The organism is Acidithiobacillus ferriphilus, from assembly GCF_028215975.1.
Taxonomy (GTDB): Bacteria; Pseudomonadota; Gammaproteobacteria; order Acidithiobacillales; family Acidithiobacillaceae; genus Acidithiobacillus; species Acidithiobacillus ferriphilus.
In genome coordinates this window covers 628,081-743,423 of record NZ_CP116458.1, presented here as the reverse complement: position 1 = coordinate 743,423, position 115,343 = coordinate 628,081, and the positions used below count along the sequence as shown (strand labels likewise).

Genomic DNA, 115,343 nt, shown 5'->3' with positions numbered 1-115,343 from the left:
TAGCGGGTGCATTGGCGAAGTGGGCGTGGAGGTGTTGAATGTTATTCTGCAGACAACCATGCGCCACATAACCGGAACGCATGAACTGTTTCCCGACGCTCAGCGGCCGACGGGTGCGGATGGACCACCACAACGCGAGCCCGGTGGCGTGCAGGTAGCGCAGCGGCGCCCGGACCGCCACGGCGGCGTGCCCCCTGGCTACCGCAAAAATGATCCGGGGCCAGGTGAGGGGAAGATAGGTCACGGTCGCCCGGACCTCCGAAACCGTGGGATGCCGGGGGGCGTCCTCGGGCCGCAGGAGCGAGAAAATATGCAGGGGAGTATCCAAACGCTCCAGGGCGCGCATTTCGTTGAGGATGAAAGTCTCCGAAAGGCGCGGATAGCGCTTCAGTACATACCCTACCGTTGGGGTTGTCGCCGTCATAGGGATACCTCCGTGCTCGTTCCGGGATAGAGCATCTCTTCCAGCACCTCGGCAACGCGATGAACACCCCCCAGGTCCACGGTATCCCATTGCTTTCCCAGCGACCGGTCGCCGGCAACGGCGACCGGCACCAGTTCCACCAACCGGTCGACCAAGTCTTCCTCGGGCTGTATCATCCACACGAGCCCGAGCTGGCTCAACGTCGTTGCGCGGAGCCATTGCTCCATGCGCGGTGTCGAGCGTGGCACCAGGATGGCCGACTTCCTGGCGGCGAGGATCTCCGCGGTGGTGTTGTACCCTCCCATCGCCACCACCAGATCGGCAATGTGCAGCAAGCCCACGAGTTCGGTGGTATAGGGGATAATCTGGATGTCCGGCCGCTGAGCGGCAAGCCCGGCCAACACCCGATACCGGTCGGGCGGCATGAGCGGCCCGGGAACGACGATGCTGTGCACCGTGTTCTGTGGAATCCGGCGCAGGGCCTCAAGATAGGCATCAACCAAGGCATATCCGTCGCCGCCACCGCCGACGGTAACGAGAACCACCGGCAAACCCGATGGCACCACCAGCACGTCCGCAACACCGTGCGGACCCGTGCGGGCGACATAACCGCAGTAGCGCACTTTGGCCGCCACCTTCGGTGAAAGCTTGTAGGCACTCACCACATCGAACAGGTGGCGACTGCCGTAAACCAGGATCTGGTCATATTCCGTTTCCAGCAACTCGTAGATGCCTTGTGACTGCCAAACCTGGCGCACGGTCTCGGGGCTGTCGATGACATCTCGCAGACCCAACACGGTGCGGGTCGCCGGCATCTCCTCCCGGATGAACCGCAGCGCCGACAATAACTCCCCTTTCATTCCCGCCGGGGCATGATCGACCAGGAAGAAGTCGGGTCGGTAGGAGGCAATGGCGTCCAGGATCGCCGCCTCGCGCTGCGCCTTGACCACCTCGAAGCTGGAGGAAAGGTCCCTGGCAATATACTCTTCGGCACCAACCTTGATGACGGGCGGGAGAGCCCGCACTTCCAAACCTGTCGGCATCGGCCAGGAACCGGCCATGGGAGAGCCGGTCAGCAGCATCCCGGAAAAAGGCGGTTTACGCTGCATAAGGTGCTCGACGATGGCCAGATTCCGCCGCAAATGGCCAAGGCCGAAGGTGTCATGAGAATAGAGGAGTACTCGTCGCGCCGATCGCCCATGCTTTGCGGCGAGCCGCTGGCGCAAGGCAACTGTGGGTATCGGCTGCCCCGTTGTTACGAAAGTCCCGGGGGAGGACGGCGAATCACCGGCAAACAACGGATTCTGCCGGATTTCCCGGCCCGCGTAGCGTTGGCTGGCGGGCATGTAATCCGCCGCCTGCACAACAGGCAGGCGGCGGTATCGCTCCGTTCCCCGCTGTATGAGGGATTTCATCACTGCCCTCCTGAACGGAGAGATTGGAGAAAGGAATTATCGAAGGTTTTCCGAATCGTCGCTGCTGAGACTTGTTCAGCCGAGGACTCGGTCTGCGGCAATAAACCGTTCGGACGACGGTAGGAATGGCGATTCCTGCGCCAGCAATCCATACAGAACGTCGTCCAGGCGCCGTCAAGAAAAATACGCACCGCGTGCGGGCTGTGATGGCCGCAAATCGTGCCGACAGTAGCGTCGCCCCCCCTCATCTGCTTCATTTCGGGTGCAAACTGCCAAGCCCCCAGCATAAGGGGAGCTTCGTCGTGTAGAACTCGCTTTTGTTCATAAGTGGTTGTCATAACACTCTCCTTGACTCTCTCCAATGTTGGGAAATGCCACCGATCTCGGCACCTGAAATAGATTAGTGGTAACTTTTCCCACTGTCAATAACCACTCAGACTCAAGCCATGCACTCGTGCCATTCTTCGGTCCTGGCTACGGGCTCCTCCCTGGCAAGGCGGCGCCCGATCATCGAATTCGTGCATATGCAGATCGTCTGGTAGATGACGCCTTCGCTTTCCGATGACCTGTCGACATCGACATTCCGCTGTCGTATGATCATTAATGTGGGATAATTTACCACTCAATACCAGCGTAAAAGTGGGAATATATACCACAACATGCTACGCTTAACATGAAAGCTGAATTGAGGCGAACCTGGACATGCCATGAACGAAGCATTGAAGACGGCGGTGTTGACGATCCTGCACCCTTTGGTCCGGTATCTGATCGGACAGGGGTGGACCTATGGTGCATTGACGGATGCGCTCAAGATGGTGTACGTGGCGGAGGCGAGTCGGCATTACGGGAAGGTCACTGGGCGACCGCTGACCGACAGCCGGGTCAGCCTGCTGACCGGGATCCACCGCAAGGAGGTCAAGCGGCTGCGAGTGCAGTTGGAAGAGCACGGCGAGCGACCGATGTTGCGGCACGGGGCCAACATCGCGGCACAGGTGGTGGCCGCTTGGATATCGATGGTGGAGTATACAGACCTCGCCGGGCAACCCCAGCCGCTGCCCCTGCGCAGCGAGGCGTCCCCGAGCTTTGAGGGACTGGCGCGCCGGGTCAAGGCCGACATGCGCCCACGCGCCATTTTGGACGAGTTGAGTCGGGTGGGGGTGGCCCAGGAGCAAGAAGGCGTGGTGCACCTGCTGCGCGCTGCGTATATTTCCGATCTGCCCGAAGACCAGGTCGCCTTTTTGGGGGAGAACGTCGGTGATCACTTGCGCAGCGCGGTACACAATCTGGAAGGGGGGGAGCCCTTTCTGGAACGGGCGCTGTATTTCGATGCGCTGCCCGCGGCGGTGCTGGAGGAGGCGCGTCCGGAACTCTACCGGATGGGCGAGCGCTTGTTGCGCGAGGCCCATCAGCGGCTGAACGCGGCCGAGTCGTCCGAAGGGCCGCAGCGGCGGCTGCGCCTGGGGGTCTATTACTACGAAGAAGACGCCGCGGCGGAACCAACAGAGGAACCGGCAGCGGAGGACGAGCCGCATGCCTAAGGTCCTGCGCCGGTGGAGTCTAGTCCTGGCCTTGGCCCTGATGGTCCTGCCCGGAGCGAGGGTCTTTTCCGACCCGGCGGGCGGTGGGATTGGCGGACTCGGCATCCACCCCGGCGGTATCGGGGGCACGGGCATCCACCCCGGCGGCATCGGGGGCACGGGCATCACGGCCCTGGGAGTAATCCAGCGCTTCGGCAGCATCTATGTCAACGGTCAGGAATATGTCCTGAGCCCCCAAACCCGCTATAGCGTCGACGGCGCTGCGGGCACGGCAAAAGACCTGCGCCTCGGGGACCGAGTCACCGTCCAAGCCGCCGCCGACGGGCAGGCCGTCGCCCAGGTAGTACGGGTGGAGCATGCCGTTATCGGCAGGGTGACGGAAGTCCAGGCGGCCAAGCGACAATTCACCATTCTCGGCGAAACCATCCAGGCGGGCAAAATGACCCCCATCACCGTGCGCAACTCAAACCAATCCCTGCCCTTCGCGGCCTTGAAAACCGGTGACGTGGTATCGGTCAGCGGCCTGGACCAGGGGAATGGCCATTGGCTGGCGACGGAAATCTGTCGTCGCTATCCGGCGGATGCCGCGCCCGCCCGGGTCCCGTTGCTGCTTCGAGGCCGGGTGGACGCCATTCATCCGGGTCAGAACACCCTGGAAGTCGGGGCAACCAAACTCAAGATCAACGGGACTCTGCTCCGTGCCATCCAGGTGGGGCAATCCGTGGTGGTCAGGGGCGAATACACCGACGGCAAGACCCGCGCGGAAAGCGTGAACCCCTCTGCGCTGGCAGCGCAGGAGGTCGGCAACCGGGTGTCACTGCTGGGTTACCTGAATCGCGGAACGGATGGATGGACCACCCACGGGGTATCCCTGGTGGAGAGCCACCACACCCTCTATGAAAACGGGGATGCCGCGGATATGCAGGCAGGCAGCATGGTCGCCATCAGTGGGAAGGTCAAAGCACCGGGGGTCGTCGCGGTGGAAAGCGTTACCTTCAGCGTCAACCCTATGGACTTTGATGTGCCCGTCTTGCCACAGATGGCGCAGGGCGCGCGGGATGACTGGGAACGATCCGAAAATGAGGGTGAGCGCCCAGAGGTCAATAGCCCCGAAATCGAGCGACCCGATGTCGAGCGCCCAGAGCTGGAACCACAGGTGGAAAGGCCGGAAATTCTTGATGGCGATTAAGGCAAGGCTATATCACCATCACTGAATGGTACCACATATATTAAATTTAATCATAGAGATGGAAGGATAGCGATGAACTTGGAAAACAACCTACGGGGGATCAAAACCCTGGCATATTCATCAACGACCTGGAGACGGAAGAAGGCCGCGCCGGACACCGTTCGGCGGCGTTGCAAGGGCGATGGCGGGATCCGCCACCGCCATATCCTCATGCCCAAGATCCTGCAGGGCAATTACCAGAGCGGTGCGGGGGCAGGCGTCGGTACGGTGCGGGGAGGGGGCAGCCATTGTCTGCACACCCTCCTGGCGCAGACTTTCTCATGAGCAGGCGGATGCTCGTCACCGGGGCCGGGGGCTTCATCGGCTACCACCTGTGCCGCCGTCTATTGACCGAAGGGTGGATCGTGCATGGTCTTGATAACCTCAACGCCTATTATGACCCCGCCCTCAAGCGGGATCGCCTGGCGCATCTGGAAAACCATCCGGATTTTCAATTCCACACCGTGGATCTTGCCAACCGGGAGGCCATGAAAAATCTCTTCGCCGGGCCACATTTTGATGTGGTGGTGAATCTTGCGGCCCAGGCGGGCGTCCGCCATTCCCTCCAGGATCCCGCCGCTTATGTCGACAGCAATCTGGTCGGTTTCGCCAATGTTCTGGAGGGCTGTCGCGCCCAGGCCGTTGATCATCTGCTTTTCGCCTCCTCCAGTTCGGTTTATGGCGCCAACGCCCGCCTGCCCTACAGCGTCCATGACGGGGTCGATCATCCGCTCAGCCTCTACGCCGCCAGTAAGCGGGCCGGTGAACTCATGGCCCATAGCTATGCACATCTCTTCGGCATTCCTTGCACCGGCCTACGTTTCTTCACGGTCTACGGACCGTGGGGTCGACCGGACATGGCCTATTTTCGTTTCACGCGCCAGATCCTTGCCGGAGAGCCCATCCCAGTTTTCAATCATGGTCAGATGCGCCGGGATTTCACCTATATCGACGACATCATCGAAGGCGTAGTACGGCTCCTGGACTTCGCACCACACCCTGCTCCGAGTTCGACGGAACAGCCGGACCCGAGCACCAGCGATGCCCCCTTCCGTCTTTACAATATTGGCAACCATACCCCTGTAGCCTTGCTGGATTTCATCGCGATCCTGGAGGATCTGCTGGGGCGCAAGGCCGACATCGAATGGCTACCCATGCAGGCCGGAGACGTTATTGCCACCTATGCCGATGTGGGTGAATTGCAGGAGACGGTGGATTTTTCCCCCGCCACCCCCTTGCGTGATGGCCTTGCCCGTTTCGTCGCCTGGTATCGGAATTATTACGACGCCTCTTGAAAACAGATGACCCCGCACCACAGCACATTGGACATAGCGGCGCTTCTGCTGACCGGTTGTCGGGCGATAATGGCAGTCGGCGCGGTCGGTACTGTGGCCTATATACAACACGCACGAATCACCGAATGGGACTGGTGAAATCTTGCCCCCGTGTTCTGCTTTGGTTAACGGAGGGGCATTGCGTGTACGTCACGAGTAGTAAAGTTAAAAGTGTAGAATGGTGGGTCCATATTTCACGACATGCTACAATCGATACGGAAACTAGGTAAACGAGTCTAGGCAGGCCATGAATGGCACATTGAAAACGGCGGTGTTGGCGATCCTGCGCCCTTTGGTCCGGTATCTGATCGGACAGGGGTGGACCTATGGAGCGTTGGCAGAGGCACTCAAAATGGTGTACGTGGCGGAGGCGAGCCAGCACTATGGGGAGGCCGACGGACGGACGCTGACCGACAGCCGGGTCAGCCTGCTGACCGGGATCCACCGCAAGGAGGTCAAACGGCTGCGACTTCTGCTGGAGGAGCACGGCGAGCGACCGATGTTGCGGCACGGGGCCAACATCGCGGCGCAGGTGGTGGCCGCCTGGGTGTCGATGGCGGACTATGCAGACCCCGCCGGGCAACCCCAGCCGCTGCCCCTGCGCAGCGAGGTGTCCCCGAGCTTTGAGGGACTGGCGCGCCGGGTCAAGGCCGACATGCGCCCGCGCGCCATTTTGGACGAGTTGAGTCGGGTGGGGGTGGCCCAGGAGCAAGAAGGCGTGGTGCGTCTGTTGCGCGCTGCGTATATTTCCGATCTGCCCGAAGACCAGGTCGCCTTTTTGGGGGAAAACGTCGGTGATCACTTGCGCAGCGCGGTACACAATCTGGAAGGGGGGGAGCCCTTTCTGGAACGGGCGCTGTATTTCGATGCGCTGCCCGCGGCGGTGCTGGAGGAGGCGCGTCCGGAACTCTACCGGATGGGCGAGCGCTTGTTGCGCGAGGCCCATCAGCGGCTGAACGCGGCCGAGTCGTCCGAAGGGCCGCAGCGGCGGCTGCGCCTGGGGGTCTATTACTACGAAGAAGACGCCGCGGCGGAACCAACAGAGGAACCGGCAGCGGAGGACGAGCCGCATGCCTAAGGTCCTGCGCCGGTGGAGTCTAGTCCTGGCCTTGGCCCTGATGGTCCTGCCCGGAGCGAGGGTCTTTTCCGACCCGGCGGGCGGTGGGATTGGCGGACTCGGCATCCACCCCGGCGGCATCGGGGGCACGGGCATCACGGCCCTGGGAGTAATCCAGCGCTTCGGCAGCATCTATGTCAACGGTCAGGAATATGTCCTGAGCCCCCAAACCCGCTATAGCGTCGACGGCGCTGCGGGCACGGCAAAAGACCTGCGCCTCGGGGACCGAGTCACCGTCCAAGCCGCCGCCGACGGGCAGGCCGTCGCCCAGGTAGTACGGGTGGAGCATGCCGTTATCGGCAGGGTGACGGAAGTCCAGGCGGCCAAGCGACAATTCACCATTCTCGGCGAAACCATCCAGGCGGGCAAAATGACCCCCATCACCGTGCGCAACTCAAACCAATCCCTGCCCTTCGCGGCCTTGAAAACCGGTGACGTGGTATCGGTCAGCGGCCTGGACCAGGGGAATGGCCATTGGCTGGCGACGGAAATCTGTCGTCGCTATCCGGCGGATGCCGCGCCCGCCCGGGTCCCGTTGCTGCTTCGAGGCCGGGTGGACGCCATTCATCCGGGTCAGAACACCCTGGAAGTCGGGGCAACCAAACTCAAGATCAACGGGACTCTGCTCCGTGCCATCCAGGTGGGGCAATCCGTGGTGGTCAGGGGCGAATACACCGACGGCAAGACCCGCGCGGAAAGCGTGAACCCCTCTGCGCTGGCAGCGCAGGAGGTCGGCAATCGGGTGTCACTGCTGGGTTACCTGGATCGCGGAACGGATGGATGGACCACCCACGGGGTATCCCTGGTGGAGAGCCACCACACCCTCTATGAAAACGGGGATGCCGCGGATATGCAGGCAGGCAGCATGGTCGCCATCGAGGGAAGAGTCCAGGCACCGGGGGTCGTCAACGCAGAGCGGGTCATTTTCAGCGTCAACCCCATGGACTTTGACCTCCCCATCATACCGCGGATGCCCGTGCTCCCTCCCATGTTACATCATCCCGAAATCGAGCGCCCGGAATTTGGCCCTCCGGAGATCGAACCCCTGGTGGAAAGGCCGGAACTCCCTGATAACGATTAATCCAAAATCCGGCAGTTTGAGGGTGCTGAATCAACGCTGATTCCAGTGCCGGTAAGAACGCGCCACCGTAAACAAGCCCGCGCCGATGCTCCCGACAAAAAAACCGATGGGCCAGTTGGTCCAGTAAGAGAGCACAATGGCGCTCCAGATACAGCCCTCTGCAAGCATCACGGATAGCACCAGCACGCGCATGGGATTGCCGCTCAACGCCTGGGCGGCAGCTGGCGGGCCGACCAGCAGGGTGAACACCAAAAAGGCGCCCACAACCGGCAAAGCCGTGGCAGTCACCAAGGCCAGCAAGGTCAAGAACACCAGATCCATGCGTGCGGCACGGATCCCCTGCAAGGCCGCCAGATCGGGAAAAGTCGAATCCAGCAAGAGTGGCCGAAAATACAGAGAAATCCCCATAACCACTAGCGCGCAAATACCCAGTATGGGCAGCAAATCTGCGTCGCTCACCCCCAGCACCTCGCCGAAAAGCAAAGAAAATACCGCCGGCGCATACTCCCTGGTCATACTGAGTAACAACGCACCCATCCCCAGAAACAGCACCAACACCAGCCCCGTACCCACATCGCGGCGCCCCATGCGCACCAATTGGCGCAGAAGAAAAACACCTATTCCGACAAAAATCAGCAGCCCGATCAGCGGGTTGATCCCCATCAGGTTGGCTGCCGCCGCCCCCGGAAAGGCTCCCAGCGGTAGGGCATGGGCGGCAAAAGCCGAACGCCTGGCCACCACAAAAAACCCGACGAAAGCCGCGACAAACGCGATGGCAGTGCCAGCTATCCAGGTATTAATCATGAAACTGGAGAACATGTCTTATGCTTCGCAGTGCGGCCAGATGACCGGTTTCGGACGCGCCGACAAGCCCGTCACCCTAGCCACCAGCACCGCCACCAGATAAAACAGAAATACCAGCGTCACCACAAAAAAACTCACTGGCCAGGCATTGCCGGAAAACCAATAGTAACTTTCATAGGCCATCCAGATACCACCCCAGACTGCCGTCAAACCGATAACACTAGCCCAGAATATCGCCTGCGCAGGGCGTCTGCTCAGGCGAATCGCCGCACCCGCCGGACCAATGAGCAAAGCCGTCGCCAGCACCGCGCCGATGGCCAGGGCACAGACCGCCACCGCCAGCCCCAGAGTCAGCAGTTGCAGCAAACCGATCCAACGCGGGGAAATACCCCGTGCTGCCGCCAGATCAGGGTCCACCGCCGTCAGCAGCATAGGCCGGTAGAGCAGACCCGCGAGTAAAAACACCGCAGCGGAGGCCATCAACGCAGGACCGACAAGACTCCGGGAAATCGCAAACATGGAGCCAAACATCACCGATACCGCTGCACCCGTAGTGCTGGTAGTGGTCACATCCAGATAGAGTAAAAGCGCCGATAGACCCAACCCTGCCCCCAGAACAATACCCGTGGCAAGATCGCGCTCCCGTACCTTGCGTACCCCCAGAAATTCCATCCCGAAAGCCGCAATCCAGGCCATACCCAGAAAACCCAGCAAGGGACTGACGCCCAGCAGGAGGGAAGCCGCCCCTCCGGCGCTGCTCACATCGGCCAGGGCATGCCCGGCAAAGGCATTACCGCGTAATACGGTAAACATCCCGATCAGCGCGCTGACCAACGCTGCGCAAGTCCCTACGATCAGCGCGGTTTGCACCGGCTCACTGCCGAAGAAACTGGAATTCCCCAAAAGCATCAAAAAATTCCACATGGCGTTAATCGGCCTTTTCCGGATGCGACATATGCGCTGCCGTGCCCGCCTCGGCATCTTCAGCGGCGACATCGGGTAGCACGAGTATCCGCCGCCCATGTCGCAATACCGTTACCGGGTGACCATAGAGCTTACCCAACACTTCAGGCCGCACCACCTCATCCACGCTCCCAGTAGCGGCCTGTCCACCCACCAGATAGACCAGGCGATCCATCACCGGCAGCAGAGGATTCATATCGTGAGCCGTCACCAGCACGGCAATGTGCTGGGTGTGGGTCAACGTACCAAGCAGTGCCACCAGTGCGTTGGCACTACCAAAATCCAGATTGGCCAGGGGTTCATCGAGAATCAGCAGGCGCGGCTGACGCACCAAAGCATGGGCAATCACCGCCCGCTGTTGCTGACCACCAGAGAGTTCTCCTACCCGCTGATCGGCAAAGGCCTCAGCCCCGACCGCGTACAGTGCTTGATCTACCAGGGCCTTCTTGCGACCGGAAAACAACGGCAGACCAAGGCGATGCCCATCCAGCCCCAACTGCACCAAATCGCGGGTCCGCAGCGGAATATCCGGATCAAGGGCAATTTTCTGTGGCACATAGCCCACCAGGGCGCGGCGCTGATCCGTCGGTGCGCCATCAATCAGAACCTGCCCAGAGCGCTGCGCCGTCAGGCCCAGTAGGCTACGCAGCAGGGTTGTTTTGCCTGCCCCATTCTCGCCGATCAGGGCGCAGAGCTGGCCAGGATAAAGGTCAAAACTGACATCCCGCAAAATGCTGCGGCCACCCAAATCTACCGAGAGATGAGCGACCGAAAGTATCGGATCGGACATGGCCAACACGGGCTACTTCGGCACAGTCGTCAAAGTGCCACGTTCCACGGCGTTACGCAGGGCGTTGGTTTCCGTCAGCATCCAGGACTGATAACTATCGCCCGTCGGCATGGTTTCATAGACACCGACCACGGGGATCTTCTCTGCTTTCGCCTTGCTCAGAAAAGAACTCGTCAAAGAATTAGTAACTTGCTCATTGTAAACGAATATTTTTATGCTATGCTGTTTGATGAGCCGATTCTGGATGCTCACGTCCTGCGGCGCAGGGTCGGTACCATTCATAACGGCGGCCTGCAAATTCCAAGGTGTTTTGATATCGCATCCGGCAGCCTGCAACAGATAGTTTGCAACAGGCTCGGTCACCGCTACCGGCGTGCCACCGAACTGGGCCTTGAAACTGGCGATAGCCAGATGCCAGGGCTGCAGAGAGGTATCAAACTTGCGCACATTGGCGGCAAAATAAGCAGCATGGCCCGGATCCAGCTCCGTCAGGCTTCGGGCAACCGCCAGGGCGACTGCAGGCATAGTCTCCGGTTTATACCAGAGGTGGGGGTTTTTGGTGCTTTCCGGCAGGCGGAGCAACTCCCGAACCACAATCACCTTGCGCTTGGGATTAGGATTGGACGCTAGAATCTTTTTGGCCCAGCCATCGTAGCCCACGCCATTACGAACCACAATCTGCGCTCCAGCGATTTCACGGGCCACAGCAGGGCTGGCTTCAAAAGTATGGGGGTCGGTATTAGGATTGCTTTCGATGGTGTTGACGGTGACATAGCCCCCGCCGATCTGACCGATCACATCGGCATACTCATTTTCTACGCCCACCGCATAAATCGTCGCTGCGGTAGCCATCTGCGCCATACCCAGCCCAACAAATAAAGCGATCCGTGGCAACAGAGCAAGCATCCGGCTTCGTAAGCAATGGTTAGGCATTGAACAAACCAATGCCTTCTGATGGTTAAACGGAATCACGGGCAAACCCTCGGAGTCCACTGCCACAACCAGCAGACAGACACCAATCTTTGTAATGCAACATTGTTGCAATCTAGTGAAACAACACGTCATTGTCAAGCGTGAAAACGCACGAGAAAGTGACGCGCGCCCACTCAACCTGGTCCCAAGCTTCCCCTGCCGTGAAGCTTGGGGGTAAGATAAGAGGATAATTCCATCACCTGCGGGAAAATACCTCATGAGCCAAGCCCCCCACCCCACCCTCGATACCGGCATACTGACCCAGATTGTTGATGACATACTGGACCTTGCCCGCGAGCAGGGAGCCAGTGCGGCAGAAGCTTCCGCCAGCACCAGCAAAGGCTTATCGGTAACGGTGCGGCTGGGGGAGGTCGAGTCTATTGAATATCATCAGGACAAAGGGCTGGGGGTGACCGTCTATCTGGGCCAGTCGAAAGGCAGCGCCTCTACCTCTGACTTCTCCCGCAAGGCGCTGTCAGAGACGGTTTCTGCGGCACTCACCATTGCCCGGCATACGGCAGCAGACCCCTTTGCCGGGCTCGCCGACCCCGCACTGTTTGCCACAAAGTTCCCGGAGTTGGACCTCTATCATCCTTGGTCCATAGATGCCGACACCGCCGCTGAACTGGCACGCCGCTGCGAGGTTGCCGCCCGCGACTGCGATTCGCGTATTCACAACTCCGAGGGCGGCAGTCTCGGCACCGGCGAGGGAGTCTCGGTTTACGGCAATACGCTGGGATTCATAGGCAGCAGCCGTTCCTCGCGGCACAGCCTGTCCTGTTCAGTGATTGCCGAAGATACCAAAGGTGGTATGCAGCGGGATTACTGGTATGATGTGGCGCGCGCAGCGGATGCCTTGGCAACTCCGGAAGCGATCGGCAAAACAGCAGCACAACGGGCTCTGCGCCGACTGGGTGCCCGCAAGGTAGCCACTACCAAGGCCCCGGTGCTTTTCGAAAATCAGGTCGCCTCCAGCGTCATCGGCCACCTCGCCAGCGCCATCAGCGGTGGCAGCCTGTATCGCAAAAGCTCCTTCCTGGTCGATAGTCTCGGCAAGCGACTCTTCCCGGAACACATCCGCATTTATGAAGAACCGTTACGGCGACGCGGACTGGGTAGCAGCAGTTTCGATGGCGAAGGCGTCGCCACCAGAAACCGCGATATTATCGCCGACGGTGTATTGGAAGGTTACATTCTCGACAGCTACAGCGCCCGCAAATTAAACATGAAGACCACGGGTAATGCCGGCGGCGTCCACAATCTCACTCTGCGACCCGGAGACGCCTCTCTGGAGGACCTGCTCCGCCAGATGGGACGCGGCCTGCTGGTTACCGAGCTCATCGGCTTCGGTATCAACATGGTTACCGGCGACTACTCACGGGGCGCGGCAGGCTTCTGGGTCGAACACGGGGAAATTCAATATCCTGTTGAAGAGATCACCATTGCCAGCACCTTGCAGGCCATGTTCCAGGGCATGAGTGTGGTGGGCAGCGATATGCTCATCCACGGCAATACCGGCTGCTCCTCCATTCTTGTTGACGAGATGACGATCGCCGGCGACTGAGGAGGACGGCCATCAGCAACAGAATCAAGCTCAACAACAGATAAGGGAGACTGCCCCAGCGCCCGTAAGGCGTTTCCCCCGCCATCGGCTGTATGGCCTCGTTCAGGGTGCCCACCACAAACTGCGGCAATTGCTCACGCACCTGCCCGCGTGGCGAAATCAGGGCTGTTATTCCGGTGTTGGTCGCCCGAATATCGGGTTTCTGCTCCTGCAAGGACTGCATCGCCGCCATTTGCAGACTCTGCGCCGCGGCGATGCTATGGCCGTACCAGGCATAATCACTGATATTCAGAAGAAAGGTGGCACCTTCTTCCACTCCCTTGCGTACATCCCGGGAGAAGGACTCTTCATAACAGATGGTTATACCGGCTTTCTGTCCATCCACGGGCAAAACATAAGGCCCATGCCCGGAAGAAAAGCTCCCCAGTCCCGGTAAAAAATGATGCACCAGCGACGTGAGCAGGCTTGGCATCGGGATGTATTCTCCGAAGGGCACCAGATGCTCTTTCCTATACCAGCGCAAAGGTGCCGTACCATCGATTTCCATGGCCGCATTGTAATATTTGTGGCCCACATCCTCGGGGACACCGATGAGCAGGATTTTATGGTACATCGCTGACCACTGCTGCAATTGCGCGATCAAGCCCGGAATTTCCGTCTGAAAAACAGGGAAGGCTGTTTCCGGCAAAACGATCAATTGGGTGTTCGGCGGTGCCTGCAAGATCAGATCGACGTAGTGATGCAAAATGTCGCTGATTTTACCCGCATTCCACTTTTCGGTGATGGCAACATTCCCCTGCAGCAGACTCACCCGCAGCAGTTTGCCTGCGGGATGGGTGAACGACACGGATGCCGCCGCCATGGCTACGCCGTAAATCATGAGGAGCGCCGCGACGCCTCCCATCAACACTTGGCGGGACTGCCGCCGTCGCAGCATATAAACCAGAATAGCCGCCACCCCGGCGGTTGCCAGCCCCACCCCGTACTGGCCAAGCCAGGATGCAAGGCCGCCAAGGAAGGCATGGGTCTGGGTGTACCCCGTCGCCAACATGGGGAAGCCTGTAAAAAGACGTGCCCGCGCCCACTCCCCCAAAATCCACAGCACCGGCAGGGCCAGCAACCGGGCATTGCCGACAAAAAAGCGGGTGGCCAGCCATAAGGCCAGCGCCGGATAGACGGCACAACAAGCCGCCAGTAAAGCCACGGCCCCTCCAGCCAAGGCCCAATCCATGTTGGCAAAATTATGCAGGGTAATGGCGATCCAGCTGGTTCCCGCCGCAAAGGCCGCAAAACCGAAAGCAGCACCCAGAGCGGCCGCACGGCGCGGACGCTCCTCCGCGCCCGCCAGCCAAAATAGGCCAAAAAGCAGGGCGATGGCCAGCGGCCACAAAGCAAAGGGCGCCAAGGCCAAGGGCCAAGCCGCACCCAAAATCAACGCGGCCAGAAGCCGCACAAGAAAGCGCGGCGTTTTCAGTGCACCCCCCTTCACGCGCTCTCTTGAGGCGCCGTTTCCGGCAGAGATGCGCTACGCGGTGGCGGTGGCGGCGTCACACGCAAAATCTGCACCCGCTTACGATCCGCTCGCAATACCTCCAAGCGCAAATTCCCCTCTTCAATCACTTCACCCATACGCGGCACATGCCCCAAGCGCGTAGCCACCCAACCACCGAGGGTGTCGGCATGCCCATCCGCCAGGTGTGCCACAAAATGTGCGTTAAACTCTTCCAGAGGAATCAAAGCATTTACCAGGAAATCCCCATCCTCCCGCGGCGCGATCATCACATCCTCATCAATATCATATTCATCCTCAATTTCACCGACGATGATTTCCAGAACATCCTCAATGGTGATCAGCCCGGCGACCCCACCGTACTCATCTACCACGACGGCCATGTGATGCCGACCCGTGCGGAACTCATAAAGCAAATGATCCAGATGCTTGCTTTCAGGGATAAAGGTCGCCGGACGGAGTAACTCCGTCAGCCGCGGCGTCGGCATATCACCCCGACAACCCCGCAACAGATCTTTGGCCAGGAGAATGCCACGCACATCATCGCGATCATCCCCCACCACAGGGAAACGCGAGTGCCCCACCTCGGACACCCGGGCGACAATCTCTGCTAAAGGTATATCCAGTTCAATCACTTCCATCTGTGGCCGAGGAATCATCACATCCCGCACCGTGAGCTCGCCCATACGGAAAATTCCATCCACCATCCGCGCCGCTTCGGCATCGATAATCTGTCGCTCGCCCGCCTCACGGACCAGTTCCAGCAGGGTATCCTGATCTTCCACATTGCCACGCAAGGACTGGGTAAAACGCTCCCACCAGCCCCGTGGTCGTTCCTGGCTACTGCGATCATCACTCATGCATTTGGTTCAGGTAAGGGTCGGCCACACCCATTTCAGCCAGCAATCGGGTTTCCAGCGCCTCCATCTCCTGCGCCTCGACGGCCACTTCATGATCATAGCCAAGGAGGTGGAGGGTGCTGTGAATGAGCAGATGGCGATAGTGATCGCGCAGGTGCTTGCCCTGCTCGACGGCCTCACGCATCACCACCGCCGGCGCGATAACAATATCGCCCAGCAAATCGCGGCGAAACATGGGCAACTGCACATCCTGCGGAAAGGACAAACAATTGGTCGGTCTTGCCTTCCCCCGATATCCCTCGTTCAGGGCGGCAATTTCGGTGTCGTCCACAAAAGTCAGGGATAGATCGTACATCCGGTCATCCGCAGATGCCCGCGCCGAAGGAGCGGACAGCGCCTGCAATATCGAGCAACGCACCTCGGCGCGGGATGGCAGGGGCAAGGCCGCAACGGCGTCATCCACAGCCATGCGCAAATAAAGACGGCTCATATCTTCGCCCCGAAGCGGTCATAAGCCTCCACAATCCGGGCCACTAGCGGATGGCGGACAACATCGGCACTTTCAAAAAACACCATATCCACACCCGGCATATCGCCGAGCACATCCATGACCTGCACCAGCCCGGAAAGCTGGCCACGCGGCAGATCTACCTGCGTCACATCGCCGGTTACCACGACCTTGGCGCCAAAACCCATGCGGGTCAGGAACATTTTCATCTGTTCCGGAGTGGTATTTTGCGCCTCATCGAGAATGATAAAGGCATCGTTCAGGGTACGCCCGCGCATATAGGCCAGTGGCGCCACTTCAATCACCTGCCGTTCCATCAGTTTGGCGACTTTCTCATAACCCAGCATTTCATGGAGAGCATCGTAAAGCGGACGGAGATAGGGGTCGACTTTTTCGCTCAGGGATCCCGGCAGAAAACCCAGACGTTCGCCCGCTTCTACGGCTGGGCGGACCAGCACCAGACGCCGTACCTGATTGCTGTCCATCTGCTCCACCGCTGCGGCTACGGCGAGATAGGTCTTGCCCGTACCGGCTGGGCCAATGCCGAAGGTGAGATCATTATGGCGGATGGACTCCAGATAACGGCGCTGCCGTTGCCCGCGACCACGGATCATTCCTTTGAGGGTCTGCACGCCGGAAGATTCCACCGCCGTAACGCCCGCCTCCGCCTCCGCCTCCAGTTGCACATTCTGGATGCTATGGTGCACCCAATGACTGGACAGCGAGCGCCCTTGACGTACCTGAGTATAAAGATGGGAAAGTACATCCCGCGCGGCCTGCACAGAAGCGGCTGGTCCGGTGATATGAAAGCGGGTGCCGCGGGGCAGGATCACCACTCCCAAGCGTGACTCGATCTGTTTGATATGACTATCCAGTTCGCCGGACAGTTCGGAAAGCATCGCCGCGCTCGCCTGCTCAGCGATGAAATCGCTGTGGCTTACACTCAGCGTCTTACCAGGAGGCTCCATGGGGCTATACGGCAAGGCGCTGGCTCGCCGGTGCCACCTGCACCACACGCCCGCGCAGACTATTGGGCAGCGCTGCCGTAATTTCGACATCCAGCATCTGTCCGACCCAATCCATGGACCCCGCCATATTGACCGAGCGATTGCAGCTGGTCTTGCCCGTCAGTTGCTGCGGATCACGGCGCGACGGTCCTGTCATCAGTACCGCCTGCCGCGTACCCACCAAGGCTTGCGCGTAACCCTGTGCCAGCCCGTTGATGCGCCCTTGTAATATTGCCAGACGCTCATCCTTGACGGCCTCGGGCACGCTGTCTTTCAGCTTCAGTGCCGGCGTATTGGGGCGCTGGCTGTATTTGAAGGAGAACGATTGATCAAAACGCACCGCATCGATCAACGCCATAGTCGCGGCAAAGTCTGCATCGGTTTCGCCCGGGAAACCCACGATAAAATCCGAGGAAATTTGAATACCGGGACGAGCGACGCGCAGACGTTCAATTTTATCCAAATACTGCTCAACCGTATGCTTGCGATGCATACGCCGCAAAATACGGTCAGAACCACTTTGTACCGGCAAGTGCAGGTGGGGCGCCAGTATCTCAATATTGGCATGCGCAGCAATCAATTCGTCATCAAGGTTGCTGGGATGGGACGTGGTATAACGCAAGCGCAGCAAACCGGGAATTCGCGCCAAGCGTTCCAGCAGATCGGCCAGGCCACCCTCACCTACCAATCCCGTCGCACCCCGATAGGCATTAACATTTTGGCCCAGCAGAGTAATCTCGCGCACCCCCTGATCTACCAGCGTACGCGCCTCCCGCAGGATATCGGGCATGGGGCGGCTATATTCCCGCCCCCGGGTATGGGGCACCACACAGAAGGTACAAAATTTATCGCAACCTTCCTGAACAGTAACGAAAGCGGTGGCGCCGTCGCGACCGGGCCGTTGTGGCAGGTGATCAAACTTTTCCAGCATCGGGAATGCCACATCCACCTGGGGACGACGCTCGGCCAGACAGGCGTCCAGCAAGTCCGGCAAGCGATGCAGCGTTTGTGGCCCGAATACCAGATCCACGTAAGGTGCCCGCCGCCGCAGTCGCTCACCCTCCTGACTGGCCACGCAGCCCCCAACCCCGATCACCAACTCCGGACGGCGCTCCTTTAAAGGGCGCCAAAAACCCAGTTGAGTAAACACTTTGTCTTCGGCTTTTTCACGGATGGAGCAGGTATTGAGCAGGAGCACATCGGCGAGCACCGGATCGTCCACCAGATGCAATCCATGACTGACCGCAAGCACATCAGCCATGCGCTCGGAGTCGTATTCATTCATCTGACAGCCGTAAGTCTTGATATACAGGTTCTGCAATGCATTCCCAGAAGAAGTGAGGACTTATGAACGATGATAGGGCCACCCCGAAGGATTGACAAGGGGTGGCCGCAGATTATGGAATCATCCCAGGCCAAGCTAGTATAACCCAAACGGAGTCCGGCATGACGCCATCCGCGGCACCATGCTACAATGCGCGCCGTTCCTTCGGCGACGCGATAGACCAGCGTTTTGCCTCCACCGGTGGAGAAAGCCCATGTCCCGACCTCCCGGACCTATGTCCCAGGCTTGGCACTTTACCCGCGAGTTTTTACGCGATCCTCATGCTATTGGGGCTGTGCTACCCAGTTCGCCCTTCCTCGCCCGCCGAATGGCCGCTATGGTGCCCCATGGTCCCGGACTGGTGGTCGAACTGGGGCCAGGTATGGGGCCGGTAACCAAGGCCTTACTGGAAAGCGGCATCCCACCGCAGGATCTGGTTCTTGTCGAGCAGGCACCGGCCATGGTCCGCCACCTGCGTCAGCATTATCCCGAGGTGGAAGTCATTGAAGGGGACGCGGCACACATTCAACACCTGATGGCGCATCGCGGCCCAGTCCGCGCCGTGGTGTCCAGTCTGCCGCTGCGCAGCATCCCCAAAACGGTCGTTGAACGCATTTTTCAGCAACTGCCGGGAATCAGTCGCCACGGGACCGTATTCATCCAATTTACCTATCACTTCCGCTGCTCCTGCGCGGGCTTGCCCCCGGACTTTCGTCGGCGACGGATGGCCGTGGTCTGGCGCAACGTGCCGCCAGCACGGGTGGATGCCTTTATTTACCACGCACCCCAACAGCGCTGATTGAGTCGCGTTGACATAAAGGAAGAGGCGAAGCATGATGCGGCATGACCAGAAGACGCAGAGTTCTGTGTCAAGCAACAGGCCACTGCCTTTTTCCAAAATGATCACCAAAAAGCCACCTCCCTTGCGCCATGCCCCTCGTATGCTATGGCCTTGGCTGACCTTACCGGCCTCTCTCACTGCGGCGCTGCAACGGGCTTATGAAAAGCCGCATGGGATGGTGCAGGCACTGCTGCTGGGTAGCGGACGCGCGAACCCAACGCCGACTGAGCGCTACCTATTACGCCTACATCGCGGAGAGCAGATTTTTTGGCGCGAGGTCCTCTTGCACTGTGGCGACGTGATGCGTCCTGCGCTCTGGGCACGCACGACCATTCCGTTGCGCGGGCTACGTCGCGGTCTGTTACCGCTGACCCGCCATGGCACGCGCCCCATCGGCAATACCCTGTTCCGTCATCGCCGTTTGCGGCGCTCCCCGATTCAAGCCGATAGCCAGCCCCGGTTTGGCCGCCGCCGCTGCTGGCAGCGGCGGTCGGTATTGCGTCGCGGTGACACGGGTGTCCTGGTGGAAGAGCATTTCCTGCCGGACCTGCCACGCTGGGCTGGCCGAGGACGACGCTGATGCAAGCGACCCCCGCGCCGCTCCGTCAACGCCTACGCGCCTATGCGACTCTGATGCGCATGGACCGTCCCATTGGTACCCTGCTCCTGCTCTGGCCCACCTACTGGGGACTCTGGCTAGCCGCCAGGGGCACTCCGTCACTCGGTCTCTTCCTGATTTTCACCGCCGGCACTTGGCTGATGCGCTCGGCGGGTTGTGTGATCAATGATTACTTTGATCGAGATTTCGACCGGCAGGTCGCCCGCACCTGTCAGCGCCCCCTGGCGACAGGCCTGATCACCTCCCGGGCAGCACTGCGCCTGTTCGTCATCCTGTGTCTGCTGGCAACAACCCTCCTGCCTCTTCTCAACTGGCTGACCATATGGTTAGCAGGCGGCGCAGCGTTCATCACTGTTACATATCCACTCTTCAAGCGCTTCACCCATCTCCCGCAAGCCTATCTGGGCATCGCTTTTTCCTTTGGTATACCGATGGCTTTTGCCGCGACCCTCGGGCGAGTGCCGGCACTCGCCTGGTGGCTGATGCTGGCCAATGCCTGCTGGGTCGTCGCTTATGACACGGCCTACGCCATGGCCGACCGTCCAGACGATCTCAAGGCCGGAATCAAATCGACGGCCATTCTTTTTGGACGCTTTGACCGTTACGCCATTGCCGGTCTGCAAGCCGCCATGCTCATCATTTTTTTCGGGATCGGCGTCACGCTGGGCATGCATTGGCCTTATTGGATCGCCTTGGCAAGCGCCGCCATTCTCGCGGCCTACGAGCAGTCGCTGCTTGGCGGCGACCGGGACCAGGCGCTTCACGCTTTTCTGCACAATAACTGGATTGGTCTGCTGCTCTTCTGGGGGGTTGTCGCGGGCCTGGCCCCGAGCGGCACATCAATACCGGGAGCCCTATGAAGACTGGCCATTTTTGGGTCATCCATGTCTGCCCGGAGCACTTTTAAAGACAACCATTGACAAACTTATACACAATCCACTCATATACAGAGACAAGCTTGGCCAATTCCACGGCGTCATTGGTGTCAATTATTAACACACTGTTTTTTATTGACTTTTATTTTGCACCTTTTTTAGGCACCTACTCTAACGCGTTGAAGAACAGGGGGTCTGAGACTTTTCAAGATGTTCATGCACAGACTTATCCACAGAAGTTGTGGGCAACTTCATGAGCGATGAAACAAGCTGCATTCAAGTAGCCGTCATGGTACCGCTCCGCCGCGTCTTTTCTTACGCCCTGCCGGTAGAAGGCCATCTACAGCCGGGCATGCGAGTGCGGGTACCTTTCGGCAAAGGCAAGCGCGTAGGTATTGTTCTCGGTTATGCCAAGTGCCCGCCCGACGTCACACTCAAGACTATTGAACGGGTCCTGGACGCGCATCCCATTTTACCCATTGCCTTGCAGCAATTGATTCACTTCGGAGCAACATACTACCATCATCCGCTCGGCGATGCCTGGGCTACTGCCCTGCCGACCTTGCTGCGCCAAGGCCGATCGCTGCCAAAACCTACTCCCTGGGGTTACCGCCTCAGTGCTACCGAAGCACAGACGGCACCACGCCAGCCTGGAAAATTGCAGCAAGCGCTCCGGGAATTGCTTGTCATCACGGGTGTTGTGCCCGAAGCAGAGATCCCCAAAGAACTACGCCACATTTTACGGCAGGCCATCCGAAAGGGCTGGATAGAAGCGGTGGCGGAAGTCACCTTACCTAAACAAGGGGTACCCTCTCCATACCGCCTGAATGCGGAACAAGAAAGCGCCGTGACGCAATTACGCATGGCCAAAGGCTTTAAGGCATGGTTACTGGAGGGGGTGACTGGCAGCGGTAAAACAGAAGTGTATCTGGAAGCAATCCGACCGCATCTGGAATCCGGAGCACAGGCCCTCATCCTGGTCCCAGAGATCGGTCTCACCCCCCAACTTGTAGAACGTTGCCAAGCGCGTTTTGGCGAGCATCGCGTAGCCGCCCTGCACTCTGCACAAGGCGACGGCGAGCGTTTGCGCATCTGGGCAGCGGCAGCGGTGGGACAGATCCAGGTCATCATTGGCACCCGCTCGGCACTTTTCGTACCCCTGCCCCGTCTTGCCATGATTATTGTCGATGAAGAGCATGACCCCTCTTTTAAGCAGCAGAATGGCTGGCATTATTCGGCACGGGATCTGGCGATTCAGCGCGCGCGCCTGGAAAACATTCCCATTGTCCTCGGCTCTGCCACGCCCTCTCTGGAAAGCCTCTACAACGCGCAAAAGGGCCGTTATCAGCACCTGGAACTACGCCAACGTGCCACTTCAGCCGATCTACCGAAGATGACGATCCTACCACTGCGCCGCGAAAATCTGCAGGGTGGCATTTCCTCTACCCTGTTAACGGCGTGTAAGGAAACCTTGGAGGCAGGCAATCAGGTGTTACTGTTCCTGAATCGTCGGGGCTACGCTCCGGCGGTACTCTGCCACGATTGCGGCCATGTGGTGCAGTGCCCTCGTTGCAGCGCGCCCATGACCTGGCATCGCCAACAGGAACGTCTCCGCTGTCATCATTGCAGTCACGAGTCGCACTGGCCACCGGCCTGCCCCGTCTGCCGCGGTGCGGTACTGATTACCGTCGGCCAAGGCACTGAGCAACTGGAGGAGGTACTTCGCCAGCGCTTCCCTCAGACCCCCATTTGGCGCATCGACCGCGATGCGTTGCATGGTCGTGATGCCCTCGCTACAGCGGTCTCCGACATTCACCGGAATCGTGCCGCCATCCTCGTGGGTACCCAAATGCTGGCTAAGGGACATCACTTCCCGGCCGTCACCCTGGTCGGCATTATCAATACCGACCAGGGTTTGTTCAGCGCTGATTTTCGCGCTCCTGAACGATTGTTGCAGACCGTTCTGCAGGTCGCCGGCCGCGCCGGCCGCGAAGAGCTGCCTGGCCGGGTACTACTACAGACCCATCTGCCTGAACATCCTTTACTGCAAAGCCTCGCTCAGGGCGACTACCGTCCTCCGGCGCAGGCTCTTCTGGATGAGCGCCGGGCTGCGGGGCTACCGCCCTTTGGAGCCCTCACCCTGCTACGTGCCGAGGCGCACCAACGATGCCGGGTAGACGAATTCCTGAAGGCCGCCGGCCAATGTGCACCGCCCGCTCTGGTGGAGATCAGTGGTCCAATGCCGTCGCTCATGGAGCGGCGTGCCGGTTTCGAGCGTGCGGAGCTTTGGATACAAGCACCAAGCCGGGCCCAAATGCAAAAAGCGCTTAAACTCTGGCTACCACAGTTTGCCGAGCTTCACTCCGCCAAAAATGTGCGCTGGACGCTTGATGTGGATCCTTTACTGATCACCTGAATGCTTAACGGTATTGGTCAGACCCTAAACTTGCATTGGCCTGCAGATATGCTATCCTCGGCGACGGCCAGTTGGGCCAGCTTTGATTAATTTGGGGTGTAAAATGGCGGTCGGCACAGTGAAGTGGTTCAATGACAGCAAGGGGTTTGGGTTCATTACGCCGGAAGATGGCAAGGAAGATGTGTTCGTACATCACTCCGCTATTGAAGGTACGGGGTTCAAGACCCTGGCCGAAGGCGAGCGCGTCAATTTTGAAGTGACTCGTGGTCCGAAGGGTTTGCAGGCCGAGAAGGTCCGCCGGGCTTAATTAAGCTCAACGGGTGGCTCTCTCAGCCATCCGTTCCCCCTGCGGGGAAAAGTAATTTACCGGTTTAGCTTTCGCAATTCCGGTTTCTTTTTTGTTCAGCTATCGCGCGGGCTTCTTCCGCTTTACTGGCCCAGCGCCACGCTCCTTGGATTTGTACTCACTTTTTGTCGGCCTGGCGGAGAGTATCTTGCGCGGCTTCGCAGGGGCAGCACGGCCCAGTGGCGCGCCCGCATCGGTCGGGGCGATCTGCAAAGGCCGTCCAGAGACCCAGACCTTTTGCAAATGCTGCAAAACTGACGCTTGGATATCCGCAGGAAGCTCAACAGTGGTATGCTCGGCGCCAATCTGTACCTTGCGGATATTGCGGCTGGGTATCCCAGCCTCATTGGCGATCGCGCCGACAATGTTTTTGACTTGCGCACCATGGCTTTCACCCACATCCAGACGGAAGCGGCGCATCGGCACATCCTCCCCTCTCGAGGTGGCACCGCCGCCGCGCGGCGGACGTGCACTGCCACCACCCCGTTCATCTTCAGAGCGGCGACGCGATGACGGCGGTCGGCCGGAACTCCCGGCGTCGCTGCGCATTGGCTTTGATACCGGAGCCTCGACAGGAACCAGTGGGCGCTCTTTCTGCACCATGTAAGCCAGTGCCGCAGCGATTTCTCCCAAACCTACGTCCTTTTCCTGCTGATAATCCGCAATGAGGGACTCAAAAACCGCAAGATCCTGACTATTCAGCACTTCTGACAATTGATCCTTGAACTGGCTCATCCGTCGACCCGCAACATCTTCTATGCTGGGCAGATGCATGGCCGTAATCGTCTGCCCCGTCGCCCGCTCGATGGCGTGCAGCAAATGGCGTTCGCGCGGCGCGACAAAGAGAATTGCATCCCCGGCACGTCCGGCACGTCCAGTACGACCAATACGGTGAACATAGGCCTCGGTGTCATTCGGAATGTCATAATTGATCACATGGGTGATCCGTTCGACATCCAAACCACGGGCCGCCACATCGGTCGCAACCACAATATCCAGCGTCCCCGCCTTCAGGCGCTCAATAGTCTGTTCGCGCAACGCCTGACTGAGATCGCCATTGAGGGCGCCACAGGCATAGCCGCGTGCCTCCAGGCGCTCCGCCAACTCTACCGTCGCCGTTTTTGTACGCACAAAAACCAGCCAGGCGTTACTCTCCTCTACTTCCAAGATACGGGTAAGAGCATCCAACTTGTGGGTACCGCTGACCTGCCAATAACGCTGGCGAATGGCGGCCACCGTAGTCGTCGCCGATTTAACACGGATTTCCAGGGGATCGCGCAAATAGGTTTTGGCGATGCGGCGGATGGCGTCTGGCATCGTCGCAGAGAAGAGTGCCACCTGCCGGCCATCGGGCGTGTGTTTGAGGATATCCTCCACCGCGTCAATGAAGCCCATGCGCAACATTTCGTCGGCCTCATCCAGCACCACGGCCTGCAACTGGTCCAGGCGCAGGGTTTTGCGACGCAGGTGATCCTGAATGCGCCCGGGCGTACCCACTACCACTTGCACACCACGCTGCAGCTGCTTGAGTTGCAGGCTCATGGACTGTCCGCCATAGATGGGCAGCACATGGAATCCGGGGAGAAACTTGGCGTAGCTCTGCATCGCCTCAGCCACTTGAATAGCGAGCTCACGGGTGGGCGCCAGCACCAGCAACTGCGGCACGCGCAAGCTGAGATCAACACGGCTTAACAGCGGCAGCGCAAACGCAGCTGTTTTGCCGGTACCGGTCTGCGCCAGCCCGATAACATCGTGCCCCGCCAGCAGCGGCGGGATGCTCTGCGCCTGAATGGGCGATGGTTGTTCGTAGCCGATCTCTGCCACCGCTTTCTGGACCGGTTCAGCGAGGGCGAAATCAGTAAAGCGCAGATCGGATTCTTGAGACATGAGCACACCTGGACAACGAAGGGAATTCAGCGTCCACACTATACGCTAGTTGTGCGCAACTTGCAGCGTTTTCTTCACTCCATCAAAAGACGTCACAAACTCATTGAACGTCCGGCGCCACCTGCAACTGCTTCTGGATAGCCGCATCGGCATGCGGCACCAAGAGCGACCCGAAGAAGATATCACCCGGCTTGTTACGCAAGCGCATTCGGCCACTGAACGCATTCTACTGCGCCTTGTGAGGTGCACAGTCTATGACATAATACACTCGTGAATATTCTCTTGCTGATCGCCGCACTCATCATCATCCTCGCCGGGGCCGAGGCTTTTACCAACGCGCTGGAGCACCTGGGCGACCGTCTGGGTATTTCCGAGGGCGTTACCGGTTCTATTTTCGCGGCGGTGGGCACGGCGCTTCCCGAGGCTATGGTGCCTGTTGTTGCGGTTTTCGCTGCGACCAGCGGGCAACCGGCCCACCTGGGGGAAGAGGTGGGTGTAGGCGCCATTCTGGGCGCCCCCATGATGCTGTCCACACTGACGTTGTTCATGATGACGCTGTTTGTATCGCCACAACGCGGCTGGCGCGGAGCGTTAAATCCGGAACCTACGGGCTTGCGTCGCGATCTTGGCTGGTTTCTGGTTGCCTTTAGCCTGTCCGCCGTTGCGCTCTTTGTACCCCACCATATTACTCTGGCGCGTATTGGCATCGGCCTGATGCTGGTCACATTGTATTTTCTGTATGTGATGGTGACGTTGCGTGCCTCGGCGGCGCTGGTCGCCGAGGGGCACGGCACCGAAGCGGAGCACGCCTTGTACTTGAGCAAGACCGGCCTGCCCACGAAGATGTCGGTCATTTTGATCCAGCTTGCCATAGGGCTTGGCATGATTGTCTTTGGTGCCGACCTCTTTGTCGACGGGATTGAGGGGCTCTCACACTGGCTCGGCATCTCCGCACTGATTCTGTCCCTGTTGCTCGTCCCGGTGGCCACGGAGCTACCCGAAAAGATCAACAGCATCCTCTGGATTCGCCGCGGCAAGGATACGCTGGCTTTTGGCAACATCACCGGGGCGCTGGTCTTTCAAGGGAGTCTGCTGCCCGCTATTGGGGTACTGTTAACCCCCTGGTCGCCCTCTCCCCCCGTGCTGCTGGGCGCGGGACTCACGCTGCTGGCCGGGGGATACACTTACCTTCTGGTGCGCCGCGGCGTCACCCTGCGGCCCTATCATTTTCTTTTCAATGGGGTGTGTTACGGGGCTTACTTCTTCGCCCTTACCTGACCGCCCGAAAAGGTACTCGCCGCACGGTGGTGCCTTTTGCTAGAATGTGAGCCGTAGCCTCGGTAGCTCAGTGGATAGAGCAACCGCCTCCTAAGCGGTAGGTCGCGCGTTCGATTCGCGCTCGGGGCACCAATAAAAACAATAGCTTACAAATGTTCAAGAAATAGTGTTGATTTTCTGGACACTGACATCATGATTTTATGGGTGTGGGGTGGCGTGATGGCAGGCTTCTATGAGCAAATAGATCAGGATGGCAACAGGATTGGCTGGCAAGCCAAGGTGCGACGGTCACGGATCTACTGTCTCGATACCAACAAGAGATATTGCCTGACAAGAAAAGTCGCCAAGGGGTAGAATCCGTAATCCGCATACTGACAACCTCCGAACTAGGCAGATTGTCACTGGCCGCTCTGACCCCTGAGATTATTGCAAAATACCGGGATCGCCGCTTGAAAAGCGTCAGCCCCAAAACAGGTCGCCCACTGAGCAGCCAAACGGTACGTCATGAAATTTCTGTATTGTCGAGGGTTATCAATCACGCGATAAAGGAATGGAGTGTGCCTTTGGTGCACGGCAATCCCTGTATGCAGATAAGAATGCCTGCACAAGCCAGATCAAGGGATCGCCGCCTGGTGGATGACGAAGAGGAAAAGCTCTTGTCTACCTGTGCGGAGTCTCGAAACGCCTGGCTGCGCCCCGTGGTCATATTTGCTATGGAGACGGCTATGCGTGCCGGTGAGATGCTGGAAAAGTGGGAATTAAGGTGAGGCCCGCACGGTGCCCATGTCCAGTCGTGCCGTAGCCGTACTGGAAGCCCTGCCCCGCTCTCTGGACGGTCGGGTATTTGGCACCACCTATGAAGGTATTCACCAGGCATTTGTGCGCGCTTGCAAACGGGCAGGCATCGACGATCTACGCTTCCACGATTTACGTCATGAGGCCACGAGCCGCCTGTTCGAGAAGGGCTTCAACCCCATGGAAGTCAGCACCATAACCGGACACAAGACTTTGCAGATGTTGAAACGCTATACTCACTTGAGGGCTGAGGATCTGGCGAAGAGGATGGGGTGAAAATCATAGGACCCATCCAGCATGTCGAGACCATCGCCAACGGCACTGGCATCCGGGAGTTGACCGGACTCAGGGCACGGCATGGGGACGGGAACTGGAAAAAGAAGAAAGGCGTCGCCATGATAGGATTGAACGATGGCACGCAAGCGTTAGCGGAAGTGCATTGGTACGAAGCCCATGGTATCGGCAAAGTCAAAATGAAGGTGAAACGATGGCTATGAAATTTGTGGTCTGCGTCAACAAGGAAGGATTCGGCGACCTGTCTGGTGAAGATGTGACCATCGGGCACGTTTATGAAGCACTCGGCGATCCTGACCGGCACGGCATGATCAGAATCATCGACCAGAGCGGTGAGGATTACCTGTATCCGGCGAACGGCTTTGAGGCGGTTACGTTGTCGGATAGCGCCGAGCACCGGCTTCATGACGCTTTGGCAAGAATGAGTGCATAGCAGTCACACTTGATCTTGATCCGTTACGGGGTTTGGGTATTTTCGCCCACGCCGAAACACTGTAACCGCCCGTGAACTCTGTGGTGTCTGCTTCGGGTTCTTTGTAGTCTGTTTTACGCGATTCCGCCGCACTGCCAGCCGTTTTCTGGCGTCCGCCTGGTGCTCTGGAGTTATCTCCTCACATGGCCTGCCATCCAGTCCATACCGGCTACCGCCATCGACAAGGCATTGGCGATATTTGGGGTTGGCTGTGGCCCATCGGAGAAACCGGCGAATGGCTGCATGGCTGATGTCCGCTGGCAAAGCCTCTAACGCAAAAATACCCTTGATGATGCCCACTTTGAGCGGCGGAATCACCTTGCCAGCGAATACCGGAAATATCCGCAACGCCTCGCGGACCCGACTCAACTCTTCCGCGTTAACTTTCATCATTGTGGTGCCGTCCTTTCTCAAGCGCGTCGCAGCGGCGCATAACCATCGGATAGCAAGCCCGGCAGTCGCCATGTTGGGGGGGGCTTACCGGGCAGGAAAGACACGCGGGAAGGGGCTAGAAATGCCCCATGCTGCATCGGAACGGTCCGGGTAATGGGCAGAGTAGCTCTCGACGCCTGGCGTTGATTCTGTGGCCATTTCTGCCGCCAATATGGAAAGCATCCTGTCGCGGGAGTTTGCTGGTGATCTCTATCAAATCATTAAAGAGGTTTTGTTTGCGGCGTGCCAATTGATCTCCCCTTATAGATAATTAATCACAAAACATTCTTGTACGACTGTTCAATCAAACTCATGACATATTCAATATCGACAGCTGAATCAAGATAGACTCGTCTGTCCATCGTCCAGTTATAGCCATCCGGAATTTTGTCCACCCGGTTCTTTGGGTCGTCATAGTCGATAGGCCGCAAATGAATTTTTAGTTGGTTCTTGCCGATATGCACTTCGGCAAAATTCTTTGCCGCGCGGTAGGCCACGTAAAAGCTGGTGGCTTTTTCTTCGACGCCTTCATCAAGATTGATGATCTGCTCCTGCAGCGCATCGAATAACGCCCGGATCGCCGAGGTCCCCTTTTCGCGTAACAGTGCTACAGAGGACAACGGCTTCTGCGTTACCACGTCAATGCTGACAGGCGGCGCATGGGATATCGCTTCTGGCACAGTAAGGGATTCCAGACCGAAAATGCCTTGCTCGTAATAGCGGTACTTGAAAAGCTCAATGCGTAACGGCACCACTTCAACCGTATCCACATCAAACTTGCTGTAAGACTCGGCAATGCAAATCACGCGCGGATTGTTCCAGTCCAGCTTGATCGAATCAGCTACGGCCTGCCCCAGATGGGTGATCATCAGCATCTGGAAAAACTCGGGTTTCTGCGCCTTGAGCCATTTCAGATACGAGAGCGCCTGATTAATCACGCTCTCGTTTTTGTTGCGTTTGTATTCGATGATCACCGGCGCCCCGTTAATGTCCACCGCCAGCGTATCGATACGCCCCCCGAAGGTCGTCGCATATTCCGTCGCCAGAAAGTGCAGCTCCAACACCTCCATAAGATTGTCTTCGACCAACTTCTGCAGGCTCTTTTCCTTATCGAGCGGCAGGGTGTTGAGCTTTTTTAAAGCCCCAAAGGTGTCTTTAAAGATGGGCATAAACGATTCCTTAGATGGCTGTCTCGCCCCACACGCGTGCGAGGGCGGCCTGGATCTTCTTCTCGAAGCGGGCGATCAGTTCGCGATTGGCGGCGACCAGCGCTTGTTCGGCTTCGATCTCGGCGACGATGGCTTGCTGGGTGGCGAGGGGTGGGAGGGGGATTTGAATCGCAGACAGGATTCCCTGATTGAGATTTTTCATGGTGACACCAATCGCCTGCTCTTCAAGATACTGTTTCACCTTCGGCGAAGCGATCTGGAAGAAAGCGAAACGGGCAAGGCACTCGTCCTTGAGACGAATGACAAAACTACCAGTGCCACAAAGCCAGCCGTTCATTCTCGAAGTAACCACACCGCATCTTCCCATCTCGCCACGTCGGCCAATGACAATATCGTTTTCGCGGACGGTGAACTCCTTGAGTCGGTCTCGGGTGGCGGGTGAAACCATTTTCACACCGTCAGTGCTGATCGTTCCATCGACAATGTTTGCTGGATTGATGACGGGGATACCGTCATCAACGTAGTCGGTCTGGTGAAGAGCGCTGCCGAACGGGCCTGTAACGATGGCGTCGCAGACTTCGCCCAACTCCACCATCGGCCAGTCGGGGTGGATGGGGATGTAGGGGCGGTAGTGATCGAGGACGGCGCGAGCGCCGTTGATGACTTTTTGGTAGCCCTCGATCTCCGCCACGATCTCCTTTTGTACCGCCAGCGGCGGCAGGGGGATTTGGAGCTCGGAGAGAAAACTCCGCGTCACTCCACGAACACCGATTCCCTCCGCATTGCGCTCAACCACTTGAGCGATGTGATGGGCGGCGACACGGATGAACTCAGGTGCGAGGCGCTCATTGTCTTTCGATACAAGTGCCGTGAGGTCTTGATTGATGGCGTAGTCGTCGTTTGCGAATGCGAACTTCCCGACAGAGACGCGGGTGATGATGATGGTCGATCCTTTGGGAGCAACTCTTGTGGAAGTCGCTTCAACCGCCTTCTTGGAAATAAGTTCGTAAGCGGTGATGAGTCCGCATTCGTCGATGTGCTTTGATGAAATCCATTTCACCGTGCCGTTTGTCCAATACGACTCATCCTGTTTGGACGGAGTTGCACCGCCGATGAGATCGCACACTTCGCCAAGTGGGACGTTCGGAAAGAACGAAGCGCGTGCCGCCCCCTCCCGATACCGCTCGCCGCTGAGGTTGTAGTCGCCATTCGCGGCGATCTTTTCTTTCGGCACGATCTGGGCGGTGGACGTAAGGGCGAGAATGGTCTCGGTGGACGCATTGGCCCGTAGGGCTTGGAGGTAGCCAGCGAGTTCGGCTTGAACCTGCGGCAGGTCGTTCTTGTCGATGGCGCGGCGCTGGGCGCCGAGGCCGAAACCATCGTTCTCCACTTTGAAGAAGGCGATGGTGTCGCTTTGTTTGGCCAGCGATTTATCGAGGATGAGGATGGACGTCTTCACCCCGGAGTAGGGATTGAAGCAGCCCGCCGGAAGCGACACCACGGCGACGAGGGAATTCTCGACGAGCATCCTGCGCAGCTCTTTGTAGGCGGTCTGGCTCTGGAAGATGATGCCCTCTGGCACGATGATGCCGGCGCGCCCGCTGGGCGTGAGGTGCTCGGCCATGTAATCGACGAACAGCACTTCGCTGCGCTTGGCCTGGATGGAAAAGCGCTTGTGTGGCTTGATGCCGCCTTTCGGCGACATGAAGGGCGGGTTGGCGAGGATGACGTCGGCGAACTCGTTCCAGCGTTCCTCGGAGGTGAGGGTGTCGTATTCAAAAATGTGCGGATCGGTGAAGCCGTGCAGATACAGGTTCACCAGCGAGAGGCGCACCATGTCGGGCGAGATGTCGTAGCCCTTGAAGTTTTTGGCGAGGCGGCCCTTGTCGTCGGGCGTGAGCGTGCTGTGACCCTTGGCGTCGGTGTTGGCGCGCAGGATGTGCTTGTAGGCGGAGATGAGGAAGCCGGCGGTACCGCAGGCGGGGTCGAGAATGGTTTCGTTTTTCTGCGGGGCGAGGACCTCGACCATGAAGTCGATGATGTGGCGCGGGGTGCGGAACTGGCCGGCATCGCCCTGACTGCCCAAAACGCTGAGCAGATACTCGAAGGCGTCGCCGAGGCGCTCGCTGTGGTCGTAACTGAATTCGTCGATGATCTTGAGGAAGGCCTTGAGCGTCTCGGGGTCGCGGTACGGCAGGTAGGCGTTCTTGAAGATGTCGCGGAAGAGCGCGGGAATGCCGGGATTCTCTGGCATCTTGGCAATGCCTTCGCCGTAGAGGCCGAGCATTTCGTGACCGCCGAGGGAGGGCGCCATGAGCTTGGCCCAGCCGTAGCGGGCGTAGTCGCCGGTGAAGAACTTGCGCTTGCCGCCGAGCTCCTCGCTTTCGGCGTCCATGTCATCCATGAATTTGTAAATCAGCGCGATGGTGATTTGCTCGACCTGGGATTTGGGGTCGGGCACTTTGCCGACGAGAATGTCGCGGGCGGTGTCGATGCGGCGTTTGGTGTCGGTGTCGAGCATTATTTCAGGCGCTTCATGGTGGCGTCAGTCAGGAGGGTGCGCATCTGGGAGATGGCGATTTCGTTGAGCTTTTGCAGGCGCTCTGGCTGGGGCAGCCCCTGGCGGATGAGGACGGCGTTGAGGCTTTCCAGATTCGTCAGGACGACCAGTTGCTCCAGCGGCGCGTGGTCGCGGATGTTGCCCTCCGCATCGGGGTTGGCATCGCGCCATTGTTTGGCGGTCTGGCCAAAGAGGGCGACATTGAGTAAGTCCGCTTCGTTGGCATAGACCCGCGATGCCTGCGACTTGGTGATGGCAGGCGGGATGAGCGTCTCTCGGATGGCATCGGTGTGGATGCGGTAGTTGATCTTGGACAGGGTGCGCTGGAGATTCCACCCGAGCTTGAGCCGATCGTTCTCCTCGTCCTTGAGGCGCTGGAATTCCTTGATGAGGTAGAGTTTAAATTCCGGGCTGAGCCATGAGCCGAATTCAAAGGCAATGTCACGGTGGGCATACGTGCCGCCATAGCGGCCTGCACTTGCGACCAGCCCTTTGGCGCCAGTCAGTGCGATCAATTTCTTGGCTGACAGGAAGAAACTGTTCCGCCCAGCTTCATTTTTAATTCCCTCGAATTCGAGGGAATTAAAATCAGGGTTGTTAATTCGCTCCCACACGCCGAGAAACAGGACGGTATCCTTGTTTTTTAGCCATTGCTCAATCAGCGCACCGCCACCATCGAAGTTCCGCACCATGTCGGTAAGCGAAATGTAATCACCGTCCGGCCCCGAAAGGATGCCAATGGACGTTCCCTGAACCTCGATGGTGCTTTTCTTTGGTTTGATCATAGGGTTGGTCTCTCATATGGAGCGGTGCCAAACCCCTCGATTTCGAGGGGTTTAACTATGGCGAATTCGCCGCAATTAAAGCACTGCCTGGTTGGATTCATGGTTTAGGGTGCGAACTGGTTCAAGGAGACGTAGTCCTTGATGTATTCGGGGACGAGCGTGCGGTACTGCTGGGGCACGGCTCTGAAATCGTGGGTGGTGAAGTATGGGTTGGTCGCCAGATCGGTGAACTGCCTGCTGTCAATGATGTCGCGCACCCGGTTGCTGGTGACGTAGGCCTTGAAGTAGGTCTTGATGGCCGGGATGGCCGAGGGTGGCTCGGGCACGCGGTCGGCGACGAACTTGGAGAACTCTTCCTCCAACAACTCATCCTTGGACTTGAAGCGCGGGATGAGGCCGAAGACCTTTTCCAGGATTTCGCGCAGGGTCAGGCGGCGGTCCACGGCGGCGGCCTTGCGCAGCTTGTCGAGGGTGTAGTATTCCTCGGGCTTGTCGAAGACCTCGCGGTTGACGTAGTCGATGACGCGGTCCCACTGCCCGGCTTCAACGGCGGCGGCGACGGTGTCATTGGCGCGGACCACGTCTTCAAACTTCTCGAAGAACATGCGGTCGATCTTCATGCCTTCGCAACCGATGGTCTCTTCCTTGACCATCAAGACGATGTCGTCGCCGAGGTGCTCATAGGTGCCGCCCACGACCACCGGGCCTTGGCCGCCGCTGCCTTTGCCCTTGGGTGGCGGCAGCTTCAGCACTTCGTCGTAGTTGAAATCTTCCTCGAAGTATTCGCAGTTGGCGAAAAAGTCGAAGAGTTTGAACGCGGTCTTTATGGGCTGTTGCACGCCTTCCTTGATGGTGTCGTCGAAGAGCGCCGCGCGGAAGTCGTGCTTGCGTGTGCCGCGTCCCTTGATCTGGATGAAGTCGGTAGGCGAGAAGATCGGGCGGAACAGACCGATGTTGAGGATGTCGGTGCAGTCGTAGCCGGTGGTCATCATGCCAACGGTAACGCAGATGCGCGCCTTGCTGGTCTTGTAGGTGGGGATGAAGTTGCCGGAGCCGAGCAGGTTGTTGTTGGCGAAGTTGATGGCGAACTGCTGGGCGTCGGGTATCTGGGAGGTGACCTGCACGGCAAAGTCGGACTGGTACTTGGCCGGAAACATGCGGTCGGCCATCTGATTGAGTATCTGCGCCAGCTTGGCGGCGTGGTTCTGGCTGACGGCAAAGATGATCGACTTGCCGATTTCGCCGCTGACCGGATCGCGCAGCGCGTTTTCCAGAAACGTCTTGCACAGGAGCTGGTTGGTGGTGTCGGCGAAGAAACGTTTCTCGAACTCGCGCTGCTTGAAGGCCTGCTGCTGGTCTTCGCCGGTGTCATCGGTGAACGAGACGACGAAGCCCTCTTCGGAAAGCAGCGTGGTGGTGACCTCGGTGCGGGCATCCACCACGGTCGGGTTGATCAGGAAGCCTTCCTTCACGCCATCGAGCAGGGAGTAGCGAAAGGTCGGCTGACTGTTCTCGCAGCCGAAGGTGCGGTAGGTGTCGAGCAGCAGGCGTCGTTCGGCCTCGCGCGGGTCGCGGGTGCCGGGTTTTGCGCCGTCGAAGCGGCGCAGGTAATCGCGCGGCGTCGCCGTAAGGCCCAGCTTGTAGCCGATGAAGTAGTCGAACACGGCGCGGGCATTACCGCCGATCGAGCGGTGCGCTTCGTCGGAGATGACGAGATCGAAGTCGGTCGGCGAGAAGAGCTTCTGGTACTTGTTGTTGAAGAGCAAGGACTGCACGGTGGTCACGACCACCTCGGCGCGTCTCCAGTCGTCCCGGTTCTCTTTGTAGATCACGGTCTGATAGTCGGCCGACAGCACGTCATTAAAGGACTTCTTGGCCTGGTCCTCCAGCTCAAGACGATCAACCAGGAACAGTACGCGCCGCACGTTGCCCGAACGCAGAAACAGCTTGATTACGGCGGCGGCGGTGAGGGTCTTGCCGGTGCCGGTGGCCATCTCGAACAGGAAACGGTCTTTGCCATCGCCGACTGCGGTCTGAAGGCTGTGGATGGCCTTTAGCTGATACGGCCGGAGAAAGCGCAGCTTGTTGACCTGAATGTAGCCGGGGCGCTCCGCTTCGTTTTGCCAGGCGGCTTCGGCTGCGTAGTTCGGACGCTGGGTGCGAACGATATAGTCCTCGCCGACCTGCTCTTCGATCAGTCGCTGCGGATTGGGCGTGACCTTCTGGTAGCCGGTAACCGAGTCCGGCGTCGGAAACGAGGTGATGACGTAGGGGCTGCCGCGTTCGAGATCCCAGAAGTAGTGCAAGTTGCCGTTGGAAAGAATGACGAATCGGCAGTTCTGGGACTTGGCGTATTTGCGCGCCTGCTCTTTACCGACGAGCGGATTTTTGTCTTCGGCTTTAGCTTCGAGGACAAGCAGCGGAAAGCCTTTGGCATCGAGCAAGAGAAAGTCGACGAAGCCTTTTGTGCTCTTCTCGAAGTTGGCGCCGAGCGCGTCCAGGTCGGTTGACTTGATCGTGACACTGGGTTCGAGGCGAATGTTCGCGGGCGCGCTACCATCCGCGAAGAAACGCCAGTCAGCCGCTTCGAGCAGCTTGTTGATCTTGATACGGGCTGTGGCTTCCTTATCGGGCATTCAGGGTCCTATTCCAGCGATGGTGGTCGGGTGAGGATAAGGACGGAACTCTGTTCAGCGGCCATGCGGTTTCCCTTTCTATGGAGGACTGGGAGACCCTTGGGGCCGATCCCAGCGTACTCTTATGGGATCAGTATGCTGGACGGTCGGTCGGTCGGCAACTTGCCGCGCAATCAGTTCGGCACCTTCTGACCTGGGACTGAGGCATTGGCGACTGTAGCATCACACCGGCAGGCATGGCTGACGACCGTCGTATTTGCCGATATTGAGTCGCTCATCCTTGCACTCGGCGGCGAGGTCTTGGAACGCGAAGGCTCGCGGGTCAAGCTTGGGGTGCGCCCCATCATCGGTTTTCACGGAGAAACGGTCGTCGAACTGCGCGCCCAATTCATTGCCGCAGTGGATGATTACTTGGAAGATTGCGCAGCCCAAGGTATTTCTCCAGAGAAACCCGCCTCCGGAAACCTCATGCTCCGGGTGCCGCCGGAAGTCCATGGCGCGGTGCTCGTTGCCGCTCAAGCATCCGGGAAAAGTCTTAATCAGTGGGCGGCGGAGGTTCTGAAAAATGCAGCGAGCTGCTGACTGGGGGGTAAGAACTTTTGTGTAAATGGTCATTTGGCAGGAAACCGCCGTCCTGCGCAATCATGACATTTCATAACCATTTGATTTAATTGGTCGGGGCGAGAGGATTTGAACCTCCGACCACCTGAACCCCATTCAGGTGCGCTACCAGGCTGCGCTACGCCCCGCGAAGCCGGTAATATACTGTTGAAACCTGACTCTGGTCAATGCCCATGACGGCACAAATTCAGTAGTGCCGACAACTCTGCACGTAAATATTGTAGACGACCATCACCCACCACCCTGATCTGACCTGGGGAATCGGCCACTTCCAGCTCTAACCGCGTCTGTTCTTCTAAATGTTCCTGGCGTGCCGCATGCGTTAAGACCTGCATCCGCTCGCGGGCACCATGAATGGTATATCCCTCACCATAGAGCAGCAGACGAATCTGCCGGGCCAGCAGCAAATCATGACTTTGATAGTAGCGCCGATTACCCTTTCTTTTTAAGGGACTAAGTTGTGGAAACTCCTGCTCCCAGTAGCGTAGCACATGCGCTTTCACCCCGCAGAGCAGGGCGGCCTCGCTAATCGAGAAATACCGCTTCTCGGGTATCTCGGGGAGTGGTGCGAGGTCTTTGCCCGCCTTTCCCTTAGCCGTTGTCTGGTGCGCTACCATTCACGTAGGCTTTGAGTTTTTGACTCGGATGGAAAGTCACCACGCGCCGTGCCGTAATGGTAATCTCCACGCCTGTCTTGGGGTTACGGCCGGGACGAGGATTTTTGTCGCGCAATGTAAAATTGCCAAAGCCGGACAGCTTCACTTCTTCACCCCGCGCCAAATTCTCACGAATGCCATCAAACAAGGCTTCAACAATACCTTTGGCTTCCCGCTTGTTAAGACCCATACTCTCGAACAGCATATCCACGATTTCTGCTTTAGTCACCGCCATATTATTCTCCCTATGCCCTGAGTCCGATGGAACCGAGTCGCCGCACGGCAACCAGCAACCGATCCATTTCTGCTTGTACATCTGCGTCAGTCAGCGTCCGCTCAGCATCTTGCAAGAGCAGCGCAAAGGCCAAACTGTATGTCCCCATCTTCAAAGAAGCGCCCTGATACCGATCAAAAATCGTAATTTCCTTAACAATGCCCGATGCGTTTAGCCGCATGACGTTCAACACTGTCCCTGCCGGAATATCATCCGGGATCACTAAAGCCATATCCCGCCGCAACGCTGGGAAAGGCGACAGCGGCCTGAACCGGGAGACATTCACCAGACCATCCAAGCATTCTATATCCAAATAGAAGAAAAACGGCGATTTGTCCAGGTCACACTCTGCCGCAAGCGTCGGATGTAGCGCACCGAGCATACCCACCCGCTGATCTGCCACCCAAATTTCTGCGGCCTGTCCCGGATGCAAAGCCGGATGATCCGTCAGCGGCCGGAAAGAAAACTCCGTCTCCGGCCACAGCGCAAGCAAAGCACTCACATCCCCCTTCAAGTCGTAGAAATCGGCCGCACGCTGTGGCTGCGCCCAACTTTCCCGGTCGGCTGCGCCGACCATACAACCGCCCAGGACAAGGCGCTGGCCATTCGCAGAAAACACCCGCCCCAATTCAAAAATTCGCACCCGATCCTGCTGCCGCTTCACATTGAACTGGAGCGCTTGCATCAGGCCCGGCCAGAGACTGGCACGCATGACGGCCAAATCCGTAGACAGGGGATTGAGCAGGGCCGGCGCGTCAGCATTCGGGGTAAAAACATCCTGCGCCTGACGGGAAATAAAACTGTAGGTGATCACCTCATGATAATCACGCGCTTGCAGGATGCCACGTAAAGTAGCCGGTTGTGGCCCTCTCGCCATAGCCAAGGGCTGCAGGGTGCCCACTGGTCGATGGACAGGCAATCGCTCATAGCCGTATATCCGGCCCACCTCCTCGATCAAGTCTGCCTCGATGTGCAGATCAAAGCGGTGGCTGGGGGAAATCGCCTGCCAACCATCGGGAATTTCACTAACGCGCAGCCCCAGACGGGTCAGCGCTGTCTCGACCACGGTATCCTCATAATCCATACCCAGAATGCGCGTCAGTCGCGCCCGACGCAACGTAATCGGAGCATGCTCCGGTAACTGGCCGAGCACCGTATGGGACCACGTTTCCCGTAAATCGGCTTTGCCCAGGGTGGCCAGTCGTGTCAGGACGGTCGCGGCCACCGCTGGCGCCAGCGCAAAATCAACACCGCGCTCGAAGCGCATGGCGGCATCTGTCTGTAAACCCAGACGGCGCGCACGGCCTTGAATAACCTTAGGCTGAAAAAAAGCAGACTCCAGAACAATGGATTGGGTCTGTGCTGATACGGCAGTACGCCGCCCACCAATAACGCCCGCCAGAGCCACCGGACCGGCACGGTCAGCGATTACCAGCATATCGGATGCCAGCGGCAAATCCCGGCCATCCAGTGCGTCGAGAACCTCGCCATCCTGCGCCCAGCGTATGCTGAGTTCTCCTTGCAAAGTTTTCGCATCAAAGGCGTGCAGCGGCTGTCCGGTTTCGAGCATGTACAGATTCAATAGATCAACTACCGGATGGATACAGCGCTGTCCAGCACGCCGCAAGCGTTCATGCAGACGATCCGGCAAACGTTGCGGTACACCATCTATCCACAACGCAGTATAAGAGGGGCAGGCACCCTGCGCCGCTGTCGCAATATGCACGGAAAAATCATCTGGCGTTGACGCCCCCCCGGGGCCAAAGGTCATCCAGGAACATTCCGCCATCGCTTCCACAGGATTGCGCAGTGTGCCCGCACCGAGTGCGCATAAGTCTCTCGCCACGCCTAGCACGGAAAGCGCATCACCACGGTTTGGCGTTATTCCCAAGGTCAGCACCTGGTCGTCCAAACCCAGATGGTCACGCAAGTCGGCACCGATAGGTGCATCTGCATCCAAAATCAACAACCCGCTGCTGCCGTCGTCCAGCCCCAACTCAGCCGCGGCGCAAAGCATCCCCTCCGAGGTGATGCCGCGCAGTGCCGAAATAACAATATCGCGACCGCCAGGCAAGCCGGCACCGGGCATCGCCAAGGGTACCCGCTGCCCCACTGTCAGGTTATCCGCTCCACAGACAATGGTACGCAATCGTCCATCGCCCACATCCACCTGCGCCACCCGTAGCTTGTCCGCTGCCGGATGGGCTGCAACAGATTGAACGGCAGCCACGACCACACCATGAAAAGCCGGTGCGGCGTCCTCGACGGCCTCCACCTCAATGCCGCCCATGGTCAGTCGCTGGGCAATTTCCTCCGTATCCCAGGAGGTGTCCAATAATTCACGAAGCCACTGAATGCTGACGCGCATGATGGGTCCTCAGGAAAACTGTTTGAGGAAGCGCAGATCATTCTCGAAGAAGAGACGCAGATCATTCACTCCATAACGCAGCATGGTAAGACGCTCAACGCCCATCCCAAAGGCAAAGCCACTGAAGCGCTCGCCATCGACGCCAGCGCCAGCCAGCACCGCCGGATGCACCATTCCGCAGCCCAACACCTCCAGCCAACCAGTCTGCTTGCAGACCCGGCAGCCGGAGCCGCCACAGATGAGGCAACCTATATCAATTTCGGCAGAAGGCTCCGTGAAGGGAAAGTAGGATGGACGGAAGCGTAGCGGGAGATCGGGTTTTTCAAAAAACTCCTGGAGAAAGTCTGTTAATAAACCACGCAAGTCGGCGAAACTGGCGTGCTCGTCAAGCAACAGACCCTCGACTTGATGAAACATCGGCGTGTGGGTGATATCGGAGTCGCGCCGGTACACTCGACCAGTGGCGATCATACGTAGCGGGGGCTGGTGCATTTCAAGAAAGCGAATCTGAACCGTCGAGGTTTGCGTACGCAAGAGACGCATCGCATCCAGATAAAAGGTATCATGCATCGCACGCGCAGGATGATCTTCCGGAATATTGAGCGCAGAAAAATTATGGTAATCGTCCTCTATTTCGGGACCATCGCTGGTTTCAAAACCCAGCCTGGAGAAATAATGCTCGATCCACTCCAGAGTCTGCCGAATAGGATGGGTAGACCCACCAGCCACACGCCGCCCCGGCAGGGTCACATCCAGTCGCTCTTGCTGCAGGCGTGCCTGTATGACCGCCCTTTCGAGTTGTCCTTTGCGCTCCTGCAAAAGCAATTGCACTTCGAGCTTACGCTCGTTGAGCAACTGCCCGGCTTCCCGCCGCGCCTCTGGCGATAATTGCCCGAGCTGTTGCATGGCCTGGGTGATAACACCCTTCTTACCGAGCCATTGAAGGCGAATCTGTTCCAGGGTATTCAAGTCGGCGGCTGCCGCAATCTCTCGGGCGGCCGTCGCGACGGGGGCCATGGATTGCAAAAACATCGCCACAGCCTCCGCCACCGTCAGGCTGCCAACTGACCTTTGACCACCTCGACGAGACGGGAGAATGCCGCCTTGTCACGCACGGCGATATCCGCCAGAACCTTGCGATCCAACTGGATACCCGCGCGCAACAGGCCGTTCATGAACCGACTATAGGTCACCCCCTCAGAACGCGCCGCCGCGTTGATACGCACGATCCACAAACTACGGAAATCACGCTTCTTGGTCCGGCGATCGCGATACTCATAAGTCAGAGCCTTCATCACCGCCTGATGGGCAATGCGATAATTGCTCTTGCGCTGACCACGGAAGCCCTTGGCACGAGCCAGAACTTTCTTGTGGCGGGCGTGGGCGGTTACGCCACGTTTTACTCTAGACATGGTACTGTTCCTCTATCATCAACCGTAAGGAAGCATACGCCGCAATGCGGCCTGATCGCTACCTGAAGTAACCAAAGTATGGCGCAAATGGCGCTTCCGTTTGGTCGTCTTACTCGTCAGTATGTGATTCAGAAAAGCCTGACGATGCTTAAATTTACCGGAGCCGGTACGCTTAAAGCGCTTAGCCGCCCCACGATTGGTTTTCATTTTTGGCACGATGGTCTCCTATTTTTTCCGCGGCGCGACAATCATCACCATTTGTCGCCCTTCCATGCGTGGCCGTTGTTCAACCACACCCACTTCCGTTAAATCCTTTTCTACCCGGTTGAGCACTTCCATGCCCAATTCGGGATGCGACATTTCACGACCGCGAAAGCGCAACGTAATTTTCGCGCGATCTCCGTCTTCAATAAAACGCAGAATATTACGCAGTTTGATCTGATAATCGGCATCATCTGTACGCGGGCGAAACTTTACTTCCTTCACCTGCGTCTGTTTCTGCCGACGTTTTGCGTCATGCTGGCGTTTGCTCTCCTGAAAACGAAACTTTCCGTAGTCCATAATCCGGCATACGGGAGGATCGGCTTGCGGGGCGATCTCGACAAGATCCAGTTCAACCTCTTCTGCAGCAGCGATAGCCTCCATGAAGGATAACACACCTAACTGTTCCCCCTCGACACCTATCAACCGGACCCGCGCTGCGGTAATTTCCCGATTGATATTCACTTCTTTCTCTGTCGCGATTGCCTTATCCTCCTCGCTAGCCTTGCCACTCCAGGGTGTTCAGCCGCTCCCGATCCATCTTCTGCAGAGCGACGCCCACGGCGTCTATGGTCAGGGCACCGAGATCCTGGCCATCCCGATCCCGCACCGCCACCGTATCCGCTGCTTTTTCCCGTTCCCCAACCACCAGCAGATAGGGCACGCGGCGCAAAGTCTGGGCGCGTATCTTATAACCTATCTTCTCGTTTCTCAAGTCCGTTTCCGCACGGATGCCGCGCTTCACCAAGGCATCGCTTACCGATATGGCATATGCCGCGTAATGCTCGCTGATGGGCAACACTACGGCCTGCACCGGAGCGAGCCAAAGTGGAAATTTACCTTCGTAATGCTCAATCAACACACCGAAGAAACGCTCGATAGAGCCGAAGATGGCGCGATGTACCATGATCGGCACCTTACGCGCACCGTCTTCCGCCACATATTCCATGGCAAAGCGCTCCGGCAGGTTGAAATCCAGCTGCACTGTACTGCACTGCCACTTGCGACCAATAGCGTCCTGGATTTTCAGATCAATTTTTGGACCATAAAATGCGCCACCGCCTTCATCTACTTGATAGGCCAGGCCGGCACGCTCCAAGGCGTTGCGCAGCGCCTGGGTAGCCGCATCCCAAATCTCGTCACTGCCCACCGAATGCTCGGGGCGGGTGGACAAGTTTATTTCGTATTGGCTGAAACCGAAGGTGCCGAGAATTTTCTGGACCAGCGCCAACACGCCGAGAATTTCCGCCTCTATCTGATCGGGTCGACAAAAAACATGGGCATCATCTTGGGTAAAGCCGCGCACGCGCATCAGGCCATGTAAAGCACCAGACATTTCATGGCGGTAGACCGTACCCAACTCGGCCCAGCGAATGGGGAAATCGCGGTAGGAATGCAGCTTGTCTTTGTAAATCAGAATGTGGAAAGGGCAATTCATGGGCTTGAGCTGGTACGGCTGGCCTTCGTCCTGCATCGGATCGAACATGGACTCGGCGTAAAAGTCCTTGTGTCCGGAGGTGAACCACAACTGCTCGTGGGCAATATGCGGCGTGTAGAGCAGTTCGTAACCCGCCTCGATGTGAGCGCTACGCCAGAAATCTTCAATGACCCGGCGTACCCGCGCGCCACTGGGGTGCCAGAATACCAGCCCACCACCAGCATCTTCCTGAATAGAAAAAAGATCTAATTCGGTGCCGATGCGCCGATGATCGCGTTTCTCGGCTTCCGCAAGCTGCTGCAGGTAAGCATCCAGATCTTTTTGCTGTGCCCAGGCAGTGCCATAAATGCGCTGCAACATGGGATTACGCGAATCACCACGCCAGTAGGCACCCGCTACCCGCTGCAATTTGAATGCTCCCAAAGAGCCCGTCGACGGCACATGAGGACCACGACACAAGTCCACAAAATCTCCCTGCCGGTACAGGCTCAGGGATTCACCTTCGGGAATAGCGCGGACAATTTCGACTTTGTAGTCTTCGCCCATCTTTTCAAACAGGGCGATGGCGTCTTCGCGGGATAGCAACTCACGGTGCACCGGCAGATTTTCCTTAACCAGCGCGCGCATCCGCTCTTCAATGGCTTCGAGATCCTCTGGGGTAAAGCCGCGCTCAAAGGCGAAATCGTAGTAAAAACCGTTGGCAATGACCGGCCCGATGGTTACCTGAGCTTCCGGATAGAGCGACTGCACCGCCTGAGCCATCAGATGCGCGGTCGAATGGCGGATCACTTCCAGGCCGTCAGCGCTCTCACGCGTAACGATCGCCACTTCAGCATCCTGATCCAGCATCGTCGAGAGGTCTTTGAGTCTGCCATTGACCCGCATGGCCACTGCGGCCTTAGCCAGACCGCTGCCGATCGCATGCGCCAGCGCCAGCCCGCTTACGGGCTCCGGGAACTGACGATGGCTACCGTCCGGCAACAGGATATCGGGCATGCTTCCTCCAAAGAAAAAGCACCAGTGAGCATTGCCCCTCTGGTGCGGGATTTGGTAGGCACGGGCGGTTTCGAACCGCCGACCTCTACCGTGTCAAGGTAGCGCTCTCCCCCTGAGCTACGCGCCTGCAGCCGGTGAATGTACCGACTAGCAGGCCACACGTCAAGATCTACGCAATATCGGTCGTACATTAAAACGCCAGATAAAGCCCGGAATCGCAAAAACGGCGAACATGCACAAGGCAACCGCATAAAACTCCCAACCCTGATCGTGAATTCGACCATCCAGGTTATACTCTATGCTTGTACCGATGACGCCGACGATGACGTACATTACCAGCCACTCGAGCAGGTACCATTGCAACGCTTTTCCATTGGCCGTGGCGCGAAAAAAGAACAGGCGATCACTCAACCACGGCAGATTAGCTGCGATAAAAGCCAGTGCGATATAGGCTAGCGCCCAGTCTTGCATACTCATCAAATCACTCCCTGCATGGCATAGAAACAAAAGGCCATCAGCGGCCCCGGCAGGATGCCGAGCACCAACAGCGCCAGACTGTTGATGCTTAATGCGGTACTCGCCAGATCATCACGCACGATAACCCCTGCCTCGGCATCGGTGTGGTCAAAGTACATCACTTTGACCACACGCAGATAATAAAATGCTCCGATCACCGCCAGCAGTACGCCGATCACCGCGAGCCAGACATATCCGGCGGTAATGACGGCCTGAAACACCGCCAGCTTGGCATAAAAACCCACCGTTGGTGGCACCCCCGCCATGGAAAACATGATGATCAGCATCATGAAGGCATACCAGGGTTTGCGCTGGGCGAGACCTTTGAAATCATCAATGCGTTCCGCCTCAAAGCCTACCCGGCTGAGTAACAAGATCATGCCAAAGCCCGCCAAGGACATCAGCACATAGACGACCGTATAGAAGAACGCGCTGGCCAGTCCGGTCTCGGTACCTGCGACAATGCCCAGGGACAGGAATCCGACATGAGCGACGGTGGAATACGCCAGCATCCGCTTAATATTCTGCTGGGCAATAGCGATCACATTACCGACCACCAGGGATACCAGGGTCAGCGCGACAAAAATCTGCTGCCAGGATCCCAGCATTCCGTAGCCACCATCTACCAGCAGACGAATGATCAAGGCAAAAGCACCAATTTTTGGTGCCGAGGCGAGGAAGGCGGTTATCACCGTGGGCGCCCCCTGATAGACGTCAGGCAACCACATATGAAAGGGCGCCGCACCCAGTTTGAAGGCAATACCAGCGACAATAAATACGATAGCGAAGACCAGTACCAGGTTACTTGCGGTCACATTCACCAACGCGTCGGCAATATTCCGCACGTCCAGGGTCCCGGTCAGCCCGTAGAGGAGGGACATACCGTAGAGCAGCAATCCGGAGGCCAGAGCGCCCAGTACGAAGTACTTCAGGCCAGCTTCCGTCGCTACCACACTATCACGATAAAAGGCGACCAAGGCATACTGACTGAGGGCCAACAGCTCCAGTCCGAGGTAAATGCTCAGCAGACTACCACCGGAGGCCATTACCATAATGCCCAGTAGCGCAAAAAGCAGCAGCACGAACACTTCGCCACGGTAAATACCACGATCCACGAGGTAGCGCTTGGAGTAAAGCACTACCATCAGCACGGCAAGATAACTGAACAACTCGGCGACATTGGTGAATGGATCGAGAACAAAGAGACCGGCAAAGGCCATACCGCTTTGCCCCATTTCAAAAATGGTCAGCACCGCGGCACCGATCAGGGTCAGCACCGTCAGCACTGCCGCCAGATCACGCAGACGGTCGCCCCAGAACAAGTCCGCCAGCAACACAATGCAGGCCATGGTCAATACCCAGATTTCCGGTATGGCGAAAGTCCAGTGCATAAGGAATGAATTCATAGGCAAGGTCCTTTACGCCGGAATCTTGGAAAGAGACACCTGAGTGACCAGATGCTGTACCGAATTGTGCACAATATCGAGGAAAGGCGCCGGCCAGAGACCCAGTAGCAGGATGAAGGCTGCCAAGGTGGCGAGTACGAATATTTCCCGCCCGTCCAGGTCCTTCAACCCGGCCACTTCCGTATGCGTAATAGCGCCGAAAATTACCCGCTTAAAGAGCCACAGAGTATAACTGGCACCAGTAATCAGGCCGGTGGCCGCCAGAATTGCCGCCCAGGGATTCACCTGATACGTGCCAAGCACCACCATGAATTCGCCGACAAATCCGGAAGTACCCGGCAGGCCGACGTTAGCCATGGCAAAGAGCATCATCAACGCGGCGAAAATCGGCATGACATTGGCTACACCACCGTAGGCCTTGATATCGCGGGTGTGCATTCGGTCATACAGCACGCCAACGCAGAGGAACATGGCCGCACTGACAAAGCCGTGCGACAGCATCTGAATAATACCACCCTCAACGGCCACACCATCAAATACAAAAAAGCCCAGTGTCACGATGCCCATGTGGGCGATGGAAGAATAGGCAATCAGCTTCTTCATATCTTCCTGAACGATGGCCACCAGCGCCACATAAATAATGGCAGTCAGGGACAGGGCTATCATCAGCCAAGCCAGCTTATGACTGGCATCGGGCACAATAGGCAGGCTCAAGCGTAGGAAACCATAAGCACCCATTTTAAGCATGACTGCGGCGAGGATGACTGAGCCCCCTGTCGGCGCCTCAACGTGCGCATCCGGCAACCAGGTATGCACTGGCCACATGGGGATTTTCACCGCAAAGGCGAAGAAAAAGGCCAGAAAGATGAGAACTTGTGCACCCATCCCCAAAGGGGTTTTCTGAAACACCAACAAACCGAAGCTGTCACCGCTGTGGAAGTACAGATAGAGCAGCGCCACCAGCATCAACACCGATCCCAGAAAGGTATACAGAAAGAACTTGATGGTGGCGTATACCCGCCGTGGTCCACCCCAGACCCCGATAATCAGGAACATGGGAATGAGCATCGCTTCCCAGAATACGTAGAAGAGGATGGCATCCAGCGCGCAGAAGACACCGATCATCGTCCCTTCCATGATCAGGAAGGCCGCCATGAATTGCGCTACCCGCTCCGTCACATTGCGCCAGGAACTGATAACCACGAGGACGGTCAAAAGTCCGGTGAGCAGGACAAACCATAGGGAAATACCGTCAATACCCAGGTGGTAAAAAATATCCAGGGTGGGGATCCAGGCGATCCTCTCACTGAACTGCATCGCTGCCGTATGGGTATCAAACCCGGTCAAAAGCAGGATGGTCACAGCGAAGGTGACGAGGGATACCAACAACGCCAGCCAGCGCGCTGCCGCGGCGCGGCGGTCGCCCACCGCGAGGACCAACAGGCCGCCGACAATCGGCACCCAGATGGCATAACTGAGGAGGGGTGAATGTGCCATATCCTATCCCCTCCAGACCACAAAATAAGTCATGAGCAAAATCAACCCGATAATCATTGCGAAAGCATAATGGTAAATATATCCCGTTTGCACACGCCGCCAGGACAGGGCGGCTTTACCCACTTCGCGGGCGGTACCATTGACCATAATACCGTCGATGAGGCGCTCATCACCCACATGCCAGAACAGACGGCCAAACTGTAGGACGCCACGCACCAGAACCGTCTGGTTAAAGCCATCAAAACCATATTTGCTTTCCAGCACCCAGATAAAGGGGCCGAGTATTCGGCTTAGCACTAGCGGAAGCCCCGAACGCAGCCAGTAGAAATAGGCTGCCATGGCGATGCCCAGCAGCGCCAGCCAGAAAGGCCAGGCCAGGAGTCCTTGCAGCAGAAACTCTCCCGCACCCTGCCAGTGGGCACTGATCTCGCCGAGGGTATTGAGCTGTGGCGCGATCACCAGGGAAGAGTCGAGGAAGTGTCCCAATGCAAGCGGGCCGATATAGGTCCAGCCTGAATAAACAGATGGAATAGCCAAGGCGATCAAAGGCACGGTAATGACCCAGGGTGACTCATGCAAATGCGCACGGGTGTGTTCATCCATGCGCGGCGCGCCATGGAAGACCAAAAAAAACATGCGGAACGTATACAAGGCCGTGACCAGGGCTCCCGCCACCAGCATGAACTCCGCCCATCCGGCCCCCGGCAATGTGGAGAGCCCTACCGCCTCGATGATGAGATCCTTACTGAAAAAGCCGGCGAAGGGCGGAATGCCCGATAACGCCAGGCTACCGATCAGAAAGGTGATATAGGTGATGGGCATGGCCTTGCGCAATCCACCCATTTTACGGATATCCTGCTCGTTAGCCATTGCATGAATCACCGAGCCCGCTGCCAGAAATAACAAGGCCTTAAAGAAGGCGTGAGTCATCAGGTGGAAAATTGCCGCAGAAAAGGCGGAGGCGCCCAGCGCAGCGGTCATGTAACCCAACTGGGAAAGGGTCGAGTAAGCAATGATGCGCTTGATGTCGTTCTGCACCAAACCGATGAGTCCCATAAAAAGCGCGGTCACCGCGCCGACGAGCAGCACCACGCTAAGGGCCGTCGCTGACCGTTCATAAATCGGCGACATCCGCGCGACCATGAAAATACCCGCAGTAACCATGGTCGCCGCATGGATCAGGGCGGAAATAGGGGTCGGACCCTCCATGGATTCCGGCAGCCAGACATGCAAAGGCACCTGCGCTGATTTACCCATGGCGCCGACAAACAGGAGCAAAGCAATCCAAGTCAACACGTTCCAGGGATGACCGGGAATGATCTCTAACGTCTGCCCCACCAGATGGGGTATAGCCGCGAATACCGTGCGGTAATCCAGACTGCCGCAATAGTGGTATATAGCCGCAATCCCGATTAAAAACCCAAAATCGCCGACCCGATTGACGATAAAAGCCTTGAGTGCTGCAACATTGGCGCTTTCCCGCTGAAACCAGAAACCAATGAGCAGATAGGAAACCAAGCCTACCGCTTCCCAGCCAAAAAAAAGCTGGAGAAAATTATTACTCATCACCAGCATGATCATGCTGAAGGTGAAGAGGGCAATATAACTGAAAAAGCGCGCATAGCCCGGGTCATCGTGCATATAACCAATCGTATAGAGATGCACACACAAGGACACAAAAGTCACAATGACCAGCATCAAGGCTGTCAGAGTGTCAATATCAAATCCAACGACCACTGGCAGGTGACCCAGTACGGCCCAAGTATAGACATCACCGTAAAAGGTCATGTTCTGGCTGGTCTGCCAAAGCACCGCCAGCGACAGATAAAAAGCGATGGCGACGCCGATGATGGGCGCCCAATGTGCCTGCTCCCGGAGCTTCCAGCCCAAAAACCCAGCCACCAGGGCACCCGCCAGAGGTGCCAATGGAATAACCAGATACAGGGCGAGAGGGGGAAAGGTGTTTAACCAGTCAAAAACCCACATATCAACCCCTCAACTCGTCGATATCATCCACGTTGATGCTATGGCGATTACGGAAATAAACCACCAGTATCGCCAGACCGATAGCCGCTTCGGCAGCCGCCACGGTGAGAATAAAAAACACAAAGACCTGCCCGTCGAGATTACCGAGATAACGGGAAAATGCGACCAGATTGATATTCACTGCCAGCAGCAATAATTCAATAGCCATGAGCAGAATGATGACATTCTTGCGATTGAGGAAAATACCGACCACACCGATAGAAAAAAGTATCGCTCCGAGGATGAGGTAGGCTGCCAGGGTCGGTTGTCCAGCACTCATGACTTTGGCTCCCGTAAATCCACCAGATGCATTCGATCCTTGGCGCGCACGGCCATCTGTGCACCAATATTCTGGGTTTTGGTGCCGGCCCGGCGCCGCAAAGTCAGAGCGATGGCGGCAATAATCGCTACCAGCAGAATAACTGCCGCTATTTCGAATGGGTACAGGTATTGAGTATAAAGAAGCACCCCCAGTACCCGCGTATTATCGGCATTAGCCGGTATGGCCGCGGGTGCGGGAACATGACCTAGCGGAGAAGTCCAGAAAACAGCCGCCAGCTCCAGTACACCGAGGATAGCAATAGCCAGACCTAATGGCAGATAGCTGAGAAAACCTTCTTTGAGACGCGCCAAGTTGATATCCAGCATCATCACCACAAAAAGGAAAAGCACCATCACCGCACCCACATAGACCAGGATCAGGATCAGCCCCAAAAATTCCGCCCCCAGCAAAATGAATAGGGCTGCTGCATTAAAAAATACCAGCACCAGATACAAGGTCGCGTACACCGGATTACGCGCCGTTACCACAAGGGTCGCGGCCCCCAGCAGTATGGCGGAGAAAATATAAAACAGAATGGTGGTTACGGGCAGCATGGTATCTGTTCTCCGTCAACGATAAGCGCGATCAGCATCGCGGTCAGCGGCCAGCTCCGCTTCCAGGCGATCACCGTTGGCCAACAACATGTCTTTGGTATAAACCAGGTCGCTGCGAATTTCGCCGTGGTAGGACAGCACCCGGCTTTCGACAATGGAATCCACCGGACAGGACTCTTCACAAAGCCCGCAAAAAATGCACTTGCTGAGATCAATGTCATAACGGGTCGTTCGCCGTGTTCCATCGCTGCGAGCCGCGCTTTCGATGGTAATAGCCAGCGCCGGACATACGGCCTCGCAGAGCTTGCAGGCGATACAACGTTCCTCGCCATTTTCATAACGGCGCAAGGCATGCAGGCCCCGGAAACGCGGGGATTGCGGTGTCTGCTCTTCGGGGTATTGCACGGTAATTTTCCGGGAAAAAAAATACCGGCCGGTGAGCTGCATACCACGCAGCATTTCGGTCAGAAGGAAGGTGTTAAACCATTGCTTGGGGCGAAATTGCATAGTGTTCTCCTCAGCGCAGAATGGCACGCAAGGGCGTTTCCAGAGCAACGCCGATAATGACAATCCAGGCGATGGTTACCGGGATGAATACTTTCCAGCCCAAACGCATGATCTGGTCATAACGATAACGGGGAAAAGTGGCGCGAATCCATAAAAACACATACAGCAGGAAAGCCGTTTTCAGCAACAACCAGACTATTCCGGGTATCCAGGTGAGCAATGGTGTATTGATCGGCGCATACCAGCCACCGAGAAAGAGCACCGTCGTCAGCAGGGAAACGAAAATCATATTGGCATATTCGGCCAGAAAGAACAGCGCGAAGGCCATCCCGGAATATTCCACATGGAAGCCCGCCACAATTTCTGATTCGCCTTCCGCCACGTCAAAAGGCGCGCGGTTGGTTTCAGCCACGCCGGAAATAAAATACACCAGAAAGAACGGGAATAACGGCAGCCAGTACCAGGACCAGAAACCGCCGCCCGCCTGTGCTTCAACGATTTTGGCCAGGTTCAGAGTCTGGGCCAGCATCAGCACCCCCACCAGGGCAAAACCCATGGCGATTTCATAAGCCACCAACTGGGCCGCCGCCCGCATGGCCCCCAGAAACGCGTATTTGGAATTGGATGCCCAGCCGGCGACGATGATGCCATACACGCCCAGACCGGCAATGGCCAGCACATAAAGCAGGCCAGCATTCATGTTAGAGATGGCCACACCTGGGCCGAAAGGAATGGCCGCCCAGACCAGCAGCGCTGGCACAAAAGCCAGCACCGGCGCTGCCAAAAATAGAAACCGATTGGCATTGGTAGGAATAATCACTTCCTTGAACATCAGTTTGATCGCATCCGCAATCGGCTGTAGCGAACCCTTGAAACCCACCCGGTTGGGACCCAGACGCACCTGCATATAACCGATCACCTTACGCTCGGCCAAGGTTAGATAGGCCACACCCAACAGTAGCGGCACGACGACGATAACGATCTTGATCAGCGACCAAAGAATCGCCCACCACGCCATATTCTGAAAATCATGCATGACCCTGCCTCCTAAGCATTAGCCGCGGCGGCAGACGGTGTGGCCATGGTCACCGTGCAGGACGCATAAGTGACACCTAATGCTGCGGTCTCGCTATACCCCATAGGCACCCAGACAGCGCCCATCGGAATCCGCGTATCCAGTACCAGAGGCAGGGAGATCTTACCGCTATGGCTACTGACTTCGACCGAGTCCCCGCGCAGGTTCAACCCCTTGGCCTGATCCGGATGCATTTTCGCCACGGCGGGCCGGGCGAGAGGTGCGGCACGGCGTACCAGTGGATCGCCTTGATAAATGGACCAGTCGCCCAAACGGCATAAACCATCGACAGACATCGGCACCGAGCCCTGCTCCAAAGCGGGAAAGGCATGGAAAGGCGGCACATCTAGCGCATACTCACCGACCTCCTGCTGCCAGGCGGCAGTGACTTCACTCAGTTCATTAAACTGGAATCGGGGCAGTTTAAGAGCGTCACCGAGTACGCGCAGTATTTTCCAGGCGGGACGTGCCTCACCCGGCGTCTTTACCGCTGCCCGGAAGGATTGCAGGCGCCCTTCATTGTTAATGAACGATCCGGAACCCTCGGCAAAAGCCGCCATGGGCAAAATCACGTCAGCATACCGCTGTGCTTCGCCGGCGAACTGCGCGATGCTCAGCACAAACTCTGCTTTTTGCAAAGCCGCCAGCGCCGCTGTGCCGCGCATCGCATCCACACCCGGCTCTATACCAAGAAGTATGAAGCCCCGCATCCCCGCATCCCAAAGCGCATCGGTGGGTAGCCCCGTTGCCGGCGCCGTATGCCCTCCCGGCAAACGGTGAGGTACACAGCCACTCAGCCAGGCCCCAACGCTATTAGCCTCTTGCGCCAGCCAGCCAACCCGCCCACCGGCCAACTCGGCAAGCCTTTCAATCTGTGCAATCATCGCCGCCGCCTGCGGATGATGCAGCAAAGCACTACCGATGAGGATCAGTGGGTTATCTGCCGCCAGCAAGACGCTTGCCACATGTGCCAAGCCCGCTGTGGCGGTTTTCTCCACAGCGCCGGACAACTGGCTGCAAAGCGCTTCATAAAGCGCCAAATCCGCGCCGGCATCGGCCACCAACTGGACTACGGGGTAATTGAAATCCTGGCGCTGACTGTCCAGGGCAATGACGGTACCCCCTTGCAATACGGACTTGCGCAGGCGGTGGTTGGTGAGCGGTTGTTGTTGCCGCGGAAAGGCGTGGCAAAGCAACACGACAGGTTCGCGCTCCAGATCTTCCAGCGCCATATTCAGAGCCGGATAGATCGGCATCGCGGCATCCGCACGAAAATCCTGCTGCCGCAGACGATGGTCGACATGCGGGCTGCCCAGCCCGCGCAGCAATGCCTGAAAAAGGAAAAGCTCCTCGTTGCTGGATTGTGCAGATATCAATCCGGCCAGGCGTTCTGCACCATGCTGGGCAACCACCCGCTCCAGTCCCGACAAAGCGGCATCCAGCGCTTCCGCCCAGGAAACCTCACGCCACCCGCCGTCAACACGAAGCAGGGGCTGCGTCACACGATCTTCAGCCTGCAGAGCGGTGTAGGCGTAACGTCCCTTGTCGCAAATCCAGTCTTCATTCACCGCCTGATTGGCACGCGGCAGCACTCGCAGCACCTCACGGCCCAGACTCTGCATGTCGGTGTTACAGCCCGTCGAACAATGCGGACAGAGTCCCGGCGTATGCTTCAGCTCCCAGGAACGCGCCTTGTAACGAAAAGGCTTGCTGGTCAGTGCCCCCACCGGGCAAAGGTCAATCATATTGCCGGACAATTCCGACTGCACAGCCTTGGCGACATAGGTACCAATAGCCATGTCCTCGCCACGTCCGGTTGCTCCCAGTTCCATGATACCGCCAATCTCCTGGCCGAAGCGTACGCAGCGGGTGCACTGGATGCAACGGGTCATTTCCGTCGCGATGAGGGGACCGATGTCCTTGTCCTCCACAACCCGCTTCTCTTCCGTGTAGTGGCTGTGCGGATTGGCGAAACCCATGGTGATGTCCTGCAAGGGGCATTCGCCGCCCTGATCACAGATCGGGCAATCCAGGGGATGGTTGATAAGCAAAAACTCCAGTACGCCCTGCTGTGCCATCTTCGCCTTGCGCGAAGCGGTGGCAACCTTCATGCCGTCGGCAACAGGTGTTGCACAGGCAGGCAAGGGCTTGGGGGCTTTTTCTACATCCACCAGACACATGCGGCAATTGGCCGCGACCGACAATTTGGGGTGATAGCAGAAAAATGGAATATAAATCCCCAAGGACTCGGCAGCCTCCATAACGGTCGTCCCCGCTACCACCTCAATGGATTGCCCGTCGATTTCAATATGCGGCATCAGGCAGCTCCCATGCTAATTAGGCAACGCTTATGCTGAATATGATATTCATATTCTTCACGAAACAAGCGGATGGAACTCACCACCGGAGCGACACCACCATCGGCCAGGGCGCAGATGGTGCGGCCCTCGATGCGCGAGCCCACATCCAGTAGCAGTTGCAGGTCTTCTTCGCGACCCTGACCATTTTCAAGGCGATGCATCACCCGCCACAGCCACCCCATGCCTTCCCGGCAGGGCGTACACTGACCGCACGATTCGTGCATGTAAAAGCGGGAAATACGCTCCACCGTTTTTACGATGCAAACACTGTCATCCATGATGATCACCGAACCCGCGCCCAGCGCCGAACCGGCTTTGGATATGGAATCATAGTCCATGGTCACCTCCATCATGGCGGCTCCCGCCACCATGGCCGTGCTGGTTCCTCCAGGAATAACCGCCTTCAACTGACGACCCGGCCGCAGCCCGCCCGCCATCTCCAGCAAGTCCTTAAAGGGCAGGCCCATGGATACTTCATAATTACCCGGCTTCCGCACATGGCCTGTCACCGAGAAAATTTTGGTGCCACCGTTATTGGGCTTGCCCAGGTTCAGAAACCAGTCGCCACCCTTGCTGATGATATCCGGTACTGAAGCAAAGGTTTCCACATTATTGATGGTAGTAGGGCGTCCGTATAAGCCGTAACTGGCTGGGAAGGGCGGCTTGAAGCGCGGCTGCCCCTTCTTCCCTTCTAACGCCTCCATCAATGCCGTTTCCTCACCGCAGATGTAGGCGCCCGCCCCTCGATACACATGCAGATCAAAGGAGAAATCGGTGCCGAGAATGTTCTGTCCGAGATAATTCTTCGCGTAAGCCTCTTCCAGCGCCGCTTCCACAATGTGGATCGGTTCTACAAATTCGCCGCGGATGAAAATATATCCGGCGCTAGCCCCCATGGCATAGGCACCGATAATCATGCCCTCGATCAGACGATGAGGTTCATAGCGCATGATATCCCGATCCTTGCAGGTACCTGGTTCACCCTCATCGGCATTGCAGAGCAAATACTTGGTACCAGTCACGCCCTTGGGCATAAAACTCCACTTCAGTCCGGTGGGGAAACCGGCGCCACCCCGGCCGCGCAAGGCGGATTTTTTTATCTCGCTGATGATCTGATCCGGCGCTATGGGGTCCAGCAGCACTTTGCGCAGAGCAGCGTACCCGCCTGTCCCGGCGTACACGGAGAGTCGGTGGGAGTCGGGCACACCACGATTCTGCAGAGTAACGCCGTTAACGAACATCGTCAGACCCCCCACGTAATTTTGCCAGCAAGACATCCAGACTTTCCGGAGTCAGATTTTCGTAATAGTGATCACCGACCTGCATCATCGGCGCATCCTTACAGGCACCCAGACATTCCACCTCCTGCAGAGTAAACAGGCCATCCGCTGTTGTTTCTCCAAGACCTATACCCAAACGTTCACTCAAGTGTTTAATCACCGCGTCAGAACCATTGAGGAAACAAGAGACGCTGCCACAGACGCAAAGCTTGTGCCGACCCACGGGCCTGAGGTCGTACATCGTATAGAATGTCGCCACTTCATAGGCATGAATCGCCGGAAGGCCCAGCAGATCGGCGACATACGCCATCAACGCTTCGCTCAGATAACCCTGCTCCTCCTGAGCAATGCGCAGCGCCGCCAACAGCGCCGAACGCGCCTGCTCCGCTGGATATTTAGTCCGTTCATGGGCAATTGCTGCCAGAGATTTTTCCGATAACATCGCTTACCTGTCGATCTCGCCAAAAACAATGTCCATGGTGGATAAAATAGCCACCACATCCGCGATCATGTGTCCCCGCGCCATCTCATCCATAGCGGCAAGATGCGAAAATCCTGGTGCCCGGATTTTCATCCGATAGGGTTTGTTGGCGCCATCGGAAATCATATAGATGCCGAACTCACCCTTGGGCGCCTCGACCGCGGTATAGACTTCGCCCGCGGGAACCGCCATCCCCTCAGAAAAAAGCTTGAAATGATGGATCAGCGCTTCCATGCTGGTTTTCATCTCTTCGCGGGGCGGCGCGGCAACCTTGAAATCGTCGGTAATCACCGGACCGGGGTTTTTGCGTAGCCAGTTCACACACTGGGCAATAATCTGGTTACTCTGCCGCATCTCCGCCACCCGGACCAGATAACGATCATAACAATCTCCGGTTTTGCCCACCGGAATTTCAAAGTCCAGGTCGGCATAAGCGGCGTAAGGTTGCGTGCGCCGCAGATCCCAGGCCACCCCGGAAGCGCGCAGCATGGGTCCGGTGAAGCCCAGTTGAATCGCGCGCTCCGGACCCACTACACCGATGCCCACGGTACGCTGCTTCCAGATACGATTGTCGGTCAGCAGGGTCTCATACTCATCCACATAGGTGGGGAAACGACGGGTGAAATCTTCAATGAAGTCCAGCATGCTGCCCTGCCGGTTATCATTGAGTTCCTCCAAACGCTTGGCATTTCGGTAAGGCGATGACTGATACAGGGGCATCTGTGCGGGCAAATCACGGTAGACGCCGCCGGGGCGATAATAGGCGGCATGCATGCGCGCGCCAGAGACCGCCTCATAGACATCCATAAGATCTTCCCGTTCGCGGAAGCAGTAGAGGAAAACGCTCATGGCCCCGACATCCAGCGCGTAAGCCCCCAGCCAGAGCAGATGATTAAGCAGCCGGGTGATCTCATCAAACAGGGTACGGATATACTGCGCCCGGACGGGCACAGCGACGCCGAGCAGTTTTTCCACCGCCAGGCAATAGGCATGCTCGTTGCACATCATGGATACATAATCGAGACGGTCCATGTAAGGCAGACTCTGCAAATAGGTCTTGTTCTCCGCCAGCTTTTCAGTGGCACGATGCAACAAGCCGATATGGGGATCGGCGCGCTCGATCACCTCACCATCCAGCTCCAGTACCAAGCGCAACACACCGTGGGCAGAAGGATGCTGCGGCCCGAAATTCATGGTGAAATTGTTAATTTCTGGCATTGTAGCGACCCTCCCCTTCCTCGCGGAGGATACGCGGCACCACCACGCGCTCCTCAGTCCGTGTCGGTTCGTAAACCACCCGCCCCTGATCCGCGTCGTAGCGCATTTCTACCGTACCCACCAAAGGAAAATCCTTACGGAAAGGGTGACCCACAAAGCCATAATCCGTAAGGATCCGCCGCAAATCGGGGTGGCCCTCAAAGAGAATTCCGTAAAGGTCGAAGGCCTCACGCTCAAACCAGTTGGCCGCCGCCCAGATATCCACCACCGAGGGCACAATGGGCAAATCGTCATCCGCAAAAATGCGCACTCGCAAACGCTGGCGATGTTTCAGGGAGAGCAAATGATAGACCACAGCAAAGCGGGGACCCTCCCAAAGCCCATCGCCGTAGTCGACATAGTCCACACCACAAATGTCCACTAACAGATCAAAGGCGCAATTCACGTCATCCCGAAGCCAGTGACAGGCCGTCAGAAAATCTTCACGAGACAACTCCACGGTCAGTTCGCCGCGATCCAGACGCGCATTACGCAGGGTTTCCCCTAGCTCCTCGCCCAGATTCCGGCGCAAATTTTCGAGTGCGTCAGTCATGGTTCACCTAGCAATGGTATTGGTGCGACGGATTTTTTTCTGAAGCTGTATCAAGCCAAAGAGCAAGGCCTCAGCGGTGGGTGGGCAACCCGGCACGTAGATATCCACGGGCACGATACGGTCACAACCGCGCACAATACTATAGGAATAGTGATAATAACCGCCACCATTAGCACAGGAGCCCATGGATATAACCCAGCGGGGCTCCGGCATCTGGTCATAGACCTTACGCAAGGCCGGCGCCATCTTGTTGACCAGTGTCCCCGCCACGATCATCACGTCGGACTGGCGCGGACTAGGACGAAACACAATACCGAAGCGATCCAGATCGTAGCGCGCGGCGCCAGCATGCATCATTTCCACCGCGCAACAGGCGAGACCGAAGGTCATCGGCCAGAGAGACCCGGTACGGCTCCAATTCACTACGGTATCAATACTCGTCGTGACGAAGCCTTTCTCGAGGATACCTTCTATTCCCACTCCAGCGCCCCCTTCTTCCATTCGTAAATGAAGCCGACGACGAGGATGGCGAGGAAGATCATCATGGCGAGAAAGCCCATCATACCGATTTGATCGAAAACCACCGCCCAGGGAAAGAGGAAGGCAATCTCCAAATCAAAGAGAATGAAGAGGATAGCCACAAGATAGTAGCGCACATCAAATTTCACGCGCGCATCCTCAAAAGCCTCGAACCCACATTCATAGGGTGAAAGCTTTTCACTATCCGGCTTACTTGGTCCCAGCGAGGCCCCCATCAGCAGCGGAACTACGCCAACCACCAATGCAACCAACAGAAATATGAGCACTGGCAAATAGTGGTTCAACATCCCCAACCCCTCCACCCCCAATACTGGCCTCGAAAAATCTCCTCCAAGACCACCTATAAATTATTTTTTATATTAAAGTCAGTCTCTGGTGGAATCCAGGGACAAAAAAACAGCCCTGCGGGCTGCAATTTGGTGCCGAAGACCGGACTCGAACCGGTATAGCTTGCGCCGCCGCCCCCTCAAGACGGTGTGTCTACCAATTTCACCACTTCGGCTTAACGCTTGGAACTCTCTCATGACACGCTAACGACGTCAAGGCGTGGCGAGGGGTTTTCCCGCAGAAGCAGAAGAAAGCGGAGCGGCCGCCAAACTCGCTGTCTTTGCTACCGACTGTGTCGGAGCAGCAACGACTGGCGCTGCTGTCGTCATGGGCACGGCGCTAGGCAAAGCGATACCAGAAAGCGCATTGCTGCCGGAATGGTCGGAAAGATAGGCCAATCCGAGACTATTTAAAAAAAACACGGCACCAATCACGGCAGTAGTGTGGCTCAGGAAATTACCCGCACCGCGCGCACCAAAAACAGTCTGCGAACCACCACCGCCAAAGACCGCACCGATATCCGCACCCTGCCCCTTCTGAATCAGAATAAGCCCCACCAGGACGGTACAAATAACGACCTGGAATATCAGCAACACCATGTACATCGACTCAGCCTCCTCGTCCTGCCAACTCGGCAGCACGACAAATTTGGATAAACTCACCCACCTGCAAGGAAGCACCACCGACCAATCCACCGTCAATATCTGTCTGGCCAAAAAGTGCAGCTGCATTGTTACCTTTAACGCTCCCGCCGTAAAGCAGCAAGAGACGTTTGGCAAGCTGCGTCGAATAGGCGGCCACCAACCCACGGATGAAAGCATGCACCGCCTGTGCCTGTTCGGGGCTCGCACTCAGACCGGTGCCAATGGCCCAAATGGGTTCATAAGCAATGATCATATTAGGCTGGCTCGTTTCGAGATTCAACAGCGGCAGAACGGCTTCGACCTGACGATGTATTACCGCCTCCGTGGCGCCTTGTGCCCGTTCCGCTTCAGTTTCGCCCACACAAACCACCGGGGTAAGGCCGGACAGTAGTGCCACCTTAACTTTCTGGGCGACCTGCGCATCACTTTCCGCAAAGATTTGGCGTCGCTCTGAGTGCCCAATCAGTACGTAACGGCACCCCATATCACGGAGCATGGCCCCGGATATTTCTCCCGTATAGGCACCACTGGCCTCCCAGAAGAGGTTTTGCCCACCCCAACGCAAGGCGCTGCTTTTGGCCTCCTGAGACACCGCGTGGAGCAGGGTAAAAGGCGGGAAAATCACCACCTCGGGGCGCATCGGTTCCATCTCGGCATGGAGGATGGCTTGGGTGAGATGCACCGCATCCGCGCTCAAGCCGTTCATCTTCCAGTTTCCTGCTACCATTATGGGACGCATGGCGATTCTTCCTTATGATCAATGTCTACGACGACTGTATCGCCCCTGGGGGTGCTGTCGGCGCGGTCATCGACTATCTTAATGTATCGCTTTGAGTGTAAAGATTCCGCCCCCAATGGTCAATTTAGCGGTCCCTGGACCGCGCTGGCAGAGGCCAGCTTAGCCAGTTCTGCAGTCAGCGTCACCGCCACATCAGCCGCCATATCGGCGGATGCCGCCTCTACCATGACCCGTAATAAGGGTTCCGTACCGGATGGCCGTACCAGTAAGCGGCCAGCGCAGCCCAGACGATCCTCCGCATCAGCAATAAGCTGACGCGCTAATGGTTGGTCGAGCAAACTTTGCGCACCCGCTATGCGCACGCTCTTCAGCACCTGAGGAAAGGGACGGTAGCCTTCACGCAGCGCCGCCAGCGCTTCACCAGTGCGGCGCAAAATAGCCAATATCCGTAGGGCGGCAAGGATACCATCACCAGTAGTGTTCGCGGGTGTAATGATGTGTCCAGATGACTCGCCACCCAGCGGATAACCATGCCGACGCATGGCCTCCAACACATAACGGTCACCCACAGGCGCGCGCACCATAGGTACACCGCAGCCAGCCAGCGCCTGTTCCAGGGCGAGATTAGTCATGACCGTACCGACCACACCAGAAAGCTCGCCGTTCTGACACATATCCCGTGCCAGCAACCAGAGAATTTCATCACCGTCGATCAGTTCGCCCTGATCATCCACCAAGAGCAGGCGATCGCCATCACCATCAAAGGCAATGCCCATATCGGCGCCGGTGCGGAGCACTGCGGCGCGCAGCGCGCCGGGATGGGTGGAGCCCACCTGATCGTTGATATTGATGCCGTTGGGCTCTGCCCCCAGCAAGTCCAGGGTGGCGCCCAATTCCCCAAAGATCATCGGAGCCACTTTGTAATTGGCGCCGTGCGCACAGTCCAGCACCAAGTGCATACCGCGCAGATTGAGGTCGGCGGGGAAGGTGGTTTTACAAAACTCTACGTAACGCCCCACCGCATCGTCTACTCGCCGCGCCTTACCCAGGCGCTCTGATGCAGGCAGAGTCATGGGCCGATCCATCCATGCCTCGATGGCCTCCTCCTGAGCGTCTGGCAGCTTATAACCATCGCCGGAGAAAAATTTGATGCCATTGTCCTGATAGGGATTGTGCGAGGCGCTAATAACAATACCGGCATCCGCGCGCAAGGTGCGGGTCAGATAGGCGATGGCCGGTGTCGGCAAGGGGCCGACCAACAGAACATCGACGCCCGCTGCGGCCAACCCGGACTCCAGCGCAGACTCCAGCATGTATCCGGACAGGCGGGTGTCCTTGCCAATAACCACCTGGGGCCGACCCGGCGCGCCGGCCGTGAGCACGTGTCCCGCAGCCCAGCCCAGACGAAGAACCCATTCCGGATGAATGATGGAATCACCGACCTGGCCGCGCACCCCGTCGGTCCCAAACCATTTTCTCGCCACGTTTTTGCTCCACATGTAGTTATAAAAGATGAATCTTCCATATCTTCAACTCAAACCAACCCCGCGCCAGACCCGTAGCGCCTGCACCGTTTCCGCGACATCGTGGACGCGCACGATATGGGCGCCGCGCTCTACCGCCCAAAGTGCAGCGGCGATACTGCCCGCCACCCGCTCTGTAGCCGGTTCCACACCGGAAAGCTCGCCGATCATGCGTTTGCGGGAAAAGCCAACGAGCAGTGGCGCACCCATAGACGCAAAGGCATCCAGATGGCGCAATAAATTGCGGTTGGCTTCCAGATCCTTGGCGAAACCAAAGCCGGGATCAATGAGGAGATGTTGTCGGGGGATGCCTGCCGCGACACAACGCTCTATGCGCTCAAGCAGAAAGCTCTTCACCTCCACCACCACATCGCCGTAATGCGTTTCTGTTTGCATATTCTGCGGCGTACCCCGCATGTGCATCAGACAGACGGGAACACCCAACCCGGCGATGGTCTCCAGCGCCAGCGGATCAGCACGCAACGCCGTCACATCATTCATGAGCCCTGCGCCCAAGGACCAGGCGGCGCGCATAACGGCCGCTTTGCTGGTGTCAATGGAAATGGGCAGCGGCACCTCTGCCACCACCGCCTCCAATACCGGCAGAAGGCGCCGCAACTCCTCCTCCAGCGCCACCGCTGGCGCTCCGGGACGGGTGGATTCCGCCCCGATATCGATGATATCGGCGCCCTCTTCCCACATCCGTTTGGCGCGCGTAAGAGCAGCATCCACAGAGAGATAGGTGCCACCGTCGGAAAAAGAATCAGGAGTGATATTGAGCACCCCCATAACACAAGGGCGCCCGAGAACCAGCGGGCGCCCATTGCAATCCAGCGTCAGGGTCAAACGGGGTGTTCTCCCGGATTCAGGCTAGGCAACGGCTGCCCACCGGATTTATCCGTCGTCGTGACATTACCGCCGGGTGCGGAGGGATAGTTTCCCGTGCCCTCTACCGGCGGCTGCGGGTCGCGGCCTGCCATGATGTCACTCACCTGTCCCGCGTCCAGCGTTTCATACTTCAGCAGAGCCCGCGCCATGGCCTCGACCTTGTCGCGATTTTCTTCAATCAGTTTACGGGCAATGCCGTAGCGCTCCTGGATAATATCGCGCACTTCCCCATCCACGGTTCTCGCCGTCTGCTCGGATATATTGCTGTGCTTGGTCATTTCCCGACCAATAAATACTTCTTCCTCTTTTTCACCGATGACCATCGGCCCGATGGTAGACATACCCCACTGTGTCACCATGCGCCGCGCCAAGTCGGTGGCACGCTCAATGTCGTTACCCGCGCCCGTCGTCATCTGATTGAGAAAAACTTCTTCCGCAATGCGCCCGCCCATGAGAATGGAGATGTTACAGAGAATTTCCTGACGCTCGTAGTTGAAACGGTCTTCCGTCGGCAACTGCATGGTGAGCCCCAGAGCCCGACCACGCGGAATGATGGTAACCTTATGCACCGGATCCGTGCCCGGCAGCAACTTGGCGACCACAGCGTGGCCCGACTCATGATAGGCCGTGGTTTCCCGCTGCTTATCGCTCATCACCACCGACTTGCGCTCGGCACCCATCATGACCTTGTCTTTGGCATCTTCAAAGTCATGCATGTCCACCAGACGCTTACTTTTACGGGCTGCCATCAGCGCCGCTTCATTGACCAGATTAGCCAAGTCCGCGCCGGAGAAACCAGGGGTACCCCGGGCAATGACCTTGGGGTCTACGTCCGGGGCAATCGGCACCTTACGCATGTGCACCTGCAGAATCTGCTCGCGCCCGCGAATGTCCGGCAACGGTACGGTGACCTGCCGGTCGAAACGACCGGGCCGCAACAACGCCGGATCCAGCACATCCGGACGGTTGGTGGCGGCAACAACAATGATGCCCTCAGTACCCTCGAAACCATCCATCTCCACCAACAACTGGTTCAGGGTCTGCTCGCGTTCGTCGTTACCGCCACCCAGGCCCGCACCGCGCTGACGACCCACCGCATCGATCTCATCAATGAAAATAATGCAAGGGGCATGCTTTTTTGCCTGCTCGAACATATCGCGAACCCGCGATGCGCCGACACCAACGAACATTTCCACGAAATCGGAGCCGGAGATAGAGAAAAAAGGTACCCGTGCTTCGCCCGCGATGGCGCGCGCCAGCAAGGTCTTACCAGAACCCGGCGAACCCATAAGCAATACACCCTTGGGAATCCGTCCGCCAAGGCGCTGGAACTTCTGCGGATCGCGCAGGAATTCAACGATCTCTGCAAGCTCATCCTTGGCTTCTTCAATACCCGCCACATCGGCAAAGGTGACCTTATTGTTTTCTTCCGTCAGCATCCGCGCCTTGCTGCGACCGAAAGTCATCGCTCCCCGACCGCCCGCGCCACCACCGCCCATCTGGCGCATGAAGAAAATCCACACGCCGATCAGCAGCAGCATCGGGAACCATGAAATGAGGATAGAAAGCAATAGTGATTGCCCTTCCGGCGGCTTGACCGAAATTTTTACCCCGGCAGCCAGCAGTTGGGGAACGAGTTGGGTGTCATTGGCCGGAGTGTAAACGCTGAATCGCTGCCCGGAGCTAAGGCTACCATTCACATGGTTGCCATTGATGGTGACATCGGCAACCTGACCTTGCTTCACACTGGTCACAAAGGTCGAAAAGTCCATAGCCTGGGCTGGCGTCGAACTGCTCGTATTGAGGTTCTGAAACACCAGCATCAGAATGACGCCAATCGCCACCCACAACAGCACATTTTTTAAGACATTATTCATTCACACCCCCAGAATGGGAGAACCAGACTGATTAATAAGACCAATATATCGCCCGATGTTAGCCTTCCCAAGATCCCCTGACAAGAGCAGGTTTTTCACCCTTGCGTTCCACCCACGGTCAGATCACGGATTTTCAGCGTCGGCTGCCCAACGCCTACGGGCACACTCTGACCATCCTTGCCACAAACACCCACTCCCGTATCTAACTGGAGGTCATTGCCGATCATTTCAACCCTGGTAAGCACATCCGGACCGTTGCCAATCAGGGTGGCTCCTTTGACTGGCCTGGTTATCTTCCCATTTTCAATAAGATACGCTTCAGAAGCGGAAAAAACGAATTTGCCGTTAGTGATATCCACCTGACCACCCCCGAAGTTGACGGCATAGAGCCCGTGCCTGACGCTGGCGATGATCTCCTGGGGATCGCGGTTTCCGGCCCGCATGTAGGTGTTGGTCATCCGCGGCATCGGCAGGTGCGCGTAGGATTCGCGGCGGCCATTGCCCGTTGAATGCGTTCCAGTCAGGCGGGCATTGAGGGTATCCTGCAAATAGCCTTTGAGGATACCATCCTCAATCAGCGTAGTGCACTGGGTCTGAGTCCCCTCATCATCGACATTGAGACTACCGCGGCGGCCATCCAAAGTACCATCATCCACAACCGTGACGCCCGGCGCCGCGACCCGCTGGCCGACCAGGCCACTGAAGGCGCTGGTACCTTTGCGGTTGAAATCACCCTCCAGACCATGACCAATGGCTTCATGCAGCAATACTCCCGGCCATCCTGGCCCGAGGACCACTTCCATACAGCCGGCAGGCGCAGCTTCCGCCTCCAGGTTGACCAGGGCCTGACGCGCGGCTTCACGGGCAAAGTTTTCGGCCATGTCATCCTGAAGAAAGGTCTGATAATCGTAACGACCACCACCACCAGCGCTGCCCTGCTCGCGTCGCCCACCCTGCTCGACAATGACGGAGACGTTGAGCCGTACCAAGGGGCGCACGTCAGCAGCCATGGTACCGTTGAGACGCGCCACCAGCACCACCTCGAAACGGGCACTCAGGCTGGCCATCACCTGAACAATACGCGGATCACAGGCTCGGGCGGCCCGTTCCACCCGCTCCAGCAGAGCGATTTTCTCGCTATTGGGAATGGAAGCCAGAGGATCAACAGGCGGATAGAGCGCCAGACCCTGACGCCGCTGCCAGACCAGCCCTTTCATCTGCCCCGGATGATGGACAATGGCGCGCGCCGCCTCTGCCGCCGTCAGCAAGGCATCCACGGCGATTTCGTCAGAATAAGCCAGACCCTGACGCTCACCGCTCACCGCTCGCACACCCACACCTTGTTCAATGGAGTGACTACCCGACTTTACGACCCCTTCTTCCAAGCTAAAACCTTCGCTGCGACTGTACTGAAAATACAGATCGGCATCGTCCAGGGCGCGATGGGAGAGACGGCCAAATACTTTTTCCAACTCCCCTTCGCTGATCCCACCGGGGGCAAAAAGAGTAGCGCGGGCAATTTCCAAGGCTGAGGCAGTCATCACGTTCCTTCCTGACAGATTAATTGGGATCAGTATGCGCCCAACCGGCCGTTTAGAACAAGTCCAAACTCATAAACCGGCAGAGATGCCACCCCCCCTCCCGGACAAGAGATTAAAAAGTTTCGTTGTTGAATGATGCCTCTGGCCTAGTTATCCACATCTTTTGCCAGACTTGCGCACGATGTTGCGCACAAGATATGGTTGACACCGACGGAAACGAGTCTATATTTAGTGCTTGGGCGCTCTGCGATCCCCTTTGCACTCCGCCCCGGTGTATCCTTTATATTACGCTGCCTCGCTGTTTGCGTTCACTATCGCCCCGATTATTTAGGAGTAGCCCATGTCCAACCCTGCCGCCCACTCCATCGTCAGCAACCCTGCTTATGACCCCTCCGAAGCCAGCCACTATAAAGTCATCCGTCGCAACAACGCGGTGGTCAACTTTGACGCCAGCAAGATCCACATTGCTGTGACGAAGGCCTTCCTGGCCGTGGAAGGCGGCAACGGAGCGGCAAGCGCACGCGTCCGTGATCTCGTCAGCCGACTGACGGAACAGGTGATTGAAGCACTGAAACGGCGCCAACCGGGGGGCGGCACCTTTCACATTGAAGACATTCAGGATCAGGTGGAGCTGGCACTCATGCGCGCGGGCGAACACGAAGTCGCCAGGGCCTATGTGCTTTATCGCGAGGAGCGCGCGCGGGAACGCCGCCAGCAGGCAACGACGGGAACCCCAGCCGAGATCCCGGCCATCAAGGTCAGTCATCCGAATGGCAGCCAGCAGACGCTGGACATGGAACGACTGCGCGCCGTTATCGAAGAAGCCTGCAGTGGCCTGGGCAGCGCAGTGTCGATAGATGCCATCCTCGGCAATACCGTCAAAAATCTTTACGACGGCATCAGCGAGGATGAACTATTTCAGGCCCCCATTCTTGCCAGCCGGGTACTGATCGAACGCGATCCTGCCTACGCCTATGCCTCAGCGCGCCTGCTCCTCGACCGCGTGCGCTGGGAAGTGCTCGGCGAAGCGGCAACTCAAGCGGAGATGAGCGCACGCTATCCTGAATATTTCCGCGACTATCTGCAAACCGGCATCCAGAATGAATTGATTGACCCGCGTCTGGGACAATACGATCTGAAACGTATTACCGCCGCACTCAAGCCGGAGCGGGACCTGAACTTCCAGTATCTGGGTATGCAAATACTGTATGATCGCTACTTTTTGCACGTGCGGGAGCGCCGCATTGAATTGCCGCAGGCCTTCTGGATGCGGGTGGCCATGGGTCTGGCGATGGATGAAATCGACCGCGAAACCCATGCCATTGCCTTTTATGAAGTGCTGTCCAGCTTCGACTTTGTCAGCTCGACGCCCACCTTATTCAATGCCGGAACCTTGCGCCCGCAGTTGTCCAGTTGCTTCCTGACCACCGTGGGCGACGATCTGGACGACATCTACGAAGCCATCAAAGAAAACGCCATGCTCTCTAAGTTCAGTGGCGGCCTGGGGAATGACTGGACGCCGGTGCGCGCACTGGGGTCTTTCATCAAAGGCACCAATGGCAAGTCGCAGGGCGTCGTCCCTTTCCTCAAGGTGGTCAACGACACGGCGGTGGCTGTGAATCAGGGCGGCAAGCGCAAAGGCGCGGTCTGCGCCTACCTGGAAACCTGGCACATGGACATCGAGGAGTTCCTCGAATTGCGCAAGAATACCGGTGACGACCGCCGCCGCACCCACGATATGAATACCGCCAACTGGATCCCCGACCTCTTCATGGAGCGCGTGGAAAGCAACGCGATGTGGACGCTGTTCAGCCCCAACGAAACGCCGGATTTGCATGATCTTACCGGATCAGCCTTCCGGGAGCGTTATGAACACTATGAACGCATGGCGGACGCGGGCGAAATCGAGTTGTTCAAGCGCATGCCCGCCATTCATCTCTGGCGCAAAATGCTGACCATGCTCTTCGAGACCGGCCATCCGTGGATCACCTTCAAGGACCCGTGCAACCTGCGCAGCCCGCAGCAGCACGTCGGGGCGGTGCACAGCTCCAATCTCTGCACCGAAATCACCCTCAACACCAATGCCAGGGAAATTGCTGTCTGCAACTTGGGGTCCGTCAACCTGGTATCCCATTTGCGGGCAACGGCGGGCACCGACACCGGCGCATTGCGCGAGGACAGCAGCCCGGAAGAGTTGCTGGCGCTCATGGATGAGGAGAAGCTGAGCCGCACCATTCGGGTGGCCATGCGGATGCTGGATAATGTCATCGACATGAACTACTACGCCGTCGCCAAGGCGCGCAACAGCAACCTGCGGCACCGGCCGGTGGGCCTGGGGCTGATGGGCTTCTCCGATGCCCTGTTGCAGATGCGGATTCCTTACGCTTCGGCCGCAGCCCTCGCCTTTGCCGATATCAGCCAGGAAGTCATTTCCTACCATGCCATTGATGCGTCGGCCGATCTGGCCCGGGAGCGGGGCAGCTATCAGAGCTTCCCGGGATCCTTGTGGAGTCAGGGTATCCTGCCCATCGACAGCATCGAATTGCTCGCGGCCAGCCGCGAGCACGGCGTGGACGTGGACCGCAGCCAGCGTCTGAATTGGACCGCCCTGCGTGACAAGGTCAAAGCGGGGATACGCAACAGCAATTGCCTGGCTATCGCACCAACCGCCACCATCTCCAACATTGTCGGTGTCAGCCAGGGTATTGAGCCGATTTACCAGAACCTCTATGTCAAATCCAACCTGTCCGGAGAGTTTACGGTGGTGAACAGCTATCTGGTCCACGACCTGAAACGCCTGGAACTCTGGGATGAGGTCATGGTCAATGATCTGAAATACTTCGATGGTTCGGTCATGCCCGTAGACCGCATTCCGGCCAGCATCAAGCCCCTGTATGCCAATGCCTTTGAAACCGACCCGGCGTGGCTGGTGGAAGCAGCAGCCCGGCGGCAGAAATGGCTCGATCAGGCCCAGAGTCTCAACCTCTATTTCGGCCAGCCTTCCGGTAAGAAAATTGACGAGATCTATCGGCTCGCCTGGAAACGCGGCCTGAAAACCACCTACTACCTGCGCTCACTGAGCGCCACGGCAGCGGAAAAATCCACGGTGCAGACGGGCACCCTCAATGCTGTTGGATCAGGCCAACCCAAAGCCTGTGCGCTTGATGATCCGACTTGTGAAGCCTGTCAGTAATACGGGAATTATTTAACAAAGGAAATTATCATGTTACATTTTGAAGAAAACATTCGCAAAGAAGCGATTCCTGATAGGCCGCTAACGATGCATCCGGAGCATGTTAGTGGTATCGAAGAGACTGCCATGACCAGTTTTGAACGGGTGCGTGCCGAAGATAAACGCATTATTAACGGCCATGCCGATGTCAACCAGTTGGTGCCCTTCAAATATCAATGGGCCTGGGATAAGTACCTCGCCGCCTGCGCCAACCACTGGATGCCGCAGGAGATTCAGATGTCCAGGGACATCGCCCTGTGGAAAGACCCCAAAGGGCTGACCGAGGACGAGCGGCGCATCGTGAAGCGCAATCTGGGCTTTTTTGTGACCGCGGACAGCCTGGCGGCCAACAACATTGTACTGGGCACATATCGTCACATCACCGCCCCGGAATGCCGCCAATATATGTTGCGCCAGGCCTTTGAAGAGGCCATTCATACCCACGCCTATCAGTACATTGTCGAATCCATTGGCCTCGATGAGGGCGAAATATTCAACATGTACCACGAGGTGCCATCGGTACGGGATAAAGATCAGTTTCTGATGCCCTTTATCGACATTCTGGCGGACCCCCATTTCAAAACCGGCACGCTGGAAAATGATCAGAAGTTATTACGTTCGCTGATCGTGTTTGCGGCCATCATGGAAGGCACTTTTTTCTATGTGGGTTTCAGTCAGATTCTGGCGATGGGCCGACAGAACAAAATGGTGGGCGCGGCGGAGCAATATCAGTACATCCTGCGCGATGAATCCATGCACTGCAATTTCGGTATCGATATGGCCAACCAGATCAAGGTGGAAAATCCGCAACTCTGGACGGATGCCTTCCAGCAGGAAATCATCGACTTGATCCGCCGTGGCGTGGAACTGGAATGTGCTTACGCCGACGATACCATGCCCCGCGGCGTGCTCGGCCTGAATGCACCGGTCTTCAGGGAATACGTCCAATATATCGGCAATCGCCGTCTGGTGCAGCTTGGTCTGCCGCAGCAATATCCGGGCGTACAGAATCCCTTCCCGTGGATGAGCGAAATGATGGATCTCAAGAAAGAGAAGAACTTTTTTGAGACGCGGGTCACCGAGTATCAAACCGGCGGGGCGCTGAGCTGGGAGTAAGCGAACTGCCGCGTTGGACGACACATAAAGTGAGATTCTCGCCACATAACGTGAGACTGGCGCGACACATAAAATGAGATCAAGCGATACCAGGCAGCCAAACGTCGGCTGCCTATTTTTGTGTAGTGATGCCGAAAGATAAAAACCTCGGCTCGCGCGTAATGTATGCCCATAATTGGAATATCCACAGTGCAGCGTAAACCGACGTCCGAATTCTTGGTTTGGTTGGTGGCGCGGCCCATTTTGGGAGGAGCCTGTCCTCGCTGCGGCGCTGCAGGGGGGCGACGTCAGGCGAGGGCTACCAGGTCCATCCAAAAAGGTCGTTGCGAAGCGCCCAAAAATGGCCCAATCTTGGCCCTGTTCGAGAACTTGATTTCGGCAGTTTGAAATGGCGCCATTACGCCGACCTTCGGTGGCGCCATATTGCCGGCCGGTGACAATCTTTGTCTGGAATTTGATTGCCGTGTCCCTTTGAGCTTTGGATGTACCTCTAAAGCAGCTCCTTATGAACTATCGCATATGGTGATAAGTATGGCTCGATTTGATCAGTTTAATATTGTATTCACGGTGTCGGGCACGATGCGACGTATTGCGAAAGTTAAATTCCACAATGACGGAAGCATTTTCGTATTCTTTCCAGGCTTCAAATATACCGAAGGGATATTATGCGTCGCCAAGTTAGTTGCGGAATTGACTAATTCGTCAAGAATCAACCTTACCAAGGGTGGCAAGGTTGCAAGCCACTTAGTTAAGTACGCTCACCATGCCGATGGTGAAGCGCATTTTTCGCAAGACGGAAAGGTGAAAACCGATATTCGACGGAAAGCCGTTCCACTTGCAGAGCAATCTGGGCATCTATTCACCATACAGACGCAAGAATTCACTAGCTTTCCCGCGCTGCAGAAGCCTAAAGAAAAGCAATTGACGTTCAATATCCCAGACGATGTGTTTGCCCTTAGATTAATTGTTTGGAGGTTTCGACTTTCAGATATGAGCATCACAGGAGACATTCCCGCAGGTGCGATTCCGGTCATTCGGACTTCCAACGGCGTGGATCATGCTGGCCTTATGGTATTGCCACCTGAAGGATCCCCGTTCGACGACGTCGCTCTGTTCCTAACAGTACAACCGATGCCACCTATCTCTGAAGATCTAGCAGTGCACTTGATATTTTTGGGCGGATTCGATTCGATATCGGTCGCACTTAATCATGCGAAGGATACTGAATTCCTTGCCTTCGCGTATCCGTGCGCGGACTTCGCGGCACTCAAACACAACATTGGCTCAATCGATTTTATACCCGGGCCAAAGAAAAGTTGAAACTGATGCGCTAACGCCAATTCCACTTCGTGACCAATTACTGACGCCCCGCCAGGTCGAGAATTCGATCAAGGTCGGATGATGCATTTGCTTTCTGCTGCTGAAATGACCGCTGCCCTGCTGCCGACCACCAGGGCTCAACGGCGGCAGGGCAGCGTTATGTATATACTACGTGATTATGTATAGTGCGCATGTCGAGCTGGCTGTAAGCCCTGTCAATGCTGGCCATTTGGTAGGAGCGGTATCGAGATGCTATACATAAAATTGGTCGATTCGGTGTGTAGTCACCACGACAGGGCTCCGCATGCGCCACAGATCAACACCCCAGCTACCGGTCTGATCCATGGCCACAATGCTGATCAGAGATTTTTGGATCACCATTAACTTACTGCTCGGGATGGTGGTTGCCTGTGAATCCTAGCACGCCTTCCGATCCGGAAGCCTGACACCAATATTCGGCACCGCCGGTGGGCAGTCATTTTGCTGGAGTCTCCAAAACAGTGTTTATTATGTAGAGCGCGCGAGCACAATTCGGCCCTACAATCCAGTCGTAGCAAGGCTCGCAGCTGTACCGCTATACATAATCGCGAGGTATACATAACGCTGCTTATGTGTATGTACATATAAGCAGCGGGAGCAGTCGTTCACCAATAGCATGGAAACGTCTATAATCAAACAAGTTGCCTCCGTGTCCACCTATGTTGAATAGTCGAACTCTGCGGGCAAGCGAGCAACAATCCTGTCAGGTTACAGTTTTACTCTGTCAGCCTGGTGATGGGATAGACCCGCGGGGTCAAATTAGCAAGTTCGTAGCTGGATAGGCTTCCCACAAGGAAAAGTCATGAGATACATAAATATTTTATCGCTGGTGGAAGCATATAGACATTTAGATGGAGAGGTCTATAAAAAGTATTTAAAGCATCACGGTATATGCTTAAAAAATGAAGAAATAGAAGACCTAGAGTCCCTACTAGAAAGCATGCACAGTGCGAGCAATATGAATGACTTTAATTGGTTTTTTGTTGGATACAAAATCCCACAAATAGGAAAAGAATTTGATTTGTTGCGATTCGGCAGAGATAGCATAATAAATTTAGAGCTAAAAAGCGCTAGTACACCAGAAAATATAAATAAACAACTAAAAAGAAATAGATACTATTTGAGCTATATGGGGAAAGAAGTGCATAATCTAACATATGTGTCGAGAGACAACAAACTATACATTCTTGATAGAGAAAATGAATTGAGCGAAGTTGACTTTTCTTATTTGGGCGATTTGCTGAGAAATCAGAAGGTTGACTATATTGAAAATATTGACGAACTATTTAATCCGTCAAGCTACCTGGTTTCACCGTTCAACTCCACGGCTAAATTTATAGAAGGTTGTTATTTTTTGACTGCACAACAAGAGGACATAAAATGTCAAGTAATGCAATCCCTGCTTGATAAAAGGCGATACAATTTTATCTCAATTACAGGCAGCGCCGGAACTGGAAAGACTTTATTAGTTTATGATATCGTTAAGACGCTAAATGAGGAAAATAAAAACCCTTTATTAATTCATTGCGGAAATTTAAATGAAGGACAACATTCGTTAAATATAAACGGTTGGGTAATAATCCCAATAAAACATTTAGAATCTTATAATCTGTTAGAATATGACGCCGTCATAATTGACGAAGCGCAACGCATCTATCCTAACCAACTTGATAAGGTGATTGAACAAATAAAGCAGGGAACTGGAAGCTGCATATTCTCGTACGACAAGGTCCAGACATTAGCAAAGAGCGAGGAAAATAATGATATAGACTCAAAAATAAAAGAAATAAATCAGATTTATACATATATATTATCGGAAAAAATAAGAACAAATAAGGAAATTTCCACATTCATTAAAATGCTTTTCAATAGCAAAAGAAATCTTCCCAACCCAAGCAACACCAATATTGAATTAAATTATTTCAAATCACCTGAAAGCGCAAAAGAATACCTTGAAACGCTAGACAAATGCGAATGGGAGGTACTTCGCTTTACACCATCACAACATAACAGTGAGTACCACGAAAAGTACTCAGATGTTACAAAAAAAACGTCTCATAAAGTTATTGGACAGGAATTTGATGGCGTTGCTGTGATTATAGATAAATACTTTTCATATAATGAATACGGCAAGTTGATATACAGAGGAAGGGCATATTATGATCCCGAAAAAATGCTTTTTCAGAATATAACACGCACCAGGAAGAAATTGAAGTTGGTGGTGATTGACAACGAGGAAATTCTAGCAAGATGTATGGTCATCGTACAGTAATAAACTTTTGGCTTATACAGACAGTTAGCGCTATGTTCGTTTGAACGACCCTCAATATCGTACGATATGCACAAACGTGGCCCGTTAGCTGCTCGGCATATAGCCGCTATAGTATGAACCGCCAGGGTACTGAGTGGTTTGGGTAGGAAGCTTCCAATTGGCCATCAGTGATGAATGACCGCAATCAGTCTGCTGGCGACCATTATGGCTCAACGGCGACAGGGCAGCGTTTGCAGTCATTCAGAAATTGGTGGGCAGCACGCAGCGCTGCTTGGTTGACGTTTACTAGGCATAGCTGAAAGATGTGACGAGTTGATTGACAGATTCAGGGTCAGAAATGACAAAAAATGTGTCTATAAATAGAAGCGTCACAAAAACGTTCGCTTCACACATAGAATAATCGGCATATTTTCTACAGTAACCTTATGATCGCCCAATGGTTTGCAGACGTACCAATAACGCTGGGCTGATGCCGAGGTTATCCATCAATGCATCATTGTACTTCCGGTCAATCAGATACTGACAAAGATCCAGCAGCCGTAACAGTGCCGCCACGGCTCTTCCCATATCATGCTGATCTGGCACATTTTCCGCTATTACGGGAGGCAATGCCGCACGGAGAAAACTCATACTGGCAGCCACGAAAAGCGGCGGCACCCGGACTTTGACATGTACTTCTCCAATTTTCTCCTGGCGGCGGATGAACGCTTCATCATAGTCCCCGCTAAACAAGTCTTGCAGCCAGGCAATATGAGTTTTCTTGAGGACATCAAGACGTCCATCAATGTAGGGAGCGGTTTGTTGGTCTTCTTGAAGAATCTCGTAAAAATGATCGGTCAACAAGGGTATGTGGGGCACGATGTCCGGGCCAACACGGGTCATGATCTCCTGATCCTTTTTACAGAGTCCACCGATATGGCAGAATGCCTTCAGATTAGCATCTTTTGTGGTGATTTCCATGCAATATTACCTTATATACGGTTGTTGTTATTACAGCAAATCGGCAATAGACATTGCTGCCCGATTAGCATCCAGAAATAACAATTCTAGCTTTGCCTATTTGCGGACGATGACACTCAGTACAGCCTCTCTGCCTGTCTGAATAAGTAAAATATAGCCGCTGTTTCCTTTGATCATGATCTGTTCCCGTTCTCCACTGGCAAGCTTTAAGTTCAGAGAGGATAGATCTAATCATTTCTTCATATACAACGATCTCCTGATATTGATTTTATTGAGGTCTAGCTGTTGTAGTGACGAGATGCGTTTTAATGCCGTCGCTACAGCCACTAATTTTACAGCTAGGTACCCACTTATTATGGAACAATATGATTGACAATTATATGATGTTGACCATTTTTAATATTTCCGATACGAATATTTTGCCCGCACCAAATTTTCCTGTATTGGCAGCTTTGGTAATGAATCCGACGACCTCGTTGAGTTGTTCCCTGGCCACCACCACCTCAATTTTTGCTTTTGGTAGCAGGTCAAAAGGTTGCCCATCGCTGGGGTAGAGCGTTGTATGGCCCCTCTGGCGGCCAAAACCGTGTGCCTCGGTTACCGTCAGATCGGCGACGTCCAGAACCGACAACGCCGTGCACACATCTTCAATCCTGGACGACTGAACCATGGCGGAAATTCGGTGCATTACAACGGGCGCCCAGCAGTCATTGGGTATTCATCCTGGATTTTCCCAGTCATGCCCAGCAGCTCAGACAGCAGCATACGATTCTCTAAATCCAGCAGACATCCCTGATGGATGGCCCCCTCAGTATCTCCCACATCCAGAAGAGATTTGGCGGCACGGGCGAATTGGTGCATTCGTTCATGGCGGGTGAGTAGGCCATCAAAATCCAGTGCCTGACCAAAGATACGTGCGCCATCTCCCCGTAGCCATCGCCCCAGATGGCAATAATCCCCTGCATCCTCTTCCAGGATATGGGCTGGGAACGGGTTTTCGTGACGCAGGGCGCGGAGGAACATTTGCACACGCAGGGTATGGCCCTCCAAAATCGGCGGCAGGATAGCCATGAATGTTGAGACATCACCCACCTGAAGGATGGGGCGAAAACGGGTGCTCCAGGCATGAATGGCCTCGGGAGGGAGCGGCTTGGAAAAATAGTACCCCTGCAGATGGCTGCACCCCATTTTGGTGAGCAGTGCCGCGTGCTCTGCCGTCTCCACTCCTTCAGCAATCACATCCAGACCCAACATGCGGCTGGCGGTAATCACCGCTGCGACGATGGCAAGATCCTTAGGATCATTGATCATGTCGCGCACAAAACTCTGATCGATCTTGATGGATTGGGCGTGGAGCTGCTGGAGGTAGGTTAGAGACGCATTGCCAGTACCAAAATCATCGAGGGCGACGCGCACCCCCATGCGATGACAGGCAGCCAGGAGGACTTGTGCCCCTGCCATATCGCTCAAAGGTGCCGATTCGGTGATCTCAATCTCTAGCTGATTTGGGGGCATGTCAGGGTATTTGGCCATGGCTTCCCGCAGATCGTCTAGAAAGCGGGCGTCGAGCAGATGGCGGGTACTGATATTCACCGATATGCGCAATGGCAGGCCAGCCTCTTGCCAGATGGCTCCTTGTCGTAGTGCCGTTTCCAGAACGAATCGACCGACGGGACGCGCGAGATGGGGATGGTCCAGGGCTGAGAGAAAGACCGCAGGTGAAAGCAAGCCTTGCTCCGGGTGTTGCAAGCGAATGAGGGCTTCCACGCTCATGATCTCTCCGGTGCTGGATACAATAGGTTGGTAGTGCAGGATCAGACGCTTGTCGTTCAATGCCTGTTCCAGCATGGCGCGCATTTCCACCTCCGCTTGCACGGCTTCATTCAGGGCCAAAGTATGCAGGTGCCATCGATCTCGTCCCGCGTCCTTGGCGGCATAAAGCGCCATATCGGCATGCTGTATCAGGGTGCGGGAATCGTTGTCATCCAGGGGATAGAGAGTGACGCCGATACTGCCAGAGACGCTGATCGCTTCGCCCTGGATATCCAGCGGTTCTCGGATGGTGGCGAGAAGGCGGTTACAAAGCGTCTCGAGATCTTCCACGCTATTCAGTCCGGGCAGGATCAGCCCAAACTCGTCGCCGCCCATCCGCGCGAGGGTGTCCCCGGCGCGCAGATACCCTTGCAGCCTCTGCACCACGGCCAGCAGCAACTGATCTCCGGCCGCGTGCCCGAGCCGATCGTTCACCTGCTTGAACCCATCGAGATCGAGCAGCGCCACGCCAAGGAGTCGCTCATTCCTCAGGGTCTGGACCCGCGCGTTTTCCAGGCGATCATGGAAGAATGTGCGATTCGGTAAACTCGTCATAGGATCGCGAAGAGATTGATTGCGTAGCAGAAGCACCATTTCACCAAGATGAGCAAACGCGTGGAAATAGTCTGATCCGACCCGATGGAAATAGCCTTTTTCGCGCGCCCCGATCAGGATCGCACCACGCAGATCCTCCGCACCAAAGGGAAATATCCCGATTTCTTCGACCCGGTTGTGGAGGTCTTTGATCCACTCTGGAGCGCGCGGATCTTCTACGGACTGGATGACCGTCTGTCCGCATTCCAGTGCCTCCCAGCAAGGATCTCCCGCAGTCTTCGGTAGTTGCAGAGCCGGCAAGGGGAGACCAGCCATACACTCCAGGGTTAATACATCTCCCATGGCACCACTCACCACATAACCAGCCAGGCGTACGCTGGCGCTCTTGCGCGGCAGGGCTTCGCAGATCTGCTGGAGCAACGCCTCTGGGCGTGGAGACTCCGCCCCTTGGGGAACGGCAAGCACCCCCAATAAAACATCGAAGAGGGCCAACCGATCGGCATCGGTCTCGCGGGATGCGCGGGCATAGCCGTCGAGTTGGACCATGAGGTCGCCAATCAGCAGACGGAACAAGGCGTCCCGCAGCGCATTCCGGTCGGCCTCCGGAACCTGGTCCTGGAGCACCTTCTGCCAATGGCGCCAGTAGAGGATATAGGCGCCGGCGAGCCAGGAGGGTTCGATGCCCAGACGGTGGTGCAGAGCCCCGAGTTTGCGCATGGACTCCCGCCAGGATTTGTTCAGGTGACTGGCCAGAAGCCCGCTGATGTGTTCCGCCTGTTTCTGGATCAGGGCGTCCAGACGCGCGTGGGAGAAATCCCGGAAGACGGCGGCGGTGACCGGGTGTGAGAGCAGATAGTCGTAGAAATCGTGTGCGAGTGCCCCGGTTTCCGCCTCAAGGAGAACCCGGTAGCGTTCGATGAATTGAAAGTCCGAATCATGCAGACCGAGAAAATTAGGGAGTGTGCTGGTGGTTTCCATACTTTAGGTGATCCCTGTCTTGCCAATGATAAGGTGTGGACGTTGTATCCTGAGTTGACGTCATCCGCAAACACGTCAAGCACCTCCGGATCCAGTTGCGTCCCTCTTCACTGCGCATGATTTTCATTGCTCTGGCGTGTGGCGTGGCATCGCTATAATGGCGTGCATGAATATTGCGTCAGAACTATCTGCTACGGATATTATCCCGGCTGCTGCTTGAGCATCACCAATGCCTCAATTAAAGGTAATGACATGCCAGTAGCCTTGGACACGCGATTAAGCCGATCCTGTTCATAAGAGCGATCAATCAAAAACTGGCAGGCATCCAACAAGCGGCCGAGCGCTCGAGAGCAACGCGGGCAGGTATCTGGCCGATTCATCTTGGCTGCGGCTTCTATCTGGTCAAAAAGCAAAACGCGCAGAATGCTGAACCCAGAGGCGAGAAAGAGCGGTGGAACCTGATTTGTAACGTGCGCTTTGCCGATTTTTATCTGGCGAACAAAAAAAGACTCATCATAAATTCCGGACAGAATATCTTCAATCCAGGCGTGATGAACCTTTTTTAAGTGCTCAATTTTCCCATCGAGAAATGCGGCAGTAGTCGGGTCTGCCAGGAGTCGCTCATAAAAGACGTCCGTTATTTCGGTTACTTTTGGTCTTAGCCATTCCCCCACTACACGCAATCGCTCCAAGCGTAACTCATCCAGCCCGACCAGTTTTCTGAACGCCTCAAAATCGCGCATTATGACTTCGTCATTCATTGACAATCCTCTATTTTTAAACTAACGGCAGCCAATCGCTAAACATACTCAGCATTTCTCTGGCCATCGCCGCAATATTCGCTTTTGGTGGTCGGCTCAAGCAGGTTCTTGGTTAACGTAAATAATACATTTTTACCGATAGTCCGCAGTTAGCCGGAATGAACCATTACAGCAGCTCACCGGCTGCTTTGGCGGCGCGGCTGGCATCGAGAAACACCAGGCCCAGTTTGGCCTCCTTACGAACAATCACACTGAGGACCGCTTCTGGTCCGGCGTGAATCAGCAGTACGTAGCCGTTATTACCCTTGATCATGACTTGTTCCAGATCACCGCGCGCCAGCTCGGTGGCGGTCCGCTCACCCAGAGACAGCATAGCGGCGGCCATGGCACCCACACGAGCCTCATCCATGGCGGAGGAGAGTGCAGAGGCGATCGTCAGACCATCGGTCGAAATGATGGCAGAGGCCTCTATGTCGGCGGAACCGCCGTTGAGATCAGAAAGTACCGATTGAATCAATTCTTCGCGCATAATGTACTCACTCACTTGTACGTCGGTCGCCCGGATTTATGACAAAGCCTCTAACTGGTTAATTTGTAAAACTTTCCCTGCTCTCATCGCCCATGATATCTGCGTGCAACATTAAGCCGTCAGTGCTGAGCAGGCCTTTTACTTTGGCGTCGGCGGATAATACAGATAGTGCGGTCATGTGATTTTGAAAATCATTTCAAACATATATTCTCTCCCAGAGTGAAAGTCCGTGACCAAAAAACTCTTTAGGGCTGACCGCCTGCACTTATAGTTGTGCGCCCCGTGTAGAATTTTGACCATAGTTAGTCGCAAATGTGACATTTTTCACATTGAAACGCACAGGTGTGTCATTTTTATGGATGGCCCATCTTTCAAAGGCAATAACCATACCTGGCAATGTGTTTTCAATGGGGTGATGAAGTCCTTCGCACACGGCTTGGCGTGCTCAGCCAGTATTCGTTCCAGAGATCTCCCGGTTACAAAGCCCCCGAACAGAAAAACTAGCCGTTGGATTTCGCTGCAAGCAGCGGGGAATCAAGCCCGAAGAGATTGATGCCACTTGATCGTCGCCAATGAATAACCGCAAACAGTCTGTTCTGATCATTGGCCGATAAACCATTATTTTTTTTGAGGGCTATTCGATATTAGATCATCATCGATCTGCCTGGCCTGGATGGCCGCAGGGCGGGCACTGATCCGTGACCAATAATGCTCAATGCCTGGGCGCCTTTCGATTGTGCCAAATTGCAAGCCAAAACCTAACTGTGAGCCTAAGTACACATCGGCAGCCGTGAAATTTTCACCAAGCAGATATTCTCCCTGCTCTACTGCATCTTCCAGAACATCGAGTACTGCCTCATAAGTGCCATAACCAATCATAGCCTCACGTTCAGGAGGCACGATAAAGCCCAACGCCTTGTTACTGACAGCAGCCTCCAATGGCCCTGCAGCAAAGAACAAATAGCGGTAGTAAGTGCCGCGTAATCGATCATCTAAAGCCGGTGCCATCCCCATCTGGGGGAAGGCGTCTGCAAGATACGCGCAAATCGCCGCTGTTTCCGTCACTACAGTTTGGCCATGCTGGATAGCGGGAATCTTGCCCATTGGGTTGATAGCCAAATACTCGGGAGCCTTCATCGACGTGCCGTAATCGAGTAGTATCGTCTGATAAGGCACTCCTAATTCCTCGAGCATCCAGCGCACGATGCGGCCCCGCGACATAGGATTGGTGTAGAAGGTTAAGTTATCATTGGGCATGGTTTGGTGCTCCACATGGTGGTTATGGTAAGGAATCAGACTTATTAGCAAAATACAGATCCGTCATCCCCATACTCGACAATCCAGCGCAGGACTGTCTTTACAGTCGAGATATCTGAGGCCGTCAATGTCCGCAATCAGTCTGCAGCCGACGTTAAGCGGGTTTCATGCAGCGCCGCGTGATGATCCGCTCAACATCCTCCTGCAAGCATTCAGACTGATTGAGCGCATCGGTATCCAGCCTCGTCTGTGCTCACAAACTGTCTTTTGTTGCCGATCAGCCTACGGATCGCCGAGTCACTGTTGAGTCTGACCTACCAGCCGTGCACTCTTCAGGTCGTAGACCACATCGGTAATGGATCCATCCCGAATGCGCTGAACCGCTTCGTCAATCACATGGAGCGGCACCAGAAACCACTCTCTTGGTTTGACCGGATGCCCGAAGCGATCGTCGATGGTCAAATCAATCTGTGCTGCGCTAAACAAGCGATGGAAGATGTTTTCCAGCCTTGTACGGTTCAGGTTGTGGAGCTTATAGGTGGCAACCACCTCTATGTCCGCCAACAGATAGGTCGCATCCTTTTCTGCGCCTGCGATGCGGGTCTCCACCTTGCCGCCGGTCACGCCGATTTTGTGAATCAGTTCGCGGTGCTCGACGACGAATGGATGCTTGGAGAGGCTGCGCAGCACGTAGATGGTCCCGCTTTCGATATCGTCTTGTTCTGGCGCGTCACCAAACAGCGGCCCTATGCCTGGGTCGCTCAGGCGACGGCCGGTTTCATCCTTGTAGAGTGCCCTTTGTAGCGAGCGGCGCAGTAAGTTGCTTTCTGTGCCGTTGGCGTAGATGACGCGAAGACGTGCGTCGCTTTCGCCGTTTGGCGCCTTGATGGTTTCGCCAATTTCTGCCACATAGGCAAGCTGCCCGCCGACGATGAAGTAGTCCCCGCTGGCAATGCTGGCATTTCGTCCAAAGCGCTGCGCCATGCGATAACCTGACTTCAAATCTCGTTCTGCCTGCTCGAACAGCGGTTGGAACCTATCAAAATCCGGGCACGACGTGCGGTCGGCAATTTCCTCCGCCGCTGCACGCTTTTCAACATGAGAACGCACATGGCGCAGCACGGTGACGTCATTCTGATCCGTGAGGCTATCAACGATGCCCAGCTCCGCAAGCAAGGTGTCTTCGTCCATCGCATCCACATCGGTTGATGCCGCTGCCGCGCCAGACAATAATAGCCCCGGCGCATCCAACCCGGCCAGGAGCGTTTGCGCTTCTGGCAACTTGCGTATCTGGTCCAAACGCACGGCATACAGGCGTTCAAAGATGTCGCGACCCTCGCCATGCAGCGGGGCGCGGCCATGCGCTTGATGGAAACGCAGGATGTCCTCAAAGCCCGCGATGATGCGTTCCTCGCGCGGGGTTCTACTGGAGGCCTTAATTGGGGCGACTTCTACCCCCAGCGCATCCAGCAGCTCGTCATCGTTCATGTCAGCCATTGCTGGATTCCCCCTGCGCTTGAGCCGCCTTGGCCTGCGCACGGTAGCGCGCCAGCGCGGCCACGCCTTCGGCCATGCGCTTTTCCCATGCATCGGCGGAGTGGATGTCCGGCAGGCGGCCACGTTCATTCTTGAACAGCAGGGCGCGTTTTGCCAGCTCGCGGGCTTCGTCTTCGGGAATGCTGAGCTTCTTGGCGGCAATGCTGTCCTGAACCTGGCGCAACGATTTCTCATCCATCGCTTTCGCCAGCACCGCATAGGCGGCATCGAAGGGGTTGATGCGGTCGATCAGGTCAATGTCCAGGTCGCGCACATTGACGAACTTGCGCACCCCATCCAGCAAGGCCGTATTGCCTTGAGTTGCGCCTTCGGCATCGGCCTGGGCTAACGCCAACTTGGCCTGTTGGGTGATGTTCATGGCAGCGATGGCATGTTGACGAATGGCCTCCTGATCGGCCCCGTTCAATTCCGGGTAACGCTCGCGCACGATTTTGCCCATGTGCAACTGGGTGAGTTCTTCGGGCAAGGTGTTTTCCTGGTCGAAGAGGCCGCGCTCCAGCACCGTCTTGTCCTGCAAGAAGCTGGTGACGACTTCGTTCAAGTCTTCTTTACAGATGCGTGTGGCTTCAGGGGTTTCCGGCGTGGCCAGTCCGTTGATCTCGACGTGGTACTGACCGGTGCCATCATTCACCCCCACGTTGGTGCGGCCTGGCTGATAGCCGTCGGGCCCATAGTAAAAGCCCTCCTTCGGCCCCATGTCCTTCGGGGTGAACTCGTAGCGTGGTGCAAGAACCTGTTCCATCAGCAGACTGGCGGAAATGGCCTTGAGCAGATCGTTCACCGCCTCGGCCACAGCGGCTTGTTCGGCTGCGGGTTCGGCAATCAGATTGGTGAAGCGCGCCCGTTCCTTGCCCTCGGCATCGCGGGTGGCGCGGCCGATGATCTGCACGATTTCGGTCAGGCTGCTGCGGTAGCCGATGGTCAGTGCATGTTCGCACCAGATCCAGTCGAACCCTTCTTTCGCCATGCCCAGCGCGATGATGACGTCCACATGGTCGCGATTGTTCTTCTGCGCAGGGTCTTTCAGTGCCGCCAGCACGCGGGAACGTCTGGCCGGGTCGCTGTCGTCCACGAGGTCTGCCACCTTCAGCATGTTACCGCCCAGGGTTTGTATCTGGTGGAAGCCGGTGGCCGGATCAATGCCCTTCCATTCGCCCAGCGCCTGCATGATCTCATTCACTTCGCGTTCCTTGTCTTGCAGGCTCTCGCGTGAGTTGACATTGGGGATGTGAACGATGGTCTTGAGTGCCGGGTCCAGCACCTTCGCAACGGCGTCCACATACCGGCCCGTATAGAAGAAATAGCCGATGTCCAGCGACTTGAGCCAGCTGTAACCATTGAGCTGCTCGTAGTAGGTGTAGGTGATCGTCTCGAACCTGGCTTCATCCGCCGGGGCCAGCACCGCCTCGCTGTCGCCACGAAAGTAAGACCCGGTCATAGCCACCAGATGCACCTTGTCGCGGGCGATGAAGGCACCGAGCTGACTGCCCAGCTTGTTGTCCGGGTTGCTGGAAACGTGATGGAACTCGTCGATGGCAATCAGGCGGTTGTCGAACGCTTCGATACCCATCTCTTCCACCGCGAAGCGGAAGGTGGCGTGGGTGCAGACCAGCGTCTGGTCGGGGCTTGCCAAAAACTTGCGCACCTCGTCCACCTTGGACTTGGCCGCGCGTGGCTCGTCTACGCCAGGCGCGTTGCACAGGTTCCACTGTGGGGCCACCTGCCAATCCCAATAGAAACCGTACTGGCTCAGGGGTTCATCGGCAAAGCTGCCGCCGATGGAGCGCTCGGGCACCACGATGATGGCCTGCCGCAAGCCCTGGTTGTTGAGCTTGTCCAGGGCAATGAACATCAGCGCACGGGATTTACCCGATGCCGGGGGCGATTTGATCAGCAGGTATTGCTCGCCGCGTTTTGCGTAAGCGCGCTCCTGCATGGCGCGCATGCCCAGCACGTTGGCCTTGCTGGATGCGCCGGTGCGCGCCGTGGTGATGGACACCGATGGCACGGTGCAGGCGTTGGTGGGGTTGGTCGTCGCGTTCATGGCTTCCGTCGTCGTGGTGCAAAGTGTGTGGAGCTGGCGATCAAAACTGGATCAAAACTTTCCAGGTCCGCCGTTTTCTCATAAGTTATTGTCATATAGTTGTTTTTATGCTTCGCACCCGGTTACAGCCACGTTTCCGGCGGGCGAAACCAAAACCTGATCAAAACTTTCCAAGCCCTTTCTCCTCCTATGCCCAGAACGGGACATAGCCCGCGCGAGGATGGGCCGGGTCGGCGGGCCGAATCAATCCGGCTTTCAGCGCCTGCCGGATCACCATCGATGCCTGCGCCGCATTCTGCGGGTCGATGCCCAGGCGTTCGCTGAGCGAAGCATTCTTCATCCTCTGGCCGGTCACATACTTCAGTGCCGCATGCTGGTAGCAGGCCCGCACCCGCTCCTGCGGGGTCATGTCAGCGAAACGGCGCGGCGCGTACAACACCGCGCGCACTGAGTCGCCTTCCACGCGGAAGTCCGGCGGCGGCAACTGGTGCAGCTCCACGGCCACAAAAACCTTATCGATGCCGGTGCCTTGTTCCTCACACAACCGCATACGGCGCATTAAGGACGCTAGCGCCTCGTTGCGCGAGCGCGGCGGAAAATCCAGAAACCGCTCGGGCTGCACCAGTGGCTGGCCGGGATTGGTGATCTCCAGCCGGTCGCTGAACATCTCGACCAAGGGGCCCGCACCTGTGATGGTCATATCCTGGTGAATCAGCGCATTGGCCACCAGCTCGCGGATGGCAATGGCCGGGTACAGCGGGCGTTCCTCGCGGAAGGCTTTGCCGATGAATTCATTGCGCGGCATCAGGCCGTCGATGAAGTCGATCAGACCGGTGAAGCCAATGGCATACCCCTTCTGCCCATCTTGCCGATGCGTCACGATGTCGGCACGGCTCAGGCCACCGTAGGCCACAAAGCGAATGGCCTTGCGTGCGATGGAAGGGGAAAAATCCCCCAGCCGCTTGGCAAACAGAATGGCCCCGAGATTCGTGATGTTCCATTGCCCGCCCACATCCGCCTGCACCAGATGATCGGCTATGAGCTTGTCGAAAATGCCCTTGCGGTTGTCCGGCAACGGCTGGCCAGTCAGGTCAAAGTAGGCGGCGTAATCCAGCCGCGCCAGCACCTCATCGCCGCTCAGGAATTGCGCCGCGATGCCCGTTTCCCAGGCATAGGGCTGCAATTTCGCCCACAGGGCTTTCAAGCGTTCTGGGTGATCCGAAAGCCGGGGTGTGGCACTGCCGATGCGGATAAAAGCCTGCCGCTCAAATTCCACCGGGCTGCTGGCGGCTGCCGGAATCTCCAGCATGACCAGCCGTATGCCGTGGTAATCGACAAGCTTGAAGTTGAAAGCAATGGCCGGCTGCAGGCGCTGCGCCAACCACATATCCAGCGGCTGGCCTTGCTGCAACTGACTGGAAGGCTCGAACGTGGTGCTGACGGCAGCGTGATCGCCATCACGCACGCCCCACAGCACATAGGCAAACGGCTGATCGGCCAACCGTGCCGCATTGGACAGTGCCGAGATCAACTTGCCGATCAGCTGCGCATCAGCATTGTTCTCCTTGAACTCCACCCACGAGGTCTCTGCCGGACGCTGAAGCAGGTCGTCGATCAGGGCCAGCGTGCGTTGCTCGCTCAATTGGCTTTCCCCCTGGTTGCTTTGGCAGCAGGCTTGGCTTTGGCCGCTGCCGCCGTCATTTTCGTATACATCTCAAATAGTTTTTCCAGCCGCTCGGTGTCGTTCTTGAAACGGCGGCCGATGTAGATGCGCTCCAGCACTTCGTCGTTGCGCTCGTGGGCGTGACGCAGATTCTCCGGCATGTTATCCGGGTCGTACAGGTCGGCGATGGTGGCGGGGAAATGGGCTTCGCGGGCGAGCAGGATGGCTTCGGCGCAGGTGGTCAGATCGGCCTTGTTCTGCTCGGTGAGCAGGGGGACGGGGAAGGTGTTCCAGCCAACAGTGTTGGTATAGGAAAATCGCAGTTCCAACCGCGCGCAAACAGTACCGATCCAGATTATGTGGAGACGCGAGGCAATCAACGCAAAGGCCCACAAGGGACCATCCACGATTGCAAATGCTGTGTTAGCTATTACCGTATCTGGTTCCAGAAAGCCAACCGGAAGATATGGTCTATTTTCTGAGCTTCGGATGGGAACAACAAGAACGCGTGATTTTGGTACCGGCTTTCTCTCATCGAATCTGTGGGGCCGCATTGCCGCATCACGCGTCGCAGATTTAGTGCTGTTTATACGGAAGTCGCGAACACGCTGTACCCTATCTCGGATAGTATCCGCTTCGAGTGCGCGGTCGATGTCCTCATCGTCGATCCAAATACAAAACCGCCCCACCCCAGAAATCACCTCATCTGCTCCGTAAAACGGTCGTATGAAGTCACTGACTTGTCGATCACTCAAATATAGCGATGGAAGTTCAATTTGTTCTAGCAGAAGGTTACCTCCATCAGTCGGTGAGTTCCCGCGCGACATTTCTGGAATCTGAGAGATTGGAGTTGTTCTCGGCTCAATGAGAGTGTTAGGGCCATGCACCAGATACGGGTTAATGTTGTCCACCAGTTTTACAACAGATGAACCATCCTCAGAAATCGAGAAAATCTTTCGATCTTTTCCAGTGTTCACTGAAATCGACACAATAACTACCGTCACTCCAGCATTATGGCTCGCTAAATTTGCCCATTTGAACGACGAATGCGCAAAGGTGATTTCGTGTTTCGTCTCAGCAATCAGTGGCCATAGAATAGATACTTGCTGGCCTTGGCAAATCGAGTTGGTAGATACAAAGGCTGCCGCTGAATTGGTTTTCGTACCATAGTCAGCCGCTTTCATAAACCACCCAGCCACATAATCAAGTGACTTCCAGTTCTTGGTACGTTTGGCGAAGATGGCCTCCAAATCTGCTTTTTGCTCAGTTGCTTGCTTCTTACTGCCTACATACGGAGGATTCCCGCAGATATATGTCTCCCCGCCTTCGTTCGCGAAGTCGATTTCCGTCTGGTCGAGCGGTGTGCCGAACAAATCATCGGCGAGCAATTTTACACCCGTACCCGTGGGCGGACAGATGCTCAACCAGTCCAAGCGCAGCGCATTGCCACAGACGATCCAGTTCTGTGCATCCAGCGGCAAGAATTCCGCCAGCGCATCCTTCTGCCCACGATAGAGCACATCGCACTGGAACTCGGCGATGATGAGCGCGAGCCGCGCAATCTCTGCCGGAAAATCGCGTAACTCGATGCCGCGGAAATTAGTCAGGGGTATTTCGCTGCCCAGTTGCGTTTTGCCCAAGCGGCGGTTGATTTCCGCCTCGACCTCGCGCATCTGCTTGTAGGCAATGACCAGGAAATTGCCGGAGCCGCAGGCCGGGTCGAAGACGCGAATGCGCGCCATGCGCTTGCGCAGGTTCAGCAGCTTGCGCTCGTTATCACCGGCTTCGGCCAACTGCGCGCGCAGCTCATCCAGGAACAAGGGATTCAACACCTTCAGGATGTTGGGCACGCTGGTGTAGTGCATGCCCAGCGCGCCGCGCTCTTCGTCGTCGGCCACGGCCTGGATCATGCTGCCGAAGATGTCCGGGTTGATCTGTTTCCAGTTCAGATTGCCGGCATGCAGCAGGTAAGTGCGCGCCATGCGGGTGAAGTGAGGCACCTCGGTACTGCCAGAAAATAGGCCGCCATTCACATAAGGAAACCGATCTGCCCAAACCGGCAAGCGGGGCTGGGCATTTACGCGCTCGTCGGTTTTAATGTTCATGGCACGGAAGATGGTTTCCAGCACCTCATGGGTGTTGGAGCCGTCTCGCTCACTCATTTGTTCTACCGTGCGGGTGAAAAGCCCCTCGTCATTAAAGATGTCGGTGTCTTCGGCAAAAAAACAGAACACCAGCCTGGCCATGAAGTGGTTCATGTCGTGGCGGCGCTCGTCCTTGGCCCAGTCCGGGTTTTCGCGCAGCAGTTCGACGTACAGCTTGTTCAGCCGCCCAGTGGCGCGTACGTCGATAGGGTTGTCCTTGATCTCCTTGATAGTGGAGATTCCAGCCAGCGGCAGTAAGAAGCCGAAGTGGTTGGGGAAGTCCGGGTAGGCGCAGGCGATGGTTTCGCCACTAATCAGTTCTTCCGCCTCAAGGGTCAGCCCGTCGGTGGCGAGAATGAACTTGGCTTTGGCCTTTGTGGTGGCCGGGCTGACGCGTAATGCCTTGAGGGTTTGGCTCACGCTGCCTTCTGCGCACACGGCGATATGGATATTGTTGCGCTGGAGTACGCCGCCGGGCACATCGGAGACGTTATTGTTGCCCGTGCGCAGGCGCTTGAGGGCCGTGTCCTTATTGCCGAAAGCGGCCAGGAACGCGAACGGAAACTCCGCTGCATCGAATGACTGAAAGGCGAGGTCTGATATAGCTGCTTCGATTTCTACTGCATTCATGGGGCATCTTGCCTATTTGAGTTTTCTTTTCCCATGGGCCTCAGACCCTCCTACCTAATAACATATTGAATCGCCCCACATCACGCAGCAAGCACCAGAACAGACCGCCAAGAGACCTTGCACAGGTACTCGGTACAGATAAATCGAATGGCCGCTTCCGGTTTGCTCCCGACCATCAGGGCTCAACGGCGACAGGGCAGCGTAACCAGCTATCCAGAAATTGGTGGTCCGTACGTAGCGCGCTTGGGTAAGGTTTAAATGACGTTCTCTTCCTGGACACTGCAACCTGATTCCGCTCATCATTGAGCGCGCCTTGGTGACCCGTAACACCCCTGATATCCCTGACCGTACGCACCAGCACTTGAAATCTGCTTAGTCAATGCACGATGATTGGGAAATATATCCCAGATTATTGGAGAGAGACACAGAATGTTGCTATGCTGTATACCTCAGCTACGCGTTTTGGTAGTCAACTGTAGAACTATCAACTGTCCGGCGTTTCGCAGGACTGCGGTGTGGTGGATCGCAATTACGGCTCGAAAAGCCGCGATGGCGAGCCATCGCAACTTTTCGAGTCTAGTTTAAGGTAGTTGAGGGTGAACAGCGAGCTGGTCACAGCTCTGACCGAGCAATTGGATCCGGCAGGTTGTGAAGTCATCAACCTGCCGGCTCGTATCTGGGTATTCGGTGGTCCCACAGAGCCCTCCAGCGAACCAGCAGGTTCCCTTCGAGATTGTTTCTGGCGCCGTACGTTGACATCTACGTTTAATCGTCCTTGGGCCGAGCACTTGGCGCGCCCTGAAGACTTTGAGGATTGGTGGGCCTTTTCAGGTTACTCTGACCTTCTAACATTCGAGCGTGACGCGTGTTTCTTGGCTCGCGCGATCATTTTATTTGTGGAGTCGCCAGGGTCGCTTGCTGAGCTTGGTTGCTTGGCATCGCATGACAGCATCCTCCCGCAAGTTTTGACAGTCGTGCAGCGGCAGTACTGTGAGCAGGGCGCACGGCAGTCATTTCTGAGACTAGGGCCGCTGAATCGCGTGCAAAGCCACGGGGCAGAATGCGTCATTGGCACCAACCAAGAAACGGAACTGCCAGACGACGATTTCGATGCCATTGTTGAAACAATTGACGAGTGGCTCAAGACAAATCCACAGCGCACTCGTTTCGATCCGAATAAACCGGCCCACATCTTCCTGATAGCTGCTGATCTAGTCGATTTAATGTTGATCAGTAAGCAAACAGAAATTGACGCTGTTCTGAAGTTTTACGGCGTTAATTTGGATGAGCAGATACTGGCACAGCACCTCGAATTGCTTAGCTTCTTTAAGTTGATTCAGAAAGAAGTACGGGGAAGAGAAATCTTCTGGGTACGAGCGCCGGGCAGCGATGCACCATGGGTTGACCATAAGGCTAAAAGTGGCGGCAGATTTTTCCGAGAAAAGTTTAAGATTTATGCCGAAGAGTATGTAAATGGCAAAATTCGACTGAAGTCCGTTTATGGGAGACTCCCATGAACTTTAGGAGCGCTAATTTATTCACTAGACTTCTTGAGATGTCTCCCCTATCAGCGAAAGAGCTATCTCGCGTAATTGCCACTGCGCCTCATCGTTACAAGAGCCACTTCATAGAAAAGCGACACGGTCGTGGCAAGCGGTTAATTTCGCAACCAACAGCCGAGCTGAAATATTTCCAAAGATGGTTGGTCGATAATGAGCTGAATCAACTGCCTGTGCACGATGCGGCTACGGCGTACCGCAAGGGGCGCTCAATTCTCGATCATGCTACTCCTCATGCAAAACAGAGATACCTTATAAAACTCGATTTCAAGGATTTCTTTCCGAGTCTAAATGAGCACTCGCTTCGGCATTGTCTCGAACGTGATTGCAACTATTCTGAGGAAGAGCTTGAGATCCTCTGTAACCTACTCCTGAAGTCCCCAAGCGTTGATGGTGGGCCGTTGCAGCTTTCCATTGGGGCCCCAAGCTCTCCTTTTATTTCGAATTACCTGATGTGGGAGTTCGACATAGCAATGCAGCAGTACTGTGATGTCATGGGTGTGATGTACAGTCGCTATGCCGACGACTTGGCATTCTCTACGGATACGCCTCGGCTATTGGACCAAGTCTTCGATACTGTCCAGAAAATATTGGCGTCAATCTCCTACTTGCCCCTAATATTGCATCCGGACAAGACCGTCAATGTTTCGAAGAAACATCGAAGGTTGCTAGTCGGACTTACGCTTGCAAATGATGGTAATGTTTCTATCGGACGGGAAGAAAAGCGTCGTCTGCGGGCTGCGTTGCACGCGTATACACAGGGCCGGTTACCCTGTGACGAAGTTGCTCGATTGGCGGGAATGCTGTCTTTCGTCTGGTCAATAGATCCAAAATTCGTCGAAAATTTGTGTCAGCGGCATGGCTTTTCACGCATTTCTGATTTGCTCCGATAATGCATCAAACATGCATGTTTGCTGTGGCAATCTTGCCTGGATAGAAGCAAGGAGTGCGGGAATGGCTGCTATGGGGTAGGATAATGTATGCGGGCTGTCGGCCAATAGCGGGTGCTGCCACTTTGTCAAATCACGTCATTGGACCGTCTGCTTCTACGCCTTTTGTGACGATCTCCTACGCTTCGCGATGAGTTCCCGGCTTTCTTGCGCGTAAGGCTTTTGGCCTTCAGCTATTATGCTGAGCACCGCCTGGTCGATGGGGGTCAACTCCGCCCATTTGCTGGGGGGGTACTCAGCGGACTCTTGTATGGCCATTTTGACCTCTTCTAGTGCGGTGGCGATATCGGTGCTGCCCAACTGGACCATATTCGCCATCATCAGGCGGAAATGCTCTGGCACCAGCGCCAGATCGGTAAACGCCTGCCATGCCTCCGCTTCATTTAACTGACGCTGGGTCGCATTCGCAAAGGCGCGAAGCATGTGCTGCACGAACTCTGGCCCCAGTTGGGGAAAGGGTATCTGATGGCTAAACTGGAAAAACGGGGCCTTTTCCATCTGAAACATCCGCCGCAGGCCTTCGCTTGATGACCCAGTGAAAATCGCTTTAATTTGGTCTCCATGCTTGTCGAGGGCGCTCCTCAGGGCAGCTACCAGTGCGCCATACCGCTTCTCATCCGCCAGCGTCTGAATTTCGTCCACGAGCAGCAGTGTGGGGTTTTTCTTTTGGGCCAACGTGTTCATCCACTGCCGGAGATCCAGCATGTGGTCGCTGGCCTCTGCCGTCCCCTGTTCCCATGATGCCTGTGCGCCTATTGTACCCGCGTGGGCTCTGACACCTTTTGATCCTGGCCAGCCCAACCGGCGCCATATGCCCGGAATAACACCCTCTCCCTCTGCGGCCTTTCGGATGGCATCGAGCAATATCGATTTGGGGTCCTCTCTGGACTCCCACAGGGACACGTAAATGGTGATATACCCGGCCTTTTCGGCGGCGGGCAGCAGGTCCTTACGGAGAAATTCCGTTTTCCCCATCCGCCGCTGGGCAAAGAGCACCAGGCTCTTGCTGAGTCCGATGCCCAACGTTTTCAGGTATTGATCGGCCAACGCTGTTCGCGGGTAGTGCCAGGGGTCTTTGGCCATTTCTATCCTGTTTGATTGCCATGATAGATAATTATCTATGTTACCGATAAAACCAGGTAATTCAATCGTTCTGCTTTGTGTGGAGGCTTCGGTTGCAAAAAGGCGTTGACACCCCGTCGTTTCGACCGCATATGGCTCAGGACATGCCACTTAAATTATTTCAAGATGTAACAGCACGTGCGTCCCCATCAAATATTTCGCTACTACCACGCATGATCATCCAGATCATAGGGGGCAATCTAACCGAGAGCGCGGTCTAGCTCAGCAATATTTCGAGAATAGTGGCGGGCATCCGATAATGGCCACTCATGCTCCATGCCATCAGTGCTGACAACACATACACATCTAGGGCCACCACCACGAACGCCACCGTCAGTAACGCAAGAACCCACTGCGGCTATCTATGATCCAGTTAAATGTAGCCTCCCTTTCACTGATCCGCTGATCATAAGACGGGTATGGAATACCGTGGATGTAGTTGGCCGACGATAGCATCTAGGAAGTTGCTGAAAAAATCCTAAAAAATCTCGCGTGATCCGCAGATCCGAGAAGAAAATTCCTAAAAATTGGCTCTGATCGAGCCTTTTTTGCTGTTTTCATGGCCTTTTGCGGCCATTTCACGGATTCCGGGCGCACGAATCCCATCAGGTCACCCTCAAGCGAGACATGCGCATCAGGTTGTAAGCGGTGGCAGCCAGCGAAAAGTGCAGGCCCACACGATCCAATCCACAGAATCGCGTTTTGCGCATTCCGCCCACGGTCTTCATCCAACCGAAGATGGACTCGATCCGTCGGCGCACGTGAATGCTCATGGCATAACCGGCGTGGCGGGTGGTGCGCCCGTCGATCGCTGAGCCTTTGCGCTTGCGAGCAACGTGCGGAGTCACATTCCGATCCCGCAGATCCTCGACGAAGCCGTGGCGGTCGTAGCCCTTGTCGGCACCGAGCGTGATGCGCTGTGTTCCACCCAAATCGTCAATGAGTTGGGTAGCAGCATCGACTTCTGCGGTACCGTCGGCGGTGGTCACCTGTTCTCCGGCTATTAACCCATGGCGATTGTCCATGAGCACATGCCCGAGATAAGCCAAGCGGGAGGCTTCCCCAGGTGCCTTCTTGTAGAGCCGGGTATCGGGGTCGGTCACCGATGCATGGGTGTCGTTGCTGCGCGTTTGGCCCCGAAAATCGGAGCCATCACCTTGGCGGTCTTCGGGATCTTTGGGCTGAAAGGATGGCTATGCTCAAACTGAGGTTGGAAAACCTGAGTCAACGCCAGACTTGATGACTCTCTGTTTTGTGCAAAACATGGTTGGATCAAGTCCCATTGAGGCCTTGATTTATTACGGCTGGTCTATATACTGGTCTATATGGGGCGACGGGAGCAAACCGATGAACATCGAAATTGGATCTTACGAGGCAAAGACAAAGTTGCCGGAGTTGTTGCGAAGCATCAAGACTGGCAATCGCTACACCATCACCCTGCGGGGCGAGGCCGTGGCCGACCTTGTGCCGGCCCAAAGAAACAGGCACTCGGATGCCGTGGCGGCCGTAGATGACATGCTGTCCTATATGCAGGCTCACAAATCGGGAGCAGGTATCGATCTGAAAGCGATGATCAACGAGGGGCGTGCGTGAATTTTGTTCTCGATGCGTCAGTCGCACTGCTATGGTTGGCACCTCAAACTAACCCGGCTGGCATCGATTATGCGGCATCCACACTGAACGCCCTCAGACAATCACAAGCTGTCGTGCCATCTCTGTTTGCATTAGAGATTGCCAACGTGGTTACTAAACTCGAATCCAAAGAGGTTGTGACCGAAGCCGACTCGCAGCGATACATTGCGGTGCTAGAGCGCCTCAACATTTCTGTTGACCAAGCAACACCGGCACATGCCTTAGGCGACACATTGAATCTCGCTCGCCGCTACAAGCTGTCGGCCTACGATGCCGCTTATTTAGAGCTGTCGCTGCGGACAGGCCTTCCGTTGGCAACGCTTGATGCAGGTTTGGCAAAGGCCGCTACAACCGCAGGTGTTTCAATCTTTGGTACTCATGGTTCCAACCAGAGACCTTGATTGAACAGTTTGCTGCTTTGCACCTTTTCCAACCGTGGTTTGCACATAGCCGAAAGGATTTCTGCGAAGCCCAAGCTTCCAACAGGGTGCCATCGACGGAGAAATGCTCTTCGGACAGTAGGTCCTGACCGCGGGCCTGCTCCAACACGGAGCGGAAGAATTCCTGCACTGTCCCGTGATCCAGCAGCCGATCCCGATTCTTGGTGAAGACCGTCGGTACCCAGACCTCTTCGTCCATACCAAGACCCACAAACCACCGGAAGAGCAAGTTGTAATTGAGTTGCTCGATCAGCTGCCATTCCGACCGGACGCTGTAAAAGATCTGCAGCAGCAGGGCGCGCAGGAGAAACTCCGGCGGAATCGAAGGTCGACCGAAGGCGGAGTACATCGTGCTGAAGTGGCCATCCAGCTCCGCCAGGGACCGATCCACGATAGCCCTGATCGCTCTCAGCGGATGGTCCTGGGGCACACGCTGCTCCGGGGATACGTAGCTGAACATTCCTTGGGTCTCTACCTTGGCTCCGCGCATCGTTCCAAACCTCCTCTGCCCCGTCACGCCCATTATACCACCGACTTTTTCAGCATCCTCCTAGACAGCGATCCACCGAAGACCATAGCGATAGACGACAAAGGACAAAAAACTGTATGGTTGGTTTCATAATCCACGTTAACGTCTCGGGCGCCAACCAAGTTCTTGGCATATCTATGGCGCTTCATTTTAGATTCTTACCAAATATCGTGTGGTGGAATATTACCAACTATCCCATTGCGCAAATTGTGCAGCCCCCAATCATGCAACTTTCGAGCCCGTTCATACTCTTTTGTGGCCTTGTGAAAATTTTTTGAGTTAGGTGCTACTGGTACATGGAGAAGGGATAATCCCCACATAGCATCAAACCCAAATTTTCCTCTGAGCATTCGCGCTCCTGCCCGAGCCCTATCTTCACGACTCCACCCTATCTTACTATCACCCATGAGTTTCCATAGTTCTCTGCATAAGAGGAAAGCAGACTCGGAGAAATCCACGGTATCCAGATCCAGCCTCATGTCGTCAACCACCACCTGGTTCAGAAGCCTATCCCGGAAACACTGGAAGAGGTGTCCAGCCATCAACAAGTAGGAATCAAATGCACAAGACACTAACAATGCACGGTACAGTGAATCGCTAATATGAATAGCATTATTCCCATCATATGAATAAATATTCTCTGCCAATAGAATGGCTAGGCAGGCTACCGAATCGAACCCCGCCCTTACTTCTAATTGCTGGAGATGTTTTTCATTGATGTCAGGGCTAGTTAACGCTTTGCGCATGCTAAGCTTTGATTCGCTCGCGAAAACTATCCGTTGAATATCCGGCGCCAGCCGACCAAGCCACGACTCCTTCTTTTCCAGAACCCTATCTGGTTGCCGTAGAACTTCCCACATCGGGTGCCTAAGTATCCCCGCACTCCCGGGAACCATGGCCTCCACCTTGCTGACCGTCGTTTTTGATGGTTGGTGCAAACCGACGGCGTACTTGTCCCACTTCCGCCGGCGAAAGACTTCGTTGAATTGAGTACGCCCGAACCCTTCTGGTTCCAGGTAGCGTTCAATCGCGTAAGGCGTTGGGCTATTCCCAAGCATAGGGCGCAACAGTTCTCGCACGCGCCAGTACCACAGCACTGTGGCCAGAACCGCCATTTCGTCCCGACGAGGGCTGGTCGCGTTCGCCAAAGACTGGTTTACAGCACCTCTAAATTCTTCAAGTTTTTCTGAATACATTTATTTATCAAATAGATGTAAAACTTCGGTGGAGTAAAGTTGGTATCCAATTTTACCTTCTACCAAGCCACTGTGCCACATCTAATAATTGTCTGGAAGATTGTACCAATGCAACTGAGAGCGCAGTCGGAAGGGTGGCCGTTCAGCAGTAAACCCCACAGGTTAGGCGCTCAGGTACGCAGACATTTAACGGCCTGTTCGAGGATACCATTTTGAAAGCATTGCCCAACGACGATCCCCAATCGCATAACCTAATTTTTATAAAGCCGTTCCTGGGATCACCCGGACCAGCAGCGTGCATTAGTCCGGACGAACACAAGTGCCCCACAAGAAATCAATACCTTAAAGTTTGCTGTATCAATCCGCATCAAAAAAGAAGGCGTCATGGGCTACTGACACCCCGTTGCATTATTTTCAGCCTCGCAATCTCCGAGCGCGTCGACATGCGGCCCTTACCAGCTACGGTAAATTTAAAGGGGAAAATGAGTTGAACGAACGACGAGTAATGTCGACGCTTTGGAAATACAGAACACCAATACGGGTAAATATGTTATTTCATACGCAGTATGCAAGCAATCGTTTTAATGTATTTTTAATGGGAACCTTATGAACAACATCAGTGGACATTTCGCAATCACTGATCTGAATAATGATTTGCGGCCAGCTTTGCAAACAATTTTTTCTGCAGAAAAGCCACCGAGCAGCATTCTTCACGGGGTCCGCAAACTGCGCAAGGGACTACCTGGAAAAAATATTGTATTTTTTCCGAGCACAAAGAATGGTGGTCTTATCCCTTGTGAGAGCAGACTGGAGGCGGCGTATTGCCTCTTCCTTGAGCACGACCGCACAATACAGATTTACCGTAGCCAGCCCGTAACGATGGACTTCGGACCAAGGGGTCGGTACACAGCGGACTTTGCCTTTTTACGCTCCGATGGTTCGATTGAATTAAGAGAAATAAAGTTCTCCGGCGTCATGAACGATCCAGATATTGCAATTTTTTATTCATGGCTGACGGATGCGCTCGCCCGCCTCGATATTGGTTTTCGAGTCGAAACGGAAGAGATGATTTATCAGGCACCGCGGCTGGGAAATCTCAAATATCTTTATCGCGGAGCTAGAGCACCGGATAGTGAACTCATATCGAATCTGGCTCTGGCAATCTTGCAGGAATTGAGAGGTGCACTTTCGCTGCGCGAATTTCAAAGAGCATTGCAGCAGGCCGGGATTCCACCACTGGTGGCGGAGAAGTTGCTATTTCAAGAACTTGCGTGCTACGACGAAAATCTTCCGGTAGGTCCCCATTCGCTCGTTTGGCTGAGGAGTAACCAAAAATGATCCCAGAAACTGCCATGAAAATTGGACAGCGGTTCGTTGTCCGAAAAATCGAGTTCGAAATTCTCGCCGTCGAGGCTGGTCGTATTCGATATGCGGAAGTAAAAGGCGGTCGAATACGCCATATGGCCTTCGCTAAATTCAAGGAGCTTCGTGATCGGAACATAGCAGAACTGATAGGCGAAAAACTCAATGAAAACGATCTAGAGCGGCCATCAAAGTTGACTGAGGTGGAAATGACAGAAATGAACCGGCGTCTCAGCTATGTCCGCCCCATCACTAAAGCTATGGTCGCTAGATCACACGAATATGTTGAACCGTTGATTATTAATCTTGCCAAGGAGCGGAAGGAGGATCCACCGGGGACGTCTACCGTTCTAAGATGGATTAGGAAATACATCCTGGCCAATGAGAATCCGCTTTCATTAGCTCCACGATTTCGAGACCGCGGGAATCGCTCGTTGCGGTTTGACCCGCGCGTAGAGGGAATCATGTCAGATCGTATCGCGCGGGATTATCTGAATAGCCAGCGACTCAGCGTGGCCCGCGTTAGCTCTCACATTGCGGGGCATCTCATGGAAGAATTCGGCGATAATGACTTGCCACCTGCGGATTTAACATTTCCTTCCGAAAGAACTGTGCAACGACGTGTAGCAGAAATCGATTTATATAAGCGAGACCGCGCCAGGTTTGGCCCGCATGCCGCGAACCGTCGTCACAAGGCGGCAGGTGCTCAGAGGTTAGTAACACGTGTGCTTGAAGTGACCGAAGCAGACGGGACACTATTAGATGTACTTATTGTCGATCCCGATACGGGAGATGTGCTGGGTAGGCCATATTGCACTGCGGTGATCGATGTGTGGTCCCGTGCGATTATCGCACTGGTAATCACATTCACGCCTTTCTCTGCTCCAACGCTCTTAATGGCCTTGAAGATGGCTTGTAGCCAGAAATGCACGCAAAACATGGGCGGCGTCATGGAAATAGTGGTCTTCGATAATGGTTCGGATTATGGCAGTGACGCGGTGCGCAATTTTTGCAGCAGGACAGGAATTCAGATTGAAACCTGTGCACCACGTGATCCGAATGGTAAACCGCATATCGAGCGATTCTTCAAGACCCTGAACCACCAACTTATCCATATATTGAAAGGAACAACTTTCTCAAATCCGAAGGATCGCGGTGATTATCTATCAAATAAATATGCATGCGTTACCATGGATATTTTAAAATCACGCGTTTTTGAATGGTTGGAAATGGATTACCACGTACGCCTTCATCGTGGATTTGGTAGAACACCGTTTCATGCGTGGGAAGAAAGTTCCAAAGACCATTCGCCGCTAGTATTTCCTATGGACGACTTGGATATCATCGCACGTTCGGTAGTTTTGCGCTCCATAAATCGTGGCCGCATTCAGTACGAAAACCAGCACTGGTATTCCCACGCACTCGCAATGTTAGAACAGCAGTTGGGATCCCACGGACTTCCCGATAAGGTCAAGGTCTTTGTGGATGAGTTAAATCTGGATCGAGTATTTGTGGAAGATCCGCGGAGTCACGGAAATTTTATCCAAGCCGATTCTACTCGCCCAGAATACACCCGAGGCTTAACTCTTTACGAACACAGGAAGGTATGCCAGGAGATCAAGGATCAAGGAAAGGCGGATTTAGAAAAACTGCCACCTTTTGCATGGGAGAAGGCACGCTGGGAGCTTTGGAAAAAAATTGTTGAAGACGGCGAGTCTTATGCTAACAAGCAAATTGCTCGTCTAACCGATGGGAAGAGAAAAAGATTACTCGATGCGGATGAAAAAATCATGGAACATACCGAAGAACTACCTGAACAAGCTGATACCCTGGGAGACCCACCGGATGACGGTAAAAACGAGGAAAGTGTCGTCGAAACCGGGGAGAACAGGTATAGATGCAAAAAAAATGACACAGACCCCATAGATATAGTCGAAACTTCAAAAAACAGTGCGCCAGAAAAAAGATCTTTTGAAGTTCAGAGAATCATTAGAGATCTCAATAAATGAACCATATTAGACGAAGATGCCCAACAGAAAAAGACGTTACATCTACTGATATATTGGCACCACCAGATTTTTTAACAACCGCAGTTGCAGATGTCAACTGACATCTTTAGCAACGCAGGTCCAATTAGATTGGAACAGAAAAGATAACCATACCCAGCATATATCTTTTGGAATAGGTGTCTTGTGCACCGTACCCCGGAGCAATCATCTGGATCAGCGTTGATGTATTTATATTATGGAAATAAATCACAATATGTCTAATGAGGAATCATTGAAAATGGATCAGTTCGAAATCGAAGAACGCGCCAACCGAATTGACGAAATTTATGTTGCCCACACCTCCGCTCACCGAGCAGTGGCTGGCATCGAAGATTGCTTGCGGCGATCATTAACCGCAGCAGAGCCATTAAATGCCGTATTGATTGGACGTGCAGGAACAGGAAAAACTACCGTATGTAACGCCGTTCTGCAACACCTACCGCGGCGCATAGATGTGCGCGAAGGCAAAGAAGTCACCGTTATTCCTGCTTTTTATTCGGAAATCCCCAGTCCCGCAACCATTCGTGGCGTCGCGTCGTCGCTGCTAGGAGCATTAGGGGATGTGCACCCGGATCGCGGAACAGCCATAAATCTCACACATAGAGTAATAACACAACTCAAAGCGTGTGAAACGCGATTAATTTTGCTGGATGAATTTCAACATCTTCTTGATGAAAAGCGCAGTCGACGCGAAGAGTACCGGCAAGATGTTTCCAACTGGGTAAAGACGTTGATAAACAAGACGCATGTGCCAATGGTGCTTGTAGGGATGCCGGAATGCGAGGTGCTGGTAGATGCAGACCCACAGCTCGCCCGACGGTTTCAACGCCGCTTTCGACTCGATAACCTTGGCTTTGGTGGCAAGGAGAAAGGTGAATTCCGCCTATTTGTTGAGGCACTCGGCGCAGCAATACCCGAATACTGTAACCTCGCTGGCTTTCCCGACCTCAGCAGCAAAACAGAAGCACTCGCTCTATATGCTGCCAGCGGAGGGAATCCCTCTTACGCTACCGGATTGATGAAGGAGACAGTAATTGTTACCTTGCGCGCCCGGCGTGAGACCACAACAATGGAAGATTTTGCGGCCGCTTATGATATAGGGGTAAGCCAGAGCGGATCTCTGGTAAAGATTAATCCATTTCGCTTATCTCAGGAAGAGCTCGTGCGGAATATAAAAAATGGGTTCAGGGGGGTCAACTAATGGCACTTCTTGTCCGTCCAATCCCATACCCAGAGGAGTCACCAGGAGGCCTTCTTCTGAGGGCGGCGGAAGAAAATGGTTGGCAATCTCCTGTCCAACTGCTAACTGCCTACCGTTGCATAAGAAATTCCGATGAAAAACATTTGCGAACATTGTTTGTGCGACCGGAAGCCCTTGAGGATATCATGCACACTCTGGGCATGCACGAAGGTATCGGGGTCAATTTGGCGTACCATCGTGATGGCGTGACAGAGGTGTCCCCCATCCGATGGTCAAGTGTCACGACGCCTTGGTCATCCATGCGATTCGTCTCCGGTGCTCTTTGCCCTCTCTGCCTTAGAAAACAATTGTACCTGCAGCGTACATGGGATCATCGTCTGGTTACCAGCTGCCCTAAACATGGGGTCCTCCTTATTGACCGATGTCCAGAATGTGGACTGCACTTGTCTTGGAACAGGCCAGGTATTGCAACATGTCGGTGTGGGTATGATTTATCCTTGTCGGCCCCGGAGACGATAGATACCGATGTAACGGCCTTCGTGAAGGAACTTGCTACAACGGGGGATCAGAAGGTTTTTGCTGCGCTGGACGCGTTATTTGAAGGATTGCTCCCGATTCTGGACAAGGTTGGATCCCTTGGCGAACAGCACAAACTTGTCGAACTTGCAGTTTCTGGCATACGCCGACCAGAGTCACTCGCCCCGCTGGTCGCAAATTATATTTTGGATAATGAATGTGGTGGTCTGTCCGTTCATCCAAGAATCACATGCCAGCCATTATTGGCGTCAGGAAATACGGTGGTCCAGGAATTTGGTGTGCTGGTTCTAAGGGAGCTGGGTATTCGAGGTTGGCTGCCAGCATCGTCACTCGAAGAAGTCTCAGGACAGAAAGGAATTCGGGAGGCCGCAGCGGTTCTTGGACTCACCGAAGATTTAACAAAGAAACTTGTCCACCATAATATCTTGTGTGGGAAACGCAACAAAAGTGGCCACGCCTGGCGCATTGAGAATTCATCTCTCAACCGGCTACTCATGGATTTGGAGAACCGTAAATCCGTAGTAAAGGATGCCATATCGGTTTTCTTGTACGGCAAAACCCCAGGCCCACGGCACTCCTTAGCAGAAGCCATTAGCGACATCATCGCGGGAGCGCTCGTGAGCGGAGGATTTGATTTGGCTTCAGGCCTAGAAAGTTTAACTGTCGAGGCTCCTGCGCGGAAAGTATGTGCCCACTGGGATGACTGCGTGACTGTCGCCGAACTCGCTGAACGCTGTAATGTTCACTCGGAAAATATTCGTTTCGCTATTAAAGCCGGAGTTATTCCTGCCGAGAAAAGGGTAACGAATGGCCGGAAAATGACTGTCATCGACGTTTCCGACGCTGAAAAATTTGAGAAAGACTATATCTTCGCCGGCAGCCTAGCCCGGCAGATTGGCGCCAGCGTGACAAACTTTGCAGAAAAGCTTATGTCGACTGGAATTCGTCCTGTGTCCGGCCCGAAAATCGACGGAGGGCTTACCTACATTTTTCTCCGCCAAGATTTGGAAGCATTAGATCTGGGGGCCGTCGCAGCGCTGGACAATTATCCGACAAGAACAGGGCGGAAAAAGCTTGGGCTGGCCCAACACACCACCGAAAGTACAATTTCTTTAGCAAAAGCCGCAGAAGCATTAGGGCTAACTGTTCAACGGACAAAAGGCTTGGTCCTGAAAGGTCTATTGGAGGCTGCAGAACACGGTGGACGCGCGCTACAGATCAATAAGGATTCTCTTGATCGACTAAACTCGATGCTCGACGACAAAAACCTCATAGCTATTGATGATGCGGCTAAGATCGTTGGTGAGACTCGCTCAGCGTTCGAGCATCGCTGGGTGCACACCCATCTGGTCACAGTAATTGATCTCGGAGTACGTCGCGTTATCCGCAGACAATGTCTAGAGGAAGTCCAACGCTATAAGCGCATCTTTATTACAGCGGATGAAGCTGGGAAGCTACTAGGGTCGCACCGCAGTTTATTACCAAACTGGGAGCGTCGCGGGCTGATTGCACCGGAGAAAGTCATGGAATCCAAGATCGTTGGGGTCAAGCTATATCGGCGCGCAGATTTCGATCAACTACGCTTATTGAAGGAATATAGCGGACCCAGTAATGAGCATGAATAGCGCAAGACCTGTGAAATATCAGAAAGTCAGGAACACGGGAGGACTACTTATGTCAACGCACACGTCAGGGGCAGGAATATTTCGCACAATGGAATCGACTATAACAGATTGCTGCAGCGTGGCCGCCATTGCCATACATCTTCCACCCGTTGCCAAACCAAAGGGTTGCCACCAATCATTCAGGTGGGATATTGGGGTGTGCATTGCGCACGCAGGGATCTGTAGGGAGGGCCAGCTATGGTTCTCTCTACCGAGATATCACGATTAGTTATCTTTATGCCGACAATTACGATGGACAAACCTATCATCCTACGACCACAGCTTGACCAGATTCAGTCTGGGCCTTACCATAAGGCTGTACACTGCCATCATCGTATAGACGTCGTGATGAGAACAGCCCGTAGGCACCGGGCGACGAAATAACCAGCGCCATGTTAGAATCTTGGCGCACTATGGTATACAGAGGTTATAATTCATCAGTATTGTCTTTAGTCTTTGAGAGACAGCGATCCTTAAAGAGGATATGATGGTTTAATTATTCTCGCTCATGGATTCAATTAGATACCGCCAAACGGCTAGAAACGCCACCTTTGTAAATCTTGCATCGATAGGGCCATACCAAGTCATATTGAATTGGTTTACAGTTTCATTTACATGAAACATGCTCTCCACTCGCGACGAGAATAATAGGGGCTCCTCGCCCCATCCTGAATTCGGATGAGCCGGTTCCAAGCCTAACTGGCCTCGTGCGAGGCGAGTGCAACGGATCTCCGGAGTCTTCGCCCGCACTGAACCAAACACCATTGCAGGATCCAACATCAATCTCGAACCGCGCTGCCAATACCATTGGCTCTTTTCTCATGGTTAGGGGCTATGAGCAGTATCATTTAATGCGTCGGCTTTGTTCATTAATTTCAGTTTATGTGTCGCACAGTCTCACTATATGTGACGCATAAGTCAGTAGATATCTGATTATTAACGGGCTTCAATATCATTTAACATGTCGGCCAATGGCCGCGTTGGGCGACACATAAAGTGAGACTGGCGCGACACATAAAATGAGATCAAAAGAGACCAGTCAGCCAAACGTAGGCTGCCACTTCTTGTGAAGCGGCATAAAAACACAAAAATCTCGTCTCGCGCGTAGAGTTGCGTTACTCTCGGGATGACACTTTATTGTTCTGCGCCCCGTCGGTGGCATCGTCGATGAAGACGATCAGGGTACAGCGGGGTCCTCGATCCTCCAGCCAATCATGGGGAGAGCCATCGATCTGGACCAGTTCCCCCCGGCAGAGCCGTCGAGGGCGGCGGGGATGGATCGCTGCCGCAGGCATCCGCCACGGGCCCCTCCCCGCTACGGCCCAACCGGAAACGCTGCGGTAAGTCGTCGTTACAGTGTCACGGGTGGAGGCCGCACACCTGGCCCTAATCCAGGTACAGGACGATCTTTTTTGCATTTTGGGGGACAGCGAGTGCGTGGAGACCAGCCGCCATTCGGATGGCTTCCAGAGGCGTTTCTGGCCGATTACAGGAAACCATGAAAAGGCGGGTAAGGATCGGGATTATCCCAGAAATCCGCGGGGAACCCTGTGCGCAACCAGAGCAATTCCATACCCGGCAAAGCGGTAGCTTCGCCATTCGGTAAAGAACACGAGAAATCTGTACCACTTGGACGCAGACGATTTTGGCCGGCTTTGTCCAAGCGCTACGGAAGCCAAGCCTTACGGCGTGATGGCGGAGGTGAACGGCTGCAAGCGTTGCCTCTCGGCCCGGGCCTCCGCCAGCAGATGTTTCCAGTCATCCGGAGGATGGCCGCTTTCCAGCATCTTGCGGAACACCCGATAGGCGTCATCACTGCTCTCATAGGCGCGCTTGGTGTCCTCGTCGTTGACCCACACGAACACGATCACCTTGCTTGATGCGTGGTAACGGAAGAACAGCCGGTATTGCTGGAAGAACCTGGCTCGAAACCAGTGCTTGTACTCGTCACCGAGCGTGTTGCCTTGCCGGTATTCGGGCCGCGCCGGATTTTGTGGAATGACATCGAACGCGAGTTTGGTGATCGCCGCCAATCGCTTGCTGGCGTTCTTCTTCACGTACCCGACCGGATCTTTTTGCTTGAAGGCCCCGACCTGCCGGGCCAGAGCTTCAAGCTGAGCCAGGAACAAGGGGTGAACAAAAACCGTCCAGCCATGAATGACCAAAGGATCTGGCTTGCCCAAGTTCATTCATCGTCTGCCGACAGGGCGGCGTCGAGATTGACTTCAATGCCGCCGACCAGTGACTGGAGTCGGCGGACAAGGCCAACGTCCACGACCTGCAGGCGCTCTGGGTGGCTGGCGATGTCGTGAGCCAGGAAGTCCAGGAACTGGCCAAGCACCGGATCGTCGTCTTCGCCGACCTCGGCGCGCGTCAGCACGACCTCGCCGCTGAGGCGGATCGTGTAGTGAATCTTGTCGCGCTTGCCCAACTTGAGGGCGCGGCGGACAGTTTCCGGCACCGTGGTCTGGTAGCGGTCGGTGAGTGTGGATTCGACTTCGAGGGTAGTGGGCATGGCGCTCTCCAGTAAAGAGGGAGGATATGCTGCATGGTAATGCGCTTGCCTTATCAATGCAAATGCATTACCAGGATTGTTATCATCCTGACGGGAAGCCCAGAGCCCATGACCGGCCTCACCCCTTAAAAGCGGGCCGACCATCCGCCCTTGCCGCCTGCAAGGTGCAAAAGCTTCTGCCGGAGGGATATATCCCAAGGGTTTCAGAAGTCGGTGATGGTTAAACCAATGCACCCATTCCAGGGTGGCCAGTTCCAGGGACGCTTTGGTTTTCCAGGGCGCACGACGATGGATCAGTTCGGCCTTGTACAGTCCATTGATGGTTTCTGCCAGGGCGTTGTCGTAGCTATCTCCCTTGCTCCCCACAGAGGGTTCAATGCCAGCCTCGGCAAGCCGTTCTGTATAGCGGATGCTGACATATTGCGTACCACGGTCGCTGTGGTGAATCAGGGATTGGTCCCGCTGCGGTTGTCGGGCGTGTAGCGCTTGTTCCAAGGCATCCAGCACGAAGTCCGTATGCATGGTAGAGCTGACCCGCCATCCCACAATCCGACGCGCAAAAACATCGATCACAAAAGCGACATAGCGCCAACCCTGCCAAGTGGAAAGTAGAGTAAGAGATGGGGCGTAGTCGAAACTATTTCCCCGCCTCTCCTCCCCGAACCGGACTTGCACCTCTCAGCGCATCCGGCTCTCCGTTCAAGTGTTGCTCATAGCAAAAGCGACATCACAGGCCGCATGCGGCCGCGTGGTCCGCGCTTGCGGATAATTCGGTGGCCAAGAAAGACGAAGCCATCGTTCACATGCGTTATATGGGTCTTTTCCATATTCAGCATGAGCTTCAATCCGCCTTCGATGAGTTCCCCTGCGTCAGGAACAGGAATATCTCGCACGATGGAATCGACTAGAACGGATTGCTGTAGTGCGGCCGCTATTGCCACACATATTTTACCCCTAGCCAATCACCCAGGGTTGGGATCCTGGGGCGTGAATTGCGCCCGCAGGGATCTGTAGGGGGGCCAGCAATGGTTCTCTCAACCGAGATATCACGATTAGTTATTTTTGGATATCCGGATTTGGCTGTGTTTCAGGAGACCGGACAAGCTTCTGCCATCTTGGCGTAAAACCGGATTTTGATGCTTTTATTACTGTGTTCGACTATCATGAAACCGGATTTTATTGTGGGAGAGCGCATGAAGCCCTCTGAAGCCTTGGCATCGAACCGTGCTGCAATTCGGCATGTAGTCGAGTCTCACCGCGCCCGTAATGCTCGGGTGTTTGGTTCCGTGCTGCGCGGCCTGGACACGGACAGCAGCGATCTGGACATCCTCATCGATCCGACACCGGAGACCACGCTGATGGACATCGCGGCCATCCAGGTCGAGTTGGGGCGCCTTATGGGCGTGTCCGTCGATGTGCTGACGCCTAGGGCCTTGCCCGAGACGTTCCGCAGCGTGGTTCTATCCGAAGCGGTGCCGGTATGACCAAGACACTGCGTGTCCCCGAGTACCTCAGCCACATCCTGCGGGCTATCGAGCGCATCGACCGCTACACCGCCGATATGGATGAGGTCGCACTCCTGAACAGCGAACTGGTTCAGGACGCCGTGATCCGCAACATCGAGATCATTGGCGAGGCTCGAACAACATCCAGCGCGTTGCCCCGGAATTCGCGACCCTGCATGACGACATTCCTTGGCTGGTTATGTACACGATGCGCAACCGTGTTTCGCACGGGTACGACAAGGTGGATTTGGAAATCGTCTGGAAGACGATTCAGGGCGATTTTCCCATGAACCACACGAACCACCAGGTCTACCGAAGAACTACGGGGCCGACATAAACACACTGATCGAGCTACTCGAATCCGGGCGGCTGTGACCCTTCAAACATAGTCAAATCCGGATACCCTTTTATGCCGACAAATGCGATGGACAAACCTATCATCCTACGGCCACGGCTTGGCCAGCTTCAGTCTGAGCCTTACCATAAGGCTGTAAACTGCCATCATCGTATAGACGTCGTGATGAGAACAGCCCGTAGGCACCGGGCGACGAAATAACCAGCGCCATGTTAGAATCTTGGCACTCTACGGTATACAGAGGTTATAATTCATCAATAATTGTCTTTAATTCTTGGGAGATAGCGACCCTCAAAGAAGGCCTGATGGTTTTCATTAGTATCGCACGGGGATTCAATTGGATACCTCCCAAACGACTAGAAACTCTACTTCTGCAGATCTTGCGTCGATAAGGCCATACCAGGGCATATCGAAATTAGTTTACAGTTTCATTTATATGAAACATGATCTCCTCTCGCAATGAGAATAATAGGACATCATCGCCCATTCTGAGTTCAGATGAGCCGGTTCCGAGCCTAACCCGGCTCGCGCGAGACGAACGCAACGGATCTCCGGAGCGTTCGTCTGCTAAGGAAATAGACGATCCGCACACCGGCAGGAATTGCAGTTCAAACTTGAATTCGCCCGCTAGCAACTATCACCATTCAAGAGGATAAGCATGTCGACGAAAAGAACGATACGATTCACTAAATTTGGCTTATACCTTTCATTACTGCTGCCGGTCATGGCTCAGGCCGGTATTTTTGGTCTGCTCGGTGACGTTGAGAATGCGGCGCAAAGTGCCGGGATACGCATGCCAAGCTCTCTGTCCAATCTCAATCAGATGGCTCAGGAAGTTCATGATGGTGGCTACAGCGCCTTGCCCGGAATGCCCAGTGCCAGCACGGCGGCAGCCTGTCCGCCGGGTTATACCTGCACGAAGAGCAATACACCAACGTATCCGTCTACACAAAACATTGCCGCAGAACTTGCTCAGGTGACCTATATCCAGGAGGGCAACAGCGGGACCGTGATCTACGATTTCCAGGATCCGCTCTGTCCCTACTGCCACAAACTCTTTGTAGAAGAGGCAACATTGATAGGGGAGGGGCGCTTGATCGTACGTTACGTGCCCGTGGCTTTTCTGAGTAGCCAAAGCACACTGATCGCAGCGGATATACTGCAATCGCCCAATCCCCCGAGTGTCTTGAATGCCTATGAGAGCGTAGCATTCAGCAGCAACAATGCTGGCCTGAGAGCGTATATGGAAAGTCCGACAGGAGCAGGGCAACAAGAGCTGGACACCAACAAGAAAGTCATGGAATATCTTGGGTTCAACGGTGTCCCTGCCTTGGTCTTTCAGTTGAGTGATGGTCATTATCAGCATATCGACGGATTGATATCCACCCAACAGATGGAACGTTTATTGCCGGAGATGGCAAACCCGGTTTCCGGCGCTACCATGCAAGGATCCACTGCGGTGACCGGCTCGGCCATATCCTCTGAAACATCCTCAACTCTATGACGGAAGTGATTTGTGCATGGCTGTACGCGTTGAGGCGGCGCAATCAGCGTGTCCGATCTTCCCGAACCACCTGCCGCACGGCGTCCAGCAGGGCGTTCCGCTCCATGGATTCGCGCAAGGTCCGATTGATGAGTGTCTGGTAGCCGCGCCCACCAGCCTTCCGGCGATAAAATTCCAGAACATCGGCGTCGATCAGCATGTTGACCTGCTTCTTCTTCAGCGCCTCGCGGAAGGCCGCCTTGCCCTGAACTTCTTCAATGGGTTCCCCACCGTGTTTCCATCGGCCTTGCGGATGATCGAATTCAACCCCGGTCAGCTCTGGGGCCTCATCCTCGTCTTTCCAGACGGTCACGGTAGACTTTCTTTTCGCGTTCATTGCACTTCCTCATCGAGACGATGCGACGGTGAACCCCCCGCTGAGTGTAAACCACCGCTACCATACGGCCTTTCAGAAATTCGATGCAGATCGTCCGGGGTTCACCATAGTTCTTACGGTCGTCGGGAAACTCGAAGGTCACATTTGCAAAGATTTCGTTGCAATCGGCAAAATCCAAACCCCGATGTTCCAGGGTGGCTTGCCGCTTGGCCTCGCCCCATTCAGGCCGCATATTGCTTTTTGTATTGATACACTGCGTTGTCAATGGAGCCGCTCACAGTTCATACCCCAACACCCGAAAGTTCTTCCGCATTTCCTCTTCCAGCCGCCGTCCTTCCGCCAACTGTTCCGATAGGTCTTTGGTCAGTCGCGCCATCTTTTCTTCAAACGGCTCGTCATCGTCATCCTTGGCGGCCGCACCCACATAGCGGCCCGGTGTCAGGACGTGACCGTTCTTGCGGATATCGTCGAGGCTGGCCGCCTTGCAGAAGCCGGGAACGTCTTCGTATTCCCCGTCACCATCACCCCGCCAGTGATGGTAGGTGTCGGCGATCTTCTGGATGTCCTCGTCGGACAGTTCCCGATGGGTGCGGTCGGCCATGGAACCCAGGTTGCGGGCATCGATGAACAGCTTGTCGGCGGTGGCCCAGAGCTTGGATTCGAGGCTCTGGTTGTGTCTTCGCTCTTGGCTTTCTTGGCTGGTCCGCGCGGCATGGGGCTTCCTTCTGTTTCTTTCTGTTGTTATAGCACGGGAAGCAAAGCGCGTCAGGCAGGCAGCGGGTGCAGCCCGTCATCCGCCACACGGGAGACGGGCTTCGCCCAGTGCGGAATGAGTCCCCAACGCATCATCGCCCATTCGGGACCAGCGCCCACGTCCCTGATCACTGAACTGAATTGAACAACAGATTTCATCGCGGCTATGTATGGCGAAATGACAATGGAATGCCCCTGAGCCTTTTTTATTCCATTGCCCTACAAACTAAAAGTAACCTTTTTAATTTCAAAAAAATGCCCGCATACGCGGGCAAAATAAGGAGAGAGAGGATGATATGAAATGGTATTTCAGTAGAGATTACCTAATAAAATCATGATAGTCGCATGTGAAGTCTGAGCAGGCCCACCAAGGCGTTGGGATAAATTCCGCTTGGATGGATGACATATTGCAAGTCAGGCTGGAGATAGAGATGAGATATGATTTTGGCGGAGCAGTAGCATTCGACGTCGGTTTCCGCCGTGTGCGGCCTACCCCGCAACCATGCCCGCGTCATGCCGATTCCCAAGCTGTCGCCAGGACCGGCCAACCAGAAATGACGAAGCCGTAACCCGGCACCCAGATACCATGGCAGGGCATTGACCGGGTTGGGCGCGGCTCCTAACTCCAGGAATCCCCCCCAAGTCATCCCAGCCTGCTTCCACCGATACTCTCCTATGGAATACAAACCACTGGTATCGTTACCCAAGGCAGATTGATATTGAGGGAGTTGACTATTTTGCCAAGCGCCAACCTTCAGCGTATAGCGACCGCCGTCCAAAGACCCGCTCCGATCGGCCTCCAGAAAAATCATGTCGCCGCGATCATAGGGGTTCCGTAAAGGGTGGATGGCATCTCCTTCAAATACGCCACCCATGGCGGTCCAACCGTCTGCGCCGTAACTTCCCATCACGCCCAGACTGGAGAACGGATAGGAAGACGCGGCAGGCACATTGACACCAATAGTCGGCGTGAATCCATAGGAAACATTCAAGAACCGGCTCGCCACCCCGCTTGTATCGAAATAATCATTGGCACTGATGAGTCCTGCCCGTAGTGTGGCATTGCCTATATTTTGGCGGTAATACAGTTTATAGAGTGCGCCCCTGCTGAGGCCCGTCAGGTTGTTTACGCCTTGAACGTCGCCCACATAGTTCTCCGGACTGCTATTTTGGATCGCTAAAAACTCGGTGACCAACCGACCGCCGGACCACCATCCGGCGCGCGCGCTATTAAATGCAAAACCCGCTTTGCCGGTAGCATTGCCCACCGCTCCCGGCGCCACTCCCCCAGAGAAGTTGTCCGCGCCATCCAGGCTGAGGTACAGATTCCAGGAAAACGCGTTGCTGAAACTGGTGGCATCCGCTGTGGATGCTGTCTGACAGGTTAAGGCACATATCCCCAGGCAAAGCAACCAGACGGGACGACGCGTACAACACGGTGGGCGCGGCTTTAAAAGCAGCGCAAGACAAACGTTACGTCCATTACGAAATGGTGGCATCATTTGGCCTCAAAGTGACCATTCAAACTAATGGCATCTTACTTTTACAAACCAACAGGTTAATTATCCCACGGTGTTCTCGTAGGCAATAACAACATAAAGTCCGAAATACTCTTCATATAGCGTATAGCACCAACTATAACTATTACAAAAAGCATCGTTAAAGTTATTGACCACGCTGATATCAGCGATGGAAACGAGTTGATTCATCCGAACGGGATCAACCTTACGGCAAGTTCAGGGAGTTGGTAAATGCGGCAAATTGTCGCACCCCGCCATTTTCTGCCGCATCATCGGCATCAAGGCGGCATGCAATATTATGTAACCCATCCATAACTGCCACCCATTACCGTCGCCAATAGGGCGCCAATAATAACGCTTCCGGCACCAGCGTTTTAATCGCTGCGGGAATTTCCAGCGTTAAACCAGGGCGTGGGCGGATGCTGACCCACAATAAATTCGTGCGCATATTGAGATCGGCAAATACCACCCAGGAGCCGTAATGGTGCAATACGGCGTTGATAATACGCAGGGTGTGTTGCTGGCGAATACCGCTTTTCTGGCGGAGCCCGGGAAAGATCATACGGAAATCGGAGAGGAGATGGCCGGCATCGTCGCGGCTAGGGACCCTTTTCCAGAGAGGCTCGTCTGGTTGCAGATCGGCAAAAACAGACGCCTTGAGGGCGGTCGATTCGGGAGACTTCAACGTCAACGGTGATACAGACATGGGGCTCTCCTGCATAAGCGAGTTGCCCTCAGTCTGCCTTGCTTCGCCGCAGGGCGGCAAGAGCTTCAGGCGTAGCGCGCGGCGTCCGCTTCGATGATCCTGCGGGCCTCGGCCACGCTGGCCCAGTCCTTGAGTTTGACCCATTTACCGGGCTCCAGATCCTTGTAGTGCTCGAAGAAATGGCGGATCTGGTTGCGCAGTGGCTCGGGCAGATCACTGGCATCCCGGATAGCGGAGTAACCGGCGGCGACCTTGTCGTGGGGGACGGCGACGATCTTGGCATCGATGCCCTTCTCGTCTTCCATCATCAGCACGCCGACCGGCCGGGCGCGGATCACGGCGCCGGGAGCGACGGGCTGGGGCGCCAGAACCAGACAATCGGTGGGGTCACCATCGTCGGACAGGGTGTTGGGGATAAAACCGTAATTGAGCGGGTAGTGCATGGCAGTGAAGAGGAAACGATCGACAACGATGGCGCCGGATTCCTTATCCAGTTCATATTTGACGGAGGAACCCTGGGGTACCTCGATCACGACGTTGATGTCATCCGGCAGTGACTGGCCGGCCGGGATTTTTTTCAGGTCCATGCAAAAACTCCTTGTGGATGATCAGGGAAAAAGGGCGCGCACGCGGTCAAGGTCGGCGGCGGTGTCCACACCTGCTGCGGGCGCTTCTGCCGCGCAATATACCGCAATCTGCACGCCGCGCTCCAACGCCCGCATCTGCTCCAGGGATTCAATCAACTCCAGCGGGCTGGCGGGCCAGACGGCGTAGTCCTGCAAAAAGGCATTGCGGTAGGCGTAGAGACCGAGATGCCGCCACCAGATGCCCGGGGTTTGCGGCAAAGTCTGCCCGCTGCTCAGGGGGAAATGGCTGCGATCCCAGGGCATGGGGGCGCGGGAAAAATACTGGGCGCAGCCGTCGGCATCGAGCGCCAGTTTGACCACGTGGGGATCGGCCAGATCATCCCAGTGGGTGACGGGGACGGCGGCGGTGGCCATCTGCCGCTGCGGATGGTCCAGCAGCAGCTGGGCGGTGGCGTGCAACAGGGCGGGCGTCATGCCCGGCTCATCGCCCTGCAGATTGACGATGACGGCGTCGTCGGCCAGTCCCAGCAGGCGCGCGGCTTCCGCCAAGCGCTCGGTGCCGCAGACATGCTCCGCGGCGGTCAACAGGGCTTCACCGCCATAGCTGCGGATGCAGTCCACCACTTCGGGGTGGTCGGCGGCTACCACCACCTGCGCTGCGCCGCTTTCCAGCGCACGCCGCCGCACCTGCTCGATCATGGGGACGCCGCCCACATCCAGCAACACCTTGCGCGGCAGGCGGGTGGAGGCCAGCCGGGCGGGAATCAGGACGCAGAAGCTCACGCGGGCTTGTCCTCGTAGGGCTTGGCCTCGTCAATGAGCAGCACCGGAATGTCGTCGCGGATGGGATATTGCAGGCGGCAACACGGACAGCAGAGGGCCTGACGCTGGGCGCAGGGTTGCAGACTGCCTTTGCATCGCGGGCAGGCGAGCAGGTCCAGCAGACGGTGGTCGATACTCATCAGCTTCTCCAGGGCAGTAATGATCGCTCCAGCCAGGGCTGAAAGGATGGCTCCAGCTCCGCTTCGATGCGCAGGGTCCAGTCGTCGGCCTGCGCGAACTTCCGGCATTTTACGGCATCCTTGGCGGTCATGACGAGGGGGCGGGGCAAATGGGCGATGTCGCTGGCGCAAAAGGGGTGGTGGTCGGAAAAAAATCGGGGGTCAGGGAAGGCGCCCAGGCCCTCCAGGCTCGCGATAAAACGCTGCGGTCGGGCGATGCCGGAGACCGCCGTTACGTGCTGCCCTTGCAAGCTGTCGAGGCTGCGGGTACGCGTGGGGTCGTTCACCGCTACGAGGTCTTTGGGCTGGATGCGGAAAAGAAAACGGGGTGGCCGGTTGCGCTCCGGGATGGCTGCTGCTGCGGCGGTGTCCATGAGCAAGGCGTCGGCATGGAGCATGGCGTCCGGGCGCTCGCGCAGGGGGCCGGCAGGGAGGCAATGGCCATTGCCCAAAGGGCGGGGGCCGGAGAGCACCAGCAGACGCAGGCTGGGCTGCAGGGTGAGGTGCTGGAAGCCGTCATCCAGTAGCGCGAGGTTATAACCATCCGCCGCCGCCGCGGCAATGGCGCGATGGCGGTCGGGGCAAAGATAAACCGCTTGGGTTTGCCCCTGCTCCTGCGCCAGCAACAAGGGCTCATCCCCCGCCTGTTGGGGGCTGTCGTCGTGTTGCACCCGATAGGGCCAGTGCGGGGGCCGGGCGCCGTAGCCACGGCTGATGATGGCCACTCGCCAGCCCGCTGCGGTGAGTTGCCGCGCCAGCGCCGCCACCAGCGGCGTTTTGCCGCTGCCCCCTACGCCCAGATTACCGACGACAATGGTGGGGATGCTCGCCGCCCTGCCCCGTATGTGCCGCCGCCGCCATTGCGCCACCTTGCCGGTCAGCGCTCCCAGAGGCCGCAAGGCGGTGGCCAGCGGCCCGCCCTCCTGCCATTGCTGCTCCAGGGTCCGGCGGAGGGTCACCAATCAAAAACCCGCTGCAAAAACTCCGGCAGGCGCTCGCCCGCGTGACGGCGTTCCTGCCAGAAAATGCGCCGGGTGGCGTCGCCGCGCTGGCGGGCGACCATCACATCCCCGCGCAGGGCTTGCCAGTGGTCGAGAATTTGCGCGGGGTCCTCCAGGGCGAGGATGGTGTCGGCGTCCAATTGTTCGGCGGCGTTCAAAGTCACGCCGGGGCTGACGCTGATGGGCCGGGAACCGGCATAAACCTGCCACTGCAACATCGGGGAGGCGGTCTGCAGATGCACCGCCTGCGCCGCCGCCGACAGGGCCGGATACCAGCGATCATCATCGACGGCGACCACCGCTCCGGCGGGTAAGGACGTGCGCTGCCAAACGGACAGCCTGGGCAAATCCGCGGGCGCGTCGGTGCCGCCGAGAAATAGTAAGCCCCTCCGGGACAGGGCCGAGGCGGCCCAGGCCTGCCGCCATCCGGCCCATTGAGCGGCGCTCAATCCCTGCGCCCACCACAGCAGGCCCTCGTCGGTACCGCTGATCATGGCCCGGAAGTTGGGATCGACCTGGGCGATGGTGAATAGGGTGGCGAAGTCCACGGGTTCCTGAACGGCTTCGGTGATGCCACGCCCGGCCCAGGCCCCGGCCTGACGCGTATCCCGCGGGTAGACAGCCTCCAG

The 115,343-nt window shown here is 55.9% G+C and carries 105 protein-coding genes, 4 tRNA genes and 4 pseudogenes (2 of these 113 only partly in view); 35 read left to right on the top strand and 78 right to left on the bottom strand.

Features of this window, described 5'->3' with window-relative positions; all coding sequences use genetic code 11:
• The 3 genes in view from PJU76_RS03640 to PJU76_RS03630 are tightly spaced (each overlapping or abutting the next) and all read right to left on the bottom strand, a layout consistent with a single transcriptional unit that may run on beyond the window.
• A protein-coding gene (locus PJU76_RS03640; RefSeq protein WP_271780520.1) for a glycosyltransferase crosses the window boundary here: on the bottom strand, positions 1-424 show its 5' end (the start). The gene continues 839 nt to the left of window position 1, outside the view; 424 of the gene's 1,263 nt are visible here — the first part of the coding sequence; it begins with the start codon at positions 422-424; the stop codon falls past the left edge of the window.
• A complete protein-coding gene (locus tag PJU76_RS03635) occupies positions 421-1,839 on the bottom strand; it encodes a glycosyltransferase family protein (protein WP_271780519.1) in 1,419 nt (472 codons plus the stop codon). The genes PJU76_RS03640 and PJU76_RS03635 overlap by 4 nt, the downstream gene beginning before the upstream one ends.
• Positions 1,839-2,177: a hypothetical protein gene (locus PJU76_RS03630; protein ID WP_271780518.1), complete on the bottom strand. Its 339-nt coding sequence runs from the start codon at positions 2,175-2,177 to the stop codon at positions 1,839-1,841. Before PJU76_RS03630 ends, PJU76_RS03635 begins: the two co-directional genes overlap by 1 nt.
• Positions 2,178-2,546: 369 nt before the next feature.
• Between PJU76_RS03630 and PJU76_RS03625 the strand changes: the two genes are divergently transcribed.
• The 6 genes from PJU76_RS03625 (at position 2,547) to PJU76_RS03600 (ending at position 8,137) form a co-directional block, all read left to right on the top strand.
• Entirely contained in the window at positions 2,547-3,377 is an 831-nt protein-coding gene (locus PJU76_RS03625; RefSeq protein ID WP_271780517.1) for a DUF6502 family protein, read from the top strand.
• Positions 3,370-4,566, top strand: coding sequence for a DUF5666 domain-containing protein (locus PJU76_RS03620; protein WP_271780516.1), 1,197 nt, complete (start codon positions 3,370-3,372; stop codon positions 4,564-4,566). Before PJU76_RS03625 ends, PJU76_RS03620 begins: the two co-directional genes overlap by 8 nt.
• 72 nt (positions 4,567-4,638) lie before the next feature.
• The gene (locus PJU76_RS03615; protein ID WP_271780515.1) at positions 4,639-4,890 is read left to right on the top strand and encodes a hypothetical protein; all 252 of its coding nucleotides are present in this window, start codon (positions 4,639-4,641) and stop codon (positions 4,888-4,890) included.
• Complete coding sequence (locus PJU76_RS03610) at positions 4,887-5,900, top strand: NAD-dependent epimerase (protein WP_271780514.1); 1,014 nt, start codon at positions 4,887-4,889, stop codon at positions 5,898-5,900. The genes PJU76_RS03615 and PJU76_RS03610 overlap by 4 nt, the downstream gene beginning before the upstream one ends.
• A gap of 286 nt (positions 5,901-6,186) precedes the next feature.
• Entirely contained in the window at positions 6,187-7,017 is an 831-nt protein-coding gene (locus tag PJU76_RS03605) for a DUF6502 family protein (RefSeq protein WP_271780513.1), read from the top strand.
• Positions 7,010-8,137 carry a DUF5666 domain-containing protein gene (locus tag PJU76_RS03600; protein WP_271780512.1) on the top strand — a complete coding sequence of 376 codons (1,128 nt, stop codon included), beginning with the start codon at positions 7,010-7,012 and terminating at the stop codon, positions 8,135-8,137. The genes PJU76_RS03605 and PJU76_RS03600 overlap by 8 nt, the downstream gene beginning before the upstream one ends.
• 30 nt (positions 8,138-8,167) lie before the next feature.
• Here the strand turns inward: PJU76_RS03600 and PJU76_RS03595 are convergent, their stop codons facing one another.
• The 4 genes from PJU76_RS03595 to PJU76_RS03580 are packed head-to-tail and all read right to left on the bottom strand — an operon-like array spanning position 8,168 to position 11,600.
• Positions 8,168-8,956 (bottom strand): metal ABC transporter permease, encoded by a 789-nt coding sequence (locus PJU76_RS03595; RefSeq protein WP_271780511.1) that lies wholly within the window; start codon positions 8,954-8,956, stop codon positions 8,168-8,170.
• A gap of 3 nt (positions 8,957-8,959) precedes the next feature.
• On the bottom strand, positions 8,960-9,850 hold the full coding sequence (locus tag PJU76_RS03590) for a metal ABC transporter permease (RefSeq protein WP_271780510.1): 891 nt from the start codon (positions 9,848-9,850) through the stop codon (positions 8,960-8,962).
• Between the two features lie 19 nt (positions 9,851-9,869).
• Positions 9,870-10,694, bottom strand: a complete 825-nt coding sequence (locus PJU76_RS03585; RefSeq protein WP_271780509.1) for a metal ABC transporter ATP-binding protein — start codon at positions 10,692-10,694, stop codon at positions 9,870-9,872.
• A gap of 12 nt (positions 10,695-10,706) precedes the next feature.
• Positions 10,707-11,600, bottom strand: a complete 894-nt coding sequence (locus PJU76_RS03580; RefSeq protein WP_271780508.1) for a metal ABC transporter solute-binding protein, Zn/Mn family — start codon at positions 11,598-11,600, stop codon at positions 10,707-10,709.
• A gap of 283 nt (positions 11,601-11,883) precedes the next feature.
• Here PJU76_RS03580 and pmbA point away from each other — a divergent pair, with 283 nt between their 5' ends.
• Positions 11,884-13,230, top strand: coding sequence for a metalloprotease PmbA (pmbA, locus tag PJU76_RS03575; RefSeq protein ID WP_271780507.1), 1,347 nt, complete (start codon positions 11,884-11,886; stop codon positions 13,228-13,230).
• Here pmbA and lnt read toward each other — a convergent pair.
• The 5 genes from lnt to miaB are packed head-to-tail and all read right to left on the bottom strand — an operon-like array spanning position 13,166 to position 18,436.
• A complete protein-coding gene (lnt, locus tag PJU76_RS03570; RefSeq protein ID WP_271780506.1) occupies positions 13,166-14,719 on the bottom strand; it encodes an apolipoprotein N-acyltransferase in 1,554 nt (517 codons plus the stop codon). The genes pmbA and lnt overlap by 65 nt on opposite strands.
• Positions 14,716-15,600, bottom strand: a complete 885-nt coding sequence (locus PJU76_RS03565) for an HlyC/CorC family transporter (RefSeq protein WP_271780505.1) — start codon at positions 15,598-15,600, stop codon at positions 14,716-14,718. The genes lnt and PJU76_RS03565 overlap by 4 nt, the downstream gene beginning before the upstream one ends.
• The gene (ybeY, locus tag PJU76_RS03560; RefSeq protein WP_271780504.1) at positions 15,593-16,090 is read right to left on the bottom strand and encodes an rRNA maturation RNase YbeY; all 498 of its coding nucleotides are present in this window, start codon (positions 16,088-16,090) and stop codon (positions 15,593-15,595) included. The genes PJU76_RS03565 and ybeY overlap by 8 nt, the downstream gene beginning before the upstream one ends.
• Positions 16,087-17,076 (bottom strand): PhoH family protein, encoded by a 990-nt coding sequence (locus PJU76_RS03555; protein WP_271780503.1) that lies wholly within the window; start codon positions 17,074-17,076, stop codon positions 16,087-16,089. Before PJU76_RS03555 ends, ybeY begins: the two co-directional genes overlap by 4 nt.
• Positions 17,077-17,080: 4 nt before the next feature.
• Entirely contained in the window at positions 17,081-18,436 is a 1,356-nt protein-coding gene (gene miaB, locus PJU76_RS03550) for a tRNA (N6-isopentenyl adenosine(37)-C2)-methylthiotransferase MiaB (protein ID WP_215889248.1), read from the bottom strand.
• 217 nt (positions 18,437-18,653) lie between these two features.
• On the opposite strand from miaB, the gene PJU76_RS03545 reads away from it, so the two are divergent.
• The 5 genes from PJU76_RS03545 to PJU76_RS03525 all read left to right on the top strand — a co-directional run bounded on the left by PJU76_RS03545 (position 18,654) and on the right by PJU76_RS03525 (position 23,497).
• Positions 18,654-19,238, top strand: coding sequence for a class I SAM-dependent methyltransferase (locus PJU76_RS03545; RefSeq protein ID WP_215849873.1), 585 nt, complete (start codon positions 18,654-18,656; stop codon positions 19,236-19,238).
• A 34-nt stretch (positions 19,239-19,272) separates the two neighbouring features.
• Positions 19,273-19,860 carry a chorismate--pyruvate lyase family protein gene (locus PJU76_RS03540; protein WP_271780502.1) on the top strand — a complete coding sequence of 196 codons (588 nt, stop codon included), beginning with the start codon at positions 19,273-19,275 and terminating at the stop codon, positions 19,858-19,860.
• Positions 19,860-20,759, top strand: coding sequence for a 4-hydroxybenzoate octaprenyltransferase (gene ubiA / locus PJU76_RS03535; RefSeq protein WP_271780501.1), 900 nt, complete (start codon positions 19,860-19,862; stop codon positions 20,757-20,759). The genes PJU76_RS03540 and ubiA overlap by 1 nt, the downstream gene beginning before the upstream one ends.
• A 268-nt stretch (positions 20,760-21,027) precedes the next feature.
• Positions 21,028-23,190 carry a primosomal protein N' gene (locus PJU76_RS03530; RefSeq protein ID WP_271780500.1) on the top strand — a complete coding sequence of 721 codons (2,163 nt, stop codon included), beginning with the start codon at positions 21,028-21,030 and terminating at the stop codon, positions 23,188-23,190.
• A 103-nt stretch (positions 23,191-23,293) separates the two neighbouring features.
• Positions 23,294-23,497, top strand: a complete 204-nt coding sequence (locus tag PJU76_RS03525; protein WP_009564993.1) for a cold-shock protein — start codon at positions 23,294-23,296, stop codon at positions 23,495-23,497.
• Positions 23,498-23,596: 99 nt separating this feature from the next.
• Here the strand turns inward: PJU76_RS03525 and PJU76_RS03520 are convergent, their stop codons facing one another.
• On the bottom strand, positions 23,597-25,423 hold the full coding sequence (locus PJU76_RS03520; RefSeq protein WP_271780499.1) for a DEAD/DEAH box helicase: 1,827 nt from the start codon (positions 25,421-25,423) through the stop codon (positions 23,597-23,599).
• A gap of 270 nt (positions 25,424-25,693) precedes the next feature.
• On the opposite strand from PJU76_RS03520, the gene PJU76_RS03515 reads away from it, so the two are divergent.
• The 6 genes from PJU76_RS03515 to PJU76_RS03490 all read left to right on the top strand — a co-directional run bounded on the left by PJU76_RS03515 (position 25,694) and on the right by PJU76_RS03490 (position 28,223).
• Positions 25,694-26,701, top strand: coding sequence for a sodium:calcium antiporter (locus tag PJU76_RS03515; RefSeq protein ID WP_271780498.1), 1,008 nt, complete (start codon positions 25,694-25,696; stop codon positions 26,699-26,701).
• A 56-nt stretch (positions 26,702-26,757) separates the two neighbouring features.
• Positions 26,758-26,833, top strand: a tRNA-Arg gene (locus PJU76_RS03510).
• Between the two features lie 464 nt (positions 26,834-27,297).
• Entirely contained in the window at positions 27,298-27,468 is a 171-nt protein-coding gene (locus tag PJU76_RS03505) for a site-specific integrase (protein WP_271780497.1), read from the top strand.
• Between the two features lie 16 nt (positions 27,469-27,484).
• Entirely contained in the window at positions 27,485-27,772 is a 288-nt protein-coding gene (locus PJU76_RS03500; RefSeq protein ID WP_271780496.1) for a site-specific integrase, read from the top strand.
• Positions 27,769-27,993, top strand: coding sequence for a hypothetical protein (locus PJU76_RS03495; RefSeq protein ID WP_271780495.1), 225 nt, complete (start codon positions 27,769-27,771; stop codon positions 27,991-27,993). Before PJU76_RS03500 ends, PJU76_RS03495 begins: the two co-directional genes overlap by 4 nt.
• On the top strand, positions 27,984-28,223 hold the full coding sequence (locus tag PJU76_RS03490) for a hypothetical protein (RefSeq protein ID WP_271780494.1): 240 nt from the start codon (positions 27,984-27,986) through the stop codon (positions 28,221-28,223). The genes PJU76_RS03495 and PJU76_RS03490 overlap by 10 nt, the downstream gene beginning before the upstream one ends.
• 3 nt (positions 28,224-28,226) lie before the next feature.
• Here PJU76_RS03490 and PJU76_RS03485 read toward each other — a convergent pair whose 3' ends face one another.
• From PJU76_RS03485 to PJU76_RS03465, 5 genes are all read right to left on the bottom strand, one after another.
• Positions 28,227-28,655 (bottom strand): ProQ/FinO family protein, encoded by a 429-nt coding sequence (locus PJU76_RS03485; RefSeq protein ID WP_271780493.1) that lies wholly within the window; start codon positions 28,653-28,655, stop codon positions 28,227-28,229.
• A 314-nt stretch (positions 28,656-28,969) separates the two neighbouring features.
• The gene (locus PJU76_RS03480) at positions 28,970-29,863 is read right to left on the bottom strand and encodes a DUF5655 domain-containing protein (RefSeq protein ID WP_271780492.1); all 894 of its coding nucleotides are present in this window, start codon (positions 29,861-29,863) and stop codon (positions 28,970-28,972) included.
• Positions 29,864-29,873: 10 nt separating this feature from the next.
• Positions 29,874-32,384: an N-6 DNA methylase gene (locus PJU76_RS03475; protein WP_271780491.1), complete on the bottom strand. Its 2,511-nt coding sequence runs from the start codon at positions 32,382-32,384 to the stop codon at positions 29,874-29,876.
• Positions 32,384-33,208 (bottom strand): KilA-N domain-containing protein, encoded by an 825-nt coding sequence (locus PJU76_RS03470; RefSeq protein WP_271780490.1) that lies wholly within the window; start codon positions 33,206-33,208, stop codon positions 32,384-32,386. The genes PJU76_RS03475 and PJU76_RS03470 overlap by 1 nt, the downstream gene beginning before the upstream one ends.
• A 104-nt stretch (positions 33,209-33,312) precedes the next feature.
• Positions 33,313-35,844 carry a DEAD/DEAH box helicase family protein gene (locus PJU76_RS03465; protein WP_271780489.1) on the bottom strand — a complete coding sequence of 844 codons (2,532 nt, stop codon included), beginning with the start codon at positions 35,842-35,844 and terminating at the stop codon, positions 33,313-33,315.
• 207 nt (positions 35,845-36,051) lie between these two features.
• Here PJU76_RS03465 and PJU76_RS03460 point away from each other — a divergent pair, with 207 nt between their 5' ends.
• Positions 36,052-36,426 (top strand): type II toxin-antitoxin system HicB family antitoxin, encoded by a 375-nt coding sequence (locus tag PJU76_RS03460; protein WP_271780488.1) that lies wholly within the window; start codon positions 36,052-36,054, stop codon positions 36,424-36,426.
• A gap of 90 nt (positions 36,427-36,516) precedes the next feature.
• Here the strand turns inward: PJU76_RS03460 and PJU76_RS03455 are convergent.
• The 32 genes from PJU76_RS03455 to tldD form a co-directional block, all read right to left on the bottom strand.
• Positions 36,517-36,593, bottom strand: a tRNA-Pro gene (locus tag PJU76_RS03455).
• A 36-nt stretch (positions 36,594-36,629) separates the two neighbouring features.
• On the bottom strand, positions 36,630-37,082 hold the full coding sequence (locus PJU76_RS03450; RefSeq protein ID WP_064219268.1) for a MerR family transcriptional regulator: 453 nt from the start codon (positions 37,080-37,082) through the stop codon (positions 36,630-36,632).
• Complete coding sequence (locus tag PJU76_RS03445) at positions 37,057-37,356, bottom strand: integration host factor subunit alpha (protein ID WP_064219267.1); 300 nt, start codon at positions 37,354-37,356, stop codon at positions 37,057-37,059. The genes PJU76_RS03450 and PJU76_RS03445 overlap by 26 nt, the downstream gene beginning before the upstream one ends.
• Before the next feature lie 10 nt (positions 37,357-37,366).
• On the bottom strand, positions 37,367-39,763 hold the full coding sequence (pheT, locus tag PJU76_RS03440) for a phenylalanine--tRNA ligase subunit beta (protein WP_271780487.1): 2,397 nt from the start codon (positions 39,761-39,763) through the stop codon (positions 37,367-37,369).
• Positions 39,764-39,772: 9 nt separating this feature from the next.
• Complete coding sequence (locus PJU76_RS03435; RefSeq protein ID WP_271780486.1) at positions 39,773-40,795, bottom strand: phenylalanine--tRNA ligase subunit alpha; 1,023 nt, start codon at positions 40,793-40,795, stop codon at positions 39,773-39,775.
• Between the two features lie 20 nt (positions 40,796-40,815).
• Positions 40,816-41,175, bottom strand: coding sequence for a 50S ribosomal protein L20 (rplT, locus tag PJU76_RS03430; protein ID WP_012537291.1), 360 nt, complete (start codon positions 41,173-41,175; stop codon positions 40,816-40,818).
• Between the two features lie 18 nt (positions 41,176-41,193).
• Positions 41,194-41,391 carry a 50S ribosomal protein L35 gene (gene rpmI / locus PJU76_RS03425; RefSeq protein ID WP_064219264.1) on the bottom strand — a complete coding sequence of 66 codons (198 nt, stop codon included), beginning with the start codon at positions 41,389-41,391 and terminating at the stop codon, positions 41,194-41,196.
• Positions 41,392-41,400: 9 nt separating this feature from the next.
• On the bottom strand, positions 41,401-41,901 hold the full coding sequence (gene infC, locus PJU76_RS03420; protein ID WP_035191398.1) for a translation initiation factor IF-3: 501 nt from the start codon (positions 41,899-41,901) through the stop codon (positions 41,401-41,403).
• A 34-nt stretch (positions 41,902-41,935) separates the two neighbouring features.
• Positions 41,936-43,870: a threonine--tRNA ligase gene (gene thrS / locus PJU76_RS03415; protein ID WP_064219263.1), complete on the bottom strand. Its 1,935-nt coding sequence runs from the start codon at positions 43,868-43,870 to the stop codon at positions 41,936-41,938.
• 52 nt (positions 43,871-43,922) lie between these two features.
• Positions 43,923-43,997: transfer RNA gene (locus tag PJU76_RS03410), tRNA-Val, on the bottom strand.
• A 35-nt stretch (positions 43,998-44,032) separates the two neighbouring features.
• Positions 44,033-44,347, bottom strand: a complete 315-nt coding sequence (locus PJU76_RS03405) for a DUF2818 family protein (protein ID WP_064219262.1) — start codon at positions 44,345-44,347, stop codon at positions 44,033-44,035.
• Positions 44,347-45,792, bottom strand: a complete 1,446-nt coding sequence (nuoN, locus tag PJU76_RS03400; protein WP_271780485.1) for an NADH-quinone oxidoreductase subunit NuoN — start codon at positions 45,790-45,792, stop codon at positions 44,347-44,349. Before nuoN ends, PJU76_RS03405 begins: the two co-directional genes overlap by 1 nt.
• Before the next feature lie 12 nt (positions 45,793-45,804).
• Entirely contained in the window at positions 45,805-47,289 is a 1,485-nt protein-coding gene (locus PJU76_RS03395; RefSeq protein ID WP_271780484.1) for an NADH-quinone oxidoreductase subunit M, read from the bottom strand.
• A 3-nt stretch (positions 47,290-47,292) separates the two neighbouring features.
• Complete coding sequence (gene nuoL, locus PJU76_RS03390) at positions 47,293-49,275, bottom strand: NADH-quinone oxidoreductase subunit L (protein WP_271780483.1); 1,983 nt, start codon at positions 49,273-49,275, stop codon at positions 47,293-47,295.
• A gap of 1 nt (position 49,276) precedes the next feature.
• A complete protein-coding gene (gene nuoK / locus PJU76_RS03385; protein ID WP_064219258.1) occupies positions 49,277-49,594 on the bottom strand; it encodes an NADH-quinone oxidoreductase subunit NuoK in 318 nt (105 codons plus the stop codon).
• Complete coding sequence (locus PJU76_RS03380; RefSeq protein ID WP_064219257.1) at positions 49,591-50,190, bottom strand: NADH-quinone oxidoreductase subunit J; 600 nt, start codon at positions 50,188-50,190, stop codon at positions 49,591-49,593. The genes nuoK and PJU76_RS03380 overlap by 4 nt, the downstream gene beginning before the upstream one ends.
• 15 nt (positions 50,191-50,205) lie before the next feature.
• Positions 50,206-50,697, bottom strand: coding sequence for an NADH-quinone oxidoreductase subunit NuoI (nuoI, locus tag PJU76_RS03375; RefSeq protein ID WP_271780482.1), 492 nt, complete (start codon positions 50,695-50,697; stop codon positions 50,206-50,208).
• 10 nt (positions 50,698-50,707) lie between these two features.
• Positions 50,708-51,733, bottom strand: coding sequence for an NADH-quinone oxidoreductase subunit NuoH (gene nuoH / locus PJU76_RS03370; protein WP_064219255.1), 1,026 nt, complete (start codon positions 51,731-51,733; stop codon positions 50,708-50,710).
• Between the two features lie 11 nt (positions 51,734-51,744).
• Positions 51,745-54,090, bottom strand: a complete 2,346-nt coding sequence (nuoG, locus tag PJU76_RS03365; RefSeq protein ID WP_271780481.1) for an NADH-quinone oxidoreductase subunit NuoG — start codon at positions 54,088-54,090, stop codon at positions 51,745-51,747.
• On the bottom strand, positions 54,090-55,409 hold the full coding sequence (gene nuoF, locus PJU76_RS03360) for an NADH-quinone oxidoreductase subunit NuoF (protein ID WP_271780480.1): 1,320 nt from the start codon (positions 55,407-55,409) through the stop codon (positions 54,090-54,092). Before nuoF ends, nuoG begins: the two co-directional genes overlap by 1 nt.
• On the bottom strand, positions 55,363-55,854 hold the full coding sequence (gene nuoE, locus PJU76_RS03355) for an NADH-quinone oxidoreductase subunit NuoE (protein ID WP_215860375.1): 492 nt from the start codon (positions 55,852-55,854) through the stop codon (positions 55,363-55,365). Before nuoE ends, nuoF begins: the two co-directional genes overlap by 47 nt.
• A gap of 3 nt (positions 55,855-55,857) precedes the next feature.
• Positions 55,858-57,111: an NADH-quinone oxidoreductase subunit D gene (locus PJU76_RS03350; RefSeq protein ID WP_271780479.1), complete on the bottom strand. Its 1,254-nt coding sequence runs from the start codon at positions 57,109-57,111 to the stop codon at positions 55,858-55,860.
• Positions 57,098-57,703 carry an NADH-quinone oxidoreductase subunit C gene (locus PJU76_RS03345; RefSeq protein ID WP_215893655.1) on the bottom strand — a complete coding sequence of 202 codons (606 nt, stop codon included), beginning with the start codon at positions 57,701-57,703 and terminating at the stop codon, positions 57,098-57,100. Before PJU76_RS03345 ends, PJU76_RS03350 begins: the two co-directional genes overlap by 14 nt.
• A 3-nt stretch (positions 57,704-57,706) precedes the next feature.
• Positions 57,707-58,183 (bottom strand): NuoB/complex I 20 kDa subunit family protein, encoded by a 477-nt coding sequence (locus PJU76_RS03340; protein ID WP_014029890.1) that lies wholly within the window; start codon positions 58,181-58,183, stop codon positions 57,707-57,709.
• Entirely contained in the window at positions 58,174-58,530 is a 357-nt protein-coding gene (locus tag PJU76_RS03335; protein ID WP_014029891.1) for an NADH-quinone oxidoreductase subunit A, read from the bottom strand. Before PJU76_RS03335 ends, PJU76_RS03340 begins: the two co-directional genes overlap by 10 nt.
• Positions 58,531-58,660: 130 nt before the next feature.
• Positions 58,661-58,745, bottom strand: a tRNA-Leu gene (locus tag PJU76_RS03330).
• A 37-nt stretch (positions 58,746-58,782) separates the two neighbouring features.
• Positions 58,783-59,175: a preprotein translocase subunit SecG gene (gene secG, locus PJU76_RS03325; RefSeq protein ID WP_271780478.1), complete on the bottom strand. Its 393-nt coding sequence runs from the start codon at positions 59,173-59,175 to the stop codon at positions 58,783-58,785.
• A 4-nt stretch (positions 59,176-59,179) separates the two neighbouring features.
• Entirely contained in the window at positions 59,180-59,953 is a 774-nt protein-coding gene (gene tpiA / locus PJU76_RS03320) for a triose-phosphate isomerase (protein WP_271780477.1), read from the bottom strand.
• A 119-nt stretch (positions 59,954-60,072) separates the two neighbouring features.
• A complete protein-coding gene (gene glmM, locus PJU76_RS03315) occupies positions 60,073-61,437 on the bottom strand; it encodes a phosphoglucosamine mutase (protein ID WP_271780476.1) in 1,365 nt (454 codons plus the stop codon).
• A gap of 45 nt (positions 61,438-61,482) precedes the next feature.
• A complete protein-coding gene (folP, locus tag PJU76_RS03310) occupies positions 61,483-62,322 on the bottom strand; it encodes a dihydropteroate synthase (protein ID WP_271780475.1) in 840 nt (279 codons plus the stop codon).
• Positions 62,319-64,241, bottom strand: a complete 1,923-nt coding sequence (ftsH, locus tag PJU76_RS03305; protein WP_271780474.1) for an ATP-dependent zinc metalloprotease FtsH — start codon at positions 64,239-64,241, stop codon at positions 62,319-62,321. Before ftsH ends, folP begins: the two co-directional genes overlap by 4 nt.
• A 95-nt stretch (positions 64,242-64,336) precedes the next feature.
• Entirely contained in the window at positions 64,337-65,782 is a 1,446-nt protein-coding gene (gene tldD, locus PJU76_RS03300) for a metalloprotease TldD (protein WP_271780473.1), read from the bottom strand.
• Between the two features lie 340 nt (positions 65,783-66,122).
• Here tldD and PJU76_RS03295 point away from each other — a divergent pair, with 340 nt between their 5' ends.
• From PJU76_RS03295 to PJU76_RS03280, 4 genes are all read left to right on the top strand, one after another.
• A complete protein-coding gene (locus PJU76_RS03295; RefSeq protein ID WP_271780472.1) occupies positions 66,123-68,975 on the top strand; it encodes a ribonucleoside-diphosphate reductase subunit alpha in 2,853 nt (950 codons plus the stop codon).
• Positions 68,976-69,062: 87 nt separating this feature from the next.
• A complete protein-coding gene (locus PJU76_RS03290; protein WP_226817763.1) occupies positions 69,063-70,130 on the top strand; it encodes a ribonucleotide-diphosphate reductase subunit beta in 1,068 nt (355 codons plus the stop codon).
• 531 nt (positions 70,131-70,661) lie between these two features.
• Positions 70,662-71,450, top strand: coding sequence for a hypothetical protein (locus PJU76_RS03285; protein ID WP_271780470.1), 789 nt, complete (start codon positions 70,662-70,664; stop codon positions 71,448-71,450).
• Between the two features lie 841 nt (positions 71,451-72,291).
• On the top strand, positions 72,292-73,761 hold the full coding sequence (locus tag PJU76_RS03280) for a DNA/RNA helicase domain-containing protein (protein WP_271780469.1): 1,470 nt from the start codon (positions 72,292-72,294) through the stop codon (positions 73,759-73,761).
• Between the two features lie 423 nt (positions 73,762-74,184).
• Here the strand turns inward: PJU76_RS03280 and PJU76_RS03275 are convergent, their stop codons facing one another.
• From PJU76_RS03275 to PJU76_RS03230, 10 genes are all read right to left on the bottom strand, one after another.
• Positions 74,185-74,721: a protoglobin domain-containing protein gene (locus tag PJU76_RS03275; protein WP_271780468.1), complete on the bottom strand. Its 537-nt coding sequence runs from the start codon at positions 74,719-74,721 to the stop codon at positions 74,185-74,187.
• Positions 74,722-75,097: 376 nt separating this feature from the next.
• Positions 75,098-75,409 (bottom strand): P-II family nitrogen regulator, encoded by a 312-nt coding sequence (locus PJU76_RS03270; RefSeq protein ID WP_334212476.1) that lies wholly within the window; start codon positions 75,407-75,409, stop codon positions 75,098-75,100.
• Positions 75,409-78,066 carry an EAL domain-containing protein gene (locus tag PJU76_RS03265; RefSeq protein ID WP_271780466.1) on the bottom strand — a complete coding sequence of 886 codons (2,658 nt, stop codon included), beginning with the start codon at positions 78,064-78,066 and terminating at the stop codon, positions 75,409-75,411. The genes PJU76_RS03270 and PJU76_RS03265 overlap by 1 nt, the downstream gene beginning before the upstream one ends.
• Positions 78,067-78,266: 200 nt before the next feature.
• On the bottom strand, positions 78,267-78,827 hold the full coding sequence (locus tag PJU76_RS03260) for a protoglobin domain-containing protein (RefSeq protein WP_271780465.1): 561 nt from the start codon (positions 78,825-78,827) through the stop codon (positions 78,267-78,269).
• Positions 78,828-78,993: 166 nt separating this feature from the next.
• Positions 78,994-79,356, bottom strand: coding sequence for a roadblock/LC7 domain-containing protein (locus PJU76_RS03255; protein WP_014028199.1), 363 nt, complete (start codon positions 79,354-79,356; stop codon positions 78,994-78,996).
• 618 nt (positions 79,357-79,974) lie between these two features.
• On the bottom strand, positions 79,975-80,613 hold the full coding sequence (locus PJU76_RS03250) for a glutathione S-transferase family protein (RefSeq protein ID WP_271780464.1): 639 nt from the start codon (positions 80,611-80,613) through the stop codon (positions 79,975-79,977).
• Between the two features lie 297 nt (positions 80,614-80,910).
• Positions 80,911-82,110, bottom strand: a complete 1,200-nt coding sequence (locus tag PJU76_RS03245; RefSeq protein WP_271780463.1) for a GIY-YIG nuclease family protein — start codon at positions 82,108-82,110, stop codon at positions 80,911-80,913.
• Entirely contained in the window at positions 82,103-84,214 is a 2,112-nt protein-coding gene (locus PJU76_RS03240; RefSeq protein WP_271780462.1) for a DEAD/DEAH box helicase, read from the bottom strand. The genes PJU76_RS03245 and PJU76_RS03240 overlap by 8 nt, the downstream gene beginning before the upstream one ends.
• Before the next feature lie 187 nt (positions 84,215-84,401).
• The gene (locus tag PJU76_RS03235) at positions 84,402-85,856 is read right to left on the bottom strand and encodes an ATP-binding protein (protein WP_271780461.1); all 1,455 of its coding nucleotides are present in this window, start codon (positions 85,854-85,856) and stop codon (positions 84,402-84,404) included.
• Positions 85,853-88,651 (bottom strand): class I SAM-dependent DNA methyltransferase, encoded by a 2,799-nt coding sequence (locus PJU76_RS03230; protein WP_271780460.1) that lies wholly within the window; start codon positions 88,649-88,651, stop codon positions 85,853-85,855. The genes PJU76_RS03235 and PJU76_RS03230 overlap by 4 nt, the downstream gene beginning before the upstream one ends.
• Before the next feature lie 596 nt (positions 88,652-89,247).
• On the opposite strand from PJU76_RS03230, the gene PJU76_RS03225 reads away from it, so the two are divergent.
• Both PJU76_RS03225 and PJU76_RS03220 read left to right on the top strand, forming a co-directional pair.
• Complete coding sequence (locus PJU76_RS03225) at positions 89,248-90,168, top strand: retron St85 family effector protein (protein ID WP_064218161.1); 921 nt, start codon at positions 89,248-89,250, stop codon at positions 90,166-90,168.
• Positions 90,165-91,103, top strand: coding sequence for a retron St85 family RNA-directed DNA polymerase (locus PJU76_RS03220; protein WP_271780459.1), 939 nt, complete (start codon positions 90,165-90,167; stop codon positions 91,101-91,103). Before PJU76_RS03225 ends, PJU76_RS03220 begins: the two co-directional genes overlap by 4 nt.
• A gap of 153 nt (positions 91,104-91,256) precedes the next feature.
• On the opposite strand, the gene PJU76_RS03215 is transcribed toward PJU76_RS03220, so the two are convergent.
• Both PJU76_RS03215 and PJU76_RS03210 read right to left on the bottom strand, forming a co-directional pair.
• Complete coding sequence (locus PJU76_RS03215; protein ID WP_271780458.1) at positions 91,257-92,243, bottom strand: ATP-binding protein; 987 nt, start codon at positions 92,241-92,243, stop codon at positions 91,257-91,259.
• 644 nt (positions 92,244-92,887) lie between these two features.
• Positions 92,888-93,472, bottom strand: a pseudogene (locus PJU76_RS03210) (IS5 family transposase); the annotation flags it as partial.
• A gap of 157 nt (positions 93,473-93,629) precedes the next feature.
• On the opposite strand from PJU76_RS03210, the gene PJU76_RS03205 reads away from it, so the two are divergent.
• Positions 93,630-93,875 carry a type II toxin-antitoxin system Phd/YefM family antitoxin gene (locus PJU76_RS03205; RefSeq protein ID WP_271780457.1) on the top strand — a complete coding sequence of 82 codons (246 nt, stop codon included), beginning with the start codon at positions 93,630-93,632 and terminating at the stop codon, positions 93,873-93,875.
• Positions 93,872-94,315, top strand: coding sequence for a type II toxin-antitoxin system VapC family toxin (locus PJU76_RS03200; RefSeq protein WP_271780456.1), 444 nt, complete (start codon positions 93,872-93,874; stop codon positions 94,313-94,315). Before PJU76_RS03205 ends, PJU76_RS03200 begins: the two co-directional genes overlap by 4 nt.
• Before the next feature lie 49 nt (positions 94,316-94,364).
• On the opposite strand, the pseudogene PJU76_RS03195 reads toward PJU76_RS03200, so the two are convergent.
• A pseudogene (locus tag PJU76_RS03195) lies at positions 94,365-94,844 on the bottom strand (transposase); the annotation flags it as partial.
• Between the two features lie 197 nt (positions 94,845-95,041).
• A complete protein-coding gene (locus tag PJU76_RS03190; RefSeq protein ID WP_271780455.1) occupies positions 95,042-96,079 on the bottom strand; it encodes a hypothetical protein in 1,038 nt (345 codons plus the stop codon).
• 606 nt (positions 96,080-96,685) lie between these two features.
• On the opposite strand from PJU76_RS03190, the gene PJU76_RS03185 reads away from it, so the two are divergent.
• From PJU76_RS03185 to PJU76_RS03170, 4 genes are all read left to right on the top strand, one after another.
• Positions 96,686-97,417: a hypothetical protein gene (locus tag PJU76_RS03185; protein ID WP_271780454.1), complete on the top strand. Its 732-nt coding sequence runs from the start codon at positions 96,686-96,688 to the stop codon at positions 97,415-97,417.
• Positions 97,414-99,450 (top strand): DDE-type integrase/transposase/recombinase, encoded by a 2,037-nt coding sequence (locus PJU76_RS03180; protein ID WP_271780453.1) that lies wholly within the window; start codon positions 97,414-97,416, stop codon positions 99,448-99,450. Before PJU76_RS03185 ends, PJU76_RS03180 begins: the two co-directional genes overlap by 4 nt.
• Positions 99,451-99,703: 253 nt before the next feature.
• Positions 99,704-100,690 carry a TniB family NTP-binding protein gene (locus PJU76_RS03175; RefSeq protein ID WP_229066188.1) on the top strand — a complete coding sequence of 329 codons (987 nt, stop codon included), beginning with the start codon at positions 99,704-99,706 and terminating at the stop codon, positions 100,688-100,690.
• A complete protein-coding gene (locus tag PJU76_RS03170) occupies positions 100,690-102,852 on the top strand; it encodes a TniQ family protein (protein ID WP_271780452.1) in 2,163 nt (720 codons plus the stop codon). Before PJU76_RS03175 ends, PJU76_RS03170 begins: the two co-directional genes overlap by 1 nt.
• A 1,721-nt stretch (positions 102,853-104,573) precedes the next feature.
• Here the strand turns inward: PJU76_RS03170 and PJU76_RS03165 are convergent.
• The 4 genes and pseudogenes from PJU76_RS03165 to PJU76_RS03150 form a co-directional block, all read right to left on the bottom strand.
• Entirely contained in the window at positions 104,574-105,080 is a 507-nt protein-coding gene (locus PJU76_RS03165; protein WP_271780451.1) for a type II toxin-antitoxin system YhaV family toxin, read from the bottom strand.
• Positions 105,077-105,406: a type II toxin-antitoxin system PrlF family antitoxin gene (locus tag PJU76_RS03160; protein WP_271781035.1), complete on the bottom strand. Its 330-nt coding sequence runs from the start codon at positions 105,404-105,406 to the stop codon at positions 105,077-105,079. The genes PJU76_RS03165 and PJU76_RS03160 overlap by 4 nt, the downstream gene beginning before the upstream one ends.
• Before the next feature lie 150 nt (positions 105,407-105,556).
• A pseudogene (locus tag PJU76_RS03155) lies at positions 105,557-106,021 on the bottom strand (IS3 family transposase); the annotation flags it as partial.
• 95 nt (positions 106,022-106,116) lie between these two features.
• Entirely contained in the window at positions 106,117-106,347 is a 231-nt protein-coding gene (locus PJU76_RS03150) for a hypothetical protein (protein WP_271780450.1), read from the bottom strand.
• Positions 106,348-106,599: 252 nt separating this feature from the next.
• On the opposite strand from PJU76_RS03150, the gene PJU76_RS03145 reads away from it, so the two are divergent.
• The 4 genes and pseudogenes from PJU76_RS03145 (at position 106,600) to PJU76_RS03135 (ending at position 108,770) form a co-directional block, all read left to right on the top strand.
• Positions 106,600-106,890 carry a nucleotidyltransferase family protein gene (locus PJU76_RS03145; RefSeq protein ID WP_271780449.1) on the top strand — a complete coding sequence of 97 codons (291 nt, stop codon included), beginning with the start codon at positions 106,600-106,602 and terminating at the stop codon, positions 106,888-106,890.
• Positions 106,887-106,988, top strand: a pseudogene (locus PJU76_RS13695) (DUF86 domain-containing protein); the annotation flags it as partial. The gene PJU76_RS03145 and the pseudogene PJU76_RS13695, both read left to right, overlap by 4 nt.
• A 122-nt stretch (positions 106,989-107,110) precedes the next feature.
• Entirely contained in the window at positions 107,111-107,248 is a 138-nt protein-coding gene (locus tag PJU76_RS13690) for a HepT-like ribonuclease domain-containing protein (RefSeq protein ID WP_408629748.1), read from the top strand.
• 676 nt (positions 107,249-107,924) lie between these two features.
• Complete coding sequence (locus PJU76_RS03135; RefSeq protein ID WP_271780447.1) at positions 107,925-108,770, top strand: thioredoxin fold domain-containing protein; 846 nt, start codon at positions 107,925-107,927, stop codon at positions 108,768-108,770.
• Positions 108,771-108,813: 43 nt separating this feature from the next.
• Here PJU76_RS03135 and PJU76_RS03130 read toward each other — a convergent pair whose 3' ends face one another.
• From PJU76_RS03130 to PJU76_RS03085, 10 genes are all read right to left on the bottom strand, one after another.
• Positions 108,814-109,146 carry a BrnA antitoxin family protein gene (locus PJU76_RS03130; protein WP_271780446.1) on the bottom strand — a complete coding sequence of 111 codons (333 nt, stop codon included), beginning with the start codon at positions 109,144-109,146 and terminating at the stop codon, positions 108,814-108,816.
• Positions 109,097-109,378 carry a BrnT family toxin gene (locus PJU76_RS03125; RefSeq protein WP_271780445.1) on the bottom strand — a complete coding sequence of 94 codons (282 nt, stop codon included), beginning with the start codon at positions 109,376-109,378 and terminating at the stop codon, positions 109,097-109,099. Before PJU76_RS03125 ends, PJU76_RS03130 begins: the two co-directional genes overlap by 50 nt.
• A gap of 42 nt (positions 109,379-109,420) precedes the next feature.
• Positions 109,421-109,891 carry an N-6 DNA methylase gene (locus tag PJU76_RS03120; protein ID WP_271781034.1) on the bottom strand — a complete coding sequence of 157 codons (471 nt, stop codon included), beginning with the start codon at positions 109,889-109,891 and terminating at the stop codon, positions 109,421-109,423.
• 340 nt (positions 109,892-110,231) lie between these two features.
• Positions 110,232-111,401, bottom strand: coding sequence for a carbohydrate porin (locus PJU76_RS03115; protein ID WP_271780444.1), 1,170 nt, complete (start codon positions 111,399-111,401; stop codon positions 110,232-110,234).
• Between the two features lie 343 nt (positions 111,402-111,744).
• A complete protein-coding gene (locus PJU76_RS03110) occupies positions 111,745-112,125 on the bottom strand; it encodes a hypothetical protein (RefSeq protein ID WP_271780443.1) in 381 nt (126 codons plus the stop codon).
• Positions 112,126-112,190: 65 nt separating this feature from the next.
• Positions 112,191-112,712, bottom strand: coding sequence for an inorganic diphosphatase (gene ppa / locus PJU76_RS03105; RefSeq protein WP_215859647.1), 522 nt, complete (start codon positions 112,710-112,712; stop codon positions 112,191-112,193).
• A gap of 21 nt (positions 112,713-112,733) precedes the next feature.
• Positions 112,734-113,495: a 3-deoxy-manno-octulosonate cytidylyltransferase gene (gene kdsB / locus PJU76_RS03100; RefSeq protein ID WP_271780442.1), complete on the bottom strand. Its 762-nt coding sequence runs from the start codon at positions 113,493-113,495 to the stop codon at positions 112,734-112,736.
• Positions 113,492-113,674, bottom strand: coding sequence for a Trm112 family protein (locus tag PJU76_RS03095; protein ID WP_271780441.1), 183 nt, complete (start codon positions 113,672-113,674; stop codon positions 113,492-113,494). Before PJU76_RS03095 ends, kdsB begins: the two co-directional genes overlap by 4 nt.
• Positions 113,674-114,672, bottom strand: a complete 999-nt coding sequence (gene lpxK / locus PJU76_RS03090; protein ID WP_271780440.1) for a tetraacyldisaccharide 4'-kinase — start codon at positions 114,670-114,672, stop codon at positions 113,674-113,676. The genes PJU76_RS03095 and lpxK overlap by 1 nt, the downstream gene beginning before the upstream one ends.
• Positions 114,669-115,343 carry the 3' portion of a hypothetical protein gene (locus tag PJU76_RS03085; protein WP_271780439.1) on the bottom strand. 471 nt of this gene lie beyond the right edge of the window, so only the last 675 of its 1,146 coding nucleotides appear in the window; the start codon falls outside the window, past its right edge — the gene reads right to left on this strand; the stop codon is at positions 114,669-114,671. Before PJU76_RS03085 ends, lpxK begins: the two co-directional genes overlap by 4 nt.

Coding starts and splice junctions, on each gene's coding strand:
- PJU76_RS03635 (WP_271780519.1), bottom strand. CDS start 1,839: ATGAAATCCCTCATACAGCGGGGAACGGAGCGATACCGCCGCCTGCCT.
- PJU76_RS03630 (WP_271780518.1), bottom strand. CDS start 2,177: ATGACAACCACTTATGAACAAAAGCGAGTTCTACACGACGAAGCTCCC.
- PJU76_RS03625 (WP_271780517.1), top strand. CDS start 2,547: ATGAACGAAGCATTGAAGACGGCGGTGTTGACGATCCTGCACCCTTTG.
- PJU76_RS03620 (WP_271780516.1), top strand. CDS start 3,370: ATGCCTAAGGTCCTGCGCCGGTGGAGTCTAGTCCTGGCCTTGGCCCTG.
- PJU76_RS03615 (WP_271780515.1), top strand. CDS start 4,639: ATGAACTTGGAAAACAACCTACGGGGGATCAAAACCCTGGCATATTCA.
- PJU76_RS03610 (WP_271780514.1), top strand. CDS start 4,887: ATGAGCAGGCGGATGCTCGTCACCGGGGCCGGGGGCTTCATCGGCTAC.
- PJU76_RS03605 (WP_271780513.1), top strand. CDS start 6,187: ATGAATGGCACATTGAAAACGGCGGTGTTGGCGATCCTGCGCCCTTTG.
- PJU76_RS03600 (WP_271780512.1), top strand. CDS start 7,010: ATGCCTAAGGTCCTGCGCCGGTGGAGTCTAGTCCTGGCCTTGGCCCTG.
- PJU76_RS03595 (WP_271780511.1), bottom strand. CDS start 8,956: ATGTTCTCCAGTTTCATGATTAATACCTGGATAGCTGGCACTGCCATC.
- PJU76_RS03590 (WP_271780510.1), bottom strand. CDS start 9,850: ATGCTTTTGGGGAATTCCAGTTTCTTCGGCAGTGAGCCGGTGCAAACC.
- PJU76_RS03585 (WP_271780509.1), bottom strand. CDS start 10,694: ATGTCCGATCCGATACTTTCGGTCGCTCATCTCTCGGTAGATTTGGGT.
- PJU76_RS03580 (WP_271780508.1), bottom strand. CDS start 11,600: ATGCTTGCTCTGTTGCCACGGATCGCTTTATTTGTTGGGCTGGGTATG.
- pmbA (WP_271780507.1), top strand. CDS start 11,884: ATGAGCCAAGCCCCCCACCCCACCCTCGATACCGGCATACTGACCCAG.
- PJU76_RS03565 (WP_271780505.1), bottom strand. CDS start 15,600: ATGAGTGATGATCGCAGTAGCCAGGAACGACCACGGGGCTGGTGGGAG.
- ybeY (WP_271780504.1), bottom strand. CDS start 16,090: ATGAGCCGTCTTTATTTGCGCATGGCTGTGGATGACGCCGTTGCGGCC.
- PJU76_RS03555 (WP_271780503.1), bottom strand. CDS start 17,076: ATGGAGCCTCCTGGTAAGACGCTGAGTGTAAGCCACAGCGATTTCATC.
- PJU76_RS03545 (WP_215849873.1), top strand. CDS start 18,654: ATGTCCCGACCTCCCGGACCTATGTCCCAGGCTTGGCACTTTACCCGC.
- PJU76_RS03540 (WP_271780502.1), top strand. CDS start 19,273: ATGATGCGGCATGACCAGAAGACGCAGAGTTCTGTGTCAAGCAACAGG.
- ubiA (WP_271780501.1), top strand. CDS start 19,860: ATGCAAGCGACCCCCGCGCCGCTCCGTCAACGCCTACGCGCCTATGCG.
- PJU76_RS03530 (WP_271780500.1), top strand. CDS start 21,028: ATGAGCGATGAAACAAGCTGCATTCAAGTAGCCGTCATGGTACCGCTC.
- PJU76_RS03525 (WP_009564993.1), top strand. CDS start 23,294: ATGGCGGTCGGCACAGTGAAGTGGTTCAATGACAGCAAGGGGTTTGGG.
- PJU76_RS03520 (WP_271780499.1), bottom strand. CDS start 25,423: ATGTCTCAAGAATCCGATCTGCGCTTTACTGATTTCGCCCTCGCTGAA.
- PJU76_RS03505 (WP_271780497.1), top strand. CDS start 27,298: ATGCCTGCACAAGCCAGATCAAGGGATCGCCGCCTGGTGGATGACGAA.
- PJU76_RS03500 (WP_271780496.1), top strand. CDS start 27,485: ATGTCCAGTCGTGCCGTAGCCGTACTGGAAGCCCTGCCCCGCTCTCTG.
- PJU76_RS03490 (WP_271780494.1), top strand. CDS start 27,984: ATGGCTATGAAATTTGTGGTCTGCGTCAACAAGGAAGGATTCGGCGAC.
- PJU76_RS03485 (WP_271780493.1), bottom strand. CDS start 28,655: ATGATGAAAGTTAACGCGGAAGAGTTGAGTCGGGTCCGCGAGGCGTTG.
- PJU76_RS03480 (WP_271780492.1), bottom strand. CDS start 29,863: ATGCCCATCTTTAAAGACACCTTTGGGGCTTTAAAAAAGCTCAACACC.
- PJU76_RS03475 (WP_271780491.1), bottom strand. CDS start 32,384: ATGCTCGACACCGACACCAAACGCCGCATCGACACCGCCCGCGACATT.
- PJU76_RS03470 (WP_271780490.1), bottom strand. CDS start 33,208: ATGATCAAACCAAAGAAAAGCACCATCGAGGTTCAGGGAACGTCCATT.
- PJU76_RS03465 (WP_271780489.1), bottom strand. CDS start 35,844: ATGCCCGATAAGGAAGCCACAGCCCGTATCAAGATCAACAAGCTGCTC.
- PJU76_RS03450 (WP_064219268.1), bottom strand. CDS start 37,082: ATGGTAGCGCACCAGACAACGGCTAAGGGAAAGGCGGGCAAAGACCTC.
- PJU76_RS03445 (WP_064219267.1), bottom strand. CDS start 37,356: ATGGCGGTGACTAAAGCAGAAATCGTGGATATGCTGTTCGAGAGTATG.
- pheT (WP_271780487.1), bottom strand. CDS start 39,763: ATGCGCGTCAGCATTCAGTGGCTTCGTGAATTATTGGACACCTCCTGG.
- PJU76_RS03435 (WP_271780486.1), bottom strand. CDS start 40,795: ATGTTTTTGCAATCCATGGCCCCCGTCGCGACGGCCGCCCGAGAGATT.
- rplT (WP_012537291.1), bottom strand. CDS start 41,175: ATGTCTAGAGTAAAACGTGGCGTAACCGCCCACGCCCGCCACAAGAAA.
- thrS (WP_064219263.1), bottom strand. CDS start 43,870: ATGCCCGATATCCTGTTGCCGGACGGTAGCCATCGTCAGTTCCCGGAG.
- PJU76_RS03405 (WP_064219262.1), bottom strand. CDS start 44,347: ATGAGTATGCAAGACTGGGCGCTAGCCTATATCGCACTGGCTTTTATC.
- nuoN (WP_271780485.1), bottom strand. CDS start 45,792: ATGAATTCATTCCTTATGCACTGGACTTTCGCCATACCGGAAATCTGG.
- PJU76_RS03395 (WP_271780484.1), bottom strand. CDS start 47,289: ATGGCACATTCACCCCTCCTCAGTTATGCCATCTGGGTGCCGATTGTC.
- nuoL (WP_271780483.1), bottom strand. CDS start 49,275: ATGTGGGTTTTTGACTGGTTAAACACCTTTCCCCCTCTCGCCCTGTAT.
- nuoK (WP_064219258.1), bottom strand. CDS start 49,594: ATGAGTGCTGGACAACCGACCCTGGCAGCCTACCTCATCCTCGGAGCG.
- PJU76_RS03380 (WP_064219257.1), bottom strand. CDS start 50,190: ATGCTGCCCGTAACCACCATTCTGTTTTATATTTTCTCCGCCATACTG.
- nuoI (WP_271780482.1), bottom strand. CDS start 50,697: ATGCAATTTCGCCCCAAGCAATGGTTTAACACCTTCCTTCTGACCGAA.
- nuoH (WP_064219255.1), bottom strand. CDS start 51,733: ATGCATGATTTTCAGAATATGGCGTGGTGGGCGATTCTTTGGTCGCTG.
- nuoG (WP_271780481.1), bottom strand. CDS start 54,090: ATGCCGCATATTGAAATCGACGGGCAATCCATTGAGGTGGTAGCGGGG.
- nuoF (WP_271780480.1), bottom strand. CDS start 55,409: ATGTCTTGCTGGCAAAATTACGTGGGGGGTCTGACGATGTTCGTTAAC.
- nuoE (WP_215860375.1), bottom strand. CDS start 55,854: ATGTTATCGGAAAAATCTCTGGCAGCAATTGCCCATGAACGGACTAAA.
- PJU76_RS03350 (WP_271780479.1), bottom strand. CDS start 57,111: ATGCCAGAAATTAACAATTTCACCATGAATTTCGGGCCGCAGCATCCT.
- PJU76_RS03345 (WP_215893655.1), bottom strand. CDS start 57,703: ATGACTGACGCACTCGAAAATTTGCGCCGGAATCTGGGCGAGGAGCTA.
- PJU76_RS03335 (WP_014029891.1), bottom strand. CDS start 58,530: ATGTTGAACCACTATTTGCCAGTGCTCATATTTCTGTTGGTTGCATTG.
- secG (WP_271780478.1), bottom strand. CDS start 59,175: ATGTACATGGTGTTGCTGATATTCCAGGTCGTTATTTGTACCGTCCTG.
- tpiA (WP_271780477.1), bottom strand. CDS start 59,953: ATGCGTCCCATAATGGTAGCAGGAAACTGGAAGATGAACGGCTTGAGC.
- ftsH (WP_271780474.1), bottom strand. CDS start 64,241: ATGAATAATGTCTTAAAAAATGTGCTGTTGTGGGTGGCGATTGGCGTC.
- tldD (WP_271780473.1), bottom strand. CDS start 65,782: ATGACTGCCTCAGCCTTGGAAATTGCCCGCGCTACTCTTTTTGCCCCC.
- PJU76_RS03295 (WP_271780472.1), top strand. CDS start 66,123: ATGTCCAACCCTGCCGCCCACTCCATCGTCAGCAACCCTGCTTATGAC.
- PJU76_RS03290 (WP_226817763.1), top strand. CDS start 69,063: ATGCATCCGGAGCATGTTAGTGGTATCGAAGAGACTGCCATGACCAGT.
- PJU76_RS03285 (WP_271780470.1), top strand. CDS start 70,662: ATGGCTCGATTTGATCAGTTTAATATTGTATTCACGGTGTCGGGCACG.
- PJU76_RS03280 (WP_271780469.1), top strand. CDS start 72,292: ATGAGATACATAAATATTTTATCGCTGGTGGAAGCATATAGACATTTA.
- PJU76_RS03275 (WP_271780468.1), bottom strand. CDS start 74,721: ATGGAAATCACCACAAAAGATGCTAATCTGAAGGCATTCTGCCATATC.
- PJU76_RS03270 (WP_334212476.1), bottom strand. CDS start 75,409: ATGCACCGAATTTCCGCCATGGTTCAGTCGTCCAGGATTGAAGATGTG.
- PJU76_RS03265 (WP_271780466.1), bottom strand. CDS start 78,066: ATGGAAACCACCAGCACACTCCCTAATTTTCTCGGTCTGCATGATTCG.
- PJU76_RS03260 (WP_271780465.1), bottom strand. CDS start 78,827: ATGAATGACGAAGTCATAATGCGCGATTTTGAGGCGTTCAGAAAACTG.
- PJU76_RS03255 (WP_014028199.1), bottom strand. CDS start 79,356: ATGCGCGAAGAATTGATTCAATCGGTACTTTCTGATCTCAACGGCGGT.
- PJU76_RS03250 (WP_271780464.1), bottom strand. CDS start 80,613: ATGCCCAATGATAACTTAACCTTCTACACCAATCCTATGTCGCGGGGC.
- PJU76_RS03245 (WP_271780463.1), bottom strand. CDS start 82,110: ATGGCTGACATGAACGATGACGAGCTGCTGGATGCGCTGGGGGTAGAA.
- PJU76_RS03240 (WP_271780462.1), bottom strand. CDS start 84,214: ATGAACGCGACGACCAACCCCACCAACGCCTGCACCGTGCCATCGGTG.
- PJU76_RS03230 (WP_271780460.1), bottom strand. CDS start 88,651: ATGAATGCAGTAGAAATCGAAGCAGCTATATCAGACCTCGCCTTTCAG.
- PJU76_RS03220 (WP_271780459.1), top strand. CDS start 90,165: ATGAACTTTAGGAGCGCTAATTTATTCACTAGACTTCTTGAGATGTCT.
- PJU76_RS03215 (WP_271780458.1), bottom strand. CDS start 92,243: ATGGCCAAAGACCCCTGGCACTACCCGCGAACAGCGTTGGCCGATCAA.
- PJU76_RS03205 (WP_271780457.1), top strand. CDS start 93,630: ATGAACATCGAAATTGGATCTTACGAGGCAAAGACAAAGTTGCCGGAG.
- PJU76_RS03190 (WP_271780455.1), bottom strand. CDS start 96,079: ATGTATTCAGAAAAACTTGAAGAATTTAGAGGTGCTGTAAACCAGTCT.
- PJU76_RS03185 (WP_271780454.1), top strand. CDS start 96,686: ATGAACAACATCAGTGGACATTTCGCAATCACTGATCTGAATAATGAT.
- PJU76_RS03180 (WP_271780453.1), top strand. CDS start 97,414: ATGATCCCAGAAACTGCCATGAAAATTGGACAGCGGTTCGTTGTCCGA.
- PJU76_RS03175 (WP_229066188.1), top strand. CDS start 99,704: ATGTCTAATGAGGAATCATTGAAAATGGATCAGTTCGAAATCGAAGAA.
- PJU76_RS03170 (WP_271780452.1), top strand. CDS start 100,690: ATGGCACTTCTTGTCCGTCCAATCCCATACCCAGAGGAGTCACCAGGA.
- PJU76_RS03165 (WP_271780451.1), bottom strand. CDS start 105,080: ATGAACTTGGGCAAGCCAGATCCTTTGGTCATTCATGGCTGGACGGTT.
- PJU76_RS03160 (WP_271781035.1), bottom strand. CDS start 105,406: ATGCCCACTACCCTCGAAGTCGAATCCACACTCACCGACCGCTACCAG.
- PJU76_RS03145 (WP_271780449.1), top strand. CDS start 106,600: ATGAAGCCCTCTGAAGCCTTGGCATCGAACCGTGCTGCAATTCGGCAT.
- PJU76_RS13690 (WP_408629748.1), top strand. CDS start 107,111: ATGTACACGATGCGCAACCGTGTTTCGCACGGGTACGACAAGGTGGAT.
- PJU76_RS03135 (WP_271780447.1), top strand. CDS start 107,925: ATGTCGACGAAAAGAACGATACGATTCACTAAATTTGGCTTATACCTT.
- PJU76_RS03130 (WP_271780446.1), bottom strand. CDS start 109,146: ATGAACGCGAAAAGAAAGTCTACCGTGACCGTCTGGAAAGACGAGGAT.
- PJU76_RS03125 (WP_271780445.1), bottom strand. CDS start 109,378: ATGCGGCCTGAATGGGGCGAGGCCAAGCGGCAAGCCACCCTGGAACAT.
- PJU76_RS03115 (WP_271780444.1), bottom strand. CDS start 111,401: ATGATGCCACCATTTCGTAATGGACGTAACGTTTGTCTTGCGCTGCTT.
- PJU76_RS03110 (WP_271780443.1), bottom strand. CDS start 112,125: ATGTCTGTATCACCGTTGACGTTGAAGTCTCCCGAATCGACCGCCCTC.
- ppa (WP_215859647.1), bottom strand. CDS start 112,712: ATGGACCTGAAAAAAATCCCGGCCGGCCAGTCACTGCCGGATGACATC.
- PJU76_RS03095 (WP_271780441.1), bottom strand. CDS start 113,674: ATGAGTATCGACCACCGTCTGCTGGACCTGCTCGCCTGCCCGCGATGC.